108 protein-coding genes, 2 tRNA genes and 4 pseudogenes (1 of these 114 cut by a window edge) are annotated in these 109,834 nt (G+C 63.7%); 64 read left to right on the forward strand and 50 right to left on the reverse strand.

Going from position 1 to position 109,834, the window contains the following annotated elements; genetic code table 11:
* From ACPPVR_RS17630 to hisC, 3 genes and pseudogenes are all read left to right on the forward strand, one after another.
* Positions 1–685: the 3' portion of an SDR family NAD(P)-dependent oxidoreductase gene (locus tag ACPPVR_RS17630; protein ID WP_426615433.1), read on the forward strand. It extends 104 nt beyond the left edge of the window; the window shows 685 of its 789 coding nt (coding positions 105–789); its start codon lies beyond the left edge, outside the window; the stop codon is at positions 683–685.
* Between the two features lie 8 nt (positions 686–693).
* A pseudogene (locus ACPPVR_RS17635) lies at positions 694–881 on the forward strand (DUF1330 domain-containing protein); the annotation flags it as partial.
* Entirely contained in the window at positions 878–1,936 is a 1,059-nt protein-coding gene (gene hisC, locus ACPPVR_RS17640) for a histidinol-phosphate transaminase (RefSeq protein ID WP_426615434.1), read from the forward strand. The pseudogene ACPPVR_RS17635 and the gene hisC, both read left to right, overlap by 4 nt.
* 41 nt (positions 1,937–1,977) lie before the next feature.
* Here hisC and ACPPVR_RS17645 read toward each other — a convergent pair whose 3' ends face one another.
* The 6 genes from ACPPVR_RS17645 to ACPPVR_RS17670 all read right to left on the reverse strand — a co-directional run bounded on the left by ACPPVR_RS17645 (position 1,978) and on the right by ACPPVR_RS17670 (position 13,538).
* Positions 1,978–2,991, reverse strand: a complete 1,014-nt coding sequence (locus ACPPVR_RS17645) for a zinc-binding alcohol dehydrogenase family protein (RefSeq protein ID WP_426615435.1) — start codon at positions 2,989–2,991, stop codon at positions 1,978–1,980.
* 105 nt (positions 2,992–3,096) lie between these two features.
* Complete coding sequence (locus ACPPVR_RS17650; protein WP_426615436.1) at positions 3,097–4,680, reverse strand: efflux transporter outer membrane subunit; 1,584 nt, start codon at positions 4,678–4,680, stop codon at positions 3,097–3,099.
* An 85-nt stretch (positions 4,681–4,765) separates the two neighbouring features.
* On the reverse strand, positions 4,766–6,031 hold the full coding sequence (locus ACPPVR_RS17655; protein WP_426615437.1) for an efflux RND transporter periplasmic adaptor subunit: 1,266 nt from the start codon (positions 6,029–6,031) through the stop codon (positions 4,766–4,768).
* A 23-nt stretch (positions 6,032–6,054) separates the two neighbouring features.
* Positions 6,055–9,273 carry an efflux RND transporter permease subunit gene (locus ACPPVR_RS17660; protein ID WP_426615438.1) on the reverse strand — a complete coding sequence of 1,073 codons (3,219 nt, stop codon included), beginning with the start codon at positions 9,271–9,273 and terminating at the stop codon, positions 6,055–6,057.
* Positions 9,274–10,157: 884 nt separating this feature from the next.
* The gene (locus ACPPVR_RS17665) at positions 10,158–11,663 is read right to left on the reverse strand and encodes a porin (RefSeq protein WP_426615439.1); all 1,506 of its coding nucleotides are present in this window, start codon (positions 11,661–11,663) and stop codon (positions 10,158–10,160) included.
* Positions 11,664–11,921: 258 nt separating this feature from the next.
* Positions 11,922–13,538, reverse strand: a complete 1,617-nt coding sequence (locus tag ACPPVR_RS17670) for an OprO/OprP family phosphate-selective porin (RefSeq protein WP_426615440.1) — start codon at positions 13,536–13,538, stop codon at positions 11,922–11,924.
* 312 nt (positions 13,539–13,850) lie between these two features.
* Here ACPPVR_RS17670 and ACPPVR_RS17675 point away from each other — a divergent pair, with 312 nt between their 5' ends.
* The 4 genes from ACPPVR_RS17675 to ACPPVR_RS17690 all read left to right on the forward strand — a co-directional run bounded on the left by ACPPVR_RS17675 (position 13,851) and on the right by ACPPVR_RS17690 (position 18,190).
* Positions 13,851–15,257, forward strand: a complete 1,407-nt coding sequence (locus ACPPVR_RS17675) for a DegQ family serine endoprotease (protein WP_426615441.1) — start codon at positions 13,851–13,853, stop codon at positions 15,255–15,257.
* Positions 15,254–16,588, forward strand: a complete 1,335-nt coding sequence (locus ACPPVR_RS17680) for a replication-associated recombination protein A (RefSeq protein WP_426615442.1) — start codon at positions 15,254–15,256, stop codon at positions 16,586–16,588. Before ACPPVR_RS17675 ends, ACPPVR_RS17680 begins: the two co-directional genes overlap by 4 nt.
* 79 nt (positions 16,589–16,667) lie before the next feature.
* Positions 16,668–16,985, forward strand: coding sequence for a HigA family addiction module antitoxin (locus tag ACPPVR_RS17685; protein WP_426615443.1), 318 nt, complete (start codon positions 16,668–16,670; stop codon positions 16,983–16,985).
* Complete coding sequence (locus ACPPVR_RS17690; protein WP_426615444.1) at positions 16,982–18,190, forward strand: RluA family pseudouridine synthase; 1,209 nt, start codon at positions 16,982–16,984, stop codon at positions 18,188–18,190. Before ACPPVR_RS17685 ends, ACPPVR_RS17690 begins: the two co-directional genes overlap by 4 nt.
* An 82-nt stretch (positions 18,191–18,272) precedes the next feature.
* On the opposite strand, the gene ACPPVR_RS17695 is transcribed toward ACPPVR_RS17690, so the two are convergent.
* Positions 18,273–18,719: a hypothetical protein gene (locus ACPPVR_RS17695; RefSeq protein ID WP_426615445.1), complete on the reverse strand. Its 447-nt coding sequence runs from the start codon at positions 18,717–18,719 to the stop codon at positions 18,273–18,275.
* Between the two features lie 92 nt (positions 18,720–18,811).
* On the opposite strand from ACPPVR_RS17695, the gene ACPPVR_RS17700 reads away from it, so the two are divergent.
* The 5 genes from ACPPVR_RS17700 to ACPPVR_RS17720 all read left to right on the forward strand — a co-directional run bounded on the left by ACPPVR_RS17700 (position 18,812) and on the right by ACPPVR_RS17720 (position 23,098).
* Positions 18,812–19,591 carry an ATP12 family chaperone protein gene (locus ACPPVR_RS17700; protein WP_426615446.1) on the forward strand — a complete coding sequence of 260 codons (780 nt, stop codon included), beginning with the start codon at positions 18,812–18,814 and terminating at the stop codon, positions 19,589–19,591.
* Positions 19,592–19,649: 58 nt separating this feature from the next.
* Complete coding sequence (locus ACPPVR_RS17705; protein ID WP_426615447.1) at positions 19,650–21,290, forward strand: flagellar hook-length control protein FliK; 1,641 nt, start codon at positions 19,650–19,652, stop codon at positions 21,288–21,290.
* Positions 21,287–21,550 (forward strand): EscU/YscU/HrcU family type III secretion system export apparatus switch protein, encoded by a 264-nt coding sequence (locus ACPPVR_RS17710; protein ID WP_426615448.1) that lies wholly within the window; start codon positions 21,287–21,289, stop codon positions 21,548–21,550. Before ACPPVR_RS17705 ends, ACPPVR_RS17710 begins: the two co-directional genes overlap by 4 nt.
* Positions 21,551–21,624: 74 nt before the next feature.
* Positions 21,625–22,443 (forward strand): penicillin-binding transpeptidase domain-containing protein, encoded by an 819-nt coding sequence (locus ACPPVR_RS17715; protein WP_426615449.1) that lies wholly within the window; start codon positions 21,625–21,627, stop codon positions 22,441–22,443.
* Between the two features lie 79 nt (positions 22,444–22,522).
* Complete coding sequence (locus ACPPVR_RS17720; protein ID WP_426615450.1) at positions 22,523–23,098, forward strand: carboxymuconolactone decarboxylase family protein; 576 nt, start codon at positions 22,523–22,525, stop codon at positions 23,096–23,098.
* Between the two features lie 227 nt (positions 23,099–23,325).
* On the opposite strand, the gene ACPPVR_RS17725 is transcribed toward ACPPVR_RS17720, so the two are convergent.
* The 3 genes from ACPPVR_RS17725 to ACPPVR_RS17735 form a co-directional block, all read right to left on the reverse strand.
* Entirely contained in the window at positions 23,326–24,321 is a 996-nt protein-coding gene (locus tag ACPPVR_RS17725) for a dienelactone hydrolase family protein (RefSeq protein ID WP_426615451.1), read from the reverse strand.
* Positions 24,322–24,399: 78 nt separating this feature from the next.
* Positions 24,400–24,990, reverse strand: a complete 591-nt coding sequence (locus ACPPVR_RS17730; protein WP_426615452.1) for a hypothetical protein — start codon at positions 24,988–24,990, stop codon at positions 24,400–24,402.
* 162 nt (positions 24,991–25,152) lie between these two features.
* Positions 25,153–25,569 carry a DUF4260 domain-containing protein gene (locus ACPPVR_RS17735; protein WP_426615453.1) on the reverse strand — a complete coding sequence of 139 codons (417 nt, stop codon included), beginning with the start codon at positions 25,567–25,569 and terminating at the stop codon, positions 25,153–25,155.
* A gap of 146 nt (positions 25,570–25,715) precedes the next feature.
* Between ACPPVR_RS17735 and ACPPVR_RS17740 the strand changes: the two genes are divergently transcribed.
* Both ACPPVR_RS17740 and ACPPVR_RS17745 read left to right on the forward strand, forming a co-directional pair.
* The gene (locus ACPPVR_RS17740; protein ID WP_426615454.1) at positions 25,716–27,248 is read left to right on the forward strand and encodes an acyl-CoA carboxylase subunit beta; all 1,533 of its coding nucleotides are present in this window, start codon (positions 25,716–25,718) and stop codon (positions 27,246–27,248) included.
* A 109-nt stretch (positions 27,249–27,357) separates the two neighbouring features.
* Complete coding sequence (locus ACPPVR_RS17745) at positions 27,358–27,705, forward strand: hypothetical protein (protein WP_426616129.1); 348 nt, start codon at positions 27,358–27,360, stop codon at positions 27,703–27,705.
* A gap of 91 nt (positions 27,706–27,796) precedes the next feature.
* Here the strand turns inward: ACPPVR_RS17745 and ACPPVR_RS17750 are convergent, their stop codons facing one another.
* Complete coding sequence (locus tag ACPPVR_RS17750) at positions 27,797–29,755, reverse strand: alpha/beta hydrolase domain-containing protein (protein WP_426615455.1); 1,959 nt, start codon at positions 29,753–29,755, stop codon at positions 27,797–27,799.
* Positions 29,756–29,859: 104 nt separating this feature from the next.
* Here ACPPVR_RS17750 and ACPPVR_RS17755 point away from each other — a divergent pair, with 104 nt between their 5' ends.
* Both ACPPVR_RS17755 and ACPPVR_RS17760 read left to right on the forward strand, forming a co-directional pair.
* Positions 29,860–30,174, forward strand: coding sequence for a hypothetical protein (locus tag ACPPVR_RS17755; protein ID WP_426615456.1), 315 nt, complete (start codon positions 29,860–29,862; stop codon positions 30,172–30,174).
* 110 nt (positions 30,175–30,284) lie between these two features.
* Positions 30,285–30,584, forward strand: coding sequence for a twin-arginine translocation signal domain-containing protein (locus ACPPVR_RS17760; protein WP_426615457.1), 300 nt, complete (start codon positions 30,285–30,287; stop codon positions 30,582–30,584).
* Between the two features lie 119 nt (positions 30,585–30,703).
* On the opposite strand, the gene ACPPVR_RS17765 is transcribed toward ACPPVR_RS17760, so the two are convergent.
* The 3 genes from ACPPVR_RS17765 to ACPPVR_RS17775 all read right to left on the reverse strand — a co-directional run bounded on the left by ACPPVR_RS17765 (position 30,704) and on the right by ACPPVR_RS17775 (position 32,997).
* The gene (locus ACPPVR_RS17765) at positions 30,704–30,943 is read right to left on the reverse strand and encodes a GCG_CRPN prefix-to-repeats domain-containing protein (RefSeq protein WP_426615458.1); all 240 of its coding nucleotides are present in this window, start codon (positions 30,941–30,943) and stop codon (positions 30,704–30,706) included.
* Between the two features lie 215 nt (positions 30,944–31,158).
* Positions 31,159–32,169, reverse strand: coding sequence for an alpha/beta fold hydrolase (locus tag ACPPVR_RS17770; protein ID WP_426615459.1), 1,011 nt, complete (start codon positions 32,167–32,169; stop codon positions 31,159–31,161).
* A 129-nt stretch (positions 32,170–32,298) separates the two neighbouring features.
* Positions 32,299–32,997, reverse strand: a complete 699-nt coding sequence (locus ACPPVR_RS17775; protein WP_426615460.1) for a metalloregulator ArsR/SmtB family transcription factor — start codon at positions 32,995–32,997, stop codon at positions 32,299–32,301.
* Between the two features lie 148 nt (positions 32,998–33,145).
* Between ACPPVR_RS17775 and ACPPVR_RS17780 the strand changes: the two genes are divergently transcribed.
* From ACPPVR_RS17780 to ACPPVR_RS17790, 3 genes are read left to right on the forward strand one after another with little or no spacing between them, the layout of a single operon-like run.
* Positions 33,146–33,454 (forward strand): NIPSNAP family protein, encoded by a 309-nt coding sequence (locus tag ACPPVR_RS17780; protein WP_426615461.1) that lies wholly within the window; start codon positions 33,146–33,148, stop codon positions 33,452–33,454.
* A gap of 22 nt (positions 33,455–33,476) precedes the next feature.
* Positions 33,477–33,827, forward strand: coding sequence for an antibiotic biosynthesis monooxygenase family protein (locus ACPPVR_RS17785; protein WP_426615462.1), 351 nt, complete (start codon positions 33,477–33,479; stop codon positions 33,825–33,827).
* 51 nt (positions 33,828–33,878) lie between these two features.
* A complete protein-coding gene (locus ACPPVR_RS17790) occupies positions 33,879–34,688 on the forward strand; it encodes an isocitrate lyase/PEP mutase family protein (RefSeq protein WP_426615463.1) in 810 nt (269 codons plus the stop codon).
* A 116-nt stretch (positions 34,689–34,804) separates the two neighbouring features.
* On the opposite strand, the gene ACPPVR_RS17795 is transcribed toward ACPPVR_RS17790, so the two are convergent.
* On the reverse strand, positions 34,805–35,185 hold the full coding sequence (locus ACPPVR_RS17795; protein WP_426615464.1) for a hypothetical protein: 381 nt from the start codon (positions 35,183–35,185) through the stop codon (positions 34,805–34,807).
* A 165-nt stretch (positions 35,186–35,350) separates the two neighbouring features.
* On the opposite strand from ACPPVR_RS17795, the gene ACPPVR_RS17800 reads away from it, so the two are divergent.
* Positions 35,351–36,001, forward strand: a complete 651-nt coding sequence (locus tag ACPPVR_RS17800) for a trimeric intracellular cation channel family protein (RefSeq protein WP_426615465.1) — start codon at positions 35,351–35,353, stop codon at positions 35,999–36,001.
* Here the strand turns inward: ACPPVR_RS17800 and ACPPVR_RS17805 are convergent, their stop codons facing one another.
* The gene (locus tag ACPPVR_RS17805; RefSeq protein ID WP_426615466.1) at positions 36,002–37,213 is read right to left on the reverse strand and encodes a c-type cytochrome; all 1,212 of its coding nucleotides are present in this window, start codon (positions 37,211–37,213) and stop codon (positions 36,002–36,004) included.
* 281 nt (positions 37,214–37,494) lie between these two features.
* On the opposite strand from ACPPVR_RS17805, the gene ACPPVR_RS17810 reads away from it, so the two are divergent.
* Positions 37,495–40,986 carry an indolepyruvate ferredoxin oxidoreductase family protein gene (locus ACPPVR_RS17810; protein ID WP_426615467.1) on the forward strand — a complete coding sequence of 1,164 codons (3,492 nt, stop codon included), beginning with the start codon at positions 37,495–37,497 and terminating at the stop codon, positions 40,984–40,986.
* Positions 40,987–41,097: 111 nt separating this feature from the next.
* Here ACPPVR_RS17810 and ACPPVR_RS17815 read toward each other — a convergent pair whose 3' ends face one another.
* Positions 41,098–41,976, reverse strand: a complete 879-nt coding sequence (locus ACPPVR_RS17815; RefSeq protein WP_426615468.1) for a radical SAM protein — start codon at positions 41,974–41,976, stop codon at positions 41,098–41,100.
* A 384-nt stretch (positions 41,977–42,360) separates the two neighbouring features.
* Here ACPPVR_RS17815 and ACPPVR_RS17820 point away from each other — a divergent pair, with 384 nt between their 5' ends.
* The 8 genes and pseudogenes from ACPPVR_RS17820 (at position 42,361) to ACPPVR_RS17855 (ending at position 51,505) form a co-directional block, all read left to right on the forward strand.
* Positions 42,361–43,518 (forward strand): thiolase domain-containing protein, encoded by a 1,158-nt coding sequence (locus tag ACPPVR_RS17820; RefSeq protein ID WP_426615469.1) that lies wholly within the window; start codon positions 42,361–42,363, stop codon positions 43,516–43,518.
* On the forward strand, positions 43,518–43,907 hold the full coding sequence (locus tag ACPPVR_RS17825) for a Zn-ribbon domain-containing OB-fold protein (protein ID WP_426615470.1): 390 nt from the start codon (positions 43,518–43,520) through the stop codon (positions 43,905–43,907). The genes ACPPVR_RS17820 and ACPPVR_RS17825 overlap by 1 nt, the downstream gene beginning before the upstream one ends.
* Positions 43,908–44,104: 197 nt before the next feature.
* The gene (locus ACPPVR_RS17830; RefSeq protein ID WP_426615471.1) at positions 44,105–44,965 is read left to right on the forward strand and encodes a MaoC/PaaZ C-terminal domain-containing protein; all 861 of its coding nucleotides are present in this window, start codon (positions 44,105–44,107) and stop codon (positions 44,963–44,965) included.
* 81 nt (positions 44,966–45,046) lie between these two features.
* A complete protein-coding gene (locus ACPPVR_RS17835; protein ID WP_426615472.1) occupies positions 45,047–45,925 on the forward strand; it encodes an SDR family oxidoreductase in 879 nt (292 codons plus the stop codon).
* 23 nt (positions 45,926–45,948) lie between these two features.
* Entirely contained in the window at positions 45,949–46,902 is a 954-nt protein-coding gene (locus tag ACPPVR_RS17840) for a dihydrodipicolinate synthase family protein (RefSeq protein ID WP_426615473.1), read from the forward strand.
* Positions 46,903–46,906: 4 nt separating this feature from the next.
* A complete protein-coding gene (locus ACPPVR_RS17845; protein WP_426615474.1) occupies positions 46,907–47,701 on the forward strand; it encodes an NUDIX hydrolase in 795 nt (264 codons plus the stop codon).
* Between the two features lie 78 nt (positions 47,702–47,779).
* Positions 47,780–48,693, forward strand: a pseudogene (locus ACPPVR_RS17850) (DMT family transporter).
* 124 nt (positions 48,694–48,817) lie between these two features.
* On the forward strand, positions 48,818–51,505 hold the full coding sequence (locus ACPPVR_RS17855; RefSeq protein WP_426615475.1) for a PAS domain S-box protein: 2,688 nt from the start codon (positions 48,818–48,820) through the stop codon (positions 51,503–51,505).
* A gap of 7 nt (positions 51,506–51,512) precedes the next feature.
* On the opposite strand, the gene ACPPVR_RS17860 is transcribed toward ACPPVR_RS17855, so the two are convergent.
* Positions 51,513–51,863 (reverse strand): GrlR family regulatory protein, encoded by a 351-nt coding sequence (locus ACPPVR_RS17860; RefSeq protein WP_426615476.1) that lies wholly within the window; start codon positions 51,861–51,863, stop codon positions 51,513–51,515.
* Between the two features lie 260 nt (positions 51,864–52,123).
* Between ACPPVR_RS17860 and ACPPVR_RS17865 the strand changes: the two genes are divergently transcribed.
* Entirely contained in the window at positions 52,124–52,621 is a 498-nt protein-coding gene (locus tag ACPPVR_RS17865; protein ID WP_426615477.1) for a hypothetical protein, read from the forward strand.
* A gap of 51 nt (positions 52,622–52,672) precedes the next feature.
* Here ACPPVR_RS17865 and ACPPVR_RS17870 read toward each other — a convergent pair whose 3' ends face one another.
* Entirely contained in the window at positions 52,673–53,059 is a 387-nt protein-coding gene (locus tag ACPPVR_RS17870) for a VOC family protein (protein ID WP_426615478.1), read from the reverse strand.
* Between the two features lie 229 nt (positions 53,060–53,288).
* Between ACPPVR_RS17870 and ACPPVR_RS17875 the strand changes: the two genes are divergently transcribed.
* The 3 genes from ACPPVR_RS17875 (at position 53,289) to ACPPVR_RS17885 (ending at position 54,741) form a co-directional block, all read left to right on the forward strand.
* On the forward strand, positions 53,289–53,840 hold the full coding sequence (locus ACPPVR_RS17875) for a hypothetical protein (protein ID WP_426615479.1): 552 nt from the start codon (positions 53,289–53,291) through the stop codon (positions 53,838–53,840).
* A gap of 160 nt (positions 53,841–54,000) precedes the next feature.
* Positions 54,001–54,513, forward strand: coding sequence for a hypothetical protein (locus ACPPVR_RS17880; protein WP_426615480.1), 513 nt, complete (start codon positions 54,001–54,003; stop codon positions 54,511–54,513).
* 151 nt (positions 54,514–54,664) lie between these two features.
* Positions 54,665–54,741: transfer RNA gene (locus ACPPVR_RS17885), tRNA-Arg, on the forward strand.
* A 48-nt stretch (positions 54,742–54,789) separates the two neighbouring features.
* Here ACPPVR_RS17885 and ACPPVR_RS17890 read toward each other — a convergent pair.
* The 4 genes from ACPPVR_RS17890 to ACPPVR_RS17905 all read right to left on the reverse strand — a co-directional run bounded on the left by ACPPVR_RS17890 (position 54,790) and on the right by ACPPVR_RS17905 (position 57,301).
* On the reverse strand, positions 54,790–54,942 hold the full coding sequence (locus tag ACPPVR_RS17890) for a hypothetical protein (protein WP_426615481.1): 153 nt from the start codon (positions 54,940–54,942) through the stop codon (positions 54,790–54,792).
* Positions 54,943–55,005: 63 nt separating this feature from the next.
* Positions 55,006–56,010 (reverse strand): helix-turn-helix domain-containing protein, encoded by a 1,005-nt coding sequence (locus ACPPVR_RS17895; RefSeq protein ID WP_426615482.1) that lies wholly within the window; start codon positions 56,008–56,010, stop codon positions 55,006–55,008.
* A gap of 457 nt (positions 56,011–56,467) precedes the next feature.
* Positions 56,468–56,734 carry a hypothetical protein gene (locus tag ACPPVR_RS17900; protein WP_426615483.1) on the reverse strand — a complete coding sequence of 89 codons (267 nt, stop codon included), beginning with the start codon at positions 56,732–56,734 and terminating at the stop codon, positions 56,468–56,470.
* A gap of 303 nt (positions 56,735–57,037) precedes the next feature.
* A complete protein-coding gene (locus ACPPVR_RS17905; RefSeq protein ID WP_426615484.1) occupies positions 57,038–57,301 on the reverse strand; it encodes a hypothetical protein in 264 nt (87 codons plus the stop codon).
* Positions 57,302–57,595: 294 nt separating this feature from the next.
* Between ACPPVR_RS17905 and ACPPVR_RS17910 the strand changes: the two genes are divergently transcribed.
* From ACPPVR_RS17910 to ACPPVR_RS17920, 3 genes are all read left to right on the forward strand, one after another.
* Positions 57,596–58,042 carry a hypothetical protein gene (locus ACPPVR_RS17910; RefSeq protein ID WP_426615485.1) on the forward strand — a complete coding sequence of 149 codons (447 nt, stop codon included), beginning with the start codon at positions 57,596–57,598 and terminating at the stop codon, positions 58,040–58,042.
* A 106-nt stretch (positions 58,043–58,148) separates the two neighbouring features.
* Entirely contained in the window at positions 58,149–59,021 is an 873-nt protein-coding gene (locus ACPPVR_RS17915; protein ID WP_426615486.1) for a DMT family transporter, read from the forward strand.
* Positions 59,022–59,119: 98 nt separating this feature from the next.
* Entirely contained in the window at positions 59,120–59,863 is a 744-nt protein-coding gene (locus tag ACPPVR_RS17920; RefSeq protein ID WP_426615487.1) for a hypothetical protein, read from the forward strand.
* Positions 59,864–59,922: 59 nt separating this feature from the next.
* Here the strand turns inward: ACPPVR_RS17920 and ACPPVR_RS17925 are convergent, their stop codons facing one another.
* Both ACPPVR_RS17925 and ACPPVR_RS17930 read right to left on the reverse strand, forming a co-directional pair.
* A complete protein-coding gene (locus ACPPVR_RS17925) occupies positions 59,923–60,225 on the reverse strand; it encodes a histone (RefSeq protein ID WP_426615488.1) in 303 nt (100 codons plus the stop codon).
* 66 nt (positions 60,226–60,291) lie between these two features.
* A complete protein-coding gene (locus ACPPVR_RS17930; RefSeq protein WP_426615489.1) occupies positions 60,292–61,731 on the reverse strand; it encodes a cryptochrome/photolyase family protein in 1,440 nt (479 codons plus the stop codon).
* A 168-nt stretch (positions 61,732–61,899) separates the two neighbouring features.
* On the opposite strand from ACPPVR_RS17930, the gene ACPPVR_RS17935 reads away from it, so the two are divergent.
* Positions 61,900–62,295: a DUF2177 family protein gene (locus ACPPVR_RS17935; protein WP_426615490.1), complete on the forward strand. Its 396-nt coding sequence runs from the start codon at positions 61,900–61,902 to the stop codon at positions 62,293–62,295.
* 4 nt (positions 62,296–62,299) lie between these two features.
* On the opposite strand, the gene ACPPVR_RS17940 is transcribed toward ACPPVR_RS17935, so the two are convergent.
* Positions 62,300–62,959 carry a peroxiredoxin gene (locus tag ACPPVR_RS17940; protein WP_426615491.1) on the reverse strand — a complete coding sequence of 220 codons (660 nt, stop codon included), beginning with the start codon at positions 62,957–62,959 and terminating at the stop codon, positions 62,300–62,302.
* A 392-nt stretch (positions 62,960–63,351) separates the two neighbouring features.
* Here ACPPVR_RS17940 and ACPPVR_RS17945 point away from each other — a divergent pair, with 392 nt between their 5' ends.
* Entirely contained in the window at positions 63,352–63,924 is a 573-nt protein-coding gene (locus ACPPVR_RS17945) for a hypothetical protein (RefSeq protein ID WP_426615492.1), read from the forward strand.
* Positions 63,925–63,980: 56 nt separating this feature from the next.
* On the opposite strand, the gene ACPPVR_RS17950 is transcribed toward ACPPVR_RS17945, so the two are convergent.
* The 5 genes from ACPPVR_RS17950 to ACPPVR_RS17970 form a co-directional block, all read right to left on the reverse strand.
* Positions 63,981–65,846 carry an alkaline phosphatase family protein gene (locus ACPPVR_RS17950; protein ID WP_426615493.1) on the reverse strand — a complete coding sequence of 622 codons (1,866 nt, stop codon included), beginning with the start codon at positions 65,844–65,846 and terminating at the stop codon, positions 63,981–63,983.
* A gap of 870 nt (positions 65,847–66,716) precedes the next feature.
* On the reverse strand, positions 66,717–67,034 hold the full coding sequence (locus ACPPVR_RS17955; RefSeq protein WP_426615494.1) for a response regulator transcription factor: 318 nt from the start codon (positions 67,032–67,034) through the stop codon (positions 66,717–66,719).
* Between the two features lie 53 nt (positions 67,035–67,087).
* Entirely contained in the window at positions 67,088–68,311 is a 1,224-nt protein-coding gene (locus ACPPVR_RS17960) for an ABC transporter permease (protein WP_426615495.1), read from the reverse strand.
* The gene (locus ACPPVR_RS17965; RefSeq protein WP_426615496.1) at positions 68,308–69,033 is read right to left on the reverse strand and encodes an ABC transporter ATP-binding protein; all 726 of its coding nucleotides are present in this window, start codon (positions 69,031–69,033) and stop codon (positions 68,308–68,310) included. Before ACPPVR_RS17965 ends, ACPPVR_RS17960 begins: the two co-directional genes overlap by 4 nt.
* On the reverse strand, positions 69,030–70,457 hold the full coding sequence (locus tag ACPPVR_RS17970) for an efflux RND transporter periplasmic adaptor subunit (protein WP_426615497.1): 1,428 nt from the start codon (positions 70,455–70,457) through the stop codon (positions 69,030–69,032). Before ACPPVR_RS17970 ends, ACPPVR_RS17965 begins: the two co-directional genes overlap by 4 nt.
* A gap of 592 nt (positions 70,458–71,049) precedes the next feature.
* On the opposite strand from ACPPVR_RS17970, the pseudogene ACPPVR_RS17975 reads away from it, so the two are divergent.
* The 6 genes and pseudogenes from ACPPVR_RS17975 to ACPPVR_RS18000 all read left to right on the forward strand — a co-directional run bounded on the left by ACPPVR_RS17975 (position 71,050) and on the right by ACPPVR_RS18000 (position 74,073).
* Positions 71,050–71,702, forward strand: a pseudogene (locus ACPPVR_RS17975) (response regulator transcription factor).
* Between the two features lie 170 nt (positions 71,703–71,872).
* On the forward strand, positions 71,873–72,265 hold the full coding sequence (locus tag ACPPVR_RS17980; RefSeq protein ID WP_426615498.1) for a curlin subunit CsgB: 393 nt from the start codon (positions 71,873–71,875) through the stop codon (positions 72,263–72,265).
* Between the two features lie 173 nt (positions 72,266–72,438).
* The gene (locus ACPPVR_RS17985) at positions 72,439–72,798 is read left to right on the forward strand and encodes a curlin (RefSeq protein ID WP_426615499.1); all 360 of its coding nucleotides are present in this window, start codon (positions 72,439–72,441) and stop codon (positions 72,796–72,798) included.
* A gap of 44 nt (positions 72,799–72,842) precedes the next feature.
* Positions 72,843–73,253 carry a curlin gene (locus tag ACPPVR_RS17990; RefSeq protein WP_426615500.1) on the forward strand — a complete coding sequence of 137 codons (411 nt, stop codon included), beginning with the start codon at positions 72,843–72,845 and terminating at the stop codon, positions 73,251–73,253.
* A 170-nt stretch (positions 73,254–73,423) separates the two neighbouring features.
* On the forward strand, positions 73,424–73,762 hold the full coding sequence (locus ACPPVR_RS17995; protein ID WP_426615501.1) for a curlin: 339 nt from the start codon (positions 73,424–73,426) through the stop codon (positions 73,760–73,762).
* 20 nt (positions 73,763–73,782) lie between these two features.
* On the forward strand, positions 73,783–74,073 hold the full coding sequence (locus tag ACPPVR_RS18000) for a hypothetical protein (RefSeq protein ID WP_426615502.1): 291 nt from the start codon (positions 73,783–73,785) through the stop codon (positions 74,071–74,073).
* 52 nt (positions 74,074–74,125) lie between these two features.
* On the opposite strand, the gene ACPPVR_RS18005 is transcribed toward ACPPVR_RS18000, so the two are convergent.
* Complete coding sequence (locus ACPPVR_RS18005) at positions 74,126–74,263, reverse strand: hypothetical protein (protein ID WP_426615503.1); 138 nt, start codon at positions 74,261–74,263, stop codon at positions 74,126–74,128.
* A 216-nt stretch (positions 74,264–74,479) separates the two neighbouring features.
* Between ACPPVR_RS18005 and ACPPVR_RS18010 the strand changes: the two genes are divergently transcribed.
* Together ACPPVR_RS18010 and ACPPVR_RS18015 are read left to right on the forward strand one after the other, a co-directional pair.
* Positions 74,480–74,875, forward strand: a complete 396-nt coding sequence (locus ACPPVR_RS18010; RefSeq protein ID WP_426615504.1) for a (R)-mandelonitrile lyase — start codon at positions 74,480–74,482, stop codon at positions 74,873–74,875.
* A gap of 190 nt (positions 74,876–75,065) precedes the next feature.
* Entirely contained in the window at positions 75,066–75,527 is a 462-nt protein-coding gene (locus tag ACPPVR_RS18015) for a hypothetical protein (RefSeq protein WP_426615505.1), read from the forward strand.
* A gap of 11 nt (positions 75,528–75,538) precedes the next feature.
* Here the strand turns inward: ACPPVR_RS18015 and ACPPVR_RS18020 are convergent, their stop codons facing one another.
* Together ACPPVR_RS18020 and ACPPVR_RS18025 are read right to left on the reverse strand one after the other, a co-directional pair.
* Positions 75,539–75,856 carry a hypothetical protein gene (locus tag ACPPVR_RS18020; protein WP_426615506.1) on the reverse strand — a complete coding sequence of 106 codons (318 nt, stop codon included), beginning with the start codon at positions 75,854–75,856 and terminating at the stop codon, positions 75,539–75,541.
* A 158-nt stretch (positions 75,857–76,014) separates the two neighbouring features.
* Positions 76,015–76,857 carry a GNAT family N-acetyltransferase gene (locus ACPPVR_RS18025; protein ID WP_426615507.1) on the reverse strand — a complete coding sequence of 281 codons (843 nt, stop codon included), beginning with the start codon at positions 76,855–76,857 and terminating at the stop codon, positions 76,015–76,017.
* A gap of 95 nt (positions 76,858–76,952) precedes the next feature.
* On the opposite strand from ACPPVR_RS18025, the gene ACPPVR_RS18030 reads away from it, so the two are divergent.
* Together ACPPVR_RS18030 and ACPPVR_RS18035 are read left to right on the forward strand one after the other, a co-directional pair.
* On the forward strand, positions 76,953–77,657 hold the full coding sequence (locus tag ACPPVR_RS18030; protein ID WP_426615508.1) for an SDR family oxidoreductase: 705 nt from the start codon (positions 76,953–76,955) through the stop codon (positions 77,655–77,657).
* A 272-nt stretch (positions 77,658–77,929) separates the two neighbouring features.
* Positions 77,930–78,763, forward strand: a complete 834-nt coding sequence (locus ACPPVR_RS18035; protein WP_426615509.1) for an outer membrane protein — start codon at positions 77,930–77,932, stop codon at positions 78,761–78,763.
* Between the two features lie 65 nt (positions 78,764–78,828).
* On the opposite strand, the gene ACPPVR_RS18040 is transcribed toward ACPPVR_RS18035, so the two are convergent.
* Entirely contained in the window at positions 78,829–79,890 is a 1,062-nt protein-coding gene (locus tag ACPPVR_RS18040) for a serine hydrolase (protein ID WP_426615510.1), read from the reverse strand.
* A 369-nt stretch (positions 79,891–80,259) separates the two neighbouring features.
* Between ACPPVR_RS18040 and ACPPVR_RS18045 the strand changes: the two genes are divergently transcribed.
* Positions 80,260–80,667 carry an ArsR/SmtB family transcription factor gene (locus ACPPVR_RS18045; protein ID WP_426615511.1) on the forward strand — a complete coding sequence of 136 codons (408 nt, stop codon included), beginning with the start codon at positions 80,260–80,262 and terminating at the stop codon, positions 80,665–80,667.
* On the forward strand, positions 80,667–81,158 hold the full coding sequence (locus tag ACPPVR_RS18050; RefSeq protein ID WP_426615512.1) for an SRPBCC family protein: 492 nt from the start codon (positions 80,667–80,669) through the stop codon (positions 81,156–81,158). Before ACPPVR_RS18045 ends, ACPPVR_RS18050 begins: the two co-directional genes overlap by 1 nt.
* A gap of 141 nt (positions 81,159–81,299) precedes the next feature.
* Here the strand turns inward: ACPPVR_RS18050 and ACPPVR_RS18055 are convergent.
* Positions 81,300–81,764: pseudogene (locus ACPPVR_RS18055) on the reverse strand (Bug family tripartite tricarboxylate transporter substrate binding protein); the annotation flags it as partial.
* 276 nt (positions 81,765–82,040) lie between these two features.
* On the opposite strand from ACPPVR_RS18055, the gene ACPPVR_RS18060 reads away from it, so the two are divergent.
* Positions 82,041–82,895 carry a hypothetical protein gene (locus ACPPVR_RS18060; protein WP_426615513.1) on the forward strand — a complete coding sequence of 285 codons (855 nt, stop codon included), beginning with the start codon at positions 82,041–82,043 and terminating at the stop codon, positions 82,893–82,895.
* Positions 82,896–82,899: 4 nt separating this feature from the next.
* Here the strand turns inward: ACPPVR_RS18060 and ACPPVR_RS18065 are convergent, their stop codons facing one another.
* A complete protein-coding gene (locus tag ACPPVR_RS18065) occupies positions 82,900–83,553 on the reverse strand; it encodes a response regulator (protein WP_426615514.1) in 654 nt (217 codons plus the stop codon).
* Positions 83,550–84,935, reverse strand: a complete 1,386-nt coding sequence (locus ACPPVR_RS18070; RefSeq protein ID WP_426615515.1) for a histidine kinase — start codon at positions 84,933–84,935, stop codon at positions 83,550–83,552. The genes ACPPVR_RS18065 and ACPPVR_RS18070 overlap by 4 nt, the downstream gene beginning before the upstream one ends.
* Before the next feature lie 188 nt (positions 84,936–85,123).
* On the opposite strand from ACPPVR_RS18070, the gene ACPPVR_RS18075 reads away from it, so the two are divergent.
* The gene (locus ACPPVR_RS18075) at positions 85,124–85,558 is read left to right on the forward strand and encodes a DUF2380 domain-containing protein (protein ID WP_426615516.1); all 435 of its coding nucleotides are present in this window, start codon (positions 85,124–85,126) and stop codon (positions 85,556–85,558) included.
* A 14-nt stretch (positions 85,559–85,572) separates the two neighbouring features.
* Here the strand turns inward: ACPPVR_RS18075 and ACPPVR_RS18080 are convergent, their stop codons facing one another.
* Genes ACPPVR_RS18080 through ACPPVR_RS18090 form a run of 3 tightly spaced genes read right to left on the reverse strand, consistent with a single transcriptional unit; the run spans position 85,573 to position 88,607 of the window.
* Entirely contained in the window at positions 85,573–86,604 is a 1,032-nt protein-coding gene (locus ACPPVR_RS18080) for an L-idonate 5-dehydrogenase (protein WP_426615517.1), read from the reverse strand.
* Positions 86,605–86,627: 23 nt separating this feature from the next.
* A complete protein-coding gene (locus tag ACPPVR_RS18085) occupies positions 86,628–87,395 on the reverse strand; it encodes an SDR family oxidoreductase (protein WP_426615518.1) in 768 nt (255 codons plus the stop codon).
* A gap of 12 nt (positions 87,396–87,407) precedes the next feature.
* Positions 87,408–88,607: a mandelate racemase/muconate lactonizing enzyme family protein gene (locus ACPPVR_RS18090; RefSeq protein WP_426615519.1), complete on the reverse strand. Its 1,200-nt coding sequence runs from the start codon at positions 88,605–88,607 to the stop codon at positions 87,408–87,410.
* Between the two features lie 178 nt (positions 88,608–88,785).
* Between ACPPVR_RS18090 and ACPPVR_RS18095 the strand changes: the two genes are divergently transcribed.
* Positions 88,786–89,553 carry a GntR family transcriptional regulator gene (locus ACPPVR_RS18095; RefSeq protein ID WP_426615520.1) on the forward strand — a complete coding sequence of 256 codons (768 nt, stop codon included), beginning with the start codon at positions 88,786–88,788 and terminating at the stop codon, positions 89,551–89,553.
* 28 nt (positions 89,554–89,581) lie between these two features.
* Positions 89,582–90,946 carry an MFS transporter gene (locus ACPPVR_RS18100; protein ID WP_426615521.1) on the forward strand — a complete coding sequence of 455 codons (1,365 nt, stop codon included), beginning with the start codon at positions 89,582–89,584 and terminating at the stop codon, positions 90,944–90,946.
* A gap of 9 nt (positions 90,947–90,955) precedes the next feature.
* Here ACPPVR_RS18100 and ACPPVR_RS18105 read toward each other — a convergent pair whose 3' ends face one another.
* The 4 genes from ACPPVR_RS18105 to ACPPVR_RS18120 form a co-directional block, all read right to left on the reverse strand.
* Entirely contained in the window at positions 90,956–92,215 is a 1,260-nt protein-coding gene (locus tag ACPPVR_RS18105; protein ID WP_426615522.1) for an arsenic transporter, read from the reverse strand.
* Positions 92,216–92,241: 26 nt separating this feature from the next.
* Positions 92,242–93,519 carry an MFS transporter gene (locus ACPPVR_RS18110; protein ID WP_426615523.1) on the reverse strand — a complete coding sequence of 426 codons (1,278 nt, stop codon included), beginning with the start codon at positions 93,517–93,519 and terminating at the stop codon, positions 92,242–92,244.
* A gap of 63 nt (positions 93,520–93,582) precedes the next feature.
* Positions 93,583–94,023: an EamA family transporter gene (locus tag ACPPVR_RS18115; protein ID WP_426615524.1), complete on the reverse strand. Its 441-nt coding sequence runs from the start codon at positions 94,021–94,023 to the stop codon at positions 93,583–93,585.
* Between the two features lie 67 nt (positions 94,024–94,090).
* Positions 94,091–96,568, reverse strand: coding sequence for a PAS domain S-box protein (locus tag ACPPVR_RS18120; protein ID WP_426615525.1), 2,478 nt, complete (start codon positions 96,566–96,568; stop codon positions 94,091–94,093).
* 218 nt (positions 96,569–96,786) lie between these two features.
* Between ACPPVR_RS18120 and ACPPVR_RS18125 the strand changes: the two genes are divergently transcribed.
* The 4 genes from ACPPVR_RS18125 (at position 96,787) to ACPPVR_RS18140 (ending at position 101,299) form a co-directional block, all read left to right on the forward strand.
* Entirely contained in the window at positions 96,787–97,875 is a 1,089-nt protein-coding gene (locus ACPPVR_RS18125; RefSeq protein WP_426615526.1) for a zinc-binding metallopeptidase family protein, read from the forward strand.
* Between the two features lie 169 nt (positions 97,876–98,044).
* Positions 98,045–100,060: an acetyl-CoA carboxylase biotin carboxylase subunit gene (locus tag ACPPVR_RS18130; protein WP_426615527.1), complete on the forward strand. Its 2,016-nt coding sequence runs from the start codon at positions 98,045–98,047 to the stop codon at positions 100,058–100,060.
* A 76-nt stretch (positions 100,061–100,136) separates the two neighbouring features.
* Positions 100,137–101,003, forward strand: a complete 867-nt coding sequence (locus tag ACPPVR_RS18135) for an isocitrate lyase/PEP mutase family protein (RefSeq protein ID WP_426615528.1) — start codon at positions 100,137–100,139, stop codon at positions 101,001–101,003.
* Positions 101,000–101,299, forward strand: a complete 300-nt coding sequence (locus tag ACPPVR_RS18140) for an acylphosphatase (protein WP_426615529.1) — start codon at positions 101,000–101,002, stop codon at positions 101,297–101,299. Before ACPPVR_RS18135 ends, ACPPVR_RS18140 begins: the two co-directional genes overlap by 4 nt.
* Before the next feature lie 5 nt (positions 101,300–101,304).
* Here the strand turns inward: ACPPVR_RS18140 and ACPPVR_RS18145 are convergent, their stop codons facing one another.
* A complete protein-coding gene (locus ACPPVR_RS18145) occupies positions 101,305–102,825 on the reverse strand; it encodes an ATP-binding protein (protein WP_426615530.1) in 1,521 nt (506 codons plus the stop codon).
* A gap of 151 nt (positions 102,826–102,976) precedes the next feature.
* Between ACPPVR_RS18145 and ACPPVR_RS18150 the strand changes: the two genes are divergently transcribed.
* The 3 genes from ACPPVR_RS18150 to ACPPVR_RS18160 are packed head-to-tail and all read left to right on the forward strand — an operon-like array spanning position 102,977 to position 105,649.
* Complete coding sequence (locus ACPPVR_RS18150) at positions 102,977–103,534, forward strand: GbsR/MarR family transcriptional regulator (RefSeq protein ID WP_426615531.1); 558 nt, start codon at positions 102,977–102,979, stop codon at positions 103,532–103,534.
* A gap of 16 nt (positions 103,535–103,550) precedes the next feature.
* Entirely contained in the window at positions 103,551–104,216 is a 666-nt protein-coding gene (locus ACPPVR_RS18155; RefSeq protein ID WP_426615532.1) for a DUF4166 domain-containing protein, read from the forward strand.
* Positions 104,213–105,649: a TIGR01777 family oxidoreductase gene (locus tag ACPPVR_RS18160; protein WP_426615533.1), complete on the forward strand. Its 1,437-nt coding sequence runs from the start codon at positions 104,213–104,215 to the stop codon at positions 105,647–105,649. Before ACPPVR_RS18155 ends, ACPPVR_RS18160 begins: the two co-directional genes overlap by 4 nt.
* A 12-nt stretch (positions 105,650–105,661) precedes the next feature.
* On the opposite strand, the gene ACPPVR_RS18165 is transcribed toward ACPPVR_RS18160, so the two are convergent.
* Positions 105,662–106,513, reverse strand: a complete 852-nt coding sequence (locus ACPPVR_RS18165) for a LysR family transcriptional regulator (RefSeq protein WP_426615534.1) — start codon at positions 106,511–106,513, stop codon at positions 105,662–105,664.
* A gap of 112 nt (positions 106,514–106,625) precedes the next feature.
* Here ACPPVR_RS18165 and ACPPVR_RS18170 point away from each other — a divergent pair, with 112 nt between their 5' ends.
* Positions 106,626–107,048, forward strand: a complete 423-nt coding sequence (locus ACPPVR_RS18170; RefSeq protein ID WP_426615535.1) for a tautomerase family protein — start codon at positions 106,626–106,628, stop codon at positions 107,046–107,048.
* A 53-nt stretch (positions 107,049–107,101) separates the two neighbouring features.
* Here ACPPVR_RS18170 and ACPPVR_RS18175 read toward each other — a convergent pair whose 3' ends face one another.
* Both ACPPVR_RS18175 and lipB read right to left on the reverse strand, forming a co-directional pair.
* Positions 107,102–107,815: a DNA helicase gene (locus tag ACPPVR_RS18175; RefSeq protein ID WP_426615536.1), complete on the reverse strand. Its 714-nt coding sequence runs from the start codon at positions 107,813–107,815 to the stop codon at positions 107,102–107,104.
* Positions 107,816–108,014: 199 nt separating this feature from the next.
* Positions 108,015–108,752 carry a lipoyl(octanoyl) transferase LipB gene (gene lipB, locus ACPPVR_RS18180; RefSeq protein WP_426615537.1) on the reverse strand — a complete coding sequence of 246 codons (738 nt, stop codon included), beginning with the start codon at positions 108,750–108,752 and terminating at the stop codon, positions 108,015–108,017.
* A gap of 82 nt (positions 108,753–108,834) precedes the next feature.
* On the opposite strand from lipB, the gene ACPPVR_RS18185 reads away from it, so the two are divergent.
* Positions 108,835–109,077 (forward strand): FliM/FliN family flagellar motor switch protein, encoded by a 243-nt coding sequence (locus ACPPVR_RS18185; RefSeq protein WP_015685538.1) that lies wholly within the window; start codon positions 108,835–108,837, stop codon positions 109,075–109,077.
* A gap of 139 nt (positions 109,078–109,216) precedes the next feature.
* Positions 109,217–109,301: transfer RNA gene (locus ACPPVR_RS18190), tRNA-Leu, on the forward strand.
* 176 nt (positions 109,302–109,477) lie between these two features.
* Here ACPPVR_RS18190 and ACPPVR_RS18195 read toward each other — a convergent pair.
* Positions 109,478–109,723 (reverse strand): hypothetical protein, encoded by a 246-nt coding sequence (locus ACPPVR_RS18195; protein ID WP_426615538.1) that lies wholly within the window; start codon positions 109,721–109,723, stop codon positions 109,478–109,480.
* Positions 109,724–109,834: the final 111 nt, after the last annotated feature.

The following is a 109,834-nucleotide window of genomic DNA, read 5'->3' on the forward strand; positions in this document are numbered from 1 at the left end:
GATCAACGGGCGCGGCCAGGACAAGGTCGATGCGGCCGTACGCAAGCTTGAAGCTGCTGGGGCTAGGGTCCGCGGCATCGCCGCCGATGTCTCGACCGCGGCGGGCTGCAAGGCACTTGTCGCGGCGCTGCCCGAAGTCGATATCCTTATCAACAATGCCGGCATCTTCGAGCCAAAGGATTTTTTCGAGATTCCGGACGAGGACTGGAGCCGCTTCTTCGAGGTCAACGTCATGAGCGGCGTACGGCTCTCGCGCGCCTACCTGAAAGGCATGCTCAAGCGCAATTGGGGCCGCATCGTCTTCATCTCCTCGGAGTCCGGGCTCAACATTCCGGTCGAGATGATCCATTACGGCACGAGCAAGACCGCGCAGCTCTCGGTCGCGCGCGGGCTGGCGCAGCTTACGCGCGGCACGGGGGTCACCGTCAATTCCGTGCTGCCGGGTCCGACCATGTCCGAGGGTGTCGAGACGTTTGTGAAGGATCTCGCAAAGCAGAACGGCCAGTCGGTGGATGAAGCTGCGGCCAATTTCGTCAAGCAGCATCGGCCGAGCTCGTTGATCCAACGCTTCGCCAGCGTCGACGAGATCGCCAACATGGTGGTCTATGCCGCCTCCAAGGAGGCTTCCGCCACCAACGGCGCCGCCCTGCGGGCGGAAGGCGGCATCGTCAATACGATCGCCTGAGGTGGTGTGTGGTTAAGGGCGATCCGTCGCCCAAGACCATCATCGTCGTGGAATTTCCGTCTTGCGCAAGTGGTACGCTTCGCCGGAATATGCCGAGGCGCTGAAGCTACGTCAGACAGCGCTGGAGCGGCGGCTGATGTTTGTAGAGGGCACTGCGGGGGCGACGTCGATCGAAGGGATCCGGATAGAAAAATGAGCCGTTTCTGGAGCAGCTTGACGCATGATTTGAAGCCCTACGTGCCGGGCGAGCAGCCCCGCATGGCGGAGTTGGTCAAGCTGAACACGAATGAAAACCCGCTTGGTCCTTCTCCGCGTGTGCTGGAAGCGATCCGGAGCGAGGCCGCTGATACGTTGCGTCTGTATCCGGACCCGCAGGCCACCGCGCTGCGGGCCGCCTTGGCGGACTATCACCAGGTGGGGCCCGAACAGATATTCGTCGGCAACGGCTCGGACGAGGTGCTGGCGCATGCCTTCGCCGCTCTGCTGAAGCACGATGCACCGCTGCTCTTTCCCGATATCACCTACAGTTTCTACCCGGTCTACTGCCGTCTGTTCGGCATTGCTTACGAGACCGTGCCGCTCGATCAGGCCATGCAAATCCGCATCATCGATTACCGCCGGCCGGCCGGTGCGATCATCGTCGCAAATCCGAACGCGCCGACCGGGATCGCGTTGTCTCGTGCCGAGATCATGACGCTGCTGGAGGAGCACCCGGACGTGCCCGTGGTGATCGACGAGGCTTATGTTGACTTCGGCGCCGAGACCGCGATTCCGCTGGTTGCTTCTTATCGAAATCTTCTGGTCGTTCAGACAATGTCCAAGTCCCGCGCCCTCGCCGGGCTGCGGATCGGATATGCGATTGGGGACGCCGATCTGATCGAAGCGCTTACCCGTGTGAAGGACAGCTTCAATTCCTATCCGCTCGGCCGGCCCGCTCAAGCCGGAGCCATTGCCTCGCTGGAGGACGAAGCCTATTTCCAGCGGGGCCGGCTTCGCGTGATCGAGGGCAGGGAGCGGCTGACCCGCGGACTGAAGGGAGCCGGTTTCGAGGTGCTGCCATCTCTGGCGAACTTCGTCTTCGCGCGTCATCCCGCGCATGAGGGCGCCGCGCTTGCGGCGGCGCTGCGCCGGGAGGCGGTGATCGTCCGGCACTTTACGGCTCCACGCATCTCGGATTATTTGCGGATAACCGTAGGCACGGACGAGCAGATTGACCGGCTGTTGTCGGCCTTGTCCGGGATCTTGAGATAGCGACAGCGGCGGGGGCAACCGCCGCCATCGCTAGCCCTAGACTACCACCCCTCCAGCACGATCTTCCCGCGCGACTTACCGCTCTCGAGCAGCGTGTGCGCGCGCTTGAGGTTGGCCGCGTTGATCGTACCAAAGGTTTGGTCGAGCGTAGTGCGCAGCACGCCCTTGTCGATGAGGTCGGCGACGTCGTTCAGCAAATGATGCTGCGCGATCATGTCCGGTGTCTGGAACGAGGAGCGCGTGAACATCGACTCCCAGTGCACCGAGATCGCCTTGCCCTTGAATGCGCTCACGGCGAACTCCGCCGGATCGTCGATCAGGCCGAATTTGCCCTGCGGCGCCATGAAGTCCGCGATCGCCTTGTAGTGCTGGTCGGTGAAGGTGAGGCTCGCCACCAGCGCGACCGGCGGCAGCTTGAGCTTCTCGATCTGCTCCTTCATCTGCTTGCCGTGGTCGATCACCGCATGCGCGCCGAGATCGAGACACCATTTTTGCGAGTCCGGGCGCGTCGCGGTCGCTACCACCGTCAGTCCGGTGAGGCGGCGGGCGAGTTGGATCAGGATCGAGCCGACGCCGCCGGCTCCGCCCGTGATCAGCAGCGTGCGCGGATCGACGCTCTTGCCGGGTACCGCGCCGAGGCGATCGAACAGCAACTCCCAGGCGGTGATGGAGGTGAGGGGAAGGGCGGCCGCCTGCGCGAACGAGAGTGACTTCGGCTTGTTGCCGACGATGCGTTCGTCGACCAGGTGGAATTCGGAGTTGGTGCCCTGGCGCTGGATCGAACCGGCGTAAAACACCTCGTCGCCCGGCTTGAACAGCGTGACGTCGGGCCCGACGGCGTCGACCACGCCGGCCGCGTCGTAACCCAAAATCTTCGTCTCGCCCTCAGGCGGAGCGGCGCGCTTGCGCACCTTGTAATCGACCGGATTGGCCGAGATCGCCTTCACCGCGACGCGGATGTCGCGCCCCTTCGGCTCCGGTTTTGTGGTCTCGAAATCGATCAGTGAATCCGCATCCTCGATGGGAAGCGATTTCTTGTAGCCGACGGCCTTCATGTCTGTGTCTCCATGGGTAACAGCGTCCTCTCCAGTTAGTTGTTCCGCTGGCGCCGCTACAGTACAAGCCGTGAGCCGGCGTGGAGCCAAAAGACGGCGATCGCGTCAGGGTTGGAATTGCAATAAATCCGGATCGTTGGAGACCGGACGCAGTCTACCGGATTCCCGCACCGCTGCAGCGATCGCGGGCTCCGGCGTTCGTATGGGCGGAATGGCCTGGTAGTGCTCCCAGCCGCCACCCAAGGCCTTGTAGAGAGCCACTAGCTGAACTCCCGCTCCCCGTTGAGAGATGACGTATTGGGCCTCGAGTTCGAACTGTTGTCGCTCGGCATCGAGGACGTTGAGGAAATCCGTCAGCCCTCGCTCATACCGCTCCGACGAAAGCTTGACGGCATCCAGGGAGGCGTTGCGGGCGCGTGACAGGCTGGCGAGGCGACTCCGCTCACCATTGTAGCCCGCGATCGCCTGATCGACCTCCTGCACGGCATTCAGCACACGGGCCTTGTATCGAAGCAGCGTTTCGCGCGCCTGATAATCGGCCACCTCGACACGGGCGTCGAGGGTGCCGAAGTCGAGCACCGGCCAGTAGAGCGCTGGACCGACCCCGCCTATAAACGTAATCGGCGTTCCGGTGGCAGCGCGCGCGCCACCCTGGCCGCCAACCGCACTTGTGACGGCCAGGCGCGGAAAGAGATCGGCAGTTGCGGAGCCAACGCGTGCAGTCGCGGCCCCGATCTCGAATTCGGCTTGCTGGATGTCCGCGCGCCTCTGCAGTAGGTTGACAGGCAGATCGATCGGAACCTTGGCCGGAAAACGCGGGCCAGGTGCGTACACCCCAAGTTCTTTCGCCAGCGTCTCGGGAAACTCTCCGAGCAGACCCGCGATGACATATTGGCTTGAACGAATCTGGCCCGTCAGCGGTCCGATCGTGGACTCGAACGTCGCGACCTGGCGTTGCGCCAACGTCACATCGAGTTCATTGGTGAGCCCCTCGCTGAAACGGGTCTGGGCGACCTTCAAACTCCGCTGGGCGGTTTCCATGTTCCTGCGAACTGCCGCGAGCTGGGCCTGATAACCCCGCAGTTCGATATACGCGCGAGCGACATTGGCGATGACCGACACCAGAACCGCATCGCGCGCCTTCGCGGCCGCCAGCGCGTCCAAATGCGAGGCCTCGATCTCGCGCCGGAGCTTGCCGAAGACATCAAGCTCCCATGCTGAATCGAAGCCTCCGGCTTCGAATACGTGATCGAAACCGGCAGTATTGCTCGCGCTGTGCAGAGCCTCCGAGACTCGTCCGCGGGTGTTGTCGCTACCGGTTCCAAATCCGGCGCCCGCTGACAAATCGCCTTTCGGGAGGGCCGCGCCGGTCGCAACAAACTGTCGGGCGCGGGCCTGTTGCAGGCGGCCAAGCGCGATTGCGATGTCGGGATTCGCCGCGATCGCCCGCTCGACAAGCGAAACCAATTGAGGATCCCGAAACGAACGCCACCATTGCGTCAGATCGACGGCTGTTGTTCGTTCATAGGTAGAATCTTTTTCGGTGGAGTCTGGTCTGACGAGGTATCTTCCCGGAAGCTTCGTTTCGGGAAGGCTGAAATCAGGGCCGACGGTGCACGCGGACAAGCTCGCGGCTCCCCAACACAGAATCCAGCTTCTAAATACCCGCGTGGGAATGAACGAGTTCATATGCCACCGCCATCATCTAAGGGCTTCGATAGGTCCAGGTTTCTCACGAGACATTCCCAAGATTTCGCTGCTTGCGAAGCCAAAGCTATGATCCCTTGTCGTCCCGCGGGCTAGCGTCGAGATCATGCGCCTCGACTTTCATCCCGGACACGATTTGGCTGGAAAGGTTGAGTGCGACCCTGTCACCTTCCTTGAGGCCGGATTCAATCTGTACGACGTTCCCATCGTCCACGCCGATTTTGACATCACGAAACTCTACCACATTTTTGTTATCAACGACTGCAACTTGCGGGGTCGGTCGGAACGACAACGCAGCCGCAGGAACCTGGACCCCGATGGCATTCTTCAAGCTAAACCTTGCCTCCACATACATTCCTGGCACCAGCCGGGAATCCGCATTCGGAATATCGATCTCAACTCGCAGAGTTCTGGAGCGCGGATTGATGGCGCGGGAGGTGCGCGATACCTTGCCTTCGTAATGCCGGCTCGCATCGCCCCCGATTGTTATATCGGCTTGGGGGGCGTCTGTCAGAAGGTCATTCGCGGCTTTTTGCGGCACGTTGACGAACACCCGCATCGGCCGGTTCTGGGTCACCCGAAAAAGAGCCGACGTCCCCGATCCGCTGCCGGCCGTCACGAGGTCGCCGAGGTCGATGTCGCGCTCGACGATGGTACCGCCAAACGGAGCCTTCACTTGCTTGAACTCCGTTAGGGACGTCAGTCGGTCCACGTCCGCCTTGTCGAGCGTGACTTGCGCCTTGGCGGCGACCAACTCGGATTCCGCCGCGATCGCGGCTGCCTTCTTCGACTCGCGCTCCTGTTCCGATACAACGCCTTGTGGCGAGCCACGCCAACGCTCATACGTGCTCTTGGCGAAGTCGTCATTGGCCTGTTTGACGTTCACTTCTGCCTCCGCAGCATCCAATTTGGCCCGGGCGGCCTCAAGCTGAGCGTCGAGCTCAGGTGTTTCTATCAATGCCAGCACCTGTCCGTCGCTGACGGGGTCGCCGATGTCGACAAGCCAATTTTTGACGTAGCCGTTCACCCGGGCATAGATCTTGCTGTCGTGCCAAGCGGCCGTTTCGCCGGGCAGGACGAGGCGCTGTGTGAGCGGCGACGACTTGGCGGAGACGACGTCGACCGGCGGGGGCCTCGACATTTCCTCCCTCGTCGTTACGGCCAGCTTGTTGGTCCTGTCGCGCCGCTCAGCATTGACGTAGAAGAACCCGACGACCAGCACGCCCGCCAAAACGAGGGCGAATATGCTCATTCGCGATGCCGTGCGGAAATCATAGTCCAGCATCTTCTTCGATGACTGTTCGTCGTCGGGTAGCGGCGGATCGGTTGACATAGATACCTCGGCTCGAAAACTCTCTATCGAATGGATGGACTTTCGTCGATTGCGAACCGATCCGTCGGGGCTTCCGTCGGCACGGGGCGTCGCATCATCCGATAGGCAGCTGGTACCAGGACCAATGTTGCAAACGTTGCAAATAGCAGACCGCCAATGACCGCCCTGGCGAGCGGCGCATTCTGCTCGCCGCCTTCGCCGACGCCGAGGCCCATCGGGATCATCCCCAGGATCATGGCGCCCGCCGTCATCAGCACCGGCCGCAACCGCGTATAGCCGGCCGTAACCGCGGCAACGATTGGAGTGTCGCCGGCCGCCATTCGCTGATTGGCAGAGGTAACGACGAGAATGCTGTTGGCAGTCGTAAGCCCGATGCACATCAGTGTACCCATCAGGGCTGGCACGCTGATGTCGGTCCCTGTCAGGAATAGCATCCAGATCACTCCACTGATCGCAAGCGGCACTGCGGACAGAACAACCAGGGGATCGATCCAGCTCTGGAAATTGACGACAAGGACCAGGTAGACGAGGATAACGGCCACCGCCATGCCTGAAAACAGCCCGTTGAAGCTCTCGCGCATGGTGGCGATCTGACCCGCGAGCGTTACCTGGGTGGCTTTGGCCGGGGGAGGCTGGTTCGCCGCCAGGACCTTGTCGATTTCACGTGCGGCCGTGGCGAGATCGATTCCCTGAACATCGGCATTGACGTCGAAGACCGGGCGGATATTGAGTTGGGACGCCACGAGCGGAATCTTCTCGCGTCCAAGTTTCGCAACGTTCATCAGTATCTGACTTTGCTCAGTGTCGCTCCTTGCCAGCACAGGCAAGGTGTTAAGGGCGCCGGTCGAATCCAGGCGATAGGTCGGCGCCTGAATGACCAACGGATAGCTCACGGAGTTTTTGGGGCTGACCCAAAAATTCGGAGCCGTCTGAGCGCTCGAGTTGGTTGTCACCAGGACATTGCTGGCGATGTCTCCTTGGTCCAATCCGAGCTGCTGCGCAACGGCGCGATCAACCGATACAGTGAGCGCGGGCGCGTCGGGGACCTGAAACACGTGCGAGTCCACGATGCCCGGCACCCGCTTGAGATCAGCGGCGATCTTCGACGCCAGCGCAAAACTGTAGTCACCATCGCGCCCGGATATTCTGATATCGATCGGCGCGGGCTGGCCGAAGTTCAGGACCTGGTCGATGATGTCGGCCGCCTGAAAGAAGAATTGCATCTGGGGAAATTGCCGCGGCAACTCGCGCCTGAGGTCGGCGACATGCGCGGCGGTCGGCGTATGCTTCTTTTTCAGGGATACGAGAATTTCTCCGTCCATCGGCCCGACCGTCGCCGAGTCGCTCAGCGCGATATTGATCCCGCTATAGGGCAATCCGATATTGTCGAGCATGGTATCGATCTGATCGTCACCCACGATCTGGCGGATCGCGCGTTCGACCTGCGCGAATTGCCGCTGGGTTTCCTCGATCCGGGTTGCAGGCGGCGCACGGACATGCAGCCGCATCTGGCCGGCATCGACCTGCGGGAAGAAGTCCTGCCCGATCAGCGGAAAGAGCGCCAGGGAACACACCATCAGCGCACCAAAAAAGACAGCCGTGACCGCCGAATGCGCGACGCTGAACGCGAGTGCATTCCGGTAAGTCTCGCGGAACCGCGAGAAGCCCTTTTCAAAACCGTTGTGGATCGCTCTGAAGGGCTTGAGGGCGCGCCTCATGAGCGAATCTGTCGGCTCGGCCTCGTGTTCGCCATGTTGTTCGACCGTCGATCGCATCAGGACGCGAAATAGCAGCGGCACGAGTGTGAAAGATAACAGCAGGCTGGCGATCAGGGAAACGCAGACCGAAAGCGACAGCGGAGAAAAGAGATACTTGGCGACCCCTTGAAGCAAGAAGATCGGGACAAAGACGATGCAGATGCACATCGTCGACAGCACCGTCGGGATGCTGACCTCGCCTGCGCCGTTGACAATCGCGGCCACCAGCGGCTCCTTCTCGCGTACATGCCGCTCAATGTTCTCAATCACCACCGTGCCGTTGTCCACCAGGATGCCGACCGCGAGCGCGAAACCGCCGAGCGTCATCGTGTTGAGCGTCTCGCCGCCGGCATACATGACCAGCATGGCGGTGATGATGGCCATCGGGATCGTCGCCAGGATGATAAGCGTCAGCCGCCAGCTGCCAAGGAAAAGCAGAATCATCAAGGCGGTTAAGCCCGCCGCCATCAGGCCACCCATAACCACGCTGTTCAGGGCGGCTTTGACAAAGACCGACTGGTCGAAAATCGGCTTGATGGTGACGCCGTCGGGCAGCATGCGCCTGATGTTGGAGAGGTTATTTCGGATTCCGTTGATCACGGTGAGCGTTGAAACGCCTCCCGTCTTTCGCACGGACATCAGCGCGCCCGGAGTTCCGTCGACCGCCACGGAATTGGTCTGCACCTGGTAGCCATCGTGCACGTGGGCGACGTCCTGGACGAAGACAGTGCGGCCGTCGATCTGCTTGATGGGAAATCGATTGATCGTGGTGATCACGTCGGGGCTGTTGTTCATCGACAGCGAATAGTCCTTGCTGCCGATCTTCACGTCACCGGACGGGAGAATGATATTTTGTCGCTGCAACGCCTTGGCGACGTCACTCGGTGTCAGGCCGCGCGCGTTCAATGCATCCTGGTCGAGGTCGGCCATGATGACACGGGGCTTGCCGCCATACGGATAGGGAACCTCGGCGCCATGCACGACCGCGAGATCGGGACGGATGATGTTCTGCCCGAGGTCGTTGAGGGTGGAATCGGGCAGCGACGGGCTCGAGAGGCTGAGCTGGATGATCGGGACGTCCGTCGCTCCATAACGCAGTACGAGCGGCGGCGTGATGTTCGGCGGCATGTACTTCAGAACGACGAGGGCGCTGCTGGAAAGCTGGGCGATGGCCCGCGTCACGTCGGCACCCTGATGCAGGAATACTTTTTCGACACCGACGCCGTAATAGCTTGTCGCTTCGATACGTTCGATATCATCAACCACCGAGGCAAGTTGACGTTCGTGGAGCGTCAGAATCCGGTTCTGGACGTCCTGCGCCGACATGCCGTTGTAGGTCCAGACCACCGCCACCACGGGAACGTCGATCTCGGGAAAGATGTCGATGGGCATCCTCGATACGGCGCCGATGCCGAGCAGCGCAATCAGGATCAATCCCGAGATGACCGTATAGGGTCGCTTCAGCATGAACGCGACAAACGCCATCAGACGGGTCTCCGGCGGTCGCTAAAAATTGGCCTTGCGTGTCTGGAAGGGCAAACCCATCTCGCTCCGGCCCGCATGTGAACTAAACGGTCATTGCAGTTGTCCGCGGCGCTCGCATTCGGATGGTCCAGGGGCATGAGATCACAGACCGGAAGTGATGAAGAGGCTATGTTGAAGGCTGGTTGCGACTTGCCCCGAGGAACGGCGGATACGGCGTCACCTCGTTGTTCGAATTGCCAACCCTTCAATCCGTTTTGCGACCATTGGCCGAGTTCATCATTCCTCCCCGATGACCCGGCGGGTCTTTCATTTGTGCACGGTGTTATCCCATTTCGCCGGAGTGAGGACCGGTCCAGTGGGTATCGGCGTTGCGAGGCGCATGAGTTGACCTCTGATTGGATCGCCTCATGCCGATGCCATCGTTTCGGAATTTGAGCAGGGTCAGGCTGCCGGCCGATTGAAGGGATCTGACGGAATCTCGATTGCGCCGGCCCTGGACACCGCCGCGGCCGTGACCGTCGCAGCGCTGCGCTCACCTCGCGAATCGTTGTCCGGCCCGAAGTCGGCCAAAAGGACAAAAGCTTGCCCCACGACTGCGACAAATACGGCCACTATCACGGGTGTCGATCTGCCGTGCCAACGCTTGCTTTGGGTGTGCATTTGCTGTCTCGCCAATCCGCTATTCCGGGCATCGACCGCCGATCGTTTCGCGCCATTCCTGACTGGTGAGCGACCGGACCGGCTGGTTCGCCTGGAGGCGATGTAGGTCCGAAATCCGCGGGCACCATTAAATTATAATTCAATCAGTGGGCTCGGTAGCCCCAAAGTGATCGAGATCAGACAGTGTCTTGGAAGCGATTGGACATCTTCGCAGATCCAAGAATTCAAAAGCGGAAGCGCAACCCGACTGTGGGGGCGATGTTGTTGCGCTGGAGAAAGCCGGAGGCCAGGCCGCCATTCACTTGCGTGAACATGATCCCGGCGTAGGTATCCCATTTCGGGGCGAACCGCCAATCGACGGCAGCGGAGATCGCGTCAAAGGTCCCGGCGCATTGCGCGTGCGCGGCGCTGGAGCAGGGAGCTGGTCCTCCGGCTGCTGTGCCGAAGAAGGAGTTCTGGATGTAATGGTAATAGGCGGCGATCACATCCAGATTTTCCGTAACGCCATACTTGGTCCCGAGCCACATGATTTGCATGGTCTTGTTGCCAAGACCGTTCACACCAAAAGCTGCATTGTTGATATTCGTGTTGTTGAATGCGGCGCAGCCTACGCAAAGAAAAGTTCCGGAAATATCGGTAAAGGCGGCCTGCGGAGTGCTCGGCGCTGCATATCGAATATGTTCGTAGCCGGCGTATAGCTTGAGCGCCCCGGTCGTATACTTGGCCACGAACATCACGGCGCTGTTGTCGGAAATCGTCGCGGTCAGCGTCTGTGGCAGAAACGGCGGTATCGGCGTCCCATTGGCGTCATTGCTTCCAGGCGCGAGCCCAAGCGACACTGAATTCCTGACATAGCTGTAGATGGCGTCGACCGAGAGTACGTCTTTGCCCCATGTCGGAACATCGGCGCCAACCCCGAACTGGTACGCACCATCGGAGGCGTTGTTCTGGGCATAGCCGCCGAATTGCCACAGCGCTGCTGCCCGGAATTGCCCGACCTTGAGCCGGTATTTCAGCGACGTCGAATTTCTACAGTTTTCGGTATTGCCGCCGCCGCAGGTGATTCCTTGAAAGCCGATTGGCGAGAAGCCGTAGGAGGCGCCGAACGGATCGTAATCGAAGACTGCATCGAGGGTCAGCGAGTTCTGTCGGAAAACGGTCAAGGTGCCGTAAGTCGGAGAGCTGACGCCCACGAAGCCTTGGCCGTTGTACCATTGACCCGCCCGGCTGGAGTCAGAGAACGCAGTTTGCTGGTTCTGGGGGATGCCCATGTTCGCGGCAACCGATCCCGGTCCATTGGAGAGCCGTAGGGAATACGGGTCGAAGCCGGCGTCCAGCGCGAATACAACGGAGAAGTCCGCGCCGATGGGCTCGGTCCCTTTAATTCCAATGGTAGAATTGCTGAGCGCGTTGGGCGCAAGAGTCCAAAGCGGCGACCTGTTCTGCTTCTGCACCAGATATGACGCCGAGACGGCGGACCGCGGGTCGAACGGCGCGCCGTGGCTCTGCCAGCCAAACCCGGTGTCGATCGTGCCGTAGACCGTGATACCCTTCCAGGTCAGCGGGCAGTTTGTGGAGACGAAATCCCAGGGGTCGACGCATGGCTCGGGCGCCAAAGCTCCCGCCGCCGGCGGGGCCTTCGTCGATATATCAGCCGCCGATGCATGTGCGTTCCATATGCCCGTAGCAACTGTGAGAACCAGGCCTATGCTAATGCCAAGCTTCGCCACGCAAAGCTCCCTACTCAACAAGACGCGGTCATGACGTGGTAAAACGTCGATCGGCAAGAGCAAGAGCCCGCAGTTGCGTCCAGCGGAGCCCAGAATTCAGATCCAAGTTGCAATCGTGTCACAGGATTTCTCCGTCGTGCAAATCTATCGAGGCGCGCCAGTTCAACAGAGCAGCTTGTAAAGCAAACAGTGTGCGTCCCGCGAAGCGTCCGGAAGGCCGCCGGATGCGCGGCCCTGCAGACGCGACATCGGCCGGCTCTAGAACGTCACCTGGGTCCGCATCGCCAGCGCGTTGAACTTCGAGCCGGTATCAGTAAAGTTGGTGGGACTCAACTGCTTGGCGACATCGCCGTGAAGGTAGTTGAACATCAGGCGGACGTTGCGGCTGATGTACCAGTTCAGCGCCAGCGTATAAATGGTCTGCCGGCCCCCGGCAATGCCGGTCGCCGCGCCAACTTGGTCGTTGAGATTGATCGTGCTGTACCGGGCCGCGATCTCCCATGCGCCCCAACCACCGCCTGTCAAGGAGAAGGGATTGGCAGGCGTAAGGGGGGTGTAGGAGGCACTGGCTGGACTGTAGGCGCGGCTTTCGCCGGTCAGAATCCAAGCCGCTTCCGCGTAGCCGCCCTGGAATTTCAGGCCTGGCAGCGGAGCGAAAGCGTTGCGGTCGATATTGTACCAGTAATACTCGCCCTGGAAGAATAGGGGTCCATAAGTCCCCGCCGCTTCGACGCTGTAGACCTGAGCGCCTGAAACGCCTGCGATTGCGCCGGTCGAGACCAGCGTTGTCGGGTCGATGCGCAACTCCGGACGGTCGCTCAAGGTGAGCGTCTGCGTTCCGGCGATCAGATTGTGCGGCGGCTGGAGCAGCCATTGGGCATCTCCACCGATATGCAGCGAGTAATCCTTGCCGCTGACGACTTGACCAGCGACACGAGCAACCGCGCCGTATTGCTCGGTGGTGCCGTTGGGGTTCACGCTTGAGGCTGAGTGAATAGCCCCTGTTGCGGGCCCCGTCACATAGGCACCGGCCCAGAACCTGTCGGTGTACCAGCGCGCGCCGAAGGCAGAACGAAAATCGCCGGCCGCGATATTGGTGGCGGTGATGTTTGAAGCGGCACGCTCCATGAACAGGACGTCGTTCGAACTGGTCGCCTCATCCAACGTGTAGGGCACGTCCATCACGCCGCCTTCGATGGCAAGCTTGCCGCCAAACGGCTTGAAGCCGGTGTAGCTCAGAAAGGCGTTCTCGACGCCCGACAGGGCGCCGCCAGGAAGGAACCCGACGGGTGTGCCGCCTGCGCTGCCGGTGCCGCCAAAGCCATCCGAAGCCCCGCCAAAGTCGTAGACGAGCGCGTAATTCCAGTCTCCCAGGAATTTGCCGACCACGCCGATGCGCGCGCGGCGAACGTTGACTCCGTTATCGAGGCGCTGCGGAACCGTTGATGCCGAGTTGGGGTGGTAGTCATAGCCGCCGGCGTCGAAATGAACCCGGCTTGTGATCGCGACGCAGTTCTGCTCGTCCGCGGTGCAGATGGTCGGCCGGTTGTTCGGCATCGTCACCACGACGCCGGACGGTGCGATCGGCCCCTTCACCGGGATCGTCGCATTGGCGTTGGCGACGACGGCCTTCGCTTCGGAGCGCGCTTCAGCCTTCGCCTCTGCCTTTGCTTCGGCCTTCGTCTTCGCCGTGGCTGCCGTGTTCGCCGCGGTCTGGCTTTGCAGCTTGTCGAGCTTCTGCTCCAGCATCTTCAACTGCTGCTTCAGGAGCGCGATCTCCTGATCGCTGTTGCTTGCTGATTGTGCCTGGGCCTGCGAAGCCGCCAGCGCGCCGGCGAGACCAATCGCCACGGCTGTAATTCTTGTCCTGCTCACTTACGCCTCCATGGTTTGCCGAACTTCCCCAAGTCGAAAGCGGAGAGCCTAGGAACGATCGATGACTGCCCGCGACGGCGCACCACGGTTGCGGAGTTCCCACTGATGCAAATTCATCGCAACCGAATCCGTCATCGGGCAGAATGCAAGATGATGCGTGTCATGCCAATGTGCGGCGGGCAGCCGATTGTCATTTTGCACGCAGGGCTTGCGCGCCGGACACACCGGAAAGGGGGCGAATATTGCCGCCCGGCGCCCTTCTATTGGGGGGCGAACGCGCCTATATTCCGGCGTCTTTTCCAAGAGGTAGGAATGTTTCGATCGATCTGGACCGCCGTCGTCACGGCATCGTGCTTAGCCTTATCGGCGAGTCTCAATCCTGCCTCGGCGCAGGACCGGCGCGTCCCGTCGTCGCCGGCGGAGTTGCGGCTCTCTTACGCGCCGATCGTGCAGCGGGTGCAGCCGGCGGTCGTCAACGTCTATGCTGCCAAGGTGGTTCAGAACCGTAATCCGCTGCTGGACGACCCGATCTTCCGCCGCTTCTTCGGCGCGCCGGGCCAGCAGCAGGAGCAGGTGCAGCGGTCGCTCGGTTCGGGCGTGATCGTCGATGCGTCCGGGCTCGTCGTCACCAACGTCCATGTCATCGAGGGCGCGGACCAGGTGAAGGTATCACTGTCGGACAAGCGCGAGTTCGAAGCCGAGATCGTGCTGAAGGATCCCCGCAGCGATCTTGCGGTGCTGCGCCTCAAGGATACCAAAGAGAAGTTTCCGGCTCTCGAATTCACCAATTCGGACGAACTGATGGTCGGCGACGTCGTGATGGCGATCGGTAATCCCTTCGGCGTCGGCCAGACCGTGACCCACGGCATCATTTCGGCGCTCGCGCGCACGCAGGTCGGCATCACCGACTACCAGTTCTTCATCCAGACCGACGCGGCGATCAATCCCGGCAATTCCGGCGGCGCGCTGGTTGACATGAGCGGCAAGCTCGCCGGCATCAACACCGCGATTTATTCACGCTCCGGCGGCTCGCAAGGAATCGGCTTTGCGATTCCCGCCAACATGGTGCGCGTCGTCGTCGCCTCCGCCAAGGGCGGCGGCAAGGCGGTGAAGCGGCCATGGCTCGGCGCAAAGTTGCAGGCGGTGACGCCCGAGATCGCCGAAAGCCTCGGCCTGCGCTCGCCGTCCGGCGCGCTGGTCGCAAGCGTCGTGCCGAACGGACCGGCAGCAAAGGCCGGGCTGAAATCATCCGACCTGATCGTTGCGATCGACGGCCAGACCGTGGATGACCCCAACGCCTTCGACTATCGCTTCGCCACCCGGCCGCTCGGCGGCACCGCGCAGATCGACGTGCAGCGCGGCGGCAAGCCGGTGAAGTTGACGGTGGCACTGGAGACCGCGCCGGATTCGGGCCGCAACGAGCTCGTCATCACCGCGCGCTCGCCGTTCCAGGGTGCGAAGATCTCGAGCATCACCCCGGCGGTTGCCGACGAATTGCATCTCGATGCCGATACCGAAGGCGTCGTCATCACCGACCTCGGTAGCGACTCGCCGGCCGCCAGTGTCGGTTTCCAGAAGGGCGACATCATCCTCGCCGTCAACAATCAGAAGATCGGCAAGACCGACGACCTGGAGAAGGCGGCAAGCGCAAGCCAGCGGCTTTGGCGCATCACGCTGGTGCGCGGCGGCCAGCAGATCAACGTCACGCTGGGCGGATGAGTCCAAAGCGACCACAGGAGACGCCAACTCTCTTTGCCGCGGCGGGGCTCGATCACGAAGCTCCGCATCCGCTGCCGGACCGGCTGCGACCGCGCGCGTTGTCGGAGGTCGTCGGTCAGGATCACATCCTCGGGCCCGACGGCGCGCTGACGCGCATGCTGGAGACGCGCACGCTCGGCTCGCTGGTGTTCTGGGGCCCGCCCGGCACCGGCAAGACCACGGTGGCGCGGCTGCTGGCGGACGCGACCGACCTGCATTTCGAGCAGATATCGGCGGTGTTCTCCGGCGTTGCCGACCTCAAGAAGGCTTTTGAAGCCGCGCGCGCCCGCCGCGAGATGGGCAAGGGCACGCTGCTGTTCGTCGACGAGGTGCATCGCTTCAACCGTGCACAGCAGGATTCGTTTCTGCCGGTGATGGAAGACGGCACAGTCGTGATGGTGGGCGCCACCACCGAGAATCCGTCCTTCGAGCTCAACGCGGCGCTTTTGTCGCGCGCGCGTGTGCTGGTGTTTCATTCGCTCGACGCGACTGCGATCGAAAAACTGTTCGCGCATGCCGAGGCGGTGGAGGGCCGGAAGCTGCCGCTTGATGCCGAGGCGCGGGCGGTGCTGGTGCGCATGGCCGATGGCGACGGCCGGGCGTCACTGACCCTTGTCGAGGAAGTCTGGCGCGCCGCGCGCAAGGACGAGATTTTCGACGCCGTGCAGTTGCAGGATATCCTGCAGCGCCGCGCGCCGATCTACGACAAGTCGGCCGACGGGCATTACAATCTGATCTCGGCGCTGCATAAGTCGGTGCGCGGATCCGATCCCGATGCCGCGCTCTATTATCTCGCACGCATGCTGGACGCTGGCGAAGACCCGCTGTTCCTCGCCCGCCGCGTCGTGCGCATGGCGGTTGAGGACATCGGACTTGCCGATCCGCAGGCCCTCGTCATCGCCAATGCGGCGAAGGACGCCTTCGACTTCCTTGGCCACCCCGAGGGCGAACTCGCCATCGCGCAAGCCGTGGTCTATCTCGCCACAGCGCCGAAATCGAACGCGGTCTACACCGCCTTCGGCGCGGCCATGCAGACCGCAAAGCAGGCCGGCTCGCTGCTGCCGCCAAAGCACATCCTCAATTCCTCGACCAAGCTGATGAAGTCGGAAGGCTACGGCGCAGCTTACGAATACGACCACGACACCACCGATGCCTTCTCCGGCCAGGACTATTTTCCGGAAGCCCTGGGCCGCCAGACCTTCTACGACCCGCCTGAGCGCGGTTTCGAGCGGGAGATCCGGAAGCGGCTGGATTATTGGGCCAAGCTGCGCAAGGAGCGGGGCGGCAAATAGGCGTCCCAAAGCTTTCCACCAGCGTGGATTTACGGTTTACGTAACGCGTAAATCCCGCTACTCCGTTCAAGAAAATACCATGCCCCGCGAGCCCACTCATCCCGGCGAACACCTTGCCGAAGAATTGCGAGAACTCGGCATCACCGCCGCGGAGTTGTCGCGCCAGATCGACGTCCCCGTGAATCGCATCACGGGTATCATCAACGGTCAGCGCGGCGTCACCGCCGATACGGCGTTAAGGCTGGGTCATTGGTTCGGCACCAGCCCGCAATTCTGGATGAACCTGCAACAGCAATATGAGCTGCGGCTAGCGGAGAATGAGGTGGGCGCTCAGGTTGCGTCGCTGCCCCGCCGCGCCAACGCGCAGACGACACGAAAGCTTGGAAAAACCGCATGAGCCGCCGCATCAAGAGAATGAACCCGAAACCCCGCGAGCGTGACGAGCGCAAGGAGGCGCGTCCGTTCAAGGCGCGCGGCGCGAAGGCAGTTGGGCCGCGGCCGGGCGGCAAGCCGCCTGCGAAGCCGCCGCGCTTTGCAGCCGAGCGGCGTGCGCCGAAAGCTGCAATGGAAGAACCGGTTGCGGCAAAGCCCGTCGAGGCCCTGCTGCCGACCAAGGTGGAGACCGTCAAGGTGACGGCCGACGAGAACAACATGCGCGTCGACCGTTTTCTGGAAGCGCGCTTTCCCGGCCTGTCGTTCTCCCACATCCAGCGCGTCGTGCGCAAAGGCGAGCTCCGCGTCGACGGCAAGCGCGTCGACAGCAAAGACCGGCTGGAGGAGGGGCAGAGCGTCCGCATTCCGCCGTTGAAGCTGGATGCGCCGAAGGCGGCGGTCGGCTCCCCGTCGGAAGCCGCGCAGAAGACGCTTCAGGCGCTGAAGGAGATGACGATCTACGAGGACGACGACGTTCTCGTGCTGAACAAGCCCGCCGGCCTCGCCGTGCAGGGCGGCTCGGGCATGACGCGGCACATCGACCAGATGCTGGAGGTGATGCGCGATTCCAAGGGCCAGAAGCCGCGCCTCGTGCACCGCATCGACCGCGAGACGTCGGGCTGTCTGCTGATCGCCAAGACGCGCTTTGCCGCCTCGCATCTGACCGGTGCCTTTCGCTCCCGGTCAGCGCGGAAAACCTATTGGGCGCTGGTGCGGGGTCTGCCGAAGCCGAAGCAGGGCCGCATCTCGACCTTCCTTGCCAAGGAAGAGAGCGAGGACGACACCATCATGCGCATTGCGCAGCATGGTGACGAGGGCGCGAGCCACGCGGTGACCTATTACGCGGTGGTCGAGACCGCCGGCAACAAGCTGACCTGGGTGTCGCTCAAGCCGGTGACGGGCCGCACCCATCAGCTCCGCGCGCACATGGAACATATCGGCCATCCCATCGTCGGCGATCCCAAATATTTCAACATCGAGAATTGGCAGCTGCCGGGCGGCCTGCAAAACCGGCTACATCTCCTGGCGCGCCGCATCGTGATCCCGCATCCGCGCGGCGGCGTGATCGACGCCACCGCGCCTTTGCCGCAGCACATGCAGCAGTCGTGGAATCTGCTCGGATTGGACGCAACCAGATTTGATCCGATCGAGAACGCGCCGGAAGAGTAGGGCTGAGGCCCCGTTACTAGCCCCGTCATTGCTTCGCTGCGCCCGCAATGACGGTGAGGAGGCAGATGTGGCCAGCGTCCCCTCAATTCCGAAACTGCTCCAAAAACATCCGCAAGCTGTCATGCGGGCTCTCGATGTCCGTGATCAGCCATCCTTCCGGACCGTTGACCAGGATGAAGTTCAGCGTTACCCGGCGGCCGTGATTGTCGAAATTCGCCGCGACATAGGTCTTGTCGTATTGTTTGCGAACAACCGCGATCGCGACCGGGCCGAGCTTCCAGCTTGGACTCTGCACCAGGAAATCATAAGGCTCGGTCCGCGGTGTGGACCACACCTTGCGCAGGCCGGGGTCGAAGAACTGCCGGGCGGTCGCGGCGTCCCGCGGCAGGCCTTTGGACAGTTCCGGCGCGCCCTCGCCGTAATAGGCGTAGGCGTTGCGGACCAGCGATTCCGGGGTCCGGAAGCCGGCCTCCGCCGCGGCCAGCCAAAACCCGGCGAACAGGGCCACAATGCCCGCAAGTTCCCTCATCTCCGCCGCTCGCTTTATCGGCTGCAAGTCTTGGCATAAAACGGTCTTAGCTTAAAAGCCTAGCATTCAGCTGCGGAGACCGAAAACTCAAGATGCGCGAATTGTTCGACGAGATGGCGGGGAAGTCCCCGCTCGATCCGCAAGAGGCGGTCCGCCAGGCCGCGCGCAAGCCGCAGCGCAAGCGCTTCTACAAGGAGGCGGGCGTCGCCGAGGCCGAGGGCGGTTTTGCCATCACGCTCGACGGCAAGCCGATCCGCACGCCCTCCAGCCGCCATGTTGTGATCCCCTCGCGGGCGCTCGCTGACGCCGTGGCTGCGGAATGGGCGGCCCAAGGGGAGACGATCAACCCCCTGAGCATGCCGCTGACGCGGATCGCCAACAGCGTGGTCGAGGGCGTCATCGACCGCGTCGATCTCGTCACCGACGACCTCGCAAAATACTTCCAGTCCGACCTGCTGTTCTATCGCGCCGGCCATCCCGAGGGGCTGGTCGCCCGCGAGGCCGAACATTGGGATCCCGTGCTGTTCTGGGCCGCCGAGACGCTGGGAGCGCATTTCATCCTGTCCGAGGGTGTCATGCATGTGACGCAGCCGGACGAGGCCATTCAAGCCGCGCGCGCGGCGTTGCCTGATGATCCCTGGTCAGTGGCAGCCCTGCATGTGATCACGACCCTGACCGGCTCGGCACTGCTCGCGCTGGCCCTGGCCCACGGGGCGCGCGATGCCGGCCAGATCTGGGCCGCGGCGTATGTCGACGAGGACTGGAACGCCGAGAAATGGGGCGTGGACGAGGAGTCCGCCGCCCGCCGGGCCGCCCGCGTGCGGGATTTCGAGGCCGCCGTGACGGTGCTAGAAGCGGCCAAAGGTCCTTAACGAGAGGTTTACGAGGCAGGCGTTAGGGTGGGGCTAGCGTTCCCCGGGCCGCCTCAAGATGCCGACGCCGATCAGTTCCATTGCTCCCGTCAGTGCCACCGGCACGGTCGCCGCTGCGGCGACGCCGGAGCTTGCGCTTCAGGCCGGCAGCGTCGTCGACGCCAAGGTCGTGAGCGTGCTCGCCGACAATCTGGTGCGGATTGCGATCGCCAACCTCTCGATGGACGTCATGTCGGAGGTGGCGCTGTCGCCGGGGCAGAATCTCCAGCTAGCGGTATCGCAGAACGACGGCACCGTCCGCCTCGCAATCGTCAACGGGGCAGGCGAGGCGACGGCCGATCAGGTCACGCTGACGCCGACGGCCGCCTCGCTGGTGGACAGCCCAGCGCTTGCGCCATCCGCGACCGCCGCACGCAATCCCCTGACGCCGACCGAGCAGGTCGCCGTGACCGCGGCCTCGGCTGAGGCTGTGACCAAGCAGGGCAGCCAGGCATTTCTCTTTTCCAATTTGGCCGCGGTCGTGACCGGCAGCGATCTGCCGGCTGGATTGAAACAAGCGGTGCTGGACGTGCTGGCGCAGCAGACGCCGCTCAACACGCAGCTTGACGGCGCGGACATCGAGTCCGCCTTCCAGAAATCCGGGCTGTTTCTCGAGGCCTCACTGGCCGCAGGTGCGACGGCATCCTCGGGTGCCATACCGGATTTGAAAGCGGCGCTGCTCGTGCTGCGTCAGACGCTGGCCGCGACTTCCGGCACGCTCGATACCGGCTTGCCGCAAGCGCTGTCGCAAGGCACCGCGCTGCCGATGAGCACTGCGGCCACGCCGCAGACCGCAGCGTCGGCACTTCAGGTGGCGGCCGAAGCTGCGCAGGCGGCGTTGCTATCGCCCGATGCGGACATAGCCCAACCGACGCAATTGCCGCGCGGCGCTGCGATTGCAGCCGCCGTGCTGGCGGAGTTGGCGGGTGAAGCTCCGCAGGCGGCGATGCCGCGAACGATGAGCGCTGGCCTTGCCGCGAGCCTGCTGCAAGAGGTCACGCAAAACCTGTCGCGCATGACGGGCAACGTGCCCGGCTCGAACAAGGCCGTCCCCGATGGCCATGTCTTCGACGCGCCCGCGCGCACGACCACGCCGCCGCCGGTCCGCGGTGCGCTGCCGTCGCCGCAATCCGTCGCCTCGCCGTCGCTCGCGCCGGATACGCCGCTGGCTACGACCGTGCATCGCCTGCTCGACGACACCGATGCCGCGATCGCGCGGCAGACCTTGTTGCAGGTCGCCTCGCTCCCCGACCGCGTCGATGCCAGCGGCCATCGCGTCGATCCGAGCGTGCCGCAGTGGAATTTCGAAATTCCCTTCGCAACCCCGCAGGGCACGGCGATGGCGCAGTTCGAGATCTCGCGCGATGGCGGCAACGAATCCGCCGATCCCGCCAAACGCGCCTGGCGCGCGCGCTTCTCGCTTAATGTCGAGCCGACCGGCCCCGTGCATGCGCTGATCACGCTCAACGGCGACAAGACTTTTGTGCGGATGTGGGCCGAGCGGCCGGCGACAGCGCAGCAGCTCCGCGCCGGCGTCAGTGAGCTCAGCCAGGCGATGACGAAGGCCGACCTCAAGCCGGGTGACATCGTGGTCCGCGACGGCACGCCGCCGCAGCCGGCACCGGCCCGCGCCGGCCATTTTCTGGATCGTGCAACATGAGCGACCAATCCAAGCTCGCAATTGCGTTGCATTACGAGAAAGGCAGCGGCGCCCCGGTCGTGGTCGCCAAGGGCAGGGGCACGATCGGCGCCAAGATCGTCGAGATCGCAAAAGCCCACGACATCCCGATCGAGGAGAACGAGGTTTTGGCCGGCGCGCTCTCCAAGGTCGAGCTCGGCGAGGAGATCCCACCGGATCTCTACAAGGCGGTCGCCGAAGTGCTTGTGTTCATTCTGCGGCTGTCGGGCCGAGGGCGCTGACGCGCTGTCCATCGTTTCACCACGATAGCGGCTGAATGGTCGCATAGCCTTTCTCAACTCGACGGACGTTTCGCTTGCTGACCCGCCGTTCCACCCTCGGCCTTCTCGCCGCGACTGCGATCCTGCCGCAGCGAGCGTTCGCCCATGTCGCGCCGCCACGCAACGAGATCCGCGAGGGTCTGGCACAACGCTTCGCTGACCTCGCCACGGCCGGCACCTTCGTCGGTTACAAGGTCGACGACTATCTGATCGTCGCCAGCGACCGGGAGCGTTCGGGCGAAGGCAAGCTGCCGGCCTCGACATACAAGATCCCGAACTCGCTGATCGCGCTTGAGACCGGCGTCGTCGCCGATCCTGACAAGGACGTGTTTCCCTGGGACGGCGTCAAGCGTCCGATCGAGGCCTGGAACAAGGACCACACGCTGCGCAGCGCGATCGCTGTCAGCGCGGTGCCGGTCTATCAGGAGATCGCGCGGCGCATCGGCCAGGAGCGCATGCAGAGATACGTTGATCTCCTCGACTATGGCAATCGCGACATCGGCGGCGGTATCGACCAGTTCTGGCTGACGGGAAATCTGCGTATCGATCCGATCGAGCAGATCGATTTCGTCGACCGGCTGCGCCGCCGCGCGCTGCCGATTTCCAAGCGCAGCCAGGATCTGGTGGCCGACATCCTGCCGGTGACCAAGGTCGGCGATGGCGTCATCCGCGCCAAGTCCGGACTCCTTGGCGCCGAGCGCGGCGCGCCGTCGCTGGGCTGGATGGTCGGCTGGGCCGAGAAGGGCGAGGCGCACACCGTGTTCGCGCTCAATATGGATTGCACCGATTCGCGTCTCGTCGGCGAGCGCATGCCGCTGACGCAAGCCTGCCTTGCCGATATCGGCGCGATCTAGCGCCACGTCGCTGGCGCGCGCGGCGCCGCTCAATTAGCATTCTCCCGACCAAGCAAGAACAAAGGTCGGGAGAAAACGAATGAACTCAACGCCGCTCTGGCTGTCATCGCTTACGCTTGCCGTAGCTAGCGGTTGGCTCGCCGCCACGATGTTTGCAGCACCCGCCACCAGCAAGGAGCCGCGGTTTCCGCAGCTCACCATGGATCAGCTCGACGCCAAGCAGAGGCCGCTCGGCGAGCAGATCATGAAGGTGTCGAGCGTCGGCATCGGCGGACCCTATAATCCGATGATCCGCAGCCCCGTGCTCGGCCAGCGCCTGTTTGATTTGTTCTATTATCTGCGCTGGGAGACCTCGGTTCCCACAAAACTCAACGAGTTCGCGATCATCATCATCGGGCGGCAATGGCGCTCGCAGGTGGAGTGGTTCGCGCACGCGCCGCTGGCGGCCAAGGCGGGCCTGTCGCCTGATATCATCGCGGAGCTGAAGGCGAACAAGCGGCCGTCGAACATGGCGGAGGACGAGGCCGTGGTCTACGACTTCGTCACCGAGCTCTCGACGACCAAGAAGGTCTCCGACGAGACCTACGCGCGCGCCAAGAAGGTGTTCAACGATCAGCAGATCGTCGATCTCACGGCGGTGTCCGCAACTATGTGATGGTCGCGATGCTGCTCGCCATGGCCGAGGAGACCACGCCGCCGGACAAGCAGGAGCCGTTTAAGGCGGGTGAGCCGTAGGACTCGTCATTGCGAGCGCGCCTCTCTCCACGCGTCATTGCGAGCGTAGCGAAGCAATCCAGAGTGCCTCCGCGGAAAGATTCTGGATTGCTTCGCTACGCTCGCAATGACGGAGTATGTGGCGCCGACGTCGGCTCTCACCAGCGCCTAACCCAGTTTGAACAGCGCCTGCAGGAAATCCACCACGGCCTTGCGGGACTCGGCTGCCGTCGTTGGATTGCCGCCGACATGCGGGTCGAGCTCGATGCAGACGTCCTTGTAGGTGAACGGCGCCTGCGTGTCGGCGTTCATCAGTACGCCGCCGTCACCTTCCTTGATGTGGCAGTTGCGCGCGGTCTGGGCGCCGGTGGAAACGGTGACCGTGTTGACGCCGAGCAGGCCGCTGTCGAAGCCGTGCGCGCTGTCGGGGTATTCGGTCAGCACCACGTCGCGCTTGGCTTCCTTGAGCCGCTCGACGAAGGCCTTGCAGCTCTTCACGGGATTGTAGTCGTCCGGCGTGCCGTGGAAGATCCGGATCGGACGCGCCGCGATCTCGGTGTCGGTCTGATAGGTCGTCGAGCAATCCGGATAGAAGGGGATGTAGGCCGCGAACTGGACGCCTGACTTGTTCCAGAGCTTGTTGAAGCGGTCGAGGCTCGCATAGAGCGCGGCCTGTCCGCCACGCGAAAAGCCCATCAGCACGATGCGATCCGGGTCGACGCGGGGATGCTTCGCCAAAATGTCCAGCGAGCGGTAGATGTCGACGATCAGGTTGAGCCGGCCGAGCAGGGCCTGGTTCGGCCCGACCACCGTCAGCCCGCGGCCGGTAAAGCCATCGATCACGAAGGTCGAGATGCCCATCGCGTTGAATTCATGCACCCAGGCCTCGGTGGTGGCGCCGACGCCGCTCGAGCCGTGCATCAGCACCACGACCGGAAGTTTGCCATTGCCTTGCGCGACGCGGAATTCGCCCGCGACCGTCACCGGCTTGCCGGCGGCTGCGTCGCCGCTCAGGAATTGCTGGTCGGAGAGGGTGAGCGAGGGGATCGGGAAGATCTCGGTCCTGACAGCGGCTTCCTTGGGGAGGGATTGCGCATTGGCGCCAAGGCCTGCGAATAGAGTTGAGATGCAAAGCGCCATGGCGACGCGGAATGCCGTTGGCATCGGATCCTCCCTTGTGATTTTGGCTGAGTAGAACAACCGGCCCGCACGCTGTCAATTTGGCGCGCGTCGGTCTGAGGCTTAACAGGCCGGCTTCTTCGCCGTCATCGCCTGGTCAATGGCAAAACCGCCGATCTCGCTCATCGCCTGCGAGATTACGTCGCCCTTCCGCTCAAAGCCGTTGGAGAGATAGTCGAACTGTGTTCGCGCCAGCCGCAGCACCTCGATCGGCACTGCCACCAGGGTCTCGTTGAAACTGTCGACGGAGGCGCGCAAGCCGTCGAGCTCGGTGGTGAGCTTGCCGATATGGCCTTCCGCGTCCTGCATCAGGCCGAGCAGCTTGTCGCGCTCGGCATCGAATGCGGCGCGTTCGGCCGCTGCGGCCGCAGTCACCTCTGCAAGCTGCGCCCGCAGCGCCTCGATCTGGCTGACCATGGCATCGGAGGCGTGCTCGGCAGCTTGCTGCCGCTCGGCGTTGCGCGTACTCTCTTCCTGCGTCTGGTGATAGAGCCGCTCGGCCGTCATCGCCCGCTGCTTGAGCGACTCGATCAGGGCGGCTGCGCGCAGCAGCATCTCGCCGTTACGCCCCGACACCATGCTGGCCATCCGCCGCAGGAAGGCGGTGGTCTCGGACGATGAGTTCGGCGGCAGGGGGACGACCGTGGCGGACATGAATGATGCTTGTAGCCAGACGTGTTGACCGCCGCCGTACCGACTGAGCTCACGCAACATTCGGCGCCAGATCGAAGGCAGAGCAAGCCTGAATCGGCTGCTTCGGTCAACCGGCGCGGGACGACAAAATGGCGGCCATCCCGTCGCCAAAGCGTGCGGAGATCAGGCGCCCTTCTGCCGGCCGATCCGGCCGAGATGGGTGAAGCCGAAGCCGGCCGAATATTTCAGGCCATAGCCGAGGGTCCGGTCGAACCCGATATGGGCGAGCCAGATCAAGGCGATGGACAGGGTCAAGGGTGAGGCGAAGCCGAAGCCCAGTGTCATCAGCGTCATCGGTGCCATGTAGCTGTGGGCGGCGTTGTAGATCATCGCCCCGAACCGCGCGTCCGACAAATAGCCCAAAAAGCTGAGATCCGGGACCAGGAAGAGCACGGCGTAAAGCAGCCACGAGCCGCCCCAGGCCGCATATAGCGCCGTCATGCCGATGAACAGGGTCAGCCCTTCCAGCCGCAGCAGGAGCTTGACGCCACCGGTCGCCGCGCCGGTCTCGTGCCTGGGCTCATCCGTGGCCTCATCCATGGTCGTCTCCCCAGGCAATACTTTGTAATCGCTGACGGTTTTTCGCACGGGCAAGGCAGCCCTGCGAGGCCGAAAGGCGCTTCCCGGCCCGCAAAATGCCGTGTTAGAACGCCCATCACTTAAGGCTTAAGACCTGGCGGGAGCAAATGAAGAATATTTTGGACGCCCTTGAAGACCGTCGTGCCGGCGCAAAGCTCGGCGGCGGCGAGAAGCGCATCGAGGCGCAGCATGCCCGCGGCAAGCTGACCGCGCGCGAGCGTATCGAGCTGCTGCTCGACAAGGGATCGTTCGAGGAATTCGACATGTTCGTCGAGCATCGCTCCACCGAGTTCGGCATGGAGAAGAACAAGGTGCCGGGCGACGGCGTCGTCACCGGCTGGGGCACCGTCAACGGCCGCAAGACGTTTGTGTTCGCCAAGGATTTCACCGTGTTCGGCGGCTCGCTGTCCGAGACCCACGCGCTGAAGATCACAAAACTCCAGGACATGGCGATGAAGGCGAGGGCGCCCATCATCGGCCTCTATGACGCGGGCGGCGCCCGCATCCAGGAAGGCGTCGCCGCGCTCGCCGGCTATTCCTACGTGTTCCGCCGCAACGTGCTCGCCTCGGGCGTGATCCCGCAGATCTCCGTTATCATGGGCCCCTGCGCCGGCGGCGACGTCTATTCGCCCGCCATGACCGACTTCATCTTCATGGTGAAGAATACCAGCTACATGTTCGTCACCGGCCCCGACGTGGTGAAGACCGTGACCAACGAGGTGGTCACCGCCGAGGAGCTCGGCGGCGCCTCGGTGCACGCCACGCGCTCCTCGATCGCGGATGGCGCCTTCGAGAACGATGTCGAGACGCTCTTGCAGATGCGGCGCCTGATCGACTTCCTGCCGTCCAACAACACCGACGGCGTGCCGGAATGGCCGAGCTTTGACGACATCGGCCGACTCGACATGTCCCTGGACACGCTGATCCCCGACAATCCGAACAAGCCCTACGACATGAAGGAATTGATCCTGAAGGTCGTGGACGAGGGCGACTTCTTCGAGATCGCGGACTCCTTCGCCAAGAACATCGTCACCGGCTTCGGCCGCATCGCGGGCCGCACCGTCGGCTTCGTCGCCAACCAGCCGATGGTGCTGGCCGGCGTGCTCGACAGCGATGCCTCGCGCAAGGCCGCGCGCTTCGTTCGTTTTTGCGATGCCTTCAACATCCCGATCGTCACTTTCGTCGACGTGCCGGGCTTCCTACCCGGCACCGCGCAGGAATATGGCGGCCTGATCAAGCACGGCGCCAAGCTCCTGTTCGCCTATTCGCAGTCCACCGTACCGCTGGTGACCATCATCACCCGCAAGGCTTATGGCGGCGCCTTCGACGTCATGGCGTCCAAGGAAATCGGCGCCGACATGAACTACGCTTGGCCGACTGCCCAGATCGCCGTGATGGGCGCCAAGGGCGCGGTCGAGATCATCTTCCGCAGTGACATCGGCGACCCCGACAAGATCGCCGCCCGAACCAAGGAATACGAAGACCGCTTCCTGTCCCCGTTCATCGCCGCCGAACGCGGCTACATCGACGACGTCATCATGCCCCACTCGACCCGGAAGCGGATCGCTCGGGCGCTGTCGATGCTGAAGGACAAGAAGGTGGAAACGCCGGCGAAGAAGCACGACAATTTGCCGTTGTAGCGAGAAGCGTAGGGTGGGTTAGGCGAAGCCGGAACCCACCGGCCGAACCATCCGCGCGAAGACCTCGGTGGGCTACGCTAACCCACCCTACGGGCTCGATCTCAATCCCATGACCGATGACGCCTCGACCGACGCGATTTCAGACATCGAAGCCCGGATCGAGGCGCTCGCCGAGATCGCCGAGCGGTGCCGGAAGTACATCCTAGCATCCAAGATCGCGATCGGCAGCGGCGCTGCGCTGCTGTTGGTCTCGATCCTTGGCTTCTTCGGGACAGGTCAGACCGCGGCGCTTGGATCAATCGCTCTCGTGCTGGGCGGAATTGTTTCGCTCGGCTCGAACATCAGCACGTTGCGGCAGACGGATGACGCTATCCAGGCCGCCGAGGCGCTTCGTGCGCGACTGATCAGTCAGATCGATCTTCGGCTGGTCGCTGATGCGCCGATGAAGTTGGTGTGAGGCGCTTGCCGCGGGAAGGCGGCGGATTGCGCTTCCGCCTTCGCTCTCCGAGCTTCGGCTGACAAATCGCTAATCCGCCTTACGGTAACGCTCACTGTCCGAGCTTCGCCAACTTTCCCTGCTTCGCCGCCTCAACCGCACGCTCCGCATCCTCCGGCAACAGTATCCGCTCCGCCACTTGCCTTGCCGCCTCACGCCGGACCGCGGCGACATACGCCCCGTCATCCGCATATCGCTCCGCGATCGACAGACGCGGATCGCGCACTTCCTTCCGTGCGGCCTCTGTCGGTGCGAACGGCACGACCGCGCCTTGCAGCGGATAGAGCGCCGTCGGCCCAAATCCCTGCGCGCGCGGATTCCAGGCGGTGTAGGTTGCGCGCGGCACGGCGAGCGCAAGCTGGCGGATGCCGGCGATCGCCATGCCGTCGTCGTCCGCCTTCGGCACGAACACGGGATAACGGCCGATCTCCTTGGGCGGCAGCACGCTCTGGTCGGAGAAGGCGGCAAGCGTGTGGATGCCGGCGTAGGGCAGGCCGGGAATGTCCGTCGGCACTGCGCCTTGCGCTGATACCAGCGTGCCATGCGCGCGCATGGGGACGCGGCTTGCAGGCGGCTTGGTGCCGTCGCTGATCCAGGCGTTGAGGTCGGTCAGGAGCGCGCGCATCGGCATGCCCGCATGCATCGGGTTTTGCGGCAGCGACATCGCCGGCAGCGTCTTGCGCATGACGTCGGCGGCTTCCGCGAAATGCGGCGTGCCTGCGATCATGTAGGCGCGGACATTGTCGGGGAGGTCGAGGTGGTTGCCGGCAAGATCAGTCACCAGCAGCGAGGCGTGCGAGGCCCACCATTCGTGCTCGCTGTCCGTCTGCATCACCTTGGGGCAGGTGACCGACAGCGAACAACGGCGCAGCACGCCGTCGGTCTTGCCGGAATAAGGATCGCTGAGGCTCGCATAGGTGAAGGGGAAGAGATCGGCCTGCCACGCCGGATCCTGGAGATGGCGCGGGTTGCGGCCGGGCTGGCCGAAGCGGACGTTGGTCGCCATCCGCCGCGTGCCGGCGACATGCGGCATCAGGCCGTCGAACACCATGCGGCCGGAGAGGTCTTCGTTGAAACCGAGATAGAGGTAGTCGCGCAGGAAGCGGCCGGATTGCGAGACGCCGAAGCCGATGGCGCGGCTGACCGACGGATGCAGGCCAGAGAGCAGCGGGTTCGCCGGCGTCTCGTCGTGGCGGAGGAAGCTGACGACGTCGCGCACTGCGGCATAGCCCATGCCGAGCGGAACCGGATCGCGCGCGGTGTAGGTTAGCTCAAAGAGCGCGCCGGCATCGAAGCCGTCGGGCCGGGTGATCTCGACCGTGGTGGGATCAATGAGCTTCGCCGCGAGCCCGGACGGGGTCTGTCGCGGATCGGCCCAGGCGGCGCGCACGGTGACGTTGAGATTGGCGGCGTCCGCAGCAGGCCACGTCAGCGTCGCGCGCGCGGGGCTTGTGGTGTTGTCGAACACGAATTCTTCGCGCGCCGGTCCTGTGACGCCCTTGAGCACCGGCGCGGCCATCGCAAGCTGGCCGGGCTTGGAGGGGATATCGCCCTGCCAGCCGACCCAGACCATCGTGTAGCCTTGCCGGTGCAGGAAACCGATGCCGGAATCCTCGGCCTTATCAGCGTTGTTGGCGCCCGGCTGGGCGGAATCGTCGAACAGTTGCGGCGCCAGCTTGCGGCCGCGATTGGGCACTTCCAGCAGCAGCGTGCCATTGCCATGGCTGGCATCGCTGGGCCGCAGGATGACGACGTCGGCGGTGGCCTCGACCTTGCCGTCGGCATTGCGCGGGGCGAGCGCGAGATCGGTGATGACGGCGTTGCGATCGTCGGACGGGTTGAGTGCGAAGGTCGCGCGCGCGGTGATGCGTTCATAAGCGCCGACATCGCCGAAGCTGCGTCCGGCGAAGGCCGGCACGCACTCCAGGATGTCGAAGCGGACGATCTCGGCGCGCAAGGTGATGGGCCACAGCGAGGCAATCGCAACGAGGCCCGTGATGATCCTGCGCATGGCCGGTCCTTCCCTGTTTGCGCGATCACGAAGTTCCGTCGCGCTGGTTTTTGTTGCGGCCACTATAACCGGCTATGCTGGCGCCAAACAACAGGAGGAAATTCATGCCTGCCGCCTTCTTCGTCGTCCGCGCCATCATCACCGATGCCAGCAAGCGCGCCGCCTTCGATAAATGGTACGAGACCGAGCACGTGCCCGACGCGGTGAAGGCGTTTGGCGCGAGCAAAGCCTGGCGGTTCTGGAGCCTGGATGATCCCTCGCTGCACCAGGCGATGTATCAGTTCGATGACGAGGCCAAGTTGGCTGCGATGCTGAAGGGAGACGCGCTGCACAAGCTCGTCGCCGATTTCAACCGTGACTGGCCCGAGGTGAAACGCTCGCGCGAGACGCTGGTGCTGGCGCAGGAATTTGGGGCGTAGCCTCCTGTCAGCTTTGCAATGAACCTGAACGCGCGATTCACCCGCAGTTCATCTCGCGCGCCCGACACTTCGCTCCGCATCATGAAACGCTTGCCTGAGAGGAAGATGTCATGGAACGCCGCAATTTTCTGAAACTCGCCATCGGAGCCGCGGCTGGCGCGGCCGCATTCACAGCTGCCGCGCAGGCCGCGCCGCTCGCGCCGCAGTCGCTCGGTGATCCCGCCCGCATGCCGCAAGGCAATCCGGACGCGCTTCCCGCCGTCACAACCAGCGAAGAAGTCGGGCAGCTCAAGCCCGAGCAGGTGCATTGGCGTGGCCACGGCCATTGGCATCACCGGCACTGGGGCTGGCGGCACCGCCATTGGGGCTGGCGTCGTCGCTGGCGTCGCCACCACTGGCGTCACTGGTAGCCGCATTCGAAACGAAAAAGGGGATCGCGATTGCGATCCCCTTTTAATTTGTGTGGCGCGTCTCAAATAAAATAGCCGCGCGGGCTGATCCCACACGGCCATTTCGCAAGTGCAAAAGATCAGAACGGACGGCAGCGGCCGGCGTACCAGCGGAAGCCATAGGGGCACACGCGCGGACGCACCACGACGACCGGTGCGGCAGGCTCGACCACGACGACCGGACCACGGGCCGCCATCGGGCGGCAGCCGCCATAGGGACCACGGTACCAGCCCGGGCCGCAACCACCGGCGGCGCTGGCCGCCTCGCTGAAACCAACGACTGCGCTGGCGAGCATCACGGCGGCGAACAGATATTTCATTATGGTCTTCCTTCTCGTCCTCGGGGGCGGGTTTTTAAGGGCAGATTGTTGGGGGACTGGCGATTCGCGGCGCACAATGAATCAAAAGACGCGATTCGACACGTTAAATTTGGTGGAGACGCGTGCCGACACGTCGCGATCCAAACCTGCCAACCATGACCTGAATGCGGCATGAACGCCGCATACATCCTGCTTCAGGCGACAAGTCAGCGGCGCTAGCGGCCAAGGAAGCCGAGCAGCAGCTCCTTGTACTTCTCCGGCGCCTCCAGGAAGACGAGATGCCCGGTGTCGGGGATCACCTCCGCCCGCGCATTCGGCATCTTCGCGGCGAAAGCTTTCGCAAGCTCGGCGTTCTGCCCCATCTTCGCCCGCAGCGCCTCCGGCGCATTCGGTCGGCCGGGTGCGTTGTGGTCGTCGGCGCCCATGATGAACAGCGTCTGCTCGGTGATCAGTGCGACTTCATGTGCGACCGGCTCGCGGTAGATCATCTGGCCGGAGCTGACGTAAGCGCGCAGCCAGCGCGGATAGTCCGGGCTGCCCTTGATGTTGAAGCGGGCGTCGATGAACGGCGTGATCTGATCCGGCGGCAGCTTGATCGAATAATTGGTCTGCAGCTGCTTGCGGTAGCCGTCGGCGGTGAGCTTGTCCTCGGCCTCGATGATCTTCTCGGTTGGCGTCGGTGGCACGTAGAGGCGATAGTCCTCGAGCCCGATGGGTGCGGTCAACACCAAGTGCGCGACGCGGTCCGGATAGGCGCGCGCGATGCGCACGCCCAGCATGCCGCCGAGCGAATGCGCGACGATCTCTGCCTTGTCGATCTTGAGATGGTCGAGCAGCGCGATGGTGTTGCGCGCCAGCGTGTCGAAATGCAATTCGCCCGCCGGCTTGGAGGATTTGCCGAAGCCGATCTGGTCCGGCACCACGACGCGAAAGCCAGCCTCGCTCAGCATCTTGATGACGGGCGCCCAATAGCTCGACGGAAAATTGCGCCCGTGCAGCAGCACCACGGTGCGGCCATTCGGCTGCGCGGGCGCCACGTCCATATAGGCCATGCTGAGCTGCTCGCCATCGTTGACGACCGGCAATAGCTGCACGGGATAGGGATAGGCAAAGCCTTCGAGCGCGATGCCATAGGGCTCGCGCGGCACGGTGTCGGCGGCGTGTGCGAAAGTGAGCGGAGAGGCGAGGAGGGCGGCGGCGAGAGTGGCCGAGAGGATGCGGTTCATGGAAGTCTCTTGCCTGGCAACGATGTTCCGGGTTCGCGCTGCGCGCCCGGAATAACGGTGGCAGTAAACGCGTGGATGGCCGGGTCAAGCCCGGCCGTGACGCGCGGTGTCGTTCACACGCAGTTGTGTTTAGTCGTGTCCGTCACCAAACAGCGCAGCAAACTGCTTCTCGCCGGTGCGGGTGAAATTCACCACGCGGCTGCCGGGGGTGGCGTCGCGCGCGGCCCATTTCAGCTCGGCAAAACGCTGCATCATGGCGGCGCCCAAGGTGCCGGCGAGGTGGTGGCGCCGCTCGCTCCAGTCGAGGCAGGCCTTGCAGACCGGGCGGCGCGGATGGGTGAGCATCTCGGGCGAAATCTGCAAATGTTTCGCAAGGAAGCGCTCGCCCTCCGGCGTCAGCTCGATCTCCTGCTTCTTCTGCTTGACCAGGCGCCGCTCGCGCAAGGAGTCCAGCATCTGCACGCCGAAATCGCCGGCGAGATGGTCGTAGCAGATCCGCGCGCGCCGCAGCGCCGGATCTTTCGGCCCGGTACGCACGCGCATGTGGCCGGTGCGCGCGGCAAGGCCGGCAAGTCCCTCGAGCACGCCGGCGACGTCGTCGTCGGTGAGGCGGAAGTAGCGGTGCCGGCCCTGCTTCTCCGGCTCGACCAGCCCGCCGGCCTCCAGCTTTGAAAGATGCGAGCTCGCGGTTTGCGGCGTGATGCCGGCCTCCTGCGCCAGTTCGCTCGCGGTCAGCGCGCGGCCGTTCATCAGCGCCGTGAGCATGTTGGCGCGGGCGGGGTCGCCGACCAGTGCGGCGATCATGGCGATGTCGGGTCCTGATTTCATGCTTCGATGGTAGCCGAAGCATTGCGGTCGGGCAAGCGCGTAGCATGCTGCCACAAACACGTCATTGCGAGCGAAGCGAAGCAATCCGGTGCTTCAGCGGCGACGGTGTCGCTTGGCTTGTCGCACCGAGAGAAACCAGGAGCCCACCATGTCCATCACCGTATTCATCCGCTACCAGCTCGATCCCTTCAAGCGCGCCCAGTTCGAGGACTATTCAAAGCGCTGGCTGACCATCATCCCGAAATGCGGCGGCGACCTGATCGGCTATTTCATGCCGCATGAGGGCACCAACAACATCGCGTTCGCACTGATCACCTTCGAGAGTCTCGCGGCCTACGAGGCCTATCGCGCGCGGCTGCGCCAGGATTCGGACGGCATGGCGAATTTCCATTTTGCCGAGGACAACAAATTCATCCTCGCCGAGGAGCGCACGTTCCTGCGCAAGGTGGTATTGTAGGCATCAACTCAAGGAGACGCCCATGATCGCCGTGATCTTCGAGGTCTGGCCCAAGCCGGAACACCGTCAGAACTACTTCGACCTCGCGGCCGATCTGAAGCCGATCCTGCAAACCATCGACGGCTTCATCTCGGTCGAGCGATTTGAAAGCCTGACCGAGAAGGGCAAGGTTTTGTCGCTGTCATTCTGGCGCGATGAGGCGGCCGTGCAAGCCTGGCGCAACACGATGGAGCACCGGCGCACCCAGGCCAAGGGCCGGGCAAACATCTTTGCCGACTATCACCTGCGCATCGCCAGCGTCGTCCGTGACTACGGCATGAATGATCGCGAGCAGGCGCCGAAAGACAGCCGCGCCGTGCACGACGCGCACTAGCGTGTTTGACAACGCGTGCCTATGTTCGCGCGGCCAACAAGGGAGAGAAACATGCACGTGACAACCGCCGACAAGCGCGCGAACTTCAAGAAGATGCACGAGAGCGGCTGCTTCATCCTGCCCAATCCGGTCGACATCGGCAGTGCCAAGGCATTGCAGCATCTCGGCTTCAAGGCGCTTGCGTCATCGAGCGCCGGCTTTGCCTGGACCATCGGCAAGGCCGACAACCGTGTCACGGTCGATGACGTCTGTCAGCATCTGGCAGCATTGAGCTCCGCCGTCGACATCCCCGTCAATGCGGATTTCGAGGGCGGCTTTGCGGTCGAGCCGGACAAGGTTGCGGACAATGTCGAGCGCTGTGTGCGCACCGGCGTCGCCGGCCTGTCGATCGAGGATTCCACCGGTGACAAGGACAGACCAATCTACGATCGCGCGCTCGCGGTCGAGCGTATCAACGCGTCGCGCAAGGCGATCGGTGACAGCAATACGATGCTGGTCGGTCGTTGCGAGGCATTTTTGTGGGGCGTGACCGACCTCAAGCTTGTCATCGACCGGCTCACCGCCTACGCGGACGCCGGGGCCGATTGCCTCTACGCGCCGGGCTTGAAGACGCGCGAGGACATCGCCGCGGTCGTGAAGGCGGTGCATCCAAAGCCGTTCAATCTCCTGATCGGTGGCTCCGGCCTGTCGCTGCAGGAGGCCGAAGATCTCGGCGTGCGCCGGATCAGCGTCGGCGGCTCGCTCGCCCGCGCCGCCTGGGGCGGCTTCATGCGTGCCGCGAAGGAAATGTCGGAGAAGGGGACGTTCGCTGAGCTTGGCAGCGGCTATCCCGGCGGCGAGCTCAACAAGATGTTCAGCTAGCGCATGATCCGGAAAAGTGTGCAGCGGTTTTCCGGAAAGATCATGCGCAAACGATAAGCCAAACGAAGAGCGGCGGGACTTTTCGTCCCGCCGCTCTCGCGCGTCTTTGCGAACTGTTACTTCGCGCCGTCAGACGGAGCCACGGCCGGCTTGCTCGGCGCCGCACCCGTGGTCACGCCCGGCTCGGCGTTATTGCGCGGCGTCACGTCACGCATGCCGGGAGGTGCGGCCGGATTGGCCGGCGCGGTCTGTGCAGTCTGCGTCGCCGGCGCGGTGCTCGCCTGGTTCCCGGTGCTGCTGTTGTTCAAGCCGTAGAATACGGCGCCCAGCACCAGGGCGACGGCCACCGCGAACATGGCGACCTTGCCGCTGGAGGCGGGGCCTTCGCCAAGTTCGGGATCGGCCTGAAGATTGGCGTCCTGGCGCGCCGCGTGAAGGTACTCATCGTCGGCGAGGTTCGGGCGATACGGATCGTTGGGAAAACGGTCGTCAGCCATCATGAGGTCTCCTCGTTTATCGCGGCGGGACAACCCGTGGATGCGAGATTCTGTTCCGCTTCCCTTATGCTTTCGTCGCATGTTGCCCCCGCGCCGGGAATCGGGAACCTGTTCGTCGGGGAACCGCGGACGTAAGTTTCCCACCAGAAACGAGGGAACAAGAAAATGTGGAGCCTGCCGCCGAGCGATAGCGTGCTGCATCTTCTGGCCCTGGTCGCCTTGACGGCGCAGGGCATGACGGCGGCGCTGGCCGCCGGCCGGCGCAGCATGGATTACCTCGGCGTCTGCTTTCTCGCCTGCGTCACCGCGCTCGGCGGCGGCACGCTGCGCGACCTGTTCCTCGGTCACTATCCGCTGGTCTGGGTCGCGAACCCGATCTACCTCGTCTTGCCGGGCGCCTCGGCGCTGCTGACGATCCTGTTCGCGCGCCTCGTGCACCGGCTTCGACTAGCCTTCATCGTGCTCGATGCCATCGGCCTGGTCGTCTTCACCATGACCGGCTGCGACGTCGCCTGGCAGATGGATGCCTCGCTGCCGATCGTCATTGTCTCCGGCATGGTGACGGGCTGCGCTGGCGGCGTGTTGCGCGACGTGCTCTGCAACGACGTGCCGCTGCTGTTCCGCTCCGAGCTCTATGCCAGCGTCTCGGTGGTGACGGGCCTGTTCTACGCCACCGCCTTCGGCCTCAATCTCAACGCTGAGCTCTGGACCATTTTGACCTTCATCCTCGGCATCAGCTTCCGCCTGCTCGCCGTGCGCTACAAATGGGAGATGCCGAAGTTCGTGTTCACGGGAGACGATGAGCGGAAGCCTTAGCTACGGCTCCTGCTTGCGCGCCTTCGCCACCTGCGCCGGCGTCACCAGCGGCGCGGCGTTGCCCCAGGAATTGCGGATGTAGTTGGTCACGGCCGCGATCTGCTCGTCGGACAATTGCTTGGCATAGGCCGGCATCTCGCCGGTGTTGGGCGCGCGCGGCGTCGTCACGGTGTGTGCACCATCGAGGATGACACGCAGGGTGGAGGACGGGTTGATCGATTGCAGCAGTGCGTTCGCCGGCAACGGCGGATAGATGCGCGGCGCGCCGGAGCCGTCGGCTTCATGGCAGGCAATGCAGAGTTTTGCGTAGACCGCCTGGCCGGCCTGCATCTCGGCATCATCCGGCGGCGTCACCTTCGGCTCGCGCCGCACCGGCGGCAGGTCTTTCAGATACACCGCCATGGCGCGTACATCTGCATCGCTCATCTTCGACGTCGAATTGACGATCACCTCGGCCATCGGCCCGCCGGCATTGCTCTTGGCATTGCGGCCGCTTTGCAGATACTCGGCAATGTCCGATGCGCTCCATGACTGCAGCCCGGTCCGCGTAGCGCCATCGAGGCGCGGCGCGAACCAGCCGCCGATATCTCCGCCGGACAACGCCTGCGCCGTCTTGTCCGCGCCAAAATAATTCTTCGGCGTATGGCACGCGCCGCAATGGCCGAGCCCGGTGACGAGATAGCCGCCTCTGTTCCACGCCGCGCTCTTGCCCTGGTCCGGCTCGAACAGGCCGGGCTTGAAGAACAGATAGTTCCAGGCCCGCATCAGGCCGCGATAATTGAGTGGCCAGCGCAGCTCCGGCGGCTTGTTGCGGCTCACGACGGGCGCAAGCGTGCCGAGATAGGCCCGGATGGCAAGGGTGTCGTCCTTGGTCATCCGGGTGAAATAAGGGTAGGGGAACGCCGGATAATACAGCGAGCCGTCCGGCGCGGTGCCATAGCGTACGGCACGGGTGAAATCGGCATCCGTCCAGGCGCCGATCCCGGTATCGCGGTCCGGCGTCAGGTTCGGCGCATAGATCGCGCCGAACGGCGTGTCGATGCGCTTGCCCCCCGCGAAGGGTTTTGCGGAATCAGCGGTATGGCAGCCCGCGCAGTCGCCGGCCTCGACCAGCGTCTTGCCATAGGCGATCAGCTCGGGTGACGGCTCGGCGGCCATGGCGGCTGTCGCGACCGCACTGCACAAGAGCGCAACAGCCAGAATCGTTCGCATCGAAAGCCTTCTCCTGCGACCAATCGCCGATAGCCGGATCATAGCGGCGTCACGTCGTTTCGCGACAGCGGGGTATGGTGACACAAATTGAAAATCGCCAATGCCTTTCGAGCCACGAAATTGCGTTTTTTTCCCGTCGCGGCGTAAGGGCCAGATTTGTGATGCGGAGCGTTAAATATCCGACATAGAGTGGCAGGGATGGTCGGCGCGCCCTAGCTAAAAACAACGGGCAGGCAACGGCTTAAGCAGCCAAGCGCTCAAAAGGGCGGAAGAGGACAACAATGGGTATCAACCAGGGTCCGATCAGTCTCGATCAGAAATACACCCAGGACACCGGACACGTCTTCACCACGGGCATCCAGGCCCTGGTCCGCCTGCCCATGGCCCAGATCCGGCGCGACCGTGCCAACGGCCTCAACACCGCAGGCTTCATCTCCGGCTATCGCGGCTCGCCGCTCGGCGGCTACGACCAGCAGCTGTTCGCGGCGCGAAAGCATCTCGAGCAGTACAACATCAAGTTCCAGCCCGGCGTGAACGAGGATCTGGCGGCGACCGCCGTCTGGGGTTCGCAGCAGCTCAACCTCTCGCCCGGCGCCAAGTACGACGGCGTGGTCGGCATCTGGTACGGCAAGGGCCCCGGCGTCGACCGCTGCGGCGACGTGTTCCGCCATGGCAATGCCGCAGGCTCGGCCAAGAACGGCGGCGTGCTGTGCCTGGCCGGTGACGACCACGGCGCAAAATCCTCCACCGTGCCGCATCAGTCGGACCACGCCTTCATCTCGGCGCTGATGCCTTATCTCTACCCCTCCAGCGTCCACGAGATGATCGAGATGGGCCTGCTCGGCATCGCGATGTCGCGCTACTCGGGCTGCTGGGTCGGCATGAAGGTGATCACGGAGACGGTGGAGACTACCGCCGAGATTGACCTCACCGACGAGATGACGCCGTTCGTAATCCCCACCGATTTCGAGATGCCCGAGGGTGGCCTCAATCTGCGCTGGCCCGACGACCGCTTTGCCCAGGACCGCCGCCTGCAGGACTACAAAGGCTTTGCCGCGATCGCTTTCGCGCGCGCCAACAAGGTCAACCGCATCACCATGGATTCGCCGAGCGCCCGCTACGGCATCATGGCGTCCGGCAAGAGCTACGAGGACATCCGGCAGGCGTTGCGCGAGCTCGGCATCACACCCGAGGTCGCCGCCAAGATCGGACTTCGGCTGTACAAGATCGGCATGCCGTGGCCTCTGGAGCCGGAAGGCGTCAGGCAATTCGCTGTAGGCCTCGAGGAAATCTTCATCATCGAAGAGCGCCGCGAGATCGTCGAGAATCAAGTGAAGCAGGAGCTGTTCAACTGGCGCGACGATGTCCGTCCCCGCATCATCGGCAAGATGGACGATCACGACAAGCGCTTCCTTCCCTTTGCCGAAGAACTCAGCGTCGCCTCACTGGCCAGTTCGCTGACCGAGCGCCTGCTTCGACTTGATCTCAATCCCGAAATTGCAACCATGCTGCGCGCCAAGGCCGACTGGTTCAACGGTCGCCAGGCCTCGCAGATGCAGGCGACCGCGCCTGTCGCCCGCACCCCGTATTTCTGCTCCGGCTGCCCGCACAATACCTCGACCAAGGTGCCCGAAGGCAGCCGCGCCTTTGCCGGCATCGGCTGTCACTTCATGGCGCTGTGGATGGATCGCTCCACCGAGACCTTCACCCATATGGGCGGCGAGGGCGTGCCGTGGGTCGGCGTTGCCCCCTTTACCAAGGAAGAGCACGTGTTCGCCAATCTCGGCGATGGCACGTATTTCCACTCCGGCAGCCTTGCGATCCGCCAGGCGATCGCCTCCGGCGCCAACATCACCTACAAGATCCTCTATAACGACGCGACCGCAATGACCGGCGGCCAGCATGTCGACGGCGAATTGTCGCCGCAGCAGATCACCTTCCAGCTCCACAGCGAAGGCATCCGCGAGATCTATCTCGTTTCGGAAAATCCAGAGGCCTATCCGGCGAACGAGATCGCGCCCGGCGTCAAGACCGCACATCGCGACGAACTCGACACGGTCCAGAAAACGCTGCGCAAGGTCAAGGGCGCGTCCGCAATCGTGTTCGTCCAGACCTGTGCCGCTGAAAAACGCCGCCGCCGCAAGCGCGGCACGCTGGAGGATCCGGCGCGCCGTGTGCTCATCAACCCGGCGGTTTGCGAAGGCTGCGGCGATTGCTCGGTGCAATCGAACTGCATTTCGGTCGAGCCGCTGGAGACGGAGATGGGGCGCAAGCGCGCCATCAACCAGTCGACCTGCAACAAGGACTATTCCTGCGTCAAGGGCTTTTGCCCGTCCTTCGTCACCGTCGATGGCGGCAAGCTGCGCAAGCGCGCGCCGGCCGAACTCACTGAGATCGGCGCATTGCCTGAGCCGGCCTCGCGCCCGACTCTGGACAAACCGTACAACATCGCGGTCGGCGGCGTCGGCGGCACCGGCGTGCTGACGATCGGCGCGCTGCTGGGTATGGCCGCTCATATCGAAGGCAAGGCCTCGATGATCCTCGATATGTCCGGTCTGGCTCAGAAGGGCGGGGCGGTGCTCAGTCACGTTCGCCTGTCGGATCATCCGGCCGAAGTGACCTGCTCGCGCATCGTCACCGGCACGGCCGATGTCGTGCTCGCCGCCGACGAGGTGGTCGCGGTCGCCAAGGACACGATCTCGCTCTGCGATACGACCCGCACCCGCGGCATCATCAACAGCCACGTCATCCCCACCGCCGATTTCGTCCTCAACCGCGATTTCAACTTCCAGACCCGCAAGCTGAACGGGTTGCTGGAAACGGCCCTGCACAAGGACTCGGTGTTCTTCGATTTCACCACGCCGGCCGAGCAGCTGCTCGGCGACTCCATTGCCACCAACATGATGATGATGGGCTACGCCTATCAGAAGGGGCTACTGCCCTTGTCGGCGGAGTCGATCGAGCAGGCGATCGAGGTCAATGGCGTCTCGATCAAGATGAACAAGGAAGCCTTCCGCCTCGGCCGCCTCGCGGTCGCCGATCCCCAGCGCCTTGCCGATATGCTGAAGGGAACGGACGAAGTGGTTGCGCCGAAGACGCTGGACGCAATGACGCTGGATGAGGTCATCGCGCATCGCGCCAGGCATCTCACCGCCTACCAGAACGGCCGGTTGGCAAAACGCTATCGCAAGCTGGTCGACCAGGTCAGCGATGCCGCCAAGCAGGGCGGATATGACGAAGCGCTGACGCGTGCGGTGGCGATCAATTACGCAAAGCTGCTCGCCTACAAGGACGAATACGAGGTCGCCCGGCTCTACACCGACGGCGCCTTCGAAAAACAGCTCCGCGACCAGTTCGAGGGCGACTTCAAGTTCAACTTCAACCTCGCCCCACCCATCCTCAGCAGCGGCGTCGACGCGCTGGGCCGTCCGAAGAAGCGCGCCTTCGGTCCGTGGATGCTGAAGGCGTTCCGCGTGCTGGCAAAGTTCAAGGTCCTGCGCGGCACGCCGCTGGACATCTTCGGCCGCAACGCCGACCGCAAGCTCGAGCGCGATTTGATCGTGGGCTACGAGAAGGACGTCGCCACCGTGCTCGGCCTGTTGTCGCCGCTCACGATCGACACCGCGGTGGAACTGCTGTCGCTGCCCGATCGCATCCGCGGCTACGGTCCCGTGAAGGAGAAGGCGGTCGCGGACGCAAAAGCCCGCTACGCGCAACTCGCCGCTGATTTGGCGAACCCGCCGCCCGCGCCGCGACAGATCGCGGCGGAGTAGGGACTTTCCCAGGGTGGGCAAAGGCGCGAAGCGCCATGCCCACCATCTCTCGGGTTTTGCGGAAGAAGAGCTGGGCACGCTTCGCTTTGCCCACCCTACGGCACTGCGGTACTAAGGCGAAATAGCCGACTCGCTCCCTGGTGCCTGGCTCCGCAATGGATTTGGCAGCGAGAAGCGGCGAACCTCTGCGGAGCACATCGCGCAGGCCTGCTCGTCCTCTCGCTGCAAGAACGCATCAAGCTCGCCGTCGGTACATGTCGGCGGCAGCGGCTTGTACTGCAGATATGGATCCCATTTCGGCGACAGATCGTATTTCGTCTTCTGCAGGTTAAGGTAGGCGAGCGGCGGACATTTCCAGAGCTGCCCGTCATGTAGCTGCTTGCAGTATTTGGCAGGGCAGATCTCCCAGCTTTGCCGCGACCGGCCGTCTTCGAACGGCAGCATGTCGGCACCGGAGCCGAGGTAGCGGCGTGTCCAGCCCTGATCGGATTGCCTGGTCTCGACGATCGTGCCGTGATCGCGCTGCCATCCCGCCAGGAGATCGAAGGCGGGGCGCAGCCGCTCGAGATATGATGGATCGTTGTGATGCACCGATAGTGCGAGGCTGGCATTGCCGTCCGCCTCCAGCGCCACTGGAAGTGCGGGGTGCCGGTGCAGGAAAAACCCGTTGGTGATGATGCGAATATGCGCAGCCGGCCAATATTTCCGGGCCAGCACGACAAATTCGGAGAGCCGGGGGTTCATTGTCGGCTCGCCCCCGAGCAGGTTCAACTCGTCCAGAGTGATGCGCTCGCTCCACGGACGGATCCAGCTTTCCGCCTGGGCCAGATCCAGGATGCCTTTATGCGCGTGATTAGAGTAGTGGGAGCAGCTCTCACAAGCGAGATTGCAGGCATGGGCGACGTGCAGTTCGATGAAGGACACGTGCCGGGGTGTTGGTTCCGGTTCTGGCCTGCGCAGGCGCCGATACAGGTCGGTGAGAATTCTCATTGGCGTCCTATAGCAGACGGCGGTGGTCACACCACGCGCCGCGCCCATCGCATCACCAGGATTGGACCAGAACAGGTAAGCACGCTTCCGCCTTCGCTCTTCGAGTGACGGCGGACATGTCGCTTTGCCCGCCTACAATTTCCTCTTTGAAATCAACCACCGTTCTACTGTGCATGGGGTTGTTTTCGATGAATTTGGTTGTTCTGGTAAAGCGAATTTTCTTGTGTCGTCGGGCAAAACACCTTTACGGTTTTGCCCAGACTTCAGCTGCACTTGCGCCAACCCGCTGCCCTCTCGCCCGACGGAATATTTCCGCGCTTGCCAAGCAGGCCACCGCGGTTCAGAAAAACGAAGCAAGAAGAAACGCCAGCGGAGACCTCTGTTTTGACCATCAAGGGCAAGGCCTACATTGCCGGGATCTACGAACATCCGACCCGGCATGCGCCGGACAAATCCACCGCCCAGCTCCATGCCGAGGTCGCCAAGGGCGCGATTGAGGATGCCGGGCTCAGCAAGGACGATGTCGACGGCTATTTCTGCGCCGGCGACGCGCCCGGCGGCGCCTGGCCGATGGTCGATTATCTCGGCCTGAACACCAAAAAGCTCCGCCACGTCGATTCCACCGAGACCGGCGGCTGTTCCTACATCATACATCTCGGCCATGCCGCCGAAGCGATTGCCGCGGGCAAGTGCTCGATCGCGCTGATCACGCTCGCCGGCAAGCCGCGCACCGGTGCGATGCCGCCCCGCGCGGCCGGTGCCGAGGCCGATTTCGAGTCCGCTTACGGCGCGACCACGCACAATGCCTATGGCATGTGTGCCATGCGCCACATGCACGACTATGGCACAACCAGCGAGCAGCTTGCCTGGATCAAGGTCGCGGCCTCGCATCACGCGCAATACAATCCGCACGCGATGCTCAAGGACGTCGTCACCGTCGAGGACGTACTGAATTCGCCGATGATCTCCGATCCCCTGCATCGCATGGATTGCTGCGTCGTCTCCGACGGCGGCGGCGCGCTGATCGTGACGACGCCCGAGATCGCGAAGAGCCTGAAGAAGCCGCTGGTCAAGCTGATCGGCCATGGCGAGGCGATGAAGGGCCCGCGCGGCGGCAAGGATCTCGATCTGACATACTCCGCCGGCATCTGGTCCGGCCCGCGGGCGTTCGAGGAAGCCGGCATCACGCCGAAGGACATCAAATACGCCTCGATCTATGACAGCTTCACCATCACCGTGTTGATGCAGCTTGAGGACCTCGGCTTCTGCAAGAAAGGCGAGGGCGGCAAGTTCGTCGCCGACGGCAATCTGATCTCGGGCGTCGGCAAGCTGCCGTTCAACACCGACGGCGGCGGTCTGTGCAGCAACCATCCCGTCAACCGCGGCGGCATGACCAAGATCCTCGAGGCTGTGCGGCAGCTGCGCGGCGAGGCGCATCCGAAGGTGCAGGTCAAGAATTGCGATCTCGCGATCGCCCACGGCACCGGCGGCCTTTTGGGCGTTCGCCACGCCGCCTCGACGGCCATTCTGGAGCGCGTGTGATGAGTGAAGTGAAGAAATATCCAGCGCCAGTAACGAACCCCGAGACCGCGGCGTTCTGGGACGCTGCCAAGCAGGGCAAGTTCCTGATCAAGCGCTGCACGGCGTGCGGCGAAGCGCACTACTTCCCGCGCGCGATCTGCCCGTTCTGCTACTCGGACAAGACGGTGTGGGAGGAGAGTTCGGGCGAGGCCACGATCTACACCTGGAGCCTGATGCGGAAGTCGCCGACGGGTCCTTACGCGATCGGCTACGTCACGCTGAAGGAGGGGCCTTCGCTTCAGACCAATTTCGTCGACTGCGATCTGACGACGCTGAAGATCGGCCAGAAGGTGAAGGTGGTGTTCAAGCCGACCGACGGCGCGCCGCTGCCGTTCTTCACGCCGGTCTGACTTCTTCCCTTCTCCCCTTGTGGGAGAAGGTGGCGCGAAGCGCCGGATGAGGGGTATTGCTCCACGGACAGAGACTTCGATGCGGAGCCAACCCCTCACCCAAACGCGTATGTGACCGGCACCTCTTAGCCCTCTCCCACAAGGGGAGAGGGCGCATCAATGAGCGCCGGCGAAATTCCGGGGAGGAAACCACAAACATGTCCGCCAGATACGAAGAACTCAAAAGCCTGAAGAACATCGGCCAGAACTACGCCTACACCGATCGCGAAGTCATGCTCTACGCCTACGGCATCGGGCTCGGTGCCGATCCCATGGACGAGAACGAGCTCGCCTTCGTCAACGAAGGCACACTGACGCCGCGGCCGCTCAAGGTGGTGCCGACGTTTGCCTCCGTCGCGGCATGGGGCGCCGGTCCCGGCGAGATGAATCTCAACCGCGTCATGGTGGTCGATGGCGAGCGCGACATCACCTTTCATCAGCCGCTGCCGGTGGCCGCGCACATCACCGCCGACTCCTCCGTTGTCGAGATCTACGACAAGGGCAAGGACAAGGGCGTGGTGATCAGCCACCAGACCGTACTGAAGAACGAGAAGGGCGAGAAGCTTGCTACGCTGGTCGCCTCGCGCTTCGCCCGCGGCGACGGCGGCTTTGGCGGACCGAACCTGACCCAGCCGGATCCGCACAAGATCCCCTCGCGCGTGCCCGACAAGACCATCGACATCGTCACGCGCCCCGATCAAGCGCTGGTCTATCGGCTTTGCGGCGATCGCAATCCATTGCATTCGGATCCCGAGTTCGCCAAGAAGGCCGGCTTCCCGCGACCGATCCTGCACGGCATGTGCACCTACGGCATCACCTGCCGCGGCGTGCTCCAGACCTTTGCCGACTACGATGCGAGCGCGTTCCGCCAGCACGTCGCGCGGTTCTCCTCGCCGGTCTATCCCGGCGAGACCGTGACCATGGACCTCTGGAAGGACGGCAGCGTGATCTCGTTCGAAGCGAAGGTGAAGTCGCGCGGCATCACCGTGATCAAGAACGGCAAGACGGTGCTGGGTTAGGCCGGCACCTGCGGTGCACTCCCTCGCCCCGTTCTGACGGGGAGAGGCGAAGAGAAGAAAAACAAACAGGGAGAAGCCACCATGGGACTACTCGACGGCAAGGTCGCGCTGATCACCGGTGCGGGCGGGGGGCTCGGTGAGGCCTACGCAAAGCTGTTCGCGCGGGAAGGGGCATCCATCGTCGTCAACGACCTTGGCGGACCCCGCGACGGCTCCGGCGCCGACAAATCGATGGCGCAGCAAGTCGTGGACGCGATCAAGGCCGAGGGCGGCAAGGCGGTCGCCAACGGTGCCGACATTTCCAGCATGGAGGGCGGTCAGTCGCTGTTCGACGATGCCATCAAGCACTTTGGCCGCGCTGACATCCTCGTCAACAATGCCGGCATTCTGCGTGACCAGACCTTCTCCAAGGCCTCCGAGGCCGACTGGGACAAGGTCATCAAGGTGCATCTGAAGGGTACCTTTTGTTGCACCATGCCGGTGTTTCGCTGGATGCGGGAAAATGGCGGCGGCGTCATCGTCAACACGTCCTCGACCTCCGGCCTGATCGGCAATTTCGGCCAGACCAATTACGGCGCGGCCAAGGGCGGCATCTGGGGCCTGTCCAACGTGCTGGCGATCGAGGGCCGGAAGTACAACATCCGGATCTGGACGCTGGCCCCGGGCGCGCTGACCCGCATGACCGCAGACCTGCCCCGCTATAAGGAGAACCCCGGTGCGGCGCTGGGGCCGGACGGCATCGCGCCGGCCGTGCTATACATGGTCAGCGATTTGTCGGGCGACCAGACCGGCAAAGTGCTGGGCGTGTCCGGGCCCCGCGGCGTGCGCGAAATGCGGATGATGGAAATGGACGGCTGGAAACCGCCGCACACGGGCTGGAACGCCCGGGACATCGCCGATCATGCCAAGGAGATCTTCTTCTCCGACGAGCAGATCAAGATGGGCGCGCGGCGGTTTTAAGCTACAGAAAAAGAGAAAGATTGATGAAACTCACCGCCGACGCCAAGGGCACCTTCGCAATCGCGCCGACGCCGTTCCATGACGACGGCCGGATCGACGAGCGCTCGATTGACCGCCTGACCGATTTCTACGAGGAGGTCGGCTGCGACGGCGTCACGGTGCTCGGCATCCTCGGTGAAGCGCCGAAGCTCGATGCAGCCGAGGCCGAGCAGGTGGCTGTGCGCTTCGTCAAGCGTGCGAAGACAATGCAGGTGATCGTCGGCGTCTCCGCGCCCGGCTTTGCCACCATGCGCTCGCTGGCGCGGGCCTCGATGGATGCAGGTGCGGCCGGCGTGATGATCGCGCCGCCGCCCTCGCTTCGCACCGACGACCAGATCATCGGCTATTACAAGCAGGCGGCCGAAGCGATCGGCCCCGACGTGCCCTGGGTGCTCCAGGACTATCCGCTGACCTTGTCGGTGGTGTTCACGCCCGCCGTGATCCGCAAGATCGTCATGGACAATCCGAACTGCGTGATGCTCAAGCACGAGGACTGGCCGGGGCTGGAAAAGATCTCGACCCTGCGTGGTTTTCAGAAGGACGGCTCGCTGCGGCCGCTCTCGATCCTCTGCGGCAATGGCGGCCTGTTCCTCGACTTCGAGATGGAGCGCGGCGCCGACGGCGCCATGACCGGCTATGCCTTCCCCGAGTTGCTGATCGACGTCGTGAACCTCTCGAAGGCGGGCAAACGCGATGCCGCGCATGATTTGTTCGACGCGCATCTGCCGCTGATCCGCTACGAGCAGCAGCCGGGTGCAGGCCTTGCGGTGCGCAAATACGTGCTCCAGAAGCGCGGCATTATCGCTTCGAGCGCCCAGCGCAAACCCGGCGCGACCATCACCCCGGCCGCGAAGGCCGAAGTCGACTACCTGCTGTCGCGCGTGGCGAAGGTCGACAAGCGCGCCCATCTCCAGCCGCAATCCAGCGCAGCAGGTTAATTGCATGCCCGAGACCTCTGCATCACGCCCCGCGTCGACGATCCTCCTGCTGCGCGACGGCGCGAAGGAGGTCGAGGTCTTCATGATGGTCCGCCATCATCAGATCGAGTTCAATTCGGGCGCGCTGGTGTTTCCGGGCGGCAGCGTCGATGCCGGCGATAATGAGATTGTCGCCCGTTCCGATCTCTATTCGGGCGGCGCGGGGCTGAGTGAATCCGATCGCGGCTTCCGCATCGCCGCCATCCGCGAGACCTTTGAGGAAAGCGGCATCCTGCTGGCGCGGTCGAAGGGGGCGGGCACGCCGATCGATGCCAAGCGTGCGGGCGAGATCGCGGACAAGCATCGCGTCGCGCTTAACGAGCACAAGATCAGCTTCCTCAGCATCCTGGCCGATAACAACCTCCAGCTAGCGCTCGACACGCTCGTGCCGTACGCGCACTGGATCACGCCGGAGGGCATGCCGAAGCGTTTCGACACCTGGTTCTTCCTTGCCGCAGCACCACCCGATCAGCTCGGCGCCCATGATGGGCGGGAGTCCACCGATTCGATCTGGGTGTCGGCGCGCGAGGCGGTGGAGGGCGGGGAGAGTGGTCGCTTCAAGCTGCCGTTCCCGACCACGCGCAACCTGATCCGGCTTGCCAAGCAGGGCAGCGTGACAGCCGCGCTCGACCATGCACGCGGCATGTCCATCGTCACCGTGATGCCGGTGATGACCAAGACCGAAACCGGTCGCCAGCTCCGCATTCCCCGCGAGGCCGGCTATGACGGCGAGGTGTTCGAGGTCGGCGCGGTCGGCTAGCACACTTCGACACGCGACGAACTATTGCGCCCATGGCCGCGCTATGTTCCGTCCACTGAAAGCTGGACGGGACGTGCCATGGACAATCGGCAGGACACCAACATCGCGTTTGAGCTGGCGCTGCTGGTCGCGCTCGCGACGCTGTGGGGCGCTCCTACACCTTCATCAAGCTCGGCGTCGCCACCATCCCGCCAATCACGCTGATCGCGGCGCGCACCACCATTGCCGGCCTGCTGCTACTCGTCGTCATGCGCCTGCGCGGCGTCAGGATGCCGACCGACGCCGCGACCTGGCAGCGCTTCGCCTTCCAGGCCGTGCTCAACAGCGTGATCCCCTGGACGCTGATCGCCTGGGGCGAGCGCCATGTCGATGCCGCGCTCGCCACCATCCTCAACTCGGCCGGGCCGATCTTCACCTTTCTGCTCACGGCGGTCGTCACCCGCCACGAGGCGACGACGCCGCGCAAGCTGGTCGGCGTGGTCGCCGGCATGGCCGGCATCCTGCTGATCGTCGGCGTCGATGCCTTCCATGACATCGGCAGCGGCCTCGTCGCGGAAGCCGCTATCGTCGCCGCCACCATCTGCTACGCCTGCGCGGCGATCTTCGGCCGCAGCTTTAAAGGCCTCGACCCGATGGCGCCGGCCGCCGGCTCGCTGCTGGCGGGCGCCGCGGTCCCGGTCCCGGCCTCACTCGCGTTCGAGCAGCCCTGGACGCTGTCGCCCTCGCTGAGCTCCGTGCTGGCGCTGCTGGCTCTGGCCGTGTTCTCGACTGCTGCGGCCTTCGCGATCTATTTCCGCCTGATCCAGACGCTCGGCTCGGTCGGCACCACCGCACAGGCCTATCTCCGCGTGCCGATCGGGGTTGCCATCAGCGTCGCCTTCCTCGGCGAGAGCCTGAGCCAGAGCGCCTGGATTGGGCTCGCCTGCGTCGTCATCGGCGTTGCCGCCATGACGATCCCGACCCGGCGCCCGGCGGGCGTCAAAACGTCATAAATCCGGGAGTGGGCGGTCCGAAAACCGCGATATTAAGGATATTCCGCGGCCCGAGGCATGTTCCCCCGGGGCCGCAATACGTCGTATATTGGGTGCCCAACAGCCCGGTCCTTAAAACACGCCAATGTCAGCCGAAGTGACGCCGACCCCTGAGAAAAAGCGAACCTTTTCGCTCTCCATCGGCCAGCTCACGTTCGGCAGCTTCCTGCTGGTGCTGGCGGTGATCATCGTCACCTCGACCGCGAGCGTGATCGCGATCCGGCACATTGACACGACCTTCGCCGAGCTGCAGCGGCTCCAGAGCGTCGGCGACCTCGCCGAGGACATCGACCGCCGCATGAACGAGCTGCGGCTCGCCGCGCGCGACTTCGTTACCGATCCCGGCGCGGGCATCCAGTTCAAGCAAGTGGGCGAGGCGGCCTCGACGCTGAGCGATATCCTAAAGAAGACCCGCATCGAGCTCGTGCCCGAGCAGCAGGACATGATCGACGGGGTCACCGAGCGGCTTGCGACCTATCGCAGCGGCCTGGAGCGGATCTCCACTCTGATCGACAGGCGCGCCCAGTTGCTCGCCGGGCTGCCGCCGCTGCGCGACCAGTTCGACGCGGCCGTCGCTGGTGCTGCGGACCGCGACCTTGCGGCCCGCCTGTCGGAAGCGCAGAGCCGGATCGCGCTCGGGCTGCTCGCCCGCAATCCGTCCGCCGCCGAGCAGGCCGCGCAGAGCATGCGGACGATGGACATCGCCGATACCACGCTGAAGTCCGCGGTGAACAACTACGCCGACGCCATCATTGCCGTGGCCGTCCGCGAGCGGCAGATCGCCGATATCGATCGCGAGGTGCTGGGCACCGAGGGCCGGCTGATCGGGCGCGTCACCGAATTGCTGCGCGAGGTCAGTGCGCGGCGCGGCCACGTGCTGTCGCGCGACTTCGCCCGCACGCTGACAGAAGCGCGATGGCAGAGCATCGTGTTCGGCACGATCGGCGTGCTGATCGGCATGGTCGCGGCCGCCTTCGTGGTGCGGCGGACGGTGCGACCGCTGGCAAAGATAGCAAGGTCGATCCGCGCGCTCGCCGCCGGCGAGAAGGATACCTCGATCCCGTCCGCCGACCTCGACAACGAGATCGGCGACATCGCACGTGCAGCCGAAGTGTTCCGCCGCGCGCTGGAAGAGGCCGACACGGCGCGCGAGGCGGCGGTGCGCGCGCTCACCGAGCAGCGTCTGGCCGAAGAAAGCTATCGCAAGCTGTTCGAGGGCTCGGTCGACGGCATCTACGTGACCACGCCGTCCGGCGATCTCCTCAACGCCAATCCAGCGCTGGCGCGAATGATGGGCTATGACAGCCCGCAACAACTGATCGACAGCGTCAACGACATCGCCCACACCATTTACGTCCAACCCGAGGCACGCGACGAATATCAGCGGCTGATGCACCGCGACGGCATAGTGCGCGAGTTCGAGTATCAGGTGCGCCAGCGCAGCGGCAACATCCTCTGGCTCTCCGACAGCGCGACCGGCGTGCGCGACGAGCAGGGCAGGATCGTCCGCTACGAGGGCACGCTGCGCGACATCACCGACCAGAAGCGGGCGGAAGACGCCATCGCCGAAGGCCGGCGCCTGCTTCAGCAGGTCATCGACACCGTGCCCGCGGTCATCAACGTCAAGAACCGCGACCTGCGCTACGTGTTGATGAACCGCTACATGGCCGGCATCTTCGGCATCGAGCCGGGCGACGCGCTCGGCCGCACCACTGCCGACTTGATGTCACGCTATGGCGCGGCCAAGACCGACGAGAACGACAAGCGCGTGATCAGTTTCCGCAAGGGGCTCGGCTTCTACGAGGAGGAGTACAAGGACTCCTCCGGCAACATGCGGCAGTGGCTCGTCAACAAGCTGCCGCTGCTTGATGCAGAGGGCGAGATCGAGCGGATCGTCACCGTCGCGCTCGACATCGGCGAGCGCAAGCGCGGCGAGCAGGAAATGCGGAAAGCCAAAGACGCCGCCGAGACCGCGCTGCGCAATCTGCGCGAGACCCAGGCCTCGCTGATCGAAGCGGAGAAGCTCGCGGCACTCGGCCGCCTGGTCGCCGGCGTCGCGCACGAGGTCAACAATCCCGTCGGAATCAGCCTCACGGTTGCCTCCGCGCTGGAGCGCAAGACCGCGATCTTCAGCGCCGAGGTCGAGCGCGGCGAGCTTCGTCGGTCCACGCTCAACGACTATCTCAGCACCAGCCGCGACGCGTCTTCGCAGCTCGTCTCCAATCTCAACCGCGCCGCTGAGCTGATCCAATCGTTCAAGCAGGTCGCGGCCGACCGCAACTATTCGGACCAGCGCACCTTCGACCTCGCCGACCTCACCGAGCAGGTGGTGATGAGCCTGCGGCCGGGCCTGCGCAAGCAGAACCTGACGCTCAATGTCGAGTGCCAGCCCAGTCTGACGATGAACAGTTATCCTGGTCCGTATGGCCAGGTGCTGACGAATTTGTTCCTCAACGCAGTGGCACACGCCTTCCCGGACGGCCGGCCGGGCATCATCGACATCCAGGTGCGCGAGTCCGGCAAGGACAATGTCGAGGTCATCGTCGCCGACAATGGCTGCGGCATGAGCCTCGACGTGCGCCGCCGCGCCTTCGATCCGTTCTTCACGACGCGGCGCGACCAGGGTGGCACCGGCCTCGGGCTGCACATTGTTTACAGCATCGTCACCAACCGGCTCGGGGGGCGGCTCGATCTCGACTCCGAGCCAAACGGCGGCACGCGCATTCAGATGATCTTGCCGCGCACGGCACCGCTCGAGCAGGCGGCGGAATAGCTCGCGCTCAGTCGGCTTCTGCGAGCTTGTGCAGGGTGGCGCCGAAGATCTGACTGGCCTTGCCGACGAGAGCGGTGCCAGTCATATCACCGCGCGTATCGGTGAAGGTGCCGGTGAGGCCGATGCCGACTGCCGCAGGACCGCCGAACAGGGGATTGTCGTCGCCCCGCGGGGAGGTGTGCCGCTGCACCAGCACTTCGCCCTTGAAAGTGCTGTCCTTCACCGTGTAGCTGCCGGTGTAATAGAGATAGGCGTCGCCGCCAAGAATCTTGCCGTCGCGGAACAGAATCACGCCGCTGCCCTTGCCCACTCGACCGTCGAGCAGGGTCACGTGAATCGAATAGAGGCCGTTCTTCATAACGTCCCGTCTGCCGGCCGCCATCGCCCAACGGCGTAACCGGTGAAGCTTTTATGCCAAAGCGCAATCCCTCGCGCAACGCGGCAGTTTGCCGGCGCGCAAGCCTGTCCCGTCACCCGAACCGTAATTGTCCCGGCTTGTCTGTGACGCAGATATGACGGTCTAATCATGTTGCGAGGCCAGACGTTGCGAATCAGAGTTGGCCCGCGAAATGCATAACCATTGTTGCACTAGCCGCGGGGTGCTGGAGCAAGACAAACGTGACCAACTGGATCGATTCCGGCGGCCATGAGCCGCGCCCGTACAGTGCGCGTTCCTCGAATTGCAAAGCAGAACAACGGCGAATTGGCCGCGCGACACGCAGGCGAAGCGTGGCGAGGCTCGGCAGCGCCTTGCTCCTGATCGCGCTCGCCGCCCCCTTCGGGCACGCGCGCGACCGCGGCCAGTTCGTCAACACCAGTGCCGAATTGAAGGCCTGGTTCGACGGCTTGCGCAGCGGCAAGGGGCCATGCTGCTCCGATGCCGACGGCTCGGCGATCTCGGACTCCGATTGGGAGAGCAAGGACGGGCACTATCGCGTCCGCGTCCCGCGCCTTGGCTATGTGCTGGATGGCCAGCAGCAGGAGCTTGTCTGGGTCGACGTGCCCGAGGAGGCCGTGATCTCTGAGCCGAACCGGGTCGGACGGACCATGGTGTGGCCGATCTACGGCTACATGGGCGTCGCGATCCGCTGCTTTATGCCCGGTAGCATGACCTGACCGGGCGATCTCTCACCCGGTCTCGCCGAGGCTCGATGTGGCCGTGCCGCCTCAGGTGTATTTCTTGTCGCGCTCGAGCAGCTCGATGGAAATGCCTTCGGGACCGCGGATGAAGCAGATGCGGACGCCGGGCCGAAGCGTGGTCGGCTCGCGCGTGAACACGACCCCCTTGGCCTTGATCTCGGCCGCGACGGCATCGATGTCCTTCACCGTGAGCCCGAAATGGTCGAGGCCCTGATGGGGGTGCGGAGGCGGCGGGTTGACGGCATTGTCGCCCTCCAGCGGCGCGATGAAGATCTTTGCGCCGCCCAGATTCACGTCGATCCGCCCAGGCGCGCGCACGATCTCGCCGCCGAGGATGTCTCGCAGCCAGGCTGCGGTTGCTTCTGGATCGGGGCTGCGCAGATGGACATGATCCCAGGTGACGGCGACTGGCATTTCAATTCCTTCCGACGAGTCTTCGCGATGTTGCAGCGCATGTTAGCGATCCCGGCCGAGGACCGCCACCGTGCCTCTTAACCGCGATTCGCGTGGCTGCGGGAACCATAGTTGGTTCCGCGGATTGAGAATGCACGTGAACAGTAGACCTGTCCTGGAAAGGGCGCATCGTGCTCACTAGGATGGGGCATGCCGGGAGGTGCCCGGCCCGGTATTCGGTGATGCACCCATGAACGCAGGGTTTGGCCGGATCGGAATGGGAAGCTTCGTCAAGAGCGGCGAGGACCTGTCACGGTCCGGGTCAGCACCACGCATCTGGCTCAAGCGAGCGCTGCTGGGGCTGCTCGCGGTGATCATCATCGGCTTCACCGTCTGGATGCTGATGCCACCCTCCGAAGGTAATGTCGCGCAATCCGAACCGGTGAAATTGCAGCTGGCAACCGTCGGTCCGACGCCGACCGCCCCAGAAGTTCCCACAGCAGAGGCCGCCGGGCTCGACCGGCTCAAAATCTCGTCGCAGACTTGGCGCCGCGGCGGGCTCGGCTCGAAGGCGCTCGTGACCTTCACCGTGCGAAATGACAACGACTATGCCGTAAAGGACGTCGAGATCGTCTGCGCGTTCACGCGGCGCGACGGCAGCCATCTGACCGACCGCAGCCGCGTGCTGGCCGACAGCGTCAGCATGAAGAGCCGCAAGACCTTTGCACGCATTCCTGTCGGCTTCGTCAATGTGAATGCCGATCAGGCGATATGTTCGCTGGTGACGGCGCGGCGTGCGTAAAGAGCCGCGTGTCTCACTAGCGAAAAAGTTACCGTTATTGCCCCTTGGTCAAAAAACTTGGCGTTGCCATTTGAACCAATGGGCAGGGCGCAGGAACCAATTGAAGGATCGCCTGTTAAGGCGAAGTGCCCACGCGGGGTGCGGGGGGCGGAGCGTGCCAATGCCCATCTTTCGCTATTTCATGTTCGTCGGCGGCGCGCTGCTCGTGCTGTTGTTCGCGGCCAATTTCGTTTGGCCGGCGTCGCCGGTTACTGAGGTCGTTGCGACCGCAGGCTACGACCAGCCGCTGATCCGGATCAGGTCCGACCGCCATCTGCCTGATCGTGTCGTGCTCGACACCAGCCAGCCGACGGTCGTCGCGCCCGAGGTGAGGACCGCTGCTGTCGCGGCGCCACAGCCGCCGGCGCAGGCGGACGTGCTGGCCGAGATGTCGGCGAAGGCGCGGGTCCGTGAGACCTTCGCCCAGTTCACGCCGAAAGGCGATGCCGCCTCCGTCAAGAAGGCCGACGCCAAGCCGCAAGCTCAGGCCCAGATTGCTCAGACCCAAGGTCCGCAGGCTCCGGCTCAGCCCAAGCGCAAGATCGCCAGGACGCATCCGGCGCCGCAGCGCGGCCAGCCAATGATGCTGGTGGCTCAGCAGCCGCATTTCGGTCTGTTCAACACGACCTGGTAAGAACGCCTCCGACCCGCCTCAATAGGGCGGGGAGGGCTTTTTATTGTCCCGCCTCTCTGCTAATTCGAACGCATCCGAACGCCTCCCGGTGCGCTGGCTTGCCAGCAACGACCCGGCGCGTCTCGGTTGTGGCCCAATACCCCGGGTCAGGGCGCTCGTAGCTCAGCTGGATAGAGCATCGGATTTCGATTCCGAGGGTCGGGAGTTCGAATCTCTCCGAGCGCGCCACTTTTCGGTCTCAGAACCTTAAGACTTGGCCGACGCACAGCGGGCGGTCTATTTGCCCTGAATCTTGAGTCCGTTGGGACCAACATTGATCTGCACGCCATCAGGCTGCTTCTTCGCCTGGTAGAGATTGTAGCCGAGCACCCCCGCCGTAACGATCAAAGCTCCAATAATCAGAAAAAGTAAGTTGCGGCTGATGGACATTCGTTTCCCTTGAACCAAGCGTGTCGACAGTAAAGACCCCGCGCAGAGACTGCGCGAGGTGCTTCAGGGCTGTCCGGCATTGGCAACGTGATTCAAGAGCACTTGTTCCGGAGCGGCCTTTCGGTAGCGGCCTCGCGCCAGCGTGTCCGAGGGGGTTTCGTGGAAGGTCGCGCGATAGGCCGCGGCAAACTCGCCCAGATGATGAAAACCCTGAGCACGCGCGCAGGTCGCCACTGTCGCGCCACCGCCTTTGAGGAGCCGGGCGCGGGTGGCCCACAGCCGCTTCAGGCGGATGTATTGATGCAGGCTCATGCCGCGCACCTTCGTCACCGCGCCGCTGAGCGTCCGAATTGAAACGCCGAATTCGTCGGCGAGATTGGCCGTATAGATCGGTGCGGTCGGATAGGCCGTGACGTAATCGTCGATCCGCTGCACGAGCTTGGCGGATCGCGCGCCTGCGATCGGGGCACTGTGATCTGACAGCGGGTCGATGCGAAACAGGTCATCGAATGCGAGCAGCAGGCCTTCCTGGAGATGTGCGGCGACCTCCGTGGTTTCGAACATCCGCGGCTCTACCGACGCGGTGCGCAGGATGTCGAGCACGAGCTGCCGCGCGTGAAGATGAGCGGCGCGGTCCGCGATGCGAACCCATAATTCGTCGGCACGATCGAACCAGCCGCGATCCCTGAGAACGGGTGAGAAGATGATCAACGCGTGATAATTGGTCTGGGGCTCGACGAAATGGCAATCATGGTTGCCGCGCAAGGCCACGAAAAAGCGCGCGTCGAGATCGATCCCGCTCGAACTGGCCCGCAGATCGTCGGTCATCGGCAGGATCACCATGCCGCCCGGCGCGCGATAGGCGGTATCGAGTATGCGCGCGAACGACCTGGCCACGATGATCCGGCACGCCGGCAGGTTCACCACCGCTCGCGCGGCCGCGAAGTTGGTGACGTCGAGCGGAATGCTCCTGGCGTCTTCCAGCAACTCGGCCGGCCGAAACGCGTCGACATCGGCAAAGCTGATAAGTTGCAGGGCGGACGAGGAGGCGAGAGCGTCGAAGAACATTCGTCTGGCCGGATATTGAAATGTGACAATGAAATGAATGTCGGTACATCGCCATCAATGGCGAAATCCGACGATTCAGTAAACTGGATTCCGGGCCGTAGTATTGCGGACATCATGCCACGAGGGCTGTCAGATCGATGTCACCGTCAACGTTCCCGGCTCATCGGTTGACCGGAGGCGAGGTCGATGAAATGGAGGCGCGTGCAAGCGGGACAGGCGAAGGACTCGAAGCTCCGTCCCGCTTGTCCCTGCTGCTTCTCGAGATGCGTCTGCACATTCATGCCCGTCTGTGGGCATCGGAAAACAATCAAATCGGCCATCGGTGCAGCATGACGGCACGATGAATTTCATCTTTGATCTAGATCAGTTTTGGAATCGCTCCAGGCCAAACCACAGACGCCACCCGGGCATGCCACATCTCGCAAAAGCGAAGGGGCCCCGAGGGCCCCTTCAAAATTCACCAGCGGCGATAGCCGTAATAGCCATAGTAGCGCGGACGTGGCGCATAATAGCGCGGCGGCGCATAGTATCCCGGACCATAACCATAGGCGTAGTTCGGCTGCCACCAGCAGCGCCCCCACTGATTGCAGACCATGCGGACTTGCTCCACGTCGGAGACCTGCGGGGTCGCAGGTGCAGGCGCAATAGGCATGGCGGACGCCGCCGGCGATGCCGCGAGGGCACCAAACATGGACGCGGCGACGAGGCCAATCTTCAACTTCATGATGTCTTCCTCTGCTTACGCAATGCAGGTTATCGAAGATGTTCTGATCAAATTGTGGCGGAACCGAAATGTAATGCTGATGAACAAATCTTCGGCTAACTTGCCGCAGCCCTGATCCAACGCCACTAAACTAGTCCAGGTCCAGGTTCGAACGCGTGGACAAGGCTGTGCGAGCGGCCCATCGCATGCGATGGACGCAAGCCAGCGCGAGGTCGCAAGACCTCGTCAAGCTGCCAGTCTACGTTGCTGTCGTCGGGAGCCCCCGGTTAAGGCGTCCGCGGGGAGAGAACGTGTCGGCGCCGCTCAGAAGCAGGGATGCCGCCGGCCGTCCTGGCCGACATAGGCCGCCGAGCTCTGGTAGCAATGGTTGGTGGAGGGGCCGTCGTAATAGGCGAACGTGCCCGCGGTGATCCCAGGGCCATAGTTGTGCAAATAGCTGATCGGGTAGGGCAGCGGATTGGTGTAGGAGCGGTGGTACCGGTGATGCACCCGCGCCTCCGCGAGGCTGGGGGCTAGGATTGCGGCCGACAGGGCAGCAACCGCGGCAACAAGCTTCAACTTGCTCATCTCGATTCTCCGGAACCCGCGCTTAGAGGTCCATTCCTTATAGCCATTTCGGGCCGGGTGGACACCCGTCCGGGCACCGGAAATAGGGGCAAACCCTGCAGATTCCGGGGCGGGTGTGACCGAAATGCCGAGGCCTGCCCCAAGGCCTGCCTATTTTTGGCCTTTTCGGGATGCTTAACGAATTCCCCACACAAGTATGACCAAAGAGAATTCGGTTAAAGGTTTCTCCCGCCGGCCCCTTGGGGTGCTCTTCGAGGCCGGTTCGCTCCTGCAAGGTTTTGCCGTCACGCTGCCATGCGCATCACGCTCCTCAGCCTGCTGTTGATCTTCGTCGCTGCCGCCACGCCAGCGCGGGCAGAGCTGCACATCACCCGCGACCATGGCGGCTATGTCGAGGAATACAAGGTCAAGTACAAACGCGTACGCGACAAGGGCGAGCGGGTCATCATCGACGGCATCTGTAACTCGGCCTGCACGCTGGTGCTCGGCATCGTGCCGATGAACAAGATCTGCGTGACGCCGCGTGCGAGCCTCGGCTTCCACCAGGCCTATTACGACAAAGCCTTCACCTTCGGTATCAAGGTCACCAGCTCGGAAGGGACGTCCGACCTGATGTCCTACTATCCCGACGCGGTGAAGGACTGGATCCGCCGCAATGGCGGGCTCACCACCGACATGAAGAAGATCAAGAACGGGGTCGACCTCTGGAAAATCATCGATCCCTGTCCGGAAGAATGGTGATCGGCTGATCTGAGCCGGTGCATCGCCTGCCGGCCGTGCAGTGCAACATCGCGCAGTCCTAAATTCGCGTTGCCGCATCGCCTACGGTCGGGCAATGAGGGCGGCAATGTATCATAATCAAGAAAATCTGGCCGCGCGGGCGGCGCCGGTCCTGTTCGTGGTGCTCTGGAGCACCGGCTTCATCGGCACCAAATACGTCATCAACAATGCCGATCCCTTGACCTATCTCGCCATCCGCATGGCGGTGGTGGTCGGCCTGATGGCGATCATCGCAGCGATCGCCCGCCCGAAATGGCCAGACCGCATCGGCATCGCACACAGTGCGGTCGCCGGCATTCTCGTCCACGGCTTCTATCTCGGCGGCACCGCGATTGCGATCGCGCATTCGATTCCGGCCGGGCTCTCCGCGCTCATTCCGGGTCTTCAGCCGATCCTGACCTCGACCATCGCCAATCGCTGGCTCGGCGAGAAGGTGACGTCGGTGCAATGGGCCGGCCTGTTGCTCGGCCTCGGCGGCGTGGTCATGATCCTGCACAACCGACCCATGACCGGCGAGGCCGGGATCGGCTGGCTCGCCTCGGTGGTCTCGCTGATCAGCATCACGCTCGGCACGCTCTATCAACGGCGCTACTGCAACCACATCGACTGGCGCGCCGGCAACCTCGTGCAATATGTGGCGGTCACCATCTTCTTCGCGACCGGCGCCTTCCTGTTTGAAGACCGTGTTGTGCATTGGACGCAGGAGTTCGTGCTGGCGCTCGCCTGGCTTGCGGTCGCGCTTTCGATCGGATCGATCGGGCTGTTGTACTGGCTGATCCGCCATGCCGCGGCGACGTCGGTCGCGAGCCTTTTCTACTTGGTTCCCGCCGTCACGGCGCTGATGGCGTATGTACTGTTCGGAGAGAAGCTCGATGCGTTGGCGATCGCCGGCATGGCGATGTGCGCGGCCGCGGTCTTCGTGGTCAACCGGCGCTTCTAGGCCGACAGGCCGGGCCGCCGGAATACATCCCTGACGTGCGGGCACGTTCGTGTTAAGCTGAACGCATTTCAGCTTTCCTTTCAACGCGGTGATTTCCCATGAAGAAAGCCAGGCGCGCACTGCTCGGCAGGTCCATGAAGCCGGTTCGGATTGCCTGCATCAACTACGCCGAGGAGGTGATCGACGACCGAATGATGCGCAAGCTCACCGCGGCGCTGCAGAAATGCTACGATCAGCATTTCCTCCCTATCTGGGGCTATCCGGTCGATCTCTACATCACCCGCAAGCCAAAGCCGACCGACTGGGAGCTGGTCTACTTCGATGACGCCTCGCACAAGAACATGCTCGGGCGCCATGAGCTCACCCGCCGCGGCCGGCCGATCTCGAAGATCTTCGTCAAGTCGCTGGGCGACGAGCCGGTCAGCGTCGCGGCCTCGCATGAGCTGTTCGAAATGGTGCTCGATCCCATGGCCAATCTGTGGGCCGACCAGAATCGGAACACCCAATATGCTTATGAGGTCTGCGACGCCGTGGAGGAGGATTCCTTTGTCGTCAGCGGCTTTCCGATGTCGAACTTCGTCTATCCGTCCTGGTTCGAACCGTTCAAACATCCGCGCGGCACCAAATTCGACCACAAAGGAACGTTGAAGGAGCCGTTCAAGATGACGGAGGGCGGCTACGTCATCAAGAAGGTCAACGGCAAAAAGGTGATCAGGGCGTTTGGGTCACCCGAGAAGCGGCGGCGCTTTGCCAAAGAGGATCGGCGCGGCCATCGCAGCGAATTCCGTGATCCCAAGGGGAAGCATCACCCGGGCCGGCGGGCGTCCAAGCGGCGAGGATAGGGCAGCGCGGAAAAGCCTCCGGGCGCGCCCGCACCCGGAGGCCGGTTCTCGTGCTGCGATCAGCGCTTGGCCTTCTTGGCCTTCTTTTTCGACTTGGCGGCTTTCTTCGCCGTTTTCTTCGCGGTTTTCTTGGCAGCCTTCTTCACGGATTTCTTGGCTGCCTTCTTCGACGACTTCTTTGCAGCCTTCTTGGCTTTCTTCTTGGAAGCCTTCTTCGCCATCTTCGGCGCTACTTTCTTCGCGACCTTCTTGGCGGCTTTCTTCACCTTCTTCACGGCGATGACTGCGGCTTCCTTGGTCGCTTCCACGGCGCTGGTGATCGTCTCCATCGCCTGCTCGGTGATCGGCTTGTCGTCGTCCATATCGTCCCCCAATGTTTGAACGGAGCGATGACGATAGCGGGTTTCAAAATTGTGTCAAAGCAACGCTCAACCTTTGCGGATCTTTGCGTAGGCGGCTAACGCGCGCTCGCGCCCTTTGGCGTGATCGACGATCGGTTGCGGATAGGTCTTGCCGAGCGTGATGCCGGCGCTTGCAAGCTCGATCGGTGTCGCCTGCCAAGGCTGATGGATCAGCTTCGCCGGCAGATCCTTCAGCTCCGGCACCCAGCGTCGGACATAGGCTCCGTCAGGGTCGAACTTCTCGCCTTGGAGCATCGGGTTGAACACGCGGAAATAGGGCGCGGCATCCGCGCCGCAGCCGGCGACCCACTGCCAGTTGGCCGGATTGCTGCCGGCGTCAGCATCGACCAGCGTGTCCCAGAACCAGCTCTCGCCGTCGCGCCAGTCGATCAGGAGATGCTTGACCAGGAAGGAGGCGACCACCATCCGCACCCGGTTGTGCATCACGCCGGTGTGCCAGAGCTCGCGCAGGCCCGCATCGACGATCGGATAGCCGGTGCGCCCGCGCTGCCAGACGGCGAGCGCCTTCTTATCGGCCTTCCAGGGGAAGTCATCGAAGCTGGTTTGCAGGTTTTCGGTGGCAAGGTTTGGGTGATCGTGGAGGAGGTGGCGGCAGAACTCGCGCCAGCCGAGCTCGCTCAGGAATTTTTCGATGCCGGGTGCGAGCGCCGGATCCTCGGCTGCGGCGAAGCGCGCGGCGTGCCAGACCTGGCGCGGGCTGAGCTCGCCAAACCGCAAATGTGGCGAGAGGCCTGAGGTGCCCTCCCGGTCCGGGCGGTCGCGATCACCGACGTAACTGCGGGCCGTATGCTTGAAGAAGTCGCGCAGGCGCGTGCGAGCGGAGGCCTCGCCGGGCGTCCAGCTCTCGCGCAGGCCGCCTGCCCAGTTGGGCTTGGTAGGCTCGAGCTTCCAGCCTTCGAGCGGATCGCTTGCGATCTTCGAGGAAGGGCGCAGTTCCTTCGGCGCGGGCAGGGGCTTCGCGGGATCGCCGGGCGCCAGCACGCGACGCCAGAACGGCGTGAACACGCGTAAGCCCCGGCCTTCCTTGTTGCGTATTGCTGAGGGCGGCACCAGCAGGTCGCCGGGAAAACTTCGTGAGTCCACGCCGAGCTTTACCAGCGCCGCTTCGAGCTGTCTCTCGACGGCCTGATGCGGAGCCTGAGCGACGCTATTCCAATAGACGGCACCGGCTCCGCTGTCGCGCGCCACATCCGGGATCACCTTGGCCGCCGGTCCCTTCCGCAGGATCAATGATCCCCCGATCTTGCCAAGGTCGGCGCCGAGCGCCCCCAGCGATTGCGCCAGCCACCAGCGCACAGCGCCGCCCGGCGCGCGTCCGGCCGTCTCGTCCAGGACATAGAGGCAGATCACCGGCGCGCCGGTTTTGGCGGCGGCGTGGAGGGCGGGGTGATCGGACAGGCGGAGGTCATCGCGGAACCAGACGATGATGGGCGGCGCGCTTGGCATGTTTTCGGATGAGCCTGATTGAGCGGGTTATTGATATACGGGACGGGCGGGAAGAGTTTCATGCCTGCCGTGATCAAGGCCTTGCAGCAGGCTGAAACCGCTTATCTGCAACGACGTAGTTTGATGGCATCCTGGGAAACGTCCGCGCCTGCGGATGGGAGAGTGTCAGTGAATCGTATCGCCGTCCTGTATGTCGCAACCCTGATCGTGCTGGTGGGCCTGGATTTCGTGTTCCTTGGCCTCGTTGCTAAGGGCTTCTTCACCGCACAAGTCGGCGACATGCTGGGCGAGCTCAAGCCGGTGCCGGCCGTGCTCTTCTACCTGCTCTATGTTGTAGGCGTTCTTATTTTCGTCAGCGGCGCGACCGCTGCGACCTGGCAGTCGACGCTGCTCTATGGCGCGCTGTTCGGGTTGTTCTGCTACGCGACGTTCGATCTCACCGCGCTGGCGCTGCTCAAGCATTGGAGCTGGCCGGTCGCGTTCCTCGACATCGGCTGGGGCGCGGTGGTGACCGCGGTCTCGTCGACCGCGGGTCTGTTGGTGGCGGACCGGATGACGGCGTAAGCCGTTATTTCGGCTGCGGCACGATCCGGATGTAGGGCTTCGGCTCTTTCCAGCCCTGCGGGTAGATCGTCTTGGCCTCGTCGTTGGAGACCGAGCCCGCGATGATGACGTCCTCACCCTGCGACCAGTCGGCAGGCGTTGCGACACGATGCTTGGCGGTGAGCTGGAGCGAGTCGATGACGCGCAGGATTTCCTGGAAGTTCCGCCCCGTGGTCATCGGATAGACAAGCACCAGCTTGATCTTCTTGTCCGGCCCGATGATGAAGACGTTGCGGACGGTCTGGTTGTCAGCCGGTGTGCGGGTGAGGGGATCGCCCGAGGTCGAGGCCGGCAGCATCTCGTAGAGCTTCGAGACGTTGAAGTCGGTGTCGCCGATCAACGGATAGTTCGGAGCGGCGCCTTGGGTCTCCTTGATGTCCTCGGCCCACTTGGCGTGGCGGTCGACCGGATCGACCGAGAGTCCGATCAGCTTGACGCCGCGCTTGTCGAATTCCGGCTTGAGCCGGGCCAGTGCGCCGAGCTCTGTCGTACAAACCGGCGTGAAGTCCTTCGGGTGCGAGAACAGCAGCGCCCAGCTGTTGCCGATCCAGTCGTGGAACTTGATCTTCCCTTCGGTGGTCTCGGCTTCGAAGTCAGGGGCGGTGGTGCCGATCGGAAGTGTCATGGTTCTACCTCATCATATTGAATTTGCTTGTGAATTCGTCTCTCGCCGTCACGGTTAGTATAGGCTCTCGGCGGCCCCAAGTGAACGTCAAGTGAACCGCTTCAAGTAAAATGTGAATTCCTTCCCTGAAAGGCCGATTTCCTAGCACCTTTCTGTTACAGCGGCGACTGCGGCGAAACATCTCCACCGGGGCCACACGGTCTCGATTGCCCCGATAAAGCCTTGTATGACCCGCATCACGCTCGCCCGACGTTTGATGGAACCAAAATGGTCCTGATAGCGACCAATTGGCAACCATCAAGAAAAGTCGCGATCCCAATATCGAATCATTAACCACCCCTTTACGCCCGCATGAAAATGCTGGTCGATCAGAAGAAATCTGGAAGTGAACTATGTCTGCCGCACTGCCGAAGTCAGTTGAGTCGCCGTCCCTCGAACCGTCCTGCCGCGATACCGCGGCTCATGCACTCTCCGTCGTGCGCGACGGCGTAATCACGGGCGAAGGCCCGACCACCAAGGGCCGGGTGCACTTTTCCCGCTCTATCGATGCCGATGACACCGCCTGGTGCGCCCGCATCCTGACGGCCGCCGCCGTCAACGACCAGCCGGTCAGCCGCGCCGAGGCCGAGGCGCTGTTCGAGATCAACGAAGCCGCAACCGAGCGCACCGATGGTGGCCGGTTCGACGACCTGCTCGCCAAGGCCGTGGCTCACTACGCCGCGAGCGCGTCGGGCCTGAAGGTGCCGCCGCGCAGCGTCGCGCTGTCTGCAGAGTCCGACGTCGAGAGCTGGGCGCCGTCCTATGCCTCCAAGGTCAACAGCGAGATGCTGGAGTGGATTGCCGGCCAGATGCGCGGCAAGCGCCAGAACAACCGTCGCCTGATGGCGATGGTGGCGACCTTCCTGGGCGCCACCGCGCTGCCTCTGGCGGGCCAATTGCCGAACGTGTTCGACATCGGCATGTAGGTTTTGGCATGTAAGATTATCGCGCCCCTTGCGGGGCGCGAGAGAAAGCGGCGGGGTTATTTCCCCGCCGTTTTTTGTTTGCCGGCGTCCGGCTCTAGGCCCAGCGTGCGGCCCGGGAAGCCGGCGGTGTCGAAATAGCGCTGGCTGCCGACGCGCTGGACGTTGAGGACGGTCTGAAGGCCGTTCTCGGAGGTCTTCGACTTCTCAACGGCCTTGTACGCCTTCGGCACGATGCCGTTGGGCAGCGCCTCCGACATCACGCGGCCGACCAGACCGCCGTTCTGCGAGCCGCGCAGGCCGAGGATCTGGGCGGCGGTCATGCCGACGTCGGCATTGCTGACCGGCAGCTCATTGACGAAGCCGGCTTTGAAGTCCGGACCGATCGCAGCCATGAAGTTGAAGGTGTCGCCCCGGCTGAAGCTGCCATGCATGCCCTGGCCCTGGCGCAGCACGGTGTCGGCGACCTGCACCGAGCAATTGGTCGGCGCCTCGCCGCAATCGCTGGCATAGGAGCGGAAGTTGACGACGATCGCCGGTGTCGGGGTCGCTGCCTTGCCGCGCAGATTGATGCTGGACAGCGGCAGGGTGCCGGGAAAACGGCCGAGCGAGTCATCAACGAACAGGCCGGAGACGTAGTCCTGTTCGAGCAGCGCCTTGACGGTCTTGGCCGCCAGCTTCTTGTCCTTGTTCGGCAGGTAGACCAGGTCAGAGCCGCCATTGGTGGCGATGACGAGATCGGGCTTGGTCGGATCCTTGCCGAGCACGCCGTTACCGGCCTTCGGATGCGCGTTGCCGCTGACGGCGGCGTTCTTGTCGTTGGGGTCGAACAGCGGCAGGTCGAGTGCCTTGGCCAAGTCGAGCGCCAGGAAGCCCATCGGCAGGAAATCCTCCGGCGTATCGTCGTAGCTGACCTTGGCCGAGGGGCTGGTCTTGCTCTCCTTGGAGATGGTCGAGAAGCCGTGGTCGGCCTGGATCATGATGTTGGTGTTGGCGGCAAGCCCGAGCTCGTCCAGCGCCTTGCGGATCTGGGCGAGGTTGTTGTCGACGTTCTTGATGCTCGCCATCGTGCTCGGGCCGTTGATGCCCGGCATGATCTGGTTGAGGCTGTCGCCCTGGTTATGCTGGGTGCCGTCCGGGTCGCGCGACCAGAACACCAGCACGAACGGCTTGTTGCGCGCCTTGAACATCGGCAGCACGACCTTGGCGGCGACGTCGGCGAAATAGGCCTGCTGCGCAATGTTGGCGACCGTGGTGCCGGGCGTCTTGGCGTCGCCCGCCTTGCCGTTGTCGCCGCGGCTGGGCGTGGTGAGGGGCAGGCCGGCCTTGGTCAGTGCGTCCTTCATTTCGTCGGACAGCGCGACGCCAGCTTTGCCGCCGGTCGAGTCGTCGATCACGATCGAGTGCTTGCCCGGCTTCTCCGGATGATCGGTATGGTCCCATTGGTAGGTCGGGCCGACCTTGCCGATCGCCGCCGTGCTCAGGCCCTTGTCGCGGGCCAGCTTCAGGACGGTCTCTTCGTTGAGATAGTCGCCCTTGAAATGCTCGTCGATGTCGCCGAGCACGGCGTCGTTCTCGATGAAGGGGACCACGGTGTCGCCGGCGGGGCCGGAGGTGTAGTTGGTCCAGATCGTGTTGGAGAACACGCCGGTGTCGCCGAGATAATGGCCGGTCGACATCGCCGAGCCATTGGCCATGGTGAAGGTCGGAAACAGCGAGTGCGAGTTCTTGAAATTGACGCCCTTGTCGCGGACCTCGGCCATGGCCGGGGCCGTTTCGGGCGTGACCTTCAGCGCGCGCAGCCCGTCAGGGATGAACAGGATCAGGTTGCGGGGGGTGTTGTTCTGGGCGGAGGCAAGTCCGGTGGAAAGTCCGGTGGACAAAACTGTCAGTCCGGCGGACAGCAACACCAGTGAGCGGCGCATCAAATCTCTCCCTGCCTGCGGTGAGGCGGCTTGGCGGCCGACCGTGGCCGCCGCCTTCGTTTAGTTTCGCTGTATGACAGTTTTGTTACAAGCGCCATTGACCGTGCGCACGAGACCGCAGTTTTGGCGTCCCGTTGCCTCAACGCCATCATTGCGAGCGCAGCGAAGCAATCCAGAGTCTTTCCGCGGTGGCAGCCTGGATTGCTTCGCTGCGCTCGCAATGACGGAGTGTCGCAGACACACCCTCGCATCCTCGCGGCTTGTTTCGCCCGAGCTTTGCTTCGTTGCCTTACCCCCGTGAAAGTGGGCGCAGGGAAGACCCGGGAGCCGGCTGGCTCCCATGGACCGCTATGCCAGATGCAGATTGCGCTACAATGCACAGCGGGAAACAGGGCAACCGGAGACATCCCGGCCTTCCCTGCGCGGATGGTTGGAACGGCGTATGTCGTGCTCTCCCCGGGGAGCGATGCGCTATTGCCCCCGTCGCCTTGCGGATGGCTGATGCGTGCGCCCGGTCGGGCAACACACATCACCACAAGACTTGGCGCACAGACTCCGGGCGCCAGGACGACACGATTTGGCCGTACGCGAGCACCACCGGTCGTGCGTGCGACGCCATCGCTCACGGCTCTCCGCCCTGCGATCACCTTCGCACCGATGTGGCCCACGTCCACCGCCGCCCGGCCCGCGTTCGTGACGATCGCGATGCGCCCCTCTTCCTTGGGCCGGAGTTAGTCGTCCTTAACAAAATTCAGAATTCGAATAAAGAGAAATATTTGAGTGTCTATGTCTTGACCGCAGATTGGCGTGTTTTGCCCGACGGGCAACGCTACGGAATGTGGCGAAGGCCATGTCGTCAAGGTCTTGTCGTTAGTCCGGCGCGGTTAGCACCGGTGGATTTTGTGCAAGCGCCTGCGCAGGCTTGGCCGTCGCCGGGTAGACTCTCGCGTTGGCCAGATCGCGGCGGAGCGATTGCGGTGCCGCATGGAGCGCGAAGATGATCGCGATCTGGGTCCGGTTATGGAGGCGGTATTTGCGCATGATGTTGCCGATATGCGCCCGCACCGTGTTCTCCGAGATCTTGAGCTCGTAGGCGATGTTCTTGTTCTGCAATCCGCGCGCGATGAGCATCATCAGCTCGCGCTCACGCGGCGTCGGTGTGATCGAATCGTTCGGATCCGGGCCCATGACTTGCTCCTCCCTGGCCTTTGGTTTGATGTTGTGGCCACCCCAGCATGTTCTCACTCCGTCTTGAGCGCCTCGATTGGACTGAGCTTGGACGCCTTGTGTGCAGGATAGAAGCCAAAGATGAGGCCGGTCGCGATTGAAAAGGCGAGGGCCAGGGCAATTGCTTCGCTGTCGATCGACGTGATCCACCCGGCCATGCGCGCGACCGTCATCGATAGCGTGACACCGCCGAGGACGCCGATGGCGCCGCCGAGCAGGCAGAGCACGAGCGCTTCGCAGAGAAATTGGAGACGAATGTCCCGCATCCGCCCGCCGAGCGCGCGGCGGATACCGATTTCGCGGGTGCGCTCGGTGACCGAGACGATCATGACGTTCATGATGCTGATGCCGCCTACAAGCAGCGAGACCGAGGCGATGGCGACGAGCAGAAGCGCGACGGTGCGGATCGCCCCCTGCTGCGCTTCCATGGCGGCGGCCGGATCCTGGACCTTGAAGTCGTCTTCCTGGCCGACAGCGATGCGATGCCGCTGCCGCATCAGGCTTTCGATTTCCGATCGCGCCCCAGTCATCTGACCGTCGGCGGCCACCTTGGCGATGATATAGGCGACCGAATCCCGGTTGATGTTGCTGGCGCTGCCGAGGAAGCGCAGCTTGGCCGTGGTGAGGGGGACGAAGGCGACATCGTCCTGTGCGGGTCCCTTGCGATCGAGCACGCCGACCACTTCGAGCGGGACCTTCATGATCCTGATCTGCGCGCCAATGGGATCATCGCCCGGCGCGAACAACTCGCGCGCAACCGTGCTTCCGAGGATCACGACCTTTCCCGCGGCGGCTTCCTCCGTGCTGGAAAAGTAGCGTCCAGACGTGAGCTGCCAGTCGCGCACCATGAAGTGGCCGGTCGTCGTGCCGTTGATCGTCGTGTTCCAGTTCTTGCTCTCGTGGATGATTTGCGCGGTCCCGGCGATCGAGCCGGCCGCAGCCTGGATCTCCGAGATCTGTTCGAGGATGGCCTGCACATCGCTTTCGGTCATGGTCAGCTTGCTGCCTTCCTTGAGGCGCACGCCGCCCTGGTAGACCGCGCCGGGCGTAATCATGAGCACATTGGCGCCGATCGAGCGGATCTGCTCCTGGAGCCGCAACTGCGCGCCGGCGCCGATCGCAAAAACCGTCACGATCGAAGCGACGCCGATCACGATGCCGAGCATGGTCAGGAAGCTGCGCAGCGGATTGAGGCGCAAGGCGTGTAGAGCGATCTGGAAGCCCTGAAGCATGGTCATGACGCGACGCTCCGTTTCGGTAGCAACGGTGCTATCGTCTCGTCGCTGACGAGTTCGCCGTCATGCAGGCGGATGGTGCGCCGGCACTGGGTCGCTATGCCGGGATCGTGTGTAATCATCACGATGGTCTGGCCGTTCCGGTTGAGTGCCGCGAACAGCGCCAGGATCTCTGCGCCGGTGCGGCTATCGAGCGCACCGGTCGGCTCGTCCGCAAGGACGATCAGCGGCGAGGCGATCAATGCACGCGCGATCGCGACGCGCTGCTGCTCGCCGCCCGAGAGCTGTCGTGGAAAATGATGCGCCCGATGCAGCATGCCGACGGCCTCCAGGCTCTGTTCGGCGCGCGCAAGGCGCTCCTTGTGGCCCACTCCGCAATAGACCAGCGGCAAGGCGACGTTCTCGATCGCGTTGTGGCGTGCGAGCAAATTGTAGGACTGGAACACGAAACCGATGCTGCGGGCCCGCAAGGTCGACCTGCGGTCTTCCGACAGATCGGCGACATTCGCGCCCTCGAGATAGATCGCGCCTTCACTGGGGAGGTCGAGCAACCCGATCATGTTCATCAGCGTGGACTTGCCGGAACCCGACGGTCCCATGACTGCAAGGATCTCGCCCTGCGCGATGTCGAAGCTGACATTGCGCACCGCCGCGACCGCGATCCCGTCGGTCCGGTAGGTCCTGCCGACGGACTGGAGACTGATGAGGGGCAGGGCGCCTGTCATGATCCGAACCTGATGCCGAGAAATTCCATGCCGGCCGGCCGGATCGCCTGTCCGACCGCAACCTGGCTGCCCTCGACGAGCTCTCCGCTCTTGAGCGCGACCTGTTCGGTGCCCGCCGCGCCGACGGTCACGGGGATGCGCTGGAGTGCGCCACTGACGGTGCGGACCCAGACGCCGCTGCGTCCGGGAGCCGCATCTGCCGGCGCGCCCGAGGGCTGGAAGCGCAGCGCGGCCAGCGGTACTTTCAGCACGTTGTCCTGCTGCTCGATCACGATCTTGACCAGGGCCGTCATTCCAGGCAGCAGCGCGCCGTCGAGATTGGAGGTCGACAGCACGACGGTATAGGTGACCACGTGCTGCTGGTTCTGCGGCGCCTTGCGCACCTGCCGCACCGCGGCCTCGAAGCGGCGGTCGGGATAGGCATCCACCGTGAAGTGAGCCTGCTGGCCGGCTGCGATGCGCCCGATATCGGCTTCGTCGACCTGCGCGTGGATTTCCATGTCCTCCAGGCGATGAGCGACCACGAAGGTGGTGCGGGACTCCAGGCCAACCGCCAGCGTCTGGCCTTCGTTGACGAACCTGCCGACCACGACGCCGTCAATCGGCGAGCGGATCACGGTGCGGTCGAGATCGGCCTGGGCTGCAGCAAGGACGGCGGCCTTCTCTGGCACCGCCATCCTGGCCTGCTCCAGCTCGGCGTCGATTCGGCGGACGTCAGCCTGCGCGCCGTCGACGGCGTACGCATTCAGAGACATGAGGACTTCGGCCTCGCGCTCCTGGGCCACGCGCGCGGTGAATTCCGTCTGCGCGTCGTCGACCGTCGACGTGGCCACGACATTCTGCGACTGGAGCGCCAGCTTGCGTTGCAGGGTCTTCTGCGCAGAAGTCTTGACCGCTTGGGCGCTGTCGAGCTTGGCGGCGAGCACGTCCCGGCTGCCTTTGGCGTTTTGCAGATCGATCCTGGCGCGATCGAGCTTGGCCCGCTCGATGTCGACCAGGGAGTCGGAGACGGCTAATGCCGCCTTCGCCTCGTCGACCTTGGCCACGAAGGTGCGCGGATCGATCAGGGCAAGCGGCTGGTCCTTGCTGACGGTGTCGTTGAAGTCGACATAGACGCGGGCGAGCTGCCCGGACAGTTGCGAGCCGACCTCGATCGTCTTGACGGGTTGCAGGGCGCCCGTGACCGTGACGGTCTGCTCGATGCTGCCGCGCTGGATTGCGGCGTAGCGGAACATTGGTGCGTCCGGCCCGAAGGTCGGGGTTTCGCCGCCGGGCTTGAGGAACTGCTTCGTCGACTCATAGGCACGGCTTGCGTCGTCCGCGGCGCTCCCGGCAGCGCCCGCGACGACGTCCGGTGCTGCGCCGTAGGTTGCGGCGAGGCCGCACGCAGTTCCAAACAGGACAATGACTGGTACAAATCGCATATCAAAACCCGCCTTCTTGAAATGACTATGTTGGCGGAGATGTCGAATATCGCGCTATGGTTGTATTTCACCCAGGGTAGTGTCGTTGGTTCGATAGATAGTATGTCGCCGTTGATAGTGCGACGGACGGGTTCGCTCCATGATCCAGAAGTAAGGTCTGCGGGGTTGTATCTTTCGTGACTTGCGCGGAACACATACCGGGCGTATCGAAAAGATGCGCGCGGTATCGAACTCCGATAAGCTGGCTGAACGCTCCGTCTGGTTTCGCTCAAGCGGCTACCCGTCGGCGTTGGAGTCAGTGCATGAGTGGCGACACCATGACGCAGCTGGCGATATCTCGGCCGCGACGCCTGATCACCGCATCTCGCCGTGACGCCGCAGATGGCGGCCTCAACTCTCAGAGATCACGAAGCCCGATATGTGAACGCCTTCACTCGTCTTGCGCGCGTGTTGGCCGTAAGACCTTGCATCGGTTGGTTGATGCGACTCGACCGGTTCTCGCCGATGCTTTCAAGCACCTTGTTCTCGCTTGCAAAAACAATGGATGGCTCGCTGCTGGATCATCGAGCGTCAAGTCCGGGAGTCCGTTGCAATGAATTCAAATCAAGCCACAGTTTATGTCGTTGATGATGAAATTCAGATTCGAAACGCGATTGGCCGCCTCTGCGAGGAGACCGGACATCGGTGAGGCTGTTTGCCTCGACGGACGAGTTCCTCACGGAGAGTCTCTCCGATGGACCGTCTTGCCTCGTGCTCGATGTCCGCTTTCCCGGCACGTCGCCGACCGGGCTCGAGCTTCAACGCAGGCTCGCTGAATCGGGCGTACCGATACCGATCGTTTTCATCAGCGGACATTCGGACGTTCGTATCTCCGTCGAAGCCATGAAGCGGGGCGCGGTCGAGTTTCTGCCAAAGCCCTTCCGCGAACAGGAGATCCTCGATGCGATCAGGCACGGCATCGACCGCGATCGCAGGCGGATGCAGCGCGAAGACACAGTGCGCGAGGCACGTCAGCGCGTCGAAACGTTGACCGCCCGCGAACGGGAGATCATGTTGCTGATGGCGGAGGGGCTCGTCGCCAAGCAGATCGCGGCGAGACTTGGGGTCAGCGAGGTGACCGCGAAGGTCCATCGCGCCAGGATGATGCGAAAGCTGGAGCTGCGTTCACCGATCGAAGTCGTGAGATTGATCGACAGCATGGGTTTCGAAACCGAGACGGTGCGGACTGGCGCGGACATTCGTTGATCTAGCAGTGTCGGCGGCGAGATGCCGCACAACGTCTAGTCCGTACCGCTTAGCATGAACTGCAGTCTGTCGCACGAAGCACGATCGGTTCAGAGTTGTCCCACGATGTCGGGCTCCTCCAAGACGGCATCCGAACCCAGTCAGACAACTCGGCTAGAAAGGGATTTCCCATGCGCAAATTGTTTCTTACTTCCGTTGCCGTGCTCGCTCTGTCCTCCGCGGCTCAGGCTGCCAACACCTCGACCGTGCTGCAACTTGGCTTCGCGAACGGCTCCTCCGTGAATCAGCAGGGCACCGTGAACGACTCCTCGACCACCACCCAGCTCGGCATCTTCAACGGTGCGAGCACCATGCAGGGCACGACCACCCCGTCACTCAACAACGGCAGCACAGTAACCCAGGTCGGTGCCGTCAACTCAGCCACCACTGGCCAAGTCGGCCTCTTCAACAACACGAGCGGGATCACGCAGCAGTCGATCGGTAACCCGCCGAGCAACAGCGCAGCCGTTGGACAGCTCTCGATCATCTTCGGCGTGAACTCCAGCACGGTTGTGCAGCACTAAGCCAGCCCCGTATCGACCCGGGCGCGTCCAACGAGCGGCGCGTCCGGGCGGTACTCGACGGGCCATACCCGAAATGACCGCGATCAGGTTGCCTGAACGGGGCGGCGGATCGACGGCCGACATCTCGCGGAGGAAATGACATGCGCATGAAATTTCTCATCACGACGGCAGTCATGCTGAGCGCGCTGACCGCGGTCGACGCCCAGGCCGCCAACTCGGTTAGCGTGTTGCAGTTTGGTGCGACAAATCTCTCGTCCACAGTGCAGACCGGCCCGGTGAACAACACCGCGACGACGCTGCAATTCGGGTCCTTCAACCAGGCATCGAGCGCGCAACTCGGTTCATTCTCTTCGGTCAATTCAGTGACGATTGGACAGGGCGGCACGACGGCCACCGCGACCAATACCGCTACGGCTGGCCAAGTCGGAGGCGCCAACACGAGCCTGATTGGCCAGATTGGTTTGAACAACGCCGCCGGGGTATTCCAGCTCGGCATTCTGAACGGCTCCACGATTTTGCAGCAGGCTCCTTGACCTGAGATCGTGTGGTGAACCGGCAAATTTTGTGGAGGCATATGATGAACAGGCATTTTCTGGTCGTTGCGACGGTGGTTCTCGTCTCCTGCTTCACCGCGAACGGCCCCGCGCGGGCGCAGGGCGCTGACATCAAGACGATTGTCTCGGTCAATGGGCCGCCCGTCGTCGTGAACCAGAACAGCTCGCTCAACATGGTCGGCATATTCCAGATTGGCAGCAACACCAGCGCGACCGTCGCCCAAAACGGAAGCAACAATGCCACGGGAGTCCTGCAGTTCGGTGGCACAACGTCGTCATCGGTCGGGCAGGCCGGGACGAACAACTTTACCTTCGTTGGTCAAACCGGTCAGTCGGCAACGAGCCTCTTGTCGCAGCTCGGCGCCATGAATACGGGAGTGATCGCTCAATTCGGCAAGGTCAACTCGTCGATGGTGGTCCAGACCAGTCCGTGAGCTGCGCGCGGCCTCGTGAACTGTGATGGGGGAAGGCGATGAGATATGGTAGAGAGCTCCTGGCATTGGCGACGTTGCTCGCCGCCATCAGCGTTGCTTCGGAGGCATCCGCAGGATCCAGGCCATCGCCATCCATAAGTGGGTTCGCGCCCTCCTGGTCCAACAGGAACGTGAGCATCGAGACGGTCGTGGAGTTCGGCAATAACCCGCAGCCGGTCACGATCATCGAGAACAGCCGGATCAATATCGCGCGGGTGATCGAGATCGGGACGGGCACCGTCGATGCGACGATCGTCCAGAACGGGACGCGTAACTATGTCGATGTCATCCAGGTCGGCAGCACCACCAATGCGCTGATCGGCCAGTCAGGCGTGAGCAACATCGCCGATATTACCCAGGTCGGTAATTCGACCAATGCGCTCCTGCTTCAGATCGGCGACATGAACACGGGCGCGGTCAGGCAGTTCGGACGTTTCAACTGGTCGGCCATATTCCAGTTTGGACGATGATAAAGACGAAGAGGTGTGACATGAAGTTCCTCCTGCTCGCATCCGGAATGAGCCTCATGACCGTCATTGCGATGGCGCCGGCCGGAGCCGGGGAGGCCGGCGACGGCCATACCACCGTGGTCCAGGACGAAAACGGGACAGCAGTCATCACGCAAAGCGGCGATCCGGCGCAGGCCGAGGTCAAGGTCGACAGGGAGCCGGGCCGCACCACGGTCTATCGCCGCAGCGGCGGCAATACCGCGATCGTGTCGCAGGGCACGGGGAATGCCCAGGAGATGCTGGACTGGCTGCGCAAACAGCAGGGCCGCTGACGCGCGAAGGCCCACCGTTCGTAAGGACGAGGGGCCTTCGGTCGAGCCAGGCTTACCAGTTGCGATAGCTGCCGGTCAGTGTTCCGTTGTTGTTGCCGTCAGGGCCGACGTCACCTTGCGACGAACTCGGTGTCGGATGGTTGGTGCCGTTGAGTGCGCCATACGGTCCGGCTGTGCCCGGATCGTACATCGCGCGCGGTTGCGATCAACTTGCGATCAGCTCTTTGCGAGGTGACGACAGATCGGTCCATTCATTAGCCTGGTCGATAGATCTATTCAGCTTTTGGCATCTAATCACTTGGCCGAGAGAGGCCTAGCTTCAGCCGACCGCAGTTCACCGGCACATCACCGGAACGCCGGCGTTTCCCCGTCCGGGAGATCGCTGCGGCAAGCAAGGACAATTGTCATGGAGATCAAACGCAACGGATCGCAAGCGTCGCTCAAAGGCCCGGCCGATTGGTTCACGGGGTCGGTTCGCATCGACCCGCTTGCGCAGGTGCCGCAACCTGGCCGCGTTGGCGCGGCGCAGGTCACCTTCGAACCCGGCGCGCGCACGGCCTGGCACACGCATCCGCTGGGCCAGACGTTGATCGTCACCGCAGGGCTGGGTTGGGTACAGCGCGAGGGCAGTCCGATCGAGGAGATCCGGCCGGGCGACGTCGTCTGGTTTCCGCCGGGCCTGAAGCACTGGCACGGCGCGACCCTCACCACCGCGATGACGCACATCGCCGTGCAGGAGTCACTCGACGGCAAGGCCGTCGATTGGCTCGAGCATGTGACCGACGACCAGTACCGGGCGTAGGAGGAGGCTCGCACGGCGTTACGGTCAGGATATTGCCGCGCTGACCTATTTTGGGGCAGGGAGCAGGCTGCTGCCCCTGTTAATCCCGTGCCTTAACCAACAATTAATTATACGTTTGCGGGCGGGCGACGGGCCGGCCTAGCGTGCAATGGGGAGCAGTTTCGCGAAGCCAAACGAGTTGGTGCGTATCATGATGTCCAGACCTTATGGGGCGTTGCTCGCCTCGCTCAGCGCAGCCGCGCTGCTCCTTGCTTCCAGCGACAGTTTTGCAAGACCCGGCGGCGCCGCGCCGCATGGCGTGGTGGCTGCTGCCGCACCGCCGGCCGCAGCACGCCCGACGCTCGCGCCTGGAGCGCGGTTCCGCGGCCGCAACAATGGCTTCAACAATCCTTGGGTCTACTGGCCGGGCGGCGGCGGGTTCTTCAATGACGGCGCAACGTACAGCGAACCCTTCGCCGGTGCAGGGCAGCCGATCTCCAACGACGTGCGCTACACCTACACCTACGACGTTCCCTGGGACTGGGCGCACCGCTTCCCGCCGAACGTCGTGCCGTCAGACCGGCCCTATGTGCCGAGCTGCCCGACGGAGTCCGTGACGGTGCCGGGCCGCGGCGGCGGCGAGCACACCGTCAACATCATGCGCTGCTACTGAGCGGCGCTCTATTAGAGAATTCCTGCCGCGGCGGCGTGGTCGCGGTCGGACTGCTTGCGCCTGACCGTCGCGAGCTCGCGGCTGCAGGCCGCAAATGGGGTCGTATCCGGGCGCAGGCCGAACTGCCCGCAGACGTCCCGATCCTCATCCGCAATGACGCGTACTAGCTGCGCCTCGGCGGCCTCCCGCATCGCGGTACCCGAGACGAACAGCGTGTGCAGCGCGAAGGCCGCTACGACGGCAAGCAGGAGCGCAGCCGCGAGCGCGGGACGGGGCAGGTTGCCGGTCGTGTGGTGAGACGGGCGGGCCTTGCTTCTGGCATCGGTCATGAAATCCTCTCTTGAATGAAATATCGACGGTCAGAAAAACGAGTATCGAGCCGTCCGGAAAAATCGGCGGACCCAACACCAATACACGCTGCGCCGCAGCGGGGACGTGAAACAGATTACAAATTTCAAGCCGGCGCTGGCCGAATTCAAAGTCGGAACTAGCCTAGTTCAAAACTGGTTACGCCGAACACGCGGTCGAGCCGCAGTGACGGGACTGGTCCAGTGTACATTCGCGCCGTTTCGAATGTCGGCTTGAGGCCAAGGGATTCCGCAAGCGCGATACCATCGCGGTTCATGGCGGGGATGTCGAGGACAATCTCGCCATTGCCGGCACTGGCCAGCAAGGCCTGCATGATGGCGTCCGCCGCGGCGCGGTCGTCGGCTACCAGCGGGCCGATTTTGTGGCCCGTCCTGCAGGGGCGGATCACGCCCCACCCAGCGAGCCTGCCGTCCCGCAGGAGTGCGCGTCCGACATGGCCGGGCGTGTTGATCCACGCGCGCAGGAACGCGCCGCGCGGGGCAGGGAAGACGGTGGCGTCGTCGGCTTCCACCATCGCAAACGGAATCGTGTCGAGAGCGACGACATCGGTGGGCGGCCGAGGTGGCGCGGCGACGCTGCCGCCATAGCGGATGTTGGCGTAAGCAAGCTGGAAGCCGGATTTCCTGTAATTGTCCTGCTGTGCCACGACGCCGTCGAGCCCGATCACGCGGGAGCCGGCATGCGCGATCGCCGCATTCCAGATGCGCAGGCCATGACCGGCGCCGCGGTAGCCCGCGCGCACGATGTAGAAGCCGAGGAAGGCGAAACGATCGTCATAATTGACGCAGGAGACGGTCGCGACCGGCTCGTCGTCGATCTCGGCGACGAAGAAACCTTGCGCGTCGGGAATTGCGAAGCAGGCAGCGTCAGCAAGACCGGGATTCCATCCTTCGGCCGCGGCCCAGTTGACGGCGACGGAAATCTCCTCGGGGCGCAGATTGCGGATCTGCAAATTGCTCATGACGGATGGACCTGTCGGCACGTCTGGCTATAGAAGGCCTCATGATAGGTTGAGCCTCCGGTTCGCCTCAACGGTATCACAAGGGATGATCGGTCATGACAGCAGAGAAGGTCGCACTCGTCACCGCAGGCGGCAGCGGCATGGGGGCAGGGGCTGCGCGACGGCTCGCGGCCGACGGTTTTCGCGTCGCGATCCTGTCGTCCTCCGGCAAGGGCGAGGCGCTGGCGGCCGAGCTCGGTGGGTTCGGCGTCACCGGTTCGAACAAGTCGAACGACGATCTGAAGCGCCTTGTCGACGGCGCGCTTTCGAAGTGGGGGCGCATCGACGTGCTCGTCAACAGCGCCGGTCACGGTCCGCGCGCGGCGATCACGGAGATTACCGATGAGCAATGGCACACCGGCCTCGACACGTATCTTCTCAACGTGATCCGTCCGACCCGGCTGGTCACGCCGGTGATGCAGGCGCAGAAGGCCGGCGCCATCATCAACATCTCCACCGCCTGGGCATTCGAGCCAAGCGCGATGTTCCCGACCTCGGCGGTGTTCCGCGCAGGCCTGGCCGCCTTCACAAAAATCTTCACCGACACCTATGCTGCCGACAATGTCCGCATGAACAACGTGCTGCCGGGCTGGATCGACAGCCTGCCGCAGACGGATGTGCGCCGCGACAGCGTGCCGATGAAGCGCTACGGCAAGGTCGAGGAGATCGCGGCAACGGTCTCGTTCCTGGCCTCCGACGGCGCGGCCTACATCACCGGCCAGAACATCCGCGTCGACGGCGGGCTGACGCGCTCGGTCTGAGACACGCAGATTCGAATCGCGTTGGCGTGGCCTTGTCGTGACGCGACACCGGCATGCGTCGCGCGCCGCTGCGTGCTGGACATGCGTGGCTCCTGGGGCACACTTGTCATTCATTCGCACGATCTGAGGCGCACGCTACGTCACAGTCCCTATGAACATCGCCGCAGCCCAAGACTGCGAGCGGTCCACCCCCTATGCCCAATCTGCGCCGGGTGCTTGCACCGCGCGCATTCGAAACGCGAACTCTGCTCGCGTGGGGCAAGGAGACTGGAATGAAGAAGTTTATGCTGGCGGTCGCTTCAATCGTGTTGGGCACCGCATCCGTGCACGCGGCCGACCTCGCGGCGCAATACACCAAGGCGCCGGTGATGGCGCCGGCCTACAATTGGACGGGCTTTTACGTCGGCGGCAATGTCGGCGGACAATGGGGTAGCGCCGATCCGAGCACCTCTACCGTTTGGTCGCCGACCGGCTACTTCGCCCCCAGCAGCGTGCCCGCCATCAACGCTGTCGGCCCTCAGAGCGTCAACAGTTCCAGCGTGACCGGCGGCTTTACCGCCGGCTACAACTGGCAGGTCAACCACGCCGTGTTCGGCCTCGAAGGCGACATCAACTATTTCGGCTTCAAGGGCAGCGCGAGCGGCTCTGCGCTCTATCCCTGCTGCGCGCCAAGCACCTTCACCGTTAACTCCTCGCTCTCTGCCGACTGGCTCGCCACCATCCGCGGCCGCATCGGCTTCCTCGCCACGCCGAGCTGGCTGCTCTATGCCACCGGCGGTGCCGCGATTGCCGAGGTGAGGGGTAACTTCAACTTCACCGACACCTTCTCCGGGGCGACGGAGTCGGCCGCGATCCGCGACACGCGCCTCGGATGGACCGCCGGCGTTGGCAGCGAATATGCGTTCGGGGGCGGCTGGTCGCTCAAGGCCGAATATCTCTACGTCGATCTCGGCCGCAGCACGGCAACCAGCACCAATCTGCTCGCCTTTGCCGGTGCGATTGCATATCCGAGCAACGTCTATACCCACTCGGTCGATCTCAAATCGAACATCGTGCGCGTCGGCGTGAACTACAAGTTCGGCGGACCGGTCGTCGCCAAGTATTAAGCACCATCCCGTTCCTATCCTGGCGTGGAAAGCCCCGGCTCAGCCGGGGTTTTCTGTTTTAGGGCTCAGCCTGCGTGCAATGCCAATAGACGTGCCAGCGCGGGCAGGATCTTGTATCGGGCGATCTCGTGCGGATACTCGCCGCGATTGGCGAGCAGCACGATGCCGATCCGATGCATCGGCACGAGGCCGATATAGCTCGACGCGTTGTTGAGCCCGCCCGGCTTGTCGACGACGGTGACGCCTTCGAGATGCACGGTCTCCCAGGCCATGGCCTGGCCGAATTTCTCCTCGACGCGGAAGCTTTCGTGCTGCGTCATTCGCAGCGCCTCGCGCAAATGCGGATCGACCGACCGGCCGTCGATGCAGGCCGCCACGAATGTTGAAAGATCCCGCGCGGACGAGAACATCTGGCCGGTGCCGGGGAAGTCGAAATAGCTCTGCTGGTCGCCGGGCGGGCCGAGCGCCGTGCCCTGGTCGGAATAGCCCTGCACGACGTGCTGCATCGAAGCCTCGTCCATGACGGCGCGGTTGTCGGCACCGCGCTCGGGAACGAACGTTGCGTGCATCCCGAGCGGCTCGAGGATGCGGCTCTCGATCAACTCGCGGATCGGGGCGCGATAGCAGCGCTCGAGCACGAGCTGAAGCAGCACGTAGCCGCCATGACTGTAGATGCGCTGCTTGCCGGGCGCGACGCCTGCCGGCGGCATCCAGGCGTTGAGCAAGTCGATGAATTGCGCGCGGGTGAAGGATTGGTTCGGCCATGGCGGATGATCGGTCGGCAGCAACAATCCCGATGTGTGCGTGACGAGCTCGCCGATGGTGACGCGGCGGATGCTGCCGGCGTCGAGTTCCGGCAAGTACCTTGCCAGGGGATCGTCGAGCCGCAGCTCACCGCGGAGCGTACCGAGCGCCACCAGCGCTGCCTCGAACGGTTTTCGCAAGGAGGCGAGGTTGAACAGGGTGTCCGAGGTCACCGGTCTTCGCGTGGCGTCGTCGGCAAAGCCGTAGTTGAAGAACTCGACATGGCGGCCGGCATGGAGCGCGGCGGCGAGGCCACCCGGATGGTCCGGCGTTGCGGTCGGCGCGAGCTCCGACGCAACGATGTCGCGCATCTGCGCGATCATGTCGGAATCCGCCGATGCGCGGCGGGGCCGAAGCGCGACCGCGAAGGGAATGAGGGCAGCCCGGGCGAGGGTTCGCCGGGTAAGGTGTGATGAGCTGACAACAGGTGGCACGTGATCCAATGAGTCGTGTGTGCGCCCCCGCGAGTCTTTTAGCGGGGAGGGGCCGATGTCCCAATTCACGATTGCGCGTTGCGAGTTCCTCTGTCGCCTGGTTTCGTAGCCCGGATGGAGCGAAGCGAAATCCCGAAAGGATTTTCCGCGAGGCGATAGCGCCGGATTGCGCTTCGCTCCATCCGGGCGACAGAGAAAACTTAGCCCATAAGCTAACAATTGTTGACACCATCCCGCGGGCGGCTTATAGTTAGCTACATGGCTAACCAATTGTCCCAGCTCGACCAGATTTTCGCGGCCTTGGCCGACCCCACAAGGCGGGCGATCGTGATGCGGCTGTGTGCCGGCGAGGCCTCGGTCGGCGAGCTCGCCGATCCCTTCGAGATGGCGCTGCCGAGCTTCATGAAGCACATCCATGTGCTGGAGCTGAGCGGGCTCGTGCAGTCGGAGAAGTCCGGCCGCGTGCGCACTTGTCGTCTTAGTCCGAGCGCGCTTGTCGGCGCGGAAGACTGGTTCCAGCAGCAGCGCGCGATCTGGGAGGCGCGGCTCGATCGCTTCGAGGCCTATGTGATGAAGCTCAAGAAGGAGAGGGCGGTTGCCAAGCGGCCGTCCAAAATGGCCGAAAAGAAAACCAGCAAGACAACCAAACGGAAAGGTTCTGAGTGATGACGAATTCTGCCAATCCCGCTCTGTCGCAATGGTCGCTCGACCGCGAGATCGTGATGTCGCGCGTGATCGACGCGCCACGCGATCTGGTGTTCGAGGCGTGGTCCGACCCGAAGCACCTGCCGCAATGGTTCGGGCCGAAGGGTTTCAAGATCGAGACATTTGAGATCGACGTCCGCGTCGGCGGCGTCTGGCGCTTCAACATGATCGGCCCCGACGGCACCGTCTATCCGAACCGCATGCGCTTCCGCCGCATCGAGCGTCCGAAGCTGATCGAGATGGACCACGGCGTCGACCAGGACGATGATCCCAGCATGTTCCGCTTCATCCTCACCTTTGCTGAGCAGAGCAACGGTAAAACCGTGCTGATGATGCGGCAATTGGCTTCGACCACGGAGCAGCGCGACCACATGATTGGCTTCGGCGCCGTCGAGTACGGCTATCAGACGCTGGACAAGCTCACGGCCTATGTGGCTGGCCTGAAGAGGTAAGCTTCTAGCTGTCATTCCGGGTTCGATGCTTCGCATCGCCCCGGAATGACGGTGACCGTCACTCGCCCTTGAGCCCGGCCTCACGATCAGGCGGGTCCACTTCTGCGTCTCATCGTCGATGAACTGGCCGAACTCGGCCGCAGTGCCGGCGCGCACTTCGAGGCCTTGCGCGTTCAGCTTGTCCTTGACCGCGGGATCGGCGAGCGCGCGCGGTACCTCGGCTTGAAGTTTGTCGACGATCGCGCGCGGCGTCGTTGCTGGTGCCATGAAGCCGTACCCGCCGGCGGCGATCACGTTGGGAAGGCCTTGCTCGCGCAGGGTCGGCGCCTGCGGGTAGAGCGCGTTGCGTTTGGCCGCGGCGACGCTGAGCACGGTGAATTTGCCGCTCTTGTTGTAAAGCAGCGCCGTCGGCAATGCCGTCAGTGTGGCGTCGGCGCGGCCGGCGAGCAGCTCGGTGTAGGAAGCGGCATCGCCGCGCATGGGGATGTTGAGACCCTTGACGCCGGCATTCCGGAACAGCAGCTCGCCGGCAAAGTGCGGCTGCGAGCCGACGCCGGACGAGGCGAAGATCAGCCCGCCCGGCTTCGATTTGCCGTAGGCGATCAACTCCGGCAGCGTCTTGAACGGTGCGCATCAGCCCGAGGCACGCCTCAGGCGAGACCGTGCGGCGCATGCTGACCACAACGGAGGAGATCGGGGAGGTACTGGCCCGCGATGCCGGACTGGTCCTGTCGATGCGGAGCTTCAGGCCGTGTTCGACAATATGACAGCGCGGGGCTCAATTATGACAGCGCGATAACGTAGATTTTTGTCGCGTCGTGCTGCCGAATTATGACACTATTGCTACCGTTGAATGTCAGTCCCACTACAACGGAGCGACAGATGAAGTTGATGTTGCAGGCGCGGTCCAATCCCCTGGCGTGGTGGTGGGGATCGCTGACGCTTGTAAGCAACGTCAACATCCTGGTCTGGTTCATGCTGTACCGGGAGTTCTATCAGCCGGCCGCCGGCAGCATCAGTGGACCGTCCGGCATCGGCGTGATGCTGCTGCTGTGCGCCGGCTATGTGTTCGGCTGCGCGTTCCGCTCGTTCCTGCCGCGCGCCGACGTGCAGCGCATCTGCCTGTTCGATACCTGGCTCTCCAGCGTCTTCGTCGGCCGCTCGGTCGCGACCGTGGCCGAAGTGTGCTTCGCCGCGCAATGGGCGATCATCCTGCATCAGCTTGGCAGCACGGCGGGTGCCGAGACCACGGTGAATATAGCGCTCGTCATCGTGCCCGTGATCATCATCGCGGAGTGCTTCTCCTGGTACGCGGTCGTGACCACCAACTATCTCTACAACGCAATCGAGAACTCGCTGTGGGCGGTGACCTTTTTCCTCATCGGGATCGCGCTGTGCCGCCTGCTACCGGAATTCCAGGGCCCCGTGCGCTGGGCGTTTGTCGCGGGCATCGTCGGCATCGCCTGCTTCCTCGCCTTCCTCGCCTTCCTCGTCACCGTCGACGTGCCGATGTATCTCAGCCGCTGGCGGGCAGGGCATGCCGAGGGCAGCAGGCTCCTTGGTTTCCTCGAAGGGCTGCATGACGTCTCGACGCGCTGGGTTGTGACCCACGACGTCGCGCACTGGAAGGGCGAGCTGACCTGGATGTTCCTGTATTTCAGCGCCGCGGTCTGGTCGAGCCTTGCGCTCTGCGCGCTCTATGCGATGGACGGCTATCTGACGCGCTATCTGACCTGAGGCTTTAGGCCTCACCCAGATCGACCTGCGTCAAGATCCCCTGGCGCAGCGCCAGCCGGACCAGCTCGATGTCCGAGCCGACGCCGAGCTTGTCCTTGATCAGCGAATGCAGGTTCGCCACCGTCTTCGGACTGACATGCAACGTCTCGGCGATCTCTTCCGTCGTCCTCTCGGCGAGCAGCAGGCGCAGCACCTCGAACTCGCGTGCGGTGAGGACGTCGGCGGCGGAGCTTTCACCGCTGAGCCGGCTCAGCGCGAGCTCATGGTCGATGTCGGGGCTGATGGCGATCTTGCCGGCGAGCACGTCCATCACGGCGCGCACCAGCGTTTCAGGCGGGCTCGTCTTGGTGACATAGCCCCTCGCGCCGGCGCGGATCGCCTGCACGGCAAAACCGGCATTCTCGTGCATGGTGAAGACGAGGATCTTTGCGCCCTTGTCCCATTGCCTGATGCGCCTGACCGCCTCGATGCCACCAATGCCGGGCATGCTCAGATCCATGATGACGAGGTCGGGCGCCTCGGATTTGAACAGACGGTAGGCTTCCGCGCCGTCAGCAGCTTCGGCGATGACGCGAAGGCCCGGCTGCTTCTCGAGTACGGAGCGATAGCCTTCGCGCACGACGGAGTGGTCGTCGACCAGCAAAATGGTCGCGCTCATGCCGCGCGCTCCAGCGCCTGCCGATCGGCGGTCGCGAGCGGAATGACGACGCGCAGCGCGGAGCCGCCGTTCGGGCCGGCCTCAAAGCTTAGCCGGCCGCGCAAGGCCGCGACGCGTTCGCGCATGCCGAGCAGGCCCATTCCGGATTTCGCGGCGGGATCGCTCGAGCGTCCGTCATCGTCGATCGCAAGCGCGATCTCGTCGATATGCATCGTCAATTCCAGGTTCACCCTGGTGGCGCCGGCATGCTTGGCGGCGTTGGTGAGCGCCTCCTGCACGATGCGGTAGAGATTGGCGCTGATCGTGGCCGGCAGGGTCTCGAACGCGCCGTCGAAACGGATCGAAAAACGCGTCTCGCCGCGGCTGCGCCCGTTCCAGCCGGCGACGAGGCCTTCGAGGCTCGCGACGAGGCCGAGCTCCTCGACGTCAGGCGGGCGCAACCGGAACAGGGTGCCGCGTAGCGTCTCCATCATTCCGGTTGCAGTCCGCGCGATGCTGTCGCATTCGCCGAGCAGGGACGGGCAGTCCTGCGCGGCGGTCTGGCGAGCGGACGAGGCGAGCGCGCGGATGGCGGCGAGCGACTGACCGAACTCGTCGTGCAGCTCGCGCGCGAGATGGCGACGCTCCTCGTCCTGGAGCGCGATGAGTTTCCGGGTTAGCTCGGCGCGCTCGGCAAGCGCAGTGTCGAGGCTCTCGGCCAGATGGTTGAAAACATCGCGAACCGCTGAGAGCTCGGCGAGATCGAACGGCGGCAGCCGCGCCGTGAGGTCGTTGGCAGCGATCCGCTCGAGGCCGGTGCGGATCATGCGCGTCGGGCGCAGCGCCCGCGCCAGCGCGGCGTAGACCAGCGCGCACAGCAGTGGCAGTGCGATCGCAAGCGCGATCATCAAACGGCCGGCCTCGTGCCAGGCCTCGGCCGTCTGCACCGCCGGATCGAGCGAGACCACGGCCTCGCCGAACTTCGCTCCGCGCACGATCACGGGCCGTGCCGCCTCGCGGCCGGGGTCGAACAGGCTCCGATAGAAGGCCGCGAAGGCTTGCGGCGGTGGGTCTGACGGAATCGGCGCGCCGCTACAGAACCGTTGAAGCATGTCGCCGCTCGTGCCGCGGAACGCCAGACACAGGCCGGGCGTCATCACATAGGCCGAAACAGGATCAAGGTTCGGAAAGTCCGAGCGGGGGCTCGCCGCCCACAGGACTTTGCCCTGTTGCAGCTCCAGCGTCTTGGCCACGATGGCGGCGATATCGTCGATGCGCGCATGTGCGGCGCGGTCGGTCGTGATGAGGAAATAGGCGGAGATCGCGGCGAAGCAGGCGGCCGATATCGCGGCCACGCGCAACGTCAAACGGACCTTGAGATCGAATCTCGGGCGGTTCCACATCGGCGGGCACCTGGCGCGAACGGGATTGTCGCCTGCGCATTAAACGGCAGAACGCAGGCGGCGGAAAGCGCCGCGCTTGCCGCGCTGCAACGTCGTGAAATTTTCCCGGCTCGGCTCGGGACAGCCACGGCTGCGGTACGTGAGGTTTCCGGCCTAGCTTGCGGCTTCTCCTTCATGAGAGGCCCGCCATGCGCCGCACCCTGTCGTTCCTGTCTCTTCTTGTTCTCCTCGGCGCCGGGCTGGATGGCCGGGCAGCCGCCGCCGAGACCACCACTATTGCTCTCGACGACTTCAGCTATGCCGATACCTCAGCCGAGCCCACCGATCAGTCCGCCGCCCACGACAGGCGGCTCCAGGCGTTCATGGTCGCACTCCGCCGGGACATCGCGGCCGACCCGCGCTACCGGCTTGCGCCGCAGGAGGGGGCGGCGTTCAAAGTCATCGGAGGCATCCAGAAGACGAGCACGCTGGTGCAATGGGCCAAGGTCGCGGTGATCGACGTCGGCGCCAGGAAGGTCGTGATGGATAAGCTCTACACCTTCCGCGGCGACAATGATGAGTCGTGGGAGCGTGCAGAGATCTTCGTGTCCCGCGAGGTGATGGCCGCGCTGGCGCAGCCCTGAGGCTTTGACCAGCCTCAGAACGTCAACTGCACCTTCATCGACTGTGCGCGGTCGCTGGCGAGCTCGAAGGCCGCGACCGCGTTCTCGAACGGCATGGTCGCCGTGATCAGCGGCTTCACGTCGATCAGACCTTCGCCCATCAGCCGCACCGCAAGCTCGAACTCGGGGTCGAAGCGAAAGGTGCCGCGGAGCTGCAATTCCTTGGCGACGATGGAATTGATCGGCAGCGTCATCTCACCGCCGAGGCCGAGCTGGACGAGCGTCGCGCCTGGCCGGAGCACGTCGAGTGCGGCGCGAAGCGCAGCCTGGTTGCCGGAGGCCTCGAACAGCGTGTCGAACACGCCCTTGCCGGCGCGCCAGGGATCGAGCGCTGTGGCATTGGTTGCGACATTGATGGCGTGAGTTGCACCAAGCTTCCTGGCGACCGCGAGCGGCGCGTCGGCGACATCGGTCACCACGATCTCGGCGGCGCCGCCGAAGCGCGAAACCAAAATCATCAGCGCGCCGATCGGGCCGCAGCCGGTGATCAGCACGCGCTTGCCGAGGAGGGGGCCGGCCTGCTTGCCGGCATGCAGGCACACCGCGAGCGGTTCGGCGACGGCCGCTTCCGCCAGTGACAGCTTGTCGGCGATCGGAACCGCCTGCGTGGCATCCACGGTCAGAAATTCGCGAAAGCCGCCCTGCACATGCGGAAAGCGCATCGCGCTGCCGAGGAAGCGCATGTCCAGGCACTGGTTGCGCATGCCTTCCTGGCAATGCTGGCACTGGCCGCACGGCTTGCTCGGATTGACGGCGACGCGCATGCCGGCCTTCACGCTGGTGACGCCGTCGCCGACAGCCGCGACCACGCCCGCGATCTCATGGCCCAGCGCCATCGGCTGCTGGATGCGCACGACGCCGAAGCCGCCGTGATGATAATAATGCAGATCGGAGCCGCAGATGCCGCCATTGGCGATCTTGACGCGGACTTCACCCGGACCGGGCGCCGGATCGGGATAGCTGTCGATCCGCAGGTCTTTCGGTGCGTGAATGACGACGGCACGCATGGCTGATGCTCCCTTATTCCCGATCACATCGCAGCGATCATGCCGCCATCGACATAGATGATTTGGCCGTTGACGTAAGTGGATGCGTCGGATGCGAGGAAGATTGCCGCGCCGACCAGCTCATCGGGCCTGCCCCAGCGCTTCGAGGGGACACGGCCCATCAGCCAGGTGTTGAAATCGGTGTTGTTGACCAGCGCCTCGTTCATGTCGGTCAGCATGTAGCCGGGGCCGATCGCATTGGCCTGGATGCCGTGCTGGGCCCATTCCACCGCCATCGAGCGGGTGAGGTTCTTGATGCCGCCCTTGGCGGCGGTGTAGGGCGCGATCGTCGGGCGCGCCAGCTCGCTGCCGAGCGAGCCGATGTTGATGATCTTGCCGTGCTTGCGCGGGATCATGCGCTTGCCGGCCTCGCGGCCGATCACGAAGGCGCTGGTGAGGTTGGTCTCGATCACCTTGCGCCACTCGTCGGTGGTGAATTCCACCAGCGGCTTGCGGTGCTGGATGCCGGCATTGTTTACGAGAATATCGACCTCGAGCCCTTCGCGGTCGAAGCGCTCGAAGGCCGCGACGATCGCGGGCTCGTCGGTGACGTTGAACGCCGCGCCCTCGGCCTGATGCCCGGCACTCCGAAACTCGGCGACAGCCTGCTCGACGCGCTTGGGATCGACGCCATTGACGATGATCTTGGCGCCCGCTTTCGCCATGCCCTCGGCAATGGCGCGGCCGAGCCCGCGGGAAGAGCCGGTCACGAGCGCGGTGCGGCCGGAGAGGTCAAACAGGGCGGTGCTCATCTCAAGAAATCCTCAGGCGTTGGAACGGCGCACGGTGAGATCGCTGCGATCGAACACCGCGGGCAACAGATCGACGCCAAGGCCGGGTCCCTCCATCGGGAAGACATAGCCGTCCTTGATTGTCGGCATGGTGGTGACGAGTTCATTGTACCAGCCCTTGTAGAAGGCACGCACCGATTCCTGGATCAGTGTGTTGGGCTGGCTGAACGACATGTGGATGGCGGCGATGAAGCCGATCGGGCCGATGCAATCGTGCGGCGCAAAGGGCCGGTGATAAGTTTCGGCCATCGCTGCGATCTTGCGGCCTTCGGTGAGGCCGCCGGTCCAGCACAAATCCGCCATCACTACATGCATGGCATCGCGGTCGAGCATGTCCTTGTAGGGGAAGCGCGAGCCCAGCGTCTCGCTGGCGCAGACCCAGACATCGGTCGAGCGCGCATATTCGGCCAGCGCCTGCGGCGAGTTCATGCGGATCGGATCTTCGTACCAGGTCGGCTTGTAAGGCTCGAGCGCGCGCGCGATCTGTTTTGCGGTCGGCAGGTTCCAGAGCGAGTGGAGTTCGACCATGATCTCCATCTTGTCGCCGACGGCCTTGCGGATCTTCTCGAACGGCTCGATCGCCTGCTTCATCTGGGCGGCGGTGATGTACAGGCCCTTGTTCTCCTGGGCCGCGGGATCGAACGGCCAGATCTTCATCGCCGAGATGCCGCTCTCCAGCAGGTTTTCGGCGAGCGCACCGGCGTGGTTCATGAAGCCGTCGAGATCCTCGTAGGGACCTTTGGAGGCGCCGAGATTCCAGTTCGACACCGGGCTGATATTGGTCGAGCGGACATATTGGGTGCCGGCGCAGGTGTTGTAGATGCGCTGCTTGTCGCGGCAGAGGCCGCCGAGCATCTGGTGCACCGGCTGGTTGCAGACCTTGCCGAACAGGTCCCACAGCGCGATGTCGATCGCGGAGGCCGCGCGATATTCGACGCCGGTCGAGGACTGCGCCATCGGCAGGTTGAGCATGTCGCGATGGATGGCTTCGATGTGCAGGGGATTGCGGCCGAGCAGGCGGCCGGCAAAGGTGTCGTGGATCTGCGCTTCGACCGCGCCCGCGCCATAGAAGGTCTCGCCAAGACCGATCATGCCCGTATCGGTGTGAACCCGCACCCAGATGACGTTGGAAAATTCCTCGGTGCGCAGCGTCTCGATCGACGTGATCTTCACAGCGATTGTCCTCCCATAAAGGCGCCTCGCGCCCGTCGTGTTTTCATTCTGCACCGCAACATCTGGCGGGTCGGCGAAAGTCTTACGCCCGCTTGTAATATATCACAACATGTTTTAAGGGTGCGACAAATAAGGCGCCGCCCTGCAATGCGAGAGCGCAGGCCAACGGGAGGAATTAATGGCACGGCGCAAGCGCGCGCTCGAGGTGGTGAGAAACGAGGACGACGGCGAGGGCAAGCCCTCTCGGCGCAACCGTCTCAACTTTTTCGAGTTGGCCTATCAGAGGATCGAAGAGCTCCTCGTCCATTGCGAGCTCAAGCCCGGCCAGTTCATGACCATGCTGGAATTGCAGCAGATCACGGGCTTCGGCCGCACGCCGGTGCATCACGCCGTCAATCGTCTCGCGAACGATACGCTCATCATCATTCGCCCGCGCCATGGCTTGCATATCGCGCCGATCGATCTCGCGCGTGAGCGCATGCTGTTGGGTTTGCGCCGCGACATGGAGCGCTTCGTGGTCCGGCTCGCGGCCGATCGCGCCAGCCTCTCGCACCGCAATCAGGCGCTGCACATCGAGCGTCTCCTGCGCGAGCGCCGCGCGACCTTGAGCCTCGACGAATTCAACAGCATCGACCGCCGCATCGATGCGCTGGTGCTGGAGGCGGCGGGCGAGCCCTTTCTGGTGCATACGCTGCGGCCGCTGCACACGCTGTACCGCCGCATCGGCTACATCCATCACCGCTTCATGCCGGGACAGACCGATTTGTCAGGCACGATCGATCACCATCTCGCCATCCTGGCCGCGGTCGCCGGCCGCCGTGTCGAGGACGCCGTGAAGGCGAGCGATGCACTGATCGATTACATGGACCACATGTTCACGGGCATGGAGACGGGGATCGACCCGCGCCTGCTTGATTGCAGCATCGAGCCGCTACTGGGCGCGTAAAGAGCTTTGAAGAGAGGACCAAACAAACATGTCAACGATGGCCGTGCCACAACCAACCGCGAGCGAAGCGGCAGTCCGCTACCTCATTACGAACTACAGTCCCAAGGGTAACAAGGTCGGCTGGTTGATGATGGCCTCGATCCTGGTCGAAGCCTGGGATCTCTATTCGATCGCCTTCGTCCTGATCTTTATCCGCGAGCAGTACAACCCCGATCCGTTGATGCTGGGCCTTGCGGCGGCCGGCACGCAAGGTGGCGCCCTGATTGGCGCGCTGCTCGGCGGTTGGCTATCTGACAAGATCGGCCGCCGCGTGATGTTCCTCATCACGATGGTGATGTTCATCGTCCTCGCGCTGGCGCAGGCCTTCGTGCCCAGCGTCGGCTGGCTGGTCGTGATCCGCTTCCTGCTCGGCGTTCCCCTCGGCTCCGACATTTCGACCGGGTACACCTACATCATGGAATCCATGGCCAAGGGTGAGCGCGAGGTCATGGGCAACCGCTGGCAGTTCATGTTCGCGGTCGGCGAGGTCCTGACCATCGGCGTCATCGTGATCTTCCTGCTGCTCGACATTCAGCACGAGATGCTGTGGCGCGTGACGCTCGGCCTCGGCGCGGTGCCGGCGCTGATCATCCTGATCATGCGCCATGACGTGCCGGAGACGGCGGTGTGGCTGGTGCAGAAGGGACGCTTCCGCGAAGCCAAGCAGGTCGCGCGCGAGATGTTCAACGACGATCTCGCCATGCTGCCGGACCACGACGTGGTGATGCCGAAGGTCAGCACCAGCGCCTTCATCGCCGATCTCAAGAAGGATCCGATCCGCTGGCGCGCCACGATCTACGGCTGGATCGCCTGTTTTGCCCAGGGCAGCGAGTTCTCGACGTTCGCGTTCTATTTGCCGGTGCTGTTCGTGATGGTCGGCGTGTCGAGCGTGCTCGGCAACAACCTGGTGACGATGGCGCTGTTCTGCTTTGCCGCGGTGTCAGGCTGGGTCGGACCGCTGCTGACGCCGAAGATCGGCCATCGCGGCATCGCGATCGCCGGCTTCTCCATCGTGCTGGCGTCGCTGCTGGTTGCCGCCTTCGCGCTCTACACCGACAACAAGATGCTGCTGCCGTTTGCGGCGGCGGCCATGCTGTGGGGCCACTATTGGGACGCGTCGAACTGCATGACGATCCCGACCATGGTCGCGAAGCCGAAATATCGCGGCACCGCCAGCGGCTTCGCCTACATGTTCGTGAAGCTGCCGTCGTTCCTGGCGATCTTCCTGTTCCCGTCGCTGTTCGCGGCGATCGGGCAAGCCGGCGCCACGCTGTTCGTCGCAATCTTCCCGCTGATCGGATTGCTCGCCGCAATCTTCATCCTGCCGGAAGTCTACGGCTACGAGAACGATTGATCCCGCAAGTTACCTGATCGCGGCCGCCAAGGCCGCGATCAGGGCCGGCGGCGTCACCAGCATGCCGAGCTTGAGGAAAGGCCAGGCGCCGACCTCGATTTTTTCGCGGCGGAGTGCGACCAGCCAGAGAATGGTCGCGAGCGAGCCGGTCACTGACAAATTGGGTCCGAGATCGACGCCGATCAAAAGGGCGCTCACCACGGGCGCTGGCAGGTGATCGCTGGCCGCGACCGAGCCCGCGACGAGGCCGACCGGCAGATTATTGGCAATGTTGGTGGCGATTGCGGTCGCGACGCCGACGCTCCAGGCGGCTTGCGGGACCGATTGCGCGACCGCTTCATGCAGCAGCGCGCTGAGTTGCCCGATTACGCCGGTCTTGAGCAGCGCTTCCACCATCACGAAGAGCCCACCGACCAGCGGCAGCACGCTCCACGACACGCCCCTGAGCACCGGCAGGGGTGATTGACGGCTGATCAGCAGCACAATAGCCGCGGTGACCACGCCGCAGACGAACGTCGGCAGGCCGAGCGGCTTGTCCAGCGCGGAGGCCGTGACCAGCACGACACTGATGGCGACGATGCCTGCGGCCGTCAGCTTGCCTCCGCGGCCGAGCGTCGGATGCGGCACGCTGCGTGCGATGGTGTCGTCCTTTAGCGCGCGGTGCTGGGTCAGGCGCAGCACAACATAAGTCAGCAGGATCGAGGCCGCCGAAGGCAGGGCGAACAGGCGCAGCCATTCAGTGAGTTGCGGCATGCGCGCGCCGAATACGACGAGGTTGGCGGGGTTGGAAATCGGCAGCACGAAGCTTGCGGCGTTCGCAATGAAGGCGCAGACGAAAAGATAGGGCAGCGGCTTGGCGCCGGCCGCGCGCGTCGCGGCATAGACCGCGGGCGTCAGCACGATTGCGGTGGCATCGTTGGAGAGCAGCACGGTTACGACCGTGCCGACGATATAGATCAGCAAAAACAGCCGCTGCGGCGAACCGCCTGCATATTCCACCGCAAGGGCTGCGAGATAGTCGAACAGGCCTTCGAGCCGCGCCAACTCTGCGATCAGCATCATGCCGATCAGGAACAGATAGACGTCGACGCCTTTCTCGATGCCGACGAGCGCATCCTGCCATGGCAGGAGGCCGAGCAGCACGAGGGCACTCGCGCCGAGCACGGCCCAGATCGCCTCGGGCAGACGGAACGGACGGATGATGACGCCCGCGGTTGCGGCCACGATGATGCTCCAGGCCCAGATGGCGTCATGCGGCGCAGTCGGCACGGGTCAGTCCTTCAGCTGGAGTCGGTTCATTCGGCAGCGATAGCGGATGCCGGAGCCGCTGTCTTCCCCTGCGGTCGCGGAGCGACATAAGCGGTTTGCCGCGTTTCAGGAAGGGCGATCAGGCAAATGACGGCACCGATGGCGGCCACCACGCCGAGCGTGATGAACGCCGCACTGTAACCGGCGCCGACCACGACGAAGCCAGCGAGCGTCGTCGACAACGCAGCGCCAATGCTCTGGGCGGTAATGACAGCGCCTTGCGCGACGTTGAAGCGTCCGGTGTTGCGCATGAGGTCGGCGATGATCACGGGGAAGATCGCGCCAAAGATACCGGCGCCGACGCCGTCGAGAAGCTGCACCCCGACCAGCCAGAACGGATTGTCGGACAATGTGTAGAGCGCGCTGCGGACCGGCAGGATCAACAGCGCGGCGAGGAAGAGGCGCTTGTGGCCCCAGCGGTCGGCCTTCGCGCCGACCAGCATCGCGAACGGCACCATCACCAATTGTGCGGCGACGATGCAGGCCGACATCAGGCTGGTGCCCATATTCTTGTCCTGAAGCGCGAGCTTTTGCCCGACCAGCGGCAGCATGGCGGCGTTGGAGAGATGGAACAGCAGGACGCAGATCGCGAAGACGAGCAGGGGACGGCAGGTCAGCAGCACGGCGAAGCCCGAGGGATGTTCGCTCCGCGTATCCGCATTGTCCAACCCGCGGGCAAGGTTGTGGTCGATGGCCCGTTCTGGGATCGCAACAATGCTGATGAGGCTCGCAACCGCCATGGCTCCGAGAAGGTAGAACACGACGGTCGGCCCGAACCAATAGGCAGAGACTCCGGCAACGCCCGCGGCGACCGCATTGCCGGCATGATTGAAAGTTTCGTTGCGGCCGATCCGCCGGGTGAAGGCGGCATGGCCGAAGATGCCGAGCGAGACGGCGGCGATCGCGGGTGGAAAGATGACGGCGGCGGCTTGCGCGATGCCTTGCGAGATTGCTACTGGCCCGAAGCCTGGAAACAGGGGCAGCAACAGCGAGGCCAGCGTCACGAACACCGCGGCGACCGCCATCACGAGCCGCTTCGCCCGCGTCGCGTCGATCAGCGCGCCGGCCGGCGTCTGCGCCACGATGCCGGCGATGGCTGCGATCGACATCACGAGGCCGATACGCGCTTCGTCCCAATGCTGCTCCGTGAGGAGATAAACGGCGAGATAGGGCCCGAGACCGTCGCGGACGTCGGCGAGGAAGAAGTTAGCCGCATCCAGCGCACGGCCGGCCTGTCTTGCTTGCTCGGGGTTTTGGCTCGACATCGGCTTCTCGATCGAGGCGCGGTCGCCCCGGCAGAAACTGATCTCGCGGAGCTTTGTTCCGTCTCAAAACTTCACGGCCAGCAGCACTGCGCCTGCGCCGATCATGGCGATGCCGAACCAGCCTTGGGCGGTCGGGCGCTCGCCGAGAAAGGCGAATGCAAAAATCGCGACCAGCACGACGCTGAGCTTGTCGATCGGCGCCACCAGCGTCGCGGGTCCGAGCTTGAGCGCACGGAAATAGCAGAGCCAGGACGCTCCGGTCGCAAGCCCCGACAGCACCAGGAACAGCCAGGTCTTTGAGGAGACCGCCGAGGGCACCGCGAACTGTCCGGTGAAGAAGAGAAGGAGCGAAAAGGCGAGCAGCACCACGATGGTGCGGATGAAGGTCGCCAGATCCGGATTGATGTTCTCGACGCCGACCTTGGCGAAGATCGCGGTCAGCGCGGCAAAACAGGCGGAGAGCAACGCCCAGGTCTGCCAGGCGGAGAAGAGGACGGGTTTCATATCATCAAAATCCGTTGCTTTACGACGGCGCGATAGCGCCTGCGGCAGATTCTTTCGAACTTCAGACTCACCGCGCCACCGACAGCTTCTCCGTGATCGCCTTGCGCAAAATGCGCGACAGCGACTCCACCGAATAGGGCTTCTGGATCAGCTCGAAACCGCGATGCGCATTTTCGGCCAGCACATTGCTGTAGCCGCTGGTGAGCACGACGGGGAGGCCCGGATAGCGCTCGCGGATGATGCCAGCGAGTTCGACGCCGTTCATGCCGGGCATGATGACGTCGGAGAAGACGAGATCGACGGCGAATTCGTTCTCGCCGAGGATCGCCAGCGCCGCGTTGGCGTTGGCGACGCGGCGGACGACGTAGCCGAGATCTTCCAATAGCTCTGTCGAGAACTGGCCGACATCGTCGTTGTCCTCGACCACGAGCACGCGATAGCCGCGTCCGGTCGTGGCAGCCTCGTGGGTCAGCGCCGCGGCTTCCTTCTCCGCCGACGGACTCTGCGCCTGCGGCAGATAGATGGTGAAAGTCGCGCCCTTTCCTGGCGTGCTCGTCACCGCGATGTCGCCCTCGGATTGCTTGGCGAAGCCAAACGCCTGGCTGAGGCCAAGGCCGGTGCCCTTGCCGACTTCCTTGGTGGTGAAGAACGGCTCGAAGATGGCGTCGATGTTTTCCGTTGCAATGCCGCTGCCGGTGTCGGCGACGGAGATCGCGACATAGTCGCCGCCGCGGGCCGATTGCGCGCGTAGGCTCGGAATGCCCAAAACCTTGTGGACCGCAATGGTGAGGCGGCCTTCGCTTTCCATGGCATCACGGGCGTTGATGGCGAGGTTGATCAGCGCGGTCTCGAACTGGGCGATGTCGGCGACCGTGAAACAGTCGACATCGTGAACCTCCACTGCGATCTCGATACGGCCGCCGACCAGCGGCCGGACCAGCTGCGCCACGCCCTCGACCTGGCTGCCGACGTTGAAGATCTGCGGCTTCAAGGGTTGCCGGCGCGCGAAAGCCAGAAGCTGCGCGGTCAGCTTGGAGGCGCGCTCGACGGTGTCGGAGATCGCGTCGACATAGCGACGGCGGCGCTCCTCCGGCAGCTCGCGTCGGCGTAGGAAGTCGGTGGCCGAGCGGATGATGGTGAGGAGGTTGTTGAAGTCGTGCGCGACCCCGCCGGTGAGCTGGCCGATCGCCTCCATCTTCTGCGACTGCCGCAACGCTTCCTCGCCGCGGCGGCGCTCAGTGATGTCGACGGCCTCGGGCACGGCACCGGTGATGTTGCCGTGGCGGTCGAGCACGGGCCGCATGCCGAATTCGAAATCGCGTTCGCCGATGGGCAGGCGCAGCCGCATCTCCATTCGCACCGCTTCGCCCCTCAGCACGGTGTCGAAGGCCTCGCGCACGGTCGCGCTCATGCCGTCAGAGCCGGTGAACCAGGGCGTGTCCCAGAACGGCTTGCCAATGACGTCCTGGGCGTTGGCGCGGATGCCATCAAGCGCCGTCTTGTTGGCGTAAAGCAGCTCGCCCTTGAGATTGACCAGTCCCTGATACTGGTTGCTGGTCTCCAGGATCGCGCGCAATCGCGCCTCGTTGGATTCGAGCTCGGCGGTGCGCTCGGTGATGCGCTCTTCCAGCGTTTCGTTGAGCTGCCGCAGCTCGATCTCGGCCTGCTTGGCCGCGGTGATGTCGTGGGCGACGCCAATGAAGCCGATATGACTTCCGGTAGGGTCCCAGCGTGGCTGCGATTCCGAACGCAGCCAGCGCCATTCGCCGCTGGCGTCCTTATAGCGCGCCTCCAGCACGAAGGGCTTCAGCGATGCTTCGCCCTGGACGGATTGTTGCAGCACATGCGGCAGGTCATCCGGATGCAGCACCTTGCGCCAGTCGAAGGCGATGGCCTGATCGTAGGGCAGGCCGACGAAGTCGACATAGGCCTGGTTGGCGAAGGACCGCGTGCGGTCCAGCTTGGTCACCCAGATCGGCACCGGCGCGCTGTCGGCGATCAGCCGAAAGCGGTCCTCGCTCTCGCGCAGCGTCTCGCGGGCGAGCATCTGGGCGGTGATGTCGATGTGGGCGCCGACCAGGCGAATGGCGTGGCCGTCTGCGGCGCGCTCGATCTTGGCGACCACGCGGATCCAGCGCGTCTCGCCGTCGCTGGGGCGGATAATGCGGTATTCGGCGGTATAGTCTTCGCTCGCGCCGGCCAGCGCATCAAAAAAATGCTTCACCGCGACATCGCGGTCGTCCGGATGGATGCGGCTGACCCAGTCCTCGTGCGACTCCTCGGCGGCCTCGGGCGGCAGCCCATGAATCATCAGATATTCCGGCGAGCGGCGGTTCTTGAAGCCCTCGCGGAAGTTGACCTCAAGGCCGCCGACCTTGCCGATGCGCTGGATGCGTGCAAGCTCCGCCTCACGCTCCTGGAGTGCGCGATAGGCATCGTCGCGCTCGCGCGCGATGTCTTCCAGGTGCTGGCGCAGCCTTTCGGCGGCGCTGGACTCGGGCAAAGGATCGTTCAAGGCGTCGGCCGTTGTGATGCGGATGCGCACATGCCGGACCGATACTCACACAGACCGAGCGGGATGGCCATTGCTCAAAGGGGAGGGAATCTCAGGGAAAAGTCTGCGTAACGCCGGAAAAGTTCGTCTAACCAACGTCCAGGCTGGCATTTTGTTCCGGATGTTGGAACGATCGGCCGGTGCAGGCGTCTTTGCGAGGCGCGCAAGACATCCTTTCACAAAAACTCCCTTTCCGAAGAGGCTAAACCTTGAAGCTCTTTGTCTGCCAGGCCTGCGGCAACGTCCTCTATTTCGAAAACCGCGCCTGCGAACGCTGCGGCCACCGGGTCGCCTTCCTGCCGGAGAAGGAGACGATGTCGGCGATCGAGCCCGATGACGAGGCTGACGGTAAGGCTTGGGCGACGCTCGCCGACAAGAGCAACGGGCGGATGGTATGCCGCAATGCTGAGCATGACGCCTGCAACTGGCTGACGGATGCAGACGATACCACCGGCTATTGCCGCGCCTGCCGTCACAACGGGATCGTGCCTGACCTGTCAGATCCCGCGCAGCTCGCGGGCTGGCGCGAGCTGGAGGTGGCGAAGCACCGGCTGTTCTATTCCCTGATCCGCTGGAAACTGCCGCTCCAGACCCGGCAGGACAATCCCGAACACGGCCTGATCTTCAATTTCCTCGCCGATGATCCGAATAGCGGCCAGAAGATCCTGACCGGGCATGACAACGGCCTGATCACGATCGCGCTCACCGAGACTGACGAAATCGAGCGAGAACGGCGCAGGCTCGAGATGGGGGAGCCGTACCGGACACTGCTCGGGCATTTCCGCCACGAGGTCGGTCACTACTTCTGGGATGTCCTGGTGCACGACGGCGGCAAGCTGGAAGAATGCCGCGCGGTGTTCGGGGACGATTCGATCGACTACGGCCAGGCCCTGCAGCGCCACTATACGGAGGGTGCGCCGCCGGACTGGCAGCAGAACTACGTCTCGGCCTATGCGACGACGCACCCCTGGGAAGACTTCGCCGAGACCTGGGCGCACTATCTCCACATCGTCGACACCCTGGAGATGGCCTCCGAGTTCGGCATGGAGGTGCGACCCAAGGTCGACCGTGACGGCGAGTTGTCGACCCGGATCAGGTTCAACCCTTACGAGGCAAAGGACGTTCAGACGATCGTCGACGCATGGCTGCCCTTCACCTTCGCCATGAACAGCGTCAACCGCGCGATGGGGATGCGCGACCTCTATCCCTTCATCCTGTCGCCCGCGGTGGTGGCAAAGCTGGGCTTCATTCATGGCCTGGTCCGCGATGTGGCCAAGACCAAGGCCAAGAAGGGGTAGCAGAGCGGTTAGCCAGGCTGGTTTGGGCCCCGTCTGGAACGCCAGGGGCGCGGATTTTGGCCGTTGCCTCTGGCCTATTTTGATGTACCACGGGAGGCACACGGCCCGTCCCTCATAGGCCCCAACGGCCAGGGAAGGGTCCCGCCCAAGGTCGAGACTCAAGAAAAGCATGTTCAAACGCATCCTGATCGCCAATCGCGGCGAAATCGCCTGCCGGGTCATCAAGACCGCTCGCCGCATGGGAATTCAGACGGTTGCGGTCTATTCCGAGGCCGACCGCGACGCCCTTCATGTCGAGATGGCCGACGAGGCCGTTTTGATCGGCCCGCCGGCCGCGGCCGAGAGCTACCTGGTGATCGAAAAGATCGTGGAGGCGTGCCGCAAGACGGGCGCCGAGGCTGTTCATCCCGGCTACGGCTTCCTCTCCGAGCGCGAGGCCTTTCCGCGCGCGCTTGAGGCCGCCGGCATCGTCTTCATCGGCCCGAACCCGGGCGCGATCGCGGCGATGGGCGACAAGATCGAATCCAAGAAGGCGGCCGCCAAGGCCAATGTCTCGACCGTGCCCGGCTATCTCGGCGTGATCGAGGACGACAAGCATGCGGTCCGCATTTCGGATGAGATCGGTTATCCCGTGATGATCAAGGCCTCCGCCGGCGGTGGTGGCAAGGGCATGCGCATCGCGCATTCGAAGTCCGAAGTCGCAGAAGGCTTCAACCTCGCCAAGGCCGAGGCCAAGGCCTCGTTCGGCGACGACCGCGTCTTCGTCGAAAAGTTCATCGTCGATCCCCGCCACATCGAGATCCAGGTGCTGGGCGACAAGCACGGCAACGTCATCTATCTCGGCGAGCGCGAATGCTCGATCCAGCGCCGCAACCAGAAGGTCATCGAGGAGGCGCCGTCGCCGCTGCTCGACGAAGCCACCCGCCGCAAGATGGGCGAGCAGGCGGTCGCACTGGCCAAGGCCGTGAACTACGATTCCGCCGGCACTGTCGAGTTCGTTGCCGGCCAGGACAAGAGCTTCTTCTTCCTCGAAATGAACACGCGCCTCCAGGTCGAGCATCCCGTCACCGAGCTCGTCACCGGCATCGATCTCGTCGAGCAGATGATCCGCGTCGCTGCCGGCGAGAAGCTCGCAATTGCGCAGAAGGACGTCACGCTCAAGGGCTGGGCGGTTGAATCGCGCCTCTATGCGGAGGATCCCTTCCGCAACTTCCTGCCCTCGATCGGGCGTCTGGTGAAATACCGGCCGCCGGCGGAAGTGAGCAAGGACGGCATCACCGTTCGCAACGACACCGGCGTGCAGGAAGGCGGCGAGATCTCGATCCATTACGATCCGATGATCGCCAAGCTCGTCACCCATGCGCCGTCGCGCGCGGCCGCGATCGAGGCGCAGGCGACTGCGCTGGACTCGTTCTATGTCGACGGCATCCGCCACAACATCCCGTTCCTGTCGGCCTTGATGCACCATCCGCGCTGGCGCGAGGGCAATCTGTCGACCGGCTTCATCGCGGAAGAATTTCCCAAAGGCTTTGTGGTGCGCGTGCCCGAAGGCGAGGTCGCGCGGCGGATCGCTGCGGTCGGCGCCGCCATCGATCATGTGCTTGGTGAACGCAAGCGGCAGATTTCTGGCCAGATGGGCGGCCGCGTCGTGCAGCGCGAGCGGCGCCGCGCGGTGTGGCTCGATCGCCAGGAAATTTCGCTCGAGGTCGCGCGCGAGGGTGAGGCGATTTCGGTGCGCTTCCTCGATGCCGACGGCAAGGCGGGCAATCCGCATCTGTTGCAATCGCCGTGGAAGCCGGGCGATCCGGTTTGGCAAGGCACGATCGACGGACAGGTCGTTGCAGTGCAGACGCGGCCCATTGCCAACGGCATCCGCCTCGCGCACCAGGGCGTCGAGGTGCCGGTCTATGTCTGGACCGAGGCGGAAGCGGCCTCGGCGCGGCTGATGCCGGTGACCACGGCTGCCGACACCGGCAAGAAGCTGCTCTGCCCGATGCCCGGGCTGGTGGTTTCGATCGCGGTGACCGAGGGGCAGGAGGTCAAGGCCGGCGAGACTCTCGCGGTCGTCGAAGCCATGAAGATGCAGAACGTGCTCCGCGCCGAGCAGGACGGCACCGTGAAGAAGGTCCACGCCAGCGCCGGCGCGACGCTTGCGGTGGATGCGCTGATTTTGGAGTTTGCGTAAGGTGTGAGTGGGGCTCTCGCTGCGCTCGCAATGACGGAGTATTTTGCGACAGCGCCGCAACAACCGAGATAGCACCATGGCCTTCCGTTCCCGCCGCGAAAAACTGCGATCGATCCTGTCGGGCTCGGCCTGCATTCATCCGGGCTCGGTCTACGACGCCATTTCGATCCGCATTGCCGAGGATCTCGGCTTTCCCATCGGCATGTTCGGCGGCTCGGTCGCTTCGCTGGCGGTGCTCGGCGATCCCGATATCACCCTGATCACGCTCACCGAGCTTGCCGAGCAGATGCGGCGGATGTCGCGTGCCGCGGAACTTCCGGTGCTGGTCGATGCCGACCACGGCTATGGCAATGCGCTCAACGTGCGCCGCACTGTGCAGGAGCTGGAGACGGCGGGGGCGGCCGGCCTCACCATCGAGGATACGCTGCTGCCGGCAGCCTTCGGCGAAGCCAGGACGCAACTGATCTCGCTCGAAGAAGGCGTCGGCAAGATGAAAGCGGCGCTCGACGGCCGCAGCGATCCCTCGCTTGTCATCATCGGCCGCACCGGTGCGGCCTCGATCACGTCGCTCGACGATACGATCCGCCGCGCGCAGGCCTATGAGGCGACCGGCGTCGATGCGCTGTTCTTCACCGGCATCAAGTCGCGCACCGACCTCGAGGCGGTCGCAGCGGCCACACATCTGCCGATTGTGCTGGGCGGCGCGCCGGAGGAATTGAATATGCTCGACTATCTCGCCACCAACCGCGTGCGCATTGCGCTCCAGGGCCACGCGCCGATCTCGGCAGCGACCCAGGCCGTGTACGACACGCTTAAAGCGCTGCGTGAGGGTACGGCGCCGAAACACCTCAAGGGTCTCGCGTCGTCCGAATTGACCAATCGCGTCATGCGCGACGCTGACGTGAAGGCGCGGAGCGCGAATTTTCTCGGGCTGAAAAAATGAGCCGGGCAATCCTCCAGGTCGTGATCCGCGGCAGCGTCCAGGGCGTCGGCTATCGCGCCTGGGTCGAATCTCAGGCGATCACCTGCGGGCTCGAAGGCTGGGTCCGCAACCGCCGCGACGGCAGCGTGGAGGCGCTGCTTGCGGGCGCGCCCAACCATGTCGCCGATATGGTCGCCCTGTGCCGCCACGGCCCGCCATCGTCGCGCGTCGACAGTGTCACCAGCGAGACGGCCAGTGTGGACGAGTTGAACCTGCGCAGGGCAGGGGAAGCGTTCTCGGTTCTGCCGACGGTGTAGCGGAGTCACCGCGGCAGCTTGGCGATCGCCTCGCTGAGCTCGTGGATCTCATAGGGCTTGCGCAGGATCGGGAAATCGCCGCGGACATCGGCGGCGGCTTCGCTGTAGCCGGTGGCGAGCAGGATCGGCAGGCCGGGGCGGACCTGGCGCAGATGATGGGCGAGGCTGAGCCCATCCATCTTGCCGGGCATCACAATATCCGAGAACACGAAGTCAACGCCGTCCTGCTCGATCTCGCGCAAGGCCGCTTCGGCGTCGGCGACCCGGCGCACGTGATAGCCGAGCTGCTCCAGAAGGCCGATGCTGACGACGGCGACGTCCGGATTGTCCTCGACCAGCAACACCGTGCCGCTGCCGTGGAATGATGGCGCCTCCGTCGTCTCGCGCGAAGGCGCGGTTTCGCCACGCGGCAGCAGGATGGTGAAGGTGGCGCCCTTGCCGAGTTCACTTGCGACCCTCACCGTGCCGCCGGCCTGATGGGCGAAGCCGTGCACCTGGGAGAGCCCAAGGCCGGTCCCCTTGCCGATCGGCTTGGTTGTGAAGAACGGTTCGAAGATCTTGTCGCGCACGTCGGAGGGGATGCCGAGCCCGGTATCGGAGACATCGACTCCCACGAACTCGCCGGCGTGGGGCGGGTCGGTCAGCACGATGTTGCGCGCGCGGATCGTCACCGTGCCGCCGTCAGGCATGGCATCACGGGCATTGATGACGAGGTTGAGCAGGGCGGTTTCGAGCTCGGTGACATCAGCCTTGATCGGCCAGACGTCGCGGGCAATCTCGAAAGCCAGACGCACCGAGCTGCCGACACCGGCGTCGAGCACCTCGCGGATCGCGGTGATGCGGGATGCGAAATCGATCGCCTGCGGGTTGACGCTTTGCCGCCGCGCGAAGGTCAGGAGCTGGTTTGTCAATGCGGCGCCGCGCCTGGTGGCTGTCTCGATCGCGGAGATCGCGCGCTGAAGCTTGGCGTCGTCGGCCGTGCCCTTCTTCAGGATGTGAAGACTGCCGCTGATGATCATCAGGAGATTGTTGAAGTCGTGGGCGACGCCGCCGGTGAGCTGGCCGAGCGCGTCGAATTTCTGGGACTCGGCAAGCTGTGTCTGCATCGCCTCGAGCTTGATCTGCGCATTGCGCCGCTCGGTGATGTCGCGCGTGATCTTGGCAAAGCCGATGAGCTGGCCGTCCTCATAGATCGGGTCGATCACGACACTCGCCCAGAAGAAGGTGCCGTCCTTGCGGACGCGCCAGCCTTCCTCCTCGTAGCGGCCCTTGTCACGGGCAATGCCAAGCGCGCGGGCAGGCCTGCCGTTGGCCCGGTCGGTCTCGGTGTAAAAGAGGGAAAAATGCTCGCCGACGATCTCTTCGGACGAATAGCCCTTGATGCGCTCGCCGCCGATGTTCCAGCTCGTGATGGTCCCGGTGGGGTCGAGCATGTACAGGGCGTAGTCGGCAACCCCTTCAACCAACAGCCGGAAACTGCGCTCGCTTTCGAACAAGTCCCTCTGTTGACTGATTTTTCTGACCATTCCTGGACCCCGCCTTAACGGAGCAAACGCGATAGGGGATCCTTGGTTCCGTGCCTCTGGGACAATTTTAGGCAGAATCGCTGGCCCGTATGCAGGGTAAGGGCCACGAGCCCGACTTGACAATGGAACGGTATTGTCAGATATTTCTGTTATGACAGAAATAACCGGAAAGAAGAAACTCCCCGCCGCCGTCGAGCGCTTCATTCTGCATTGGGGCGACATGGGCGACGGGTGGGGCGTCAACCGCTCGGTCAGCCAGATCCACGGGCTGCTCTATCTCGCCGAGGCGCCGATGACAGCGGAGGATATCGCCGAAACGCTGGGCATGGCGCGCTCCAACGTCTCCAACTCGATCAAGGAGCTGCTCGCCTGGAACCTGATCCGGCGGGTGCCGATCCTCGGCGACCGCCGCGATCATTACGAGGCCGAGACCGACATATGGGAGGTCGCGGCGCGCATCGCGGCGCGGCGCAAGGAGCGGGAGCTCGATCCGGCGATCACCGCACTGCGGGCCTGCGTGTCCGATGCCGCCGGCGACCCGACCATCAATCCGGTCGCGAGCAAGCGGCTCAAGGAGATGCTCGCCTTCACCGAGCTCGCCGACCACTGGTTCATGCAGATGCTGAAAGTGCCGCGGCCGCGGCTGGTCGCCTTGATGCGGCTTGGCGAGAAGATCGCCAATTTGCTGCCGCTGGGCAAGGCAAAGTAGGTCTGAGGAGGGTCTGATGACGTCGGCAAGATTATCAGGCTCCAACGCACCTCCTTCCGCTCACATCAAACTGCTCGATGACCGCCGCTTCCGCGCGCTGCTGTCGGACGGGGATTGGGGCCGCCTGCCGCTCGCTACCTGGCGGCGCTTTTCCAAGCGCGTCGCCGACGGCGACAGCGTGGTCTACGTCGGCGTCGTCGACGAGGTCAGCTTTAGCGACATCGGCTGGTGGTTTGCCCAAGTCGCGCGCCTGATCGGGGGACCGCTGCCGACCGGCCGCGACACGGGCGTGCCCATGATCGTCACCGTCACCGAGGATGGCGCGACCGGCGGCCAGACCTGGACGCGCATCTGCGCGCGCAAGCGCGGCTTTCCGCAAGTGATCCATTCCGCAAAACGCTTTGCCGGCCCGACCGGGCTCGAGGAATATGTCGGGTTCGGCGTTTGCATGGCACTCCGCATCGCGGTCGAAGGCCAGGCGCTGACCTTCCGCAGCGCTGCTTACGGGCTCCAGTTCGGAAGCCTGTGGATCCCGCTGCCGCAATGGCTCACGCCGGGCGATCTCACGGTGACGCATAGCGATCTCGGCGAGGGCGCCTTCCGTTTCACCCTCGATGTCATTCATCCGCGTTACGGCGCGCTGATCCACCAGTCCATCGTGTTCAGGGAGGCCGTATCATGACGCCGCTGTTGTGGACGCTCATCGCCATCCAGATCGTGATGGGCGTATTCGATACGTTCTATCACCACGAATTCACCGAGCACCTGGCCTGGCGCCCGTCGCAGCGTTTTGAATTGAAGCTGCACGGCATCCGCAACATGCTTTATGCGTTTCTGTTCCTCGTGCTTGGCTGGCTCGAGGTTTTCGGGATGCTCGCGCTGCTGATCGTCGCAGTCCTGGTCGCCGAGATCGTCATCACGCTGATGGATTTCGTCGAGGAGGATATGAGCCGAAAGCTGCCGCCGAGCGAGCGGATCAATCACACGCTGCTGGCGATCAATTATGGAGCGATCCTGGTGCTGCTGCTGCCGGTCCTGATCGATTGGGCGATGCAGCCCTTCGGCGCGACCGTGGTCTATCAGGGCCTGCTCAGCATCGCCGCCATCGCCTGCGCGGTCGGCGCGGCGCTCTGCGGCGTCAGGGATTTTGCTGCGATGCGCCGGCTTGGCCGCATGAAGATCGTCTTCGCACACGGACTTGTTGAAAAAATTCCCGGCCGCAAGACCGTGCTGATCACCGGCGCCACCGGCTTCATCGGCAGTCGCCTTGCGGCAAGCCTCAGCGGGGCAGGACATCACGTCATCGCGCTCATCCGCAACCCCGCGAAGGCCGAGATGCTGCCGCCGCCGGTCACTCTGATCACAAGCCTCGACCAGCTCGCCTCGGACATTCACATCGACGCCATCATCAATCTCGCCGGCGAGCCAATCGGCAACGGCCTGTGGACCGAGGCGAAGCGCGCGAAAATTCTTGGCTCGCGCATCGATATGACCGGCGAGGTCGTAAAACTGATTGCACGGCTCGAACACAAGCCCGACGTGCTGGTCAGCGGCTCCGCGATCGGCTGGTACGGACTATGGGCCGACCAGGTGCTGACGGAGTCCGCGAAGTCCCACGCCTGTTTCAGCCATGAGCTCTGTGCAGCTTGGGAGAAGGCGGCCGGGCCGGCGGAAGAGCTTGGCGTCCGCGTGGTCAATTTACGTATCGGCCTCGTGCTCGGGACTGAAGGCGGCTTCATCACGCGCATGCTGACGCCGTTCGAATTCGGCCTCGGTGGGCCCATCGGCACCGGGCGGCAGTGGATGTCCTGGATCGAGCGCGACGACCTCATTCGGCTGATCGCCTATGTGATGGCGACGCCCGATCTCGCCGGCCCCATCAACGCCACCGCGCCGATCCCGGTCACCAACGCAAAATTCACCGAAGAGCTCGGCCGCTGCCTGCACCGGCCCACGGTGCTTCGCATTCCCGGCGGCCTGCTGCGCCGGATCGGCGGCGGCTTTGCCGACGAACTCCTGCTCGGTGGTCAGCGCGTGCTGCCAAACAAGGCGCTGAGCCGCGGCTTTGTGTTTCGGCACGAGACGCTGCGCAGCGCATTCGAGGCGATTTTGTGAGCGCTCGCGGGGTCAAGCCGCCAGGCTCCGAAACGTCGCCGCTACCGCGCGCAGCGCGGCGAGCTTGGCGGGATCGCTGACTTTCGAATGCAGCATCACTTTCGAGCTGCCGAGTTTTGGCAGCTTGTGCGCAGGTCCGATATCGATGAGCCCGCTTGGTGCGATCCGCCGCGCCAGTGGCGCAATCGCAAGTCCTGCGAGTACAGCCGCGACCACCGCCGTGACGCCGCCGCCGACAAAGCGCTCGCGCCAGGCGATGCCGGCCTTGTCGAGCGCGCGCACAGCGATGGCGCGGACGCCGCAGGGTGGGGCGAGTGTCGCGAGTGGCAGCGGCTCACCCTTCGGTAAACTGAAGCGTCTGGACGCGAACCAGCCGAATTCGTCCTCCGTCAGTTTCTCGCCGCCGCGACGGCTGCCTTCCTGGCGGACGATCACTGCATCCAGCTGGCCTGCGTCATACGCATCCTGCATTTCGCGCGAGAAGCCGATCGTGACGGCGAGCGTGAGGTTTGAGGACATCGCGTGCAGGCGTTCGAGCAGCGGCACCAGCTCGGGGCCTGCGGCGTGATCGGAGATGCCGAGCGAAAGCGACTGTGCCACCGATGCCTCGCCCGAGAGCGCGCGGTCATGCGCCTGCATCAGCGCGCGGGCGCGATCGAGAAACGCTGCGCCGTCGGCGGTAAGGCGGACCGCGCGTGGCGAACGTTCGACCAGGCGCTTGCCGAGCAGCGTCTCCAGCCGTTGCAGTTTCAGGCTAACGGCTGCCTGCGTCGTGCCGAGCGCTTCGGCAGTGCGGGTAAAGCTCTGGAGGTCGGCGACCAGCAGGAAGGCCTGGACCGTGGCGATGTCGAGTATGGCTGTCATTACTAAGTCTTATCACTGGTATCAACAAGGATAAGATACCAAAATGACGGGCGAGGGTCTAGCTTCTCGTCAACGCCGCACGAGCCTCGGCGACATTCTGAGGAGAACGACCATGCCCCTGATCACCGTGTCCTACACCACCACCCGCCAGTCGCCCTCGCTGAAGGCCGATATCGCCAACGCCGTGTCCGAGCTCACCGCAAAGATCCTGCACAAGGATCCCAAGGTCACCGCCATCATCGTGAAGTCGGTGGACGCAAGCGACTGGTTCGCCGGCGGCAAGTCACTCGCCGAGCAGAAGCTCGCAAGCTACTGGATCGACATCCACGTCACCGAAGGCACCAACACCAAGGACGAGAAGGCCGCCTATCTCGCCGCCATGTTCGAGCGCATGGCCGGGATTTTGGGCCCGCTGCATTCCGAGACTTATCTGCATGTCGACGAGGTCAAGGGCGACGCCTACGGCTTTGGCGGTCTGACCCAGGAGCGCCGCTACATCGCCGGCAAGCTCGAGGTTACGCTGAAGGCGGCGTGATGCCGCAAGCCGCGGGTGAGTAATCTCACCCGCGGCCGTTGCAGCAGGGATCGTCAGCTCGCCGCGCGGAACTGAACTTCGGAATTGTTCAGGAAGCAGGTCTTGTCGAACAGCTTCAGATCCAGGGGGTTCGGCAGCCGGACATCGCCGAGATCGGGGCAGGGCTTGATCGAGGGATCATAGGACCGGTCGATCTGCGAGATGAAGACGACGATCAGCCCCTTATCGCGTGCGAAGGATTTCAGCGCGAGCACCTGGACGGTCAAGTCGGGGTTTTCCCGCCTCTGGTCGAGCAGCTGCAGATAGTCGATCACCACCACTGTGCCGCGGGGCGCGGCGGCCATCTGCTTGACGACGTAATCGGCGCTGATCGTGTCGGAGCAATCGACCTCGAACATGTCGGCGAATTGCGCCGGGTCCACGCCGATCGCGCGTAAGCGGCCCAGAACATCCTTCTCGGTATATTCGAGCGAGAAGAATGCGGCGCGATGGCCGGACTTCATGGCCTCCACGGCAAGCTCGAGACTCATCAGGGTCTTGCCCTGACCGGGGCGCGCCCCGACCAGCACCAGATCACCCGGCTGGAATTGCGGAAACAGCCTGTTGGCCGGCGTCACCGCGGCGGCCTTTGCTGCGAGCATGCTCCAGGCGGAAAAACCTTCCGTCGCGGCGACGCGGTCAAGCGCGTCGTGGAGCGGAATGCCTTCCTCGCGGGACAGGCGCTTCGCCTTGCGCTTCAGGTGATAGATCGGCGCAGAGAGTCTCATCGTAAAAACCTCCCATTGCGAGCAGAAAGCGCAATCCCTCCTTATGCCTGGCGCTCGAACAGTCGGTCCGATGATCACTTCGCCCGGCATGAAGTCTACTTTCCCGGCGGAGGGGGGAGGCGTGGGCGACACCGGAAACAATCGTAGCCGATTCCACGCTCACGGAGAACGGGGCCGGTGCGTGTCCAACAGGAAAGCGTTAGACCGCGGCTTCCGGCAACAGAGCGCGGGTCGGTCCGAACAGCTCCTCGAACGCCTGTCGGAGCGCGATGTCGACGTCAGCCAGGGTCACGAGCTGGCCGAGATCGACCAGCGAGGTGACGCCGTAGCGGGGATCGGCGACGCCGCAGGGCACGATGCCGGCGAAATGCGATAACTCCGGCTCCACATTGATGGCGATGCCGTGGAACGAGACCCAGCGCTTCAGCCGCACGCCGATGGCGGCGATCTTGTCCTCGTGTCCCACGCCCTTGTCGGGCCGCTTCACCCAGACGCCGACCCGGTCCTCCCGCCGCTCGCCGCGGACGTTGAAGGCGGCAAGCGTGCGCAGGATCAATTCCTCCAGGCTCGCGACGTAGGCCCGAACGTCCGGCCTCCGCCGCTTGAGGTCGAGCATGACATAGGCCACCCGCTGGCCGGGCCCGTGATAGGTGAGCTGCCCGCCGCGCCCCGTCGCAAAGGTCGGGAATCGGGGATCGAGCACGTCGGAGTCCTTGCCCGAGGTTCCGGAGGTGTAGAGCGGGGGGTGTTCGAGCAGCCAGACCAGCTCGGGGGCCTCGCCTGCCGCGATCGCGGCGACGCGTGCTTCCATGTCGGCCACCGCCTCCAGATAGGGCACGGGCGCGTCCGAAATCCGCCACTGCACGGGTTCGCCGCCAGCGGCGGAAAATGACGTCAAATCCAAGTCTTGGCGGGGGCTTTGGGGCGAATTAACCATTGGCTAACCATAACCGGGTGATGATCGCAGGCGCAAATGCCGAGTGCATAGTCCTTAGTCCCAAGTTGCGGTGGTGCTGACAGTGCCTACTCTCGATAAAGTCACCGTGGATCTCATGGTCGTCCTCGGGACGACCACCATGCCGATCCATCAAGTATTACGTCTTTCCCGCGGCGCCATCATCGAGCTGGACGCAACCGAGGCCGACGAGGTCAAGGTTCTGGCCAATAATCTCCCCGTAGCCTCCGGCGTCGTGCTGGTCGACCGCAACCGGATCGCGGTCGAGGTCAAGCAGATGCTGCCGCGCACGACCGGGACCCGGTAAGCGGCCGGCTGGTTGTAGGAATTTTTCTTCCCAAGCTTGTGGAATTCGGGGCCTTTGCAGGCTTGTACCCCTCTGATGGATTTGTTAGATCGGCGCCGTTGATCCGGCAGGCCTCAAGCCTCAGGCCGGCATCCCCAAAGCGCTCGTGGCGGAATTGGTAGACGCGCTGCCTTGAGGTGGCAGTGAGTAAAATCGTGGGGGTTCGAGTCCCTCCGAGCGCACCACAAACCCACATTTCACATTGAAATCATTATATTTTCCGGATGTTACCCGGGAAAGTTACACTCCGTTCGCGCCCGATGTTCTCGCAATGTTCGCCTCCGGCCTCGGCCCAAAAACCATCGTGCGGCTGGCCCTCATCGAATGTGACGATTTTTTCCATCCCACTTATTCCGAGCTTCTATCGATTCGCCTGAGCGACGTAGGGCGCTGGCATCTTCGGGTCGGTCCATCCGAACATAGCCATCATCTGGCTCCCGGTGCCGTCGGCGTAAGCCGCAAGTTCGGCCCGGGCCTTTCGCACGCGATGGCAGCTCTTCTTCGGTTCATTGGCGCCGGCTAGGACCGGATATTTCTTGAGTTTGGTTGCCCAAGCCTTCTTGTTCATCGGGAAGACCCGGCCGCGCGCGAGCCAGCCGGTGAACACCTCAGCGCCAATGATGTTTGCCGCGCGAGCCGCCCTCAGGCTCCGGATGTACGGGCACCGTGACGGTGGTATTGCCCTGGCTCTTCGCGGTGCCGCTCCGTGCATGTATTC

It is taken from the genome of Bradyrhizobium sp. McL0616 (assembly GCF_049993385.1).
In the GTDB taxonomy this organism is placed as follows: Bacteria; Pseudomonadota; Alphaproteobacteria; order Rhizobiales; family Xanthobacteraceae; genus Bradyrhizobium.

Excerpts from the sequence above, each read along its gene's own strand:
- ACPPVR_RS17795 (WP_426615464.1), bottom strand. The coding sequence starts at position 35,185 with ATGGCTGACGACCGTTTTCCCAACGATCCGTATCGCCCGAACCTCGCC.
- ACPPVR_RS17755 (WP_426615456.1), top strand. The coding sequence starts at position 29,860 with ATGCCTGCCGCCTTCTTCGTCGTCCGCGCCATCATCACCGATGCCAGC.
- ACPPVR_RS17825 (WP_426615470.1), top strand. The coding sequence starts at position 43,518 with ATGAGTGAAGTGAAGAAATATCCAGCGCCAGTAACGAACCCCGAGACC.
- hisC (WP_426615434.1), top strand. The coding sequence starts at position 878 with ATGAGCCGTTTCTGGAGCAGCTTGACGCATGATTTGAAGCCCTACGTG.
- ACPPVR_RS17835 (WP_426615472.1), top strand. The coding sequence starts at position 45,047 with ATGGGACTACTCGACGGCAAGGTCGCGCTGATCACCGGTGCGGGCGGG.
- ACPPVR_RS17740 (WP_426615454.1), top strand. The coding sequence starts at position 25,716 with ATGAAGAATATTTTGGACGCCCTTGAAGACCGTCGTGCCGGCGCAAAG.
- ACPPVR_RS17710 (WP_426615448.1), top strand. The coding sequence starts at position 21,287 with ATGAGCGACCAATCCAAGCTCGCAATTGCGTTGCATTACGAGAAAGGC.
- ACPPVR_RS17655 (WP_426615437.1), bottom strand. The coding sequence starts at position 6,031 with ATGTCAACCGATCCGCCGCTACCCGACGACGAACAGTCATCGAAGAAG.
- ACPPVR_RS17955 (WP_426615494.1), bottom strand. The coding sequence starts at position 67,034 with ATGGGCCCGGATCCGAACGATTCGATCACACCGACGCCGCGTGAGCGC.
- ACPPVR_RS17920 (WP_426615487.1), top strand. The coding sequence starts at position 59,120 with ATGAAGAAAGCCAGGCGCGCACTGCTCGGCAGGTCCATGAAGCCGGTT.
- ACPPVR_RS18020 (WP_426615506.1), bottom strand. The coding sequence starts at position 75,856 with ATGACCGATGCCAGAAGCAAGGCCCGCCCGTCTCACCACACGACCGGC.
- ACPPVR_RS17940 (WP_426615491.1), bottom strand. The coding sequence starts at position 62,959 with ATGACACTTCCGATCGGCACCACCGCCCCTGACTTCGAAGCCGAGACC.
- ACPPVR_RS18165 (WP_426615534.1), bottom strand. The coding sequence starts at position 106,513 with ATGACAGCCATACTCGACATCGCCACGGTCCAGGCCTTCCTGCTGGTC.
- ACPPVR_RS17770 (WP_426615459.1), bottom strand. The coding sequence starts at position 32,169 with ATGAACCGCATCCTCTCGGCCACTCTCGCCGCCGCCCTCCTCGCCTCT.
- ACPPVR_RS17895 (WP_426615482.1), bottom strand. The coding sequence starts at position 56,010 with ATGTTCTTCGACGCTCTCGCCTCCTCGTCCGCCCTGCAACTTATCAGC.
- ACPPVR_RS17990 (WP_426615500.1), top strand. The coding sequence starts at position 72,843 with ATGAACAGGCATTTTCTGGTCGTTGCGACGGTGGTTCTCGTCTCCTGC.
- ACPPVR_RS17680 (WP_426615442.1), top strand. The coding sequence starts at position 15,254 with ATGAGTCCAAAGCGACCACAGGAGACGCCAACTCTCTTTGCCGCGGCG.
- ACPPVR_RS18065 (WP_426615514.1), bottom strand. The coding sequence starts at position 83,553 with ATGAGCGCGACCATTTTGCTGGTCGACGACCACTCCGTCGTGCGCGAA.
- ACPPVR_RS17660 (WP_426615438.1), bottom strand. The coding sequence starts at position 9,273 with ATGGCGTTTGTCGCGTTCATGCTGAAGCGACCCTATACGGTCATCTCG.
- ACPPVR_RS17915 (WP_426615486.1), top strand. The coding sequence starts at position 58,149 with ATGTATCATAATCAAGAAAATCTGGCCGCGCGGGCGGCGCCGGTCCTG.
- ACPPVR_RS17735 (WP_426615453.1), bottom strand. The coding sequence starts at position 25,569 with ATGGATGAGGCCACGGATGAGCCCAGGCACGAGACCGGCGCGGCGACC.
- ACPPVR_RS18000 (WP_426615502.1), top strand. The coding sequence starts at position 73,783 with ATGAAGTTCCTCCTGCTCGCATCCGGAATGAGCCTCATGACCGTCATT.
- ACPPVR_RS17790 (WP_426615463.1), top strand. The coding sequence starts at position 33,879 with ATGCACGTGACAACCGCCGACAAGCGCGCGAACTTCAAGAAGATGCAC.
- ACPPVR_RS18135 (WP_426615528.1), top strand. The coding sequence starts at position 100,137 with ATGGCCTTCCGTTCCCGCCGCGAAAAACTGCGATCGATCCTGTCGGGC.
- ACPPVR_RS18175 (WP_426615536.1), bottom strand. The coding sequence starts at position 107,815 with ATGAGACTCTCTGCGCCGATCTATCACCTGAAGCGCAAGGCGAAGCGC.
- ACPPVR_RS18075 (WP_426615516.1), top strand. The coding sequence starts at position 85,124 with ATGCGCCGCACCCTGTCGTTCCTGTCTCTTCTTGTTCTCCTCGGCGCC.
- ACPPVR_RS17925 (WP_426615488.1), bottom strand. The coding sequence starts at position 60,225 with ATGGACGACGACAAGCCGATCACCGAGCAGGCGATGGAGACGATCACC.
- ACPPVR_RS18170 (WP_426615535.1), top strand. The coding sequence starts at position 106,626 with ATGCCCCTGATCACCGTGTCCTACACCACCACCCGCCAGTCGCCCTCG.
- ACPPVR_RS18140 (WP_426615529.1), top strand. The coding sequence starts at position 101,000 with ATGAGCCGGGCAATCCTCCAGGTCGTGATCCGCGGCAGCGTCCAGGGC.
- ACPPVR_RS17830 (WP_426615471.1), top strand. The coding sequence starts at position 44,105 with ATGTCCGCCAGATACGAAGAACTCAAAAGCCTGAAGAACATCGGCCAG.
- ACPPVR_RS17930 (WP_426615489.1), bottom strand. The coding sequence starts at position 61,731 with ATGCCAAGCGCGCCGCCCATCATCGTCTGGTTCCGCGATGACCTCCGC.
- ACPPVR_RS18070 (WP_426615515.1), bottom strand. The coding sequence starts at position 84,935 with ATGTGGAACCGCCCGAGATTCGATCTCAAGGTCCGTTTGACGTTGCGC.
- ACPPVR_RS18035 (WP_426615509.1), top strand. The coding sequence starts at position 77,930 with ATGAAGAAGTTTATGCTGGCGGTCGCTTCAATCGTGTTGGGCACCGCA.
- ACPPVR_RS18145 (WP_426615530.1), bottom strand. The coding sequence starts at position 102,825 with ATGGTCAGAAAAATCAGTCAACAGAGGGACTTGTTCGAAAGCGAGCGC.
- ACPPVR_RS17965 (WP_426615496.1), bottom strand. The coding sequence starts at position 69,033 with ATGACAGGCGCCCTGCCCCTCATCAGTCTCCAGTCCGTCGGCAGGACC.
- ACPPVR_RS18060 (WP_426615513.1), top strand. The coding sequence starts at position 82,041 with ATGAAGTTGATGTTGCAGGCGCGGTCCAATCCCCTGGCGTGGTGGTGG.
- ACPPVR_RS18025 (WP_426615507.1), bottom strand. The coding sequence starts at position 76,857 with ATGAGCAATTTGCAGATCCGCAATCTGCGCCCCGAGGAGATTTCCGTC.
- ACPPVR_RS18015 (WP_426615505.1), top strand. The coding sequence starts at position 75,066 with ATGATGTCCAGACCTTATGGGGCGTTGCTCGCCTCGCTCAGCGCAGCC.
- ACPPVR_RS17720 (WP_426615450.1), top strand. The coding sequence starts at position 22,523 with ATGAACTCAACGCCGCTCTGGCTGTCATCGCTTACGCTTGCCGTAGCT.
- lipB (WP_426615537.1), bottom strand. The coding sequence starts at position 108,752 with ATGGTTAATTCGCCCCAAAGCCCCCGCCAAGACTTGGATTTGACGTCA.
- ACPPVR_RS17910 (WP_426615485.1), top strand. The coding sequence starts at position 57,596 with ATGCGCATCACGCTCCTCAGCCTGCTGTTGATCTTCGTCGCTGCCGCC.
- ACPPVR_RS17945 (WP_426615492.1), top strand. The coding sequence starts at position 63,352 with ATGTCTGCCGCACTGCCGAAGTCAGTTGAGTCGCCGTCCCTCGAACCG.
- ACPPVR_RS18130 (WP_426615527.1), top strand. The coding sequence starts at position 98,045 with ATGTTCAAACGCATCCTGATCGCCAATCGCGGCGAAATCGCCTGCCGG.
- ACPPVR_RS17750 (WP_426615455.1), bottom strand. The coding sequence starts at position 29,755 with ATGCGCAGGATCATCACGGGCCTCGTTGCGATTGCCTCGCTGTGGCCC.
- ACPPVR_RS18150 (WP_426615531.1), top strand. The coding sequence starts at position 102,977 with ATGACAGAAATAACCGGAAAGAAGAAACTCCCCGCCGCCGTCGAGCGC.
- ACPPVR_RS17900 (WP_426615483.1), bottom strand. The coding sequence starts at position 56,734 with ATGAAGTTGAAGATTGGCCTCGTCGCCGCGTCCATGTTTGGTGCCCTC.
- ACPPVR_RS17705 (WP_426615447.1), top strand. The coding sequence starts at position 19,650 with ATGCCGACGCCGATCAGTTCCATTGCTCCCGTCAGTGCCACCGGCACG.
- ACPPVR_RS17845 (WP_426615474.1), top strand. The coding sequence starts at position 46,907 with ATGCCCGAGACCTCTGCATCACGCCCCGCGTCGACGATCCTCCTGCTG.
- ACPPVR_RS18010 (WP_426615504.1), top strand. The coding sequence starts at position 74,480 with ATGGAGATCAAACGCAACGGATCGCAAGCGTCGCTCAAAGGCCCGGCC.
- ACPPVR_RS18080 (WP_426615517.1), bottom strand. The coding sequence starts at position 86,604 with ATGCGTGCCGTCGTCATTCACGCACCGAAAGACCTGCGGATCGACAGC.
- ACPPVR_RS18095 (WP_426615520.1), top strand. The coding sequence starts at position 88,786 with ATGGCACGGCGCAAGCGCGCGCTCGAGGTGGTGAGAAACGAGGACGAC.
- ACPPVR_RS18005 (WP_426615503.1), bottom strand. The coding sequence starts at position 74,263 with ATGTACGATCCGGGCACAGCCGGACCGTATGGCGCACTCAACGGCACC.
- ACPPVR_RS17815 (WP_426615468.1), bottom strand. The coding sequence starts at position 41,976 with ATGAGAATTCTCACCGACCTGTATCGGCGCCTGCGCAGGCCAGAACCG.
- ACPPVR_RS18110 (WP_426615523.1), bottom strand. The coding sequence starts at position 93,519 with ATGTCGAGCCAAAACCCCGAGCAAGCAAGACAGGCCGGCCGTGCGCTG.
- ACPPVR_RS17730 (WP_426615452.1), bottom strand. The coding sequence starts at position 24,990 with ATGTCCGCCACGGTCGTCCCCCTGCCGCCGAACTCATCGTCCGAGACC.
- ACPPVR_RS18100 (WP_426615521.1), top strand. The coding sequence starts at position 89,582 with ATGTCAACGATGGCCGTGCCACAACCAACCGCGAGCGAAGCGGCAGTC.
- ACPPVR_RS18155 (WP_426615532.1), top strand. The coding sequence starts at position 103,551 with ATGACGTCGGCAAGATTATCAGGCTCCAACGCACCTCCTTCCGCTCAC.
- ACPPVR_RS17725 (WP_426615451.1), bottom strand. The coding sequence starts at position 24,321 with ATGCCAACGGCATTCCGCGTCGCCATGGCGCTTTGCATCTCAACTCTA.
- ACPPVR_RS18115 (WP_426615524.1), bottom strand. The coding sequence starts at position 94,023 with ATGAAACCCGTCCTCTTCTCCGCCTGGCAGACCTGGGCGTTGCTCTCC.
- ACPPVR_RS17780 (WP_426615461.1), top strand. The coding sequence starts at position 33,146 with ATGTCCATCACCGTATTCATCCGCTACCAGCTCGATCCCTTCAAGCGC.
- ACPPVR_RS17905 (WP_426615484.1), bottom strand. The coding sequence starts at position 57,301 with ATGAGCAAGTTGAAGCTTGTTGCCGCGGTTGCTGCCCTGTCGGCCGCA.
- ACPPVR_RS18160 (WP_426615533.1), top strand. The coding sequence starts at position 104,213 with ATGACGCCGCTGTTGTGGACGCTCATCGCCATCCAGATCGTGATGGGC.
- ACPPVR_RS17875 (WP_426615479.1), top strand. The coding sequence starts at position 53,289 with ATGAACGCAGGGTTTGGCCGGATCGGAATGGGAAGCTTCGTCAAGAGC.
- ACPPVR_RS17800 (WP_426615465.1), top strand. The coding sequence starts at position 35,351 with ATGTGGAGCCTGCCGCCGAGCGATAGCGTGCTGCATCTTCTGGCCCTG.
- ACPPVR_RS18030 (WP_426615508.1), top strand. The coding sequence starts at position 76,953 with ATGACAGCAGAGAAGGTCGCACTCGTCACCGCAGGCGGCAGCGGCATG.
- ACPPVR_RS17650 (WP_426615436.1), bottom strand. The coding sequence starts at position 4,680 with ATGAACTCGTTCATTCCCACGCGGGTATTTAGAAGCTGGATTCTGTGT.
- ACPPVR_RS17870 (WP_426615478.1), bottom strand. The coding sequence starts at position 53,059 with ATGCCAGTCGCCGTCACCTGGGATCATGTCCATCTGCGCAGCCCCGAT.
- ACPPVR_RS17855 (WP_426615475.1), top strand. The coding sequence starts at position 48,818 with ATGTCAGCCGAAGTGACGCCGACCCCTGAGAAAAAGCGAACCTTTTCG.
- ACPPVR_RS17690 (WP_426615444.1), top strand. The coding sequence starts at position 16,982 with ATGAGCCGCCGCATCAAGAGAATGAACCCGAAACCCCGCGAGCGTGAC.
- ACPPVR_RS17960 (WP_426615495.1), bottom strand. The coding sequence starts at position 68,311 with ATGACCATGCTTCAGGGCTTCCAGATCGCTCTACACGCCTTGCGCCTC.
- ACPPVR_RS17860 (WP_426615476.1), bottom strand. The coding sequence starts at position 51,863 with ATGAAGAACGGCCTCTATTCGATTCACGTGACCCTGCTCGACGGTCGA.
- ACPPVR_RS17950 (WP_426615493.1), bottom strand. The coding sequence starts at position 65,846 with ATGCGCCGCTCACTGGTGTTGCTGTCCGCCGGACTGACAGTTTTGTCC.
- ACPPVR_RS17880 (WP_426615480.1), top strand. The coding sequence starts at position 54,001 with ATGCCCATCTTTCGCTATTTCATGTTCGTCGGCGGCGCGCTGCTCGTG.
- ACPPVR_RS17890 (WP_426615481.1), bottom strand. The coding sequence starts at position 54,942 with ATGTCCATCAGCCGCAACTTACTTTTTCTGATTATTGGAGCTTTGATC.
- ACPPVR_RS18050 (WP_426615512.1), top strand. The coding sequence starts at position 80,667 with ATGACGAATTCTGCCAATCCCGCTCTGTCGCAATGGTCGCTCGACCGC.
- ACPPVR_RS17695 (WP_426615445.1), bottom strand. The coding sequence starts at position 18,719 with ATGAGGGAACTTGCGGGCATTGTGGCCCTGTTCGCCGGGTTTTGGCTG.
- ACPPVR_RS17805 (WP_426615466.1), bottom strand. The coding sequence starts at position 37,213 with ATGCGAACGATTCTGGCTGTTGCGCTCTTGTGCAGTGCGGTCGCGACA.
- ACPPVR_RS17645 (WP_426615435.1), bottom strand. The coding sequence starts at position 2,991 with ATGAAGGCCGTCGGCTACAAGAAATCGCTTCCCATCGAGGATGCGGAT.
- ACPPVR_RS17760 (WP_426615457.1), top strand. The coding sequence starts at position 30,285 with ATGGAACGCCGCAATTTTCTGAAACTCGCCATCGGAGCCGCGGCTGGC.
- ACPPVR_RS17785 (WP_426615462.1), top strand. The coding sequence starts at position 33,477 with ATGATCGCCGTGATCTTCGAGGTCTGGCCCAAGCCGGAACACCGTCAG.
- ACPPVR_RS17675 (WP_426615441.1), top strand. The coding sequence starts at position 13,851 with ATGTTTCGATCGATCTGGACCGCCGTCGTCACGGCATCGTGCTTAGCC.
- ACPPVR_RS18085 (WP_426615518.1), bottom strand. The coding sequence starts at position 87,395 with ATGAGCACCGCCCTGTTTGACCTCTCCGGCCGCACCGCGCTCGTGACC.
- ACPPVR_RS17685 (WP_426615443.1), top strand. The coding sequence starts at position 16,668 with ATGCCCCGCGAGCCCACTCATCCCGGCGAACACCTTGCCGAAGAATTG.
- ACPPVR_RS18045 (WP_426615511.1), top strand. The coding sequence starts at position 80,260 with ATGGCTAACCAATTGTCCCAGCTCGACCAGATTTTCGCGGCCTTGGCC.
- ACPPVR_RS17745 (WP_426616129.1), top strand. The coding sequence starts at position 27,358 with ATGACCGATGACGCCTCGACCGACGCGATTTCAGACATCGAAGCCCGG.
- ACPPVR_RS18040 (WP_426615510.1), bottom strand. The coding sequence starts at position 79,890 with ATGATCGCGCAGATGCGCGACATCGTTGCGTCGGAGCTCGCGCCGACC.
- ACPPVR_RS17840 (WP_426615473.1), top strand. The coding sequence starts at position 45,949 with ATGAAACTCACCGCCGACGCCAAGGGCACCTTCGCAATCGCGCCGACG.
- ACPPVR_RS17985 (WP_426615499.1), top strand. The coding sequence starts at position 72,439 with ATGCTGAGCGCGCTGACCGCGGTCGACGCCCAGGCCGCCAACTCGGTT.
- ACPPVR_RS17970 (WP_426615497.1), bottom strand. The coding sequence starts at position 70,457 with ATGCGATTTGTACCAGTCATTGTCCTGTTTGGAACTGCGTGCGGCCTC.
- ACPPVR_RS17775 (WP_426615460.1), bottom strand. The coding sequence starts at position 32,997 with ATGAAATCAGGACCCGACATCGCCATGATCGCCGCACTGGTCGGCGAC.
- ACPPVR_RS17980 (WP_426615498.1), top strand. The coding sequence starts at position 71,873 with ATGCGCAAATTGTTTCTTACTTCCGTTGCCGTGCTCGCTCTGTCCTCC.
- ACPPVR_RS17765 (WP_426615458.1), bottom strand. The coding sequence starts at position 30,943 with ATGAAATATCTGTTCGCCGCCGTGATGCTCGCCAGCGCAGTCGTTGGT.
- ACPPVR_RS17810 (WP_426615467.1), top strand. The coding sequence starts at position 37,495 with ATGGGTATCAACCAGGGTCCGATCAGTCTCGATCAGAAATACACCCAG.
- ACPPVR_RS17700 (WP_426615446.1), top strand. The coding sequence starts at position 18,812 with ATGCGCGAATTGTTCGACGAGATGGCGGGGAAGTCCCCGCTCGATCCG.